This window comes from Actinoallomurus liliacearum, assembly GCF_039542035.1.
GTDB lineage: Bacteria > Actinomycetota > Actinomycetes > Streptosporangiales > Streptosporangiaceae > Actinoallomurus > Actinoallomurus liliacearum.
This window is the reverse complement of sequence record NZ_BAABHJ010000006.1, coordinates 1-112903: the sequence shown is the minus strand read 5'-3', so window position 1 is coordinate 112903 and position 112903 is coordinate 1. Positions and strand designations below refer to the sequence as shown.

The 112903-nt window shown below is 71.2% G+C and carries 110 protein-coding genes, 1 tRNA gene, 1 rRNA gene and 1 pseudogene (1 of these 113 cut by a window edge); 45 read left to right on the top strand and 68 right to left on the bottom strand.

Translation table 11 applies throughout. The features are described from left to right. Window positions 1-330, bottom strand: partial view of a pyridoxal phosphate-dependent aminotransferase gene (locus tag ABD978_RS14200; protein ID WP_345353803.1) — the 5' portion only. The gene continues 882 nt to the left of window position 1, outside the view; the window shows 330 of its 1212 coding nt (coding positions 1-330); the start codon lies at window positions 328-330; its stop codon lies off the left edge, out of view. A 99-nt stretch (window positions 331-429) separates the two neighbouring features. Beyond that, window positions 430-1353 carry an esterase/lipase family protein gene (locus ABD978_RS14195; RefSeq protein ID WP_345353802.1) on the bottom strand — a complete coding sequence of 308 codons (924 nt, stop codon included), beginning with the start codon at window positions 1351-1353 and terminating at the stop codon, window positions 430-432. Between the two features lie 336 nt (window positions 1354-1689). Here ABD978_RS14195 and ABD978_RS14190 point away from each other — a divergent pair, with 336 nt between their 5' ends. Genes ABD978_RS14190 through ABD978_RS14180 form a run of 3 tightly spaced genes read left to right on the top strand, consistent with a single transcriptional unit; the run spans window position 1690 to window position 4185 of the window. Further along, on the top strand, window positions 1690-2334 hold the full coding sequence (locus ABD978_RS14190; RefSeq protein ID WP_345353801.1) for a TetR/AcrR family transcriptional regulator: 645 nt from the start codon (window positions 1690-1692) through the stop codon (window positions 2332-2334). A gap of 11 nt (window positions 2335-2345) precedes the next feature. Next, window positions 2346-3341: an AurF N-oxygenase family protein gene (locus tag ABD978_RS14185; protein WP_345353800.1), complete on the top strand. Its 996-nt coding sequence runs from the start codon at window positions 2346-2348 to the stop codon at window positions 3339-3341. Window positions 3342-3363: 22 nt separating this feature from the next. Continuing rightward, window positions 3364-4185 carry an SDR family NAD(P)-dependent oxidoreductase gene (locus tag ABD978_RS14180; protein ID WP_345353799.1) on the top strand — a complete coding sequence of 274 codons (822 nt, stop codon included), beginning with the start codon at window positions 3364-3366 and terminating at the stop codon, window positions 4183-4185. 130 nt (window positions 4186-4315) lie between these two features. Here ABD978_RS14180 and ctaD read toward each other — a convergent pair whose 3' ends face one another. Then, window positions 4316-5992, bottom strand: coding sequence for an aa3-type cytochrome oxidase subunit I (gene ctaD / locus ABD978_RS14175; protein ID WP_345353798.1), 1677 nt, complete (start codon window positions 5990-5992; stop codon window positions 4316-4318). Between the two features lie 205 nt (window positions 5993-6197). Here ctaD and ABD978_RS14170 point away from each other — a divergent pair, with 205 nt between their 5' ends. Next, a complete protein-coding gene (locus tag ABD978_RS14170; RefSeq protein ID WP_345353797.1) occupies window positions 6198-8210 on the top strand; it encodes a S53 family peptidase in 2013 nt (670 codons plus the stop codon). A 294-nt stretch (window positions 8211-8504) separates the two neighbouring features. Here the strand turns inward: ABD978_RS14170 and ABD978_RS14165 are convergent, their stop codons facing one another. Together ABD978_RS14165 and ABD978_RS14160 are read right to left on the bottom strand one after the other, a co-directional pair. Further along, window positions 8505-9299: a low temperature requirement protein A gene (locus ABD978_RS14165; protein WP_345353796.1), complete on the bottom strand. Its 795-nt coding sequence runs from the start codon at window positions 9297-9299 to the stop codon at window positions 8505-8507. A 17-nt stretch (window positions 9300-9316) separates the two neighbouring features. Next, the gene (locus ABD978_RS14160) at window positions 9317-10273 is read right to left on the bottom strand and encodes an SDR family NAD(P)-dependent oxidoreductase (RefSeq protein WP_345353795.1); all 957 of its coding nucleotides are present in this window, start codon (window positions 10271-10273) and stop codon (window positions 9317-9319) included. 172 nt (window positions 10274-10445) lie between these two features. Between ABD978_RS14160 and ABD978_RS14155 the strand changes: the two genes are divergently transcribed. Continuing rightward, window positions 10446-11033 carry a TetR/AcrR family transcriptional regulator gene (locus tag ABD978_RS14155; RefSeq protein ID WP_345353794.1) on the top strand — a complete coding sequence of 196 codons (588 nt, stop codon included), beginning with the start codon at window positions 10446-10448 and terminating at the stop codon, window positions 11031-11033. A gap of 26 nt (window positions 11034-11059) precedes the next feature. Here the strand turns inward: ABD978_RS14155 and ABD978_RS14150 are convergent, their stop codons facing one another. Then, window positions 11060-11971 (bottom strand): hypothetical protein, encoded by a 912-nt coding sequence (locus tag ABD978_RS14150; RefSeq protein WP_345353793.1) that lies wholly within the window; start codon window positions 11969-11971, stop codon window positions 11060-11062. A gap of 380 nt (window positions 11972-12351) precedes the next feature. Between ABD978_RS14150 and ABD978_RS14145 the strand changes: the two genes are divergently transcribed. Then, on the top strand, window positions 12352-12711 hold the full coding sequence (locus ABD978_RS14145) for a hypothetical protein (protein WP_345353792.1): 360 nt from the start codon (window positions 12352-12354) through the stop codon (window positions 12709-12711). 3 nt (window positions 12712-12714) lie between these two features. Here the strand turns inward: ABD978_RS14145 and ABD978_RS14140 are convergent, their stop codons facing one another. Together ABD978_RS14140 and ABD978_RS14135 are read right to left on the bottom strand one after the other, a co-directional pair. Then, window positions 12715-13785: an enolase C-terminal domain-like protein gene (locus ABD978_RS14140; protein WP_345353791.1), complete on the bottom strand. Its 1071-nt coding sequence runs from the start codon at window positions 13783-13785 to the stop codon at window positions 12715-12717. Further along, window positions 13782-16550 carry an FAD-binding and (Fe-S)-binding domain-containing protein gene (locus tag ABD978_RS14135; RefSeq protein ID WP_345353790.1) on the bottom strand — a complete coding sequence of 923 codons (2769 nt, stop codon included), beginning with the start codon at window positions 16548-16550 and terminating at the stop codon, window positions 13782-13784. Before ABD978_RS14135 ends, ABD978_RS14140 begins: the two co-directional genes overlap by 4 nt. 195 nt (window positions 16551-16745) lie before the next feature. On the opposite strand from ABD978_RS14135, the gene ABD978_RS14130 reads away from it, so the two are divergent. Together ABD978_RS14130 and ABD978_RS14125 are read left to right on the top strand one after the other, a co-directional pair. Further along, a complete protein-coding gene (locus ABD978_RS14130) occupies window positions 16746-18530 on the top strand; it encodes a thiamine pyrophosphate-requiring protein (RefSeq protein ID WP_345353789.1) in 1785 nt (594 codons plus the stop codon). 54 nt (window positions 18531-18584) lie between these two features. After that, window positions 18585-18764 carry a hypothetical protein gene (locus ABD978_RS14125; RefSeq protein ID WP_345353788.1) on the top strand — a complete coding sequence of 60 codons (180 nt, stop codon included), beginning with the start codon at window positions 18585-18587 and terminating at the stop codon, window positions 18762-18764. Window positions 18765-18833: 69 nt separating this feature from the next. On the opposite strand, the gene ABD978_RS14120 is transcribed toward ABD978_RS14125, so the two are convergent. The 3 genes from ABD978_RS14120 to ABD978_RS14110 all read right to left on the bottom strand — a co-directional run bounded on the left by ABD978_RS14120 (window position 18834) and on the right by ABD978_RS14110 (window position 20718). Then, on the bottom strand, window positions 18834-18995 hold the full coding sequence (locus ABD978_RS14120) for a hypothetical protein (RefSeq protein WP_345353787.1): 162 nt from the start codon (window positions 18993-18995) through the stop codon (window positions 18834-18836). A gap of 166 nt (window positions 18996-19161) precedes the next feature. Further along, window positions 19162-19974: a GAF domain-containing protein gene (locus ABD978_RS14115; RefSeq protein ID WP_345353786.1), complete on the bottom strand. Its 813-nt coding sequence runs from the start codon at window positions 19972-19974 to the stop codon at window positions 19162-19164. A 90-nt stretch (window positions 19975-20064) separates the two neighbouring features. Continuing rightward, the gene (locus ABD978_RS14110; protein WP_345353785.1) at window positions 20065-20718 is read right to left on the bottom strand and encodes a universal stress protein; all 654 of its coding nucleotides are present in this window, start codon (window positions 20716-20718) and stop codon (window positions 20065-20067) included. A gap of 407 nt (window positions 20719-21125) precedes the next feature. Here ABD978_RS14110 and ABD978_RS14105 point away from each other — a divergent pair, with 407 nt between their 5' ends. Beyond that, window positions 21126-21341 carry a V-type ATP synthase subunit F gene (locus tag ABD978_RS14105; protein WP_345353784.1) on the top strand — a complete coding sequence of 72 codons (216 nt, stop codon included), beginning with the start codon at window positions 21126-21128 and terminating at the stop codon, window positions 21339-21341. Window positions 21342-21411: 70 nt separating this feature from the next. Next, complete coding sequence (locus ABD978_RS14100; protein WP_345353783.1) at window positions 21412-22149, top strand: HAD family hydrolase; 738 nt, start codon at window positions 21412-21414, stop codon at window positions 22147-22149. A 27-nt stretch (window positions 22150-22176) separates the two neighbouring features. Here ABD978_RS14100 and ABD978_RS14095 read toward each other — a convergent pair whose 3' ends face one another. Then, window positions 22177-23043: a universal stress protein gene (locus tag ABD978_RS14095; protein ID WP_345353782.1), complete on the bottom strand. Its 867-nt coding sequence runs from the start codon at window positions 23041-23043 to the stop codon at window positions 22177-22179. 183 nt (window positions 23044-23226) lie between these two features. Here ABD978_RS14095 and ABD978_RS14090 point away from each other — a divergent pair, with 183 nt between their 5' ends. Next, window positions 23227-23814: an Rv1733c family protein gene (locus ABD978_RS14090; protein ID WP_345353781.1), complete on the top strand. Its 588-nt coding sequence runs from the start codon at window positions 23227-23229 to the stop codon at window positions 23812-23814. 25 nt (window positions 23815-23839) lie between these two features. Here ABD978_RS14090 and ABD978_RS14085 read toward each other — a convergent pair whose 3' ends face one another. Together ABD978_RS14085 and ABD978_RS14080 are read right to left on the bottom strand one after the other, a co-directional pair. Beyond that, window positions 23840-24835: an Acg family FMN-binding oxidoreductase gene (locus ABD978_RS14085; RefSeq protein WP_345353780.1), complete on the bottom strand. Its 996-nt coding sequence runs from the start codon at window positions 24833-24835 to the stop codon at window positions 23840-23842. Window positions 24836-24934: 99 nt separating this feature from the next. Then, on the bottom strand, window positions 24935-25870 hold the full coding sequence (locus ABD978_RS14080; protein ID WP_345353779.1) for a universal stress protein: 936 nt from the start codon (window positions 25868-25870) through the stop codon (window positions 24935-24937). A 713-nt stretch (window positions 25871-26583) separates the two neighbouring features. Here ABD978_RS14080 and ABD978_RS14075 point away from each other — a divergent pair. Continuing rightward, a complete protein-coding gene (locus tag ABD978_RS14075) occupies window positions 26584-26790 on the top strand; it encodes a hypothetical protein (protein ID WP_345353778.1) in 207 nt (68 codons plus the stop codon). A 278-nt stretch (window positions 26791-27068) separates the two neighbouring features. Continuing rightward, window positions 27069-27593, top strand: a complete 525-nt coding sequence (locus ABD978_RS14070) for a RodZ family helix-turn-helix domain-containing protein (RefSeq protein ID WP_345353777.1) — start codon at window positions 27069-27071, stop codon at window positions 27591-27593. Window positions 27594-27652: 59 nt separating this feature from the next. Here the strand turns inward: ABD978_RS14070 and ABD978_RS14065 are convergent, their stop codons facing one another. The 6 genes from ABD978_RS14065 to ABD978_RS14040 form a co-directional block, all read right to left on the bottom strand. Next, window positions 27653-29482 (bottom strand): PP2C family protein-serine/threonine phosphatase, encoded by a 1830-nt coding sequence (locus tag ABD978_RS14065; RefSeq protein ID WP_345353776.1) that lies wholly within the window; start codon window positions 29480-29482, stop codon window positions 27653-27655. After that, window positions 29479-30507, bottom strand: a complete 1029-nt coding sequence (locus ABD978_RS14060) for an ATP-binding protein (RefSeq protein WP_345353775.1) — start codon at window positions 30505-30507, stop codon at window positions 29479-29481. Before ABD978_RS14060 ends, ABD978_RS14065 begins: the two co-directional genes overlap by 4 nt. 1 nt (window position 30508) lies before the next feature. Then, entirely contained in the window at window positions 30509-30931 is a 423-nt protein-coding gene (locus ABD978_RS14055) for an ATP-binding protein (protein WP_345353774.1), read from the bottom strand. Next, complete coding sequence (locus tag ABD978_RS14050; RefSeq protein WP_345353773.1) at window positions 30928-31305, bottom strand: STAS domain-containing protein; 378 nt, start codon at window positions 31303-31305, stop codon at window positions 30928-30930. The genes ABD978_RS14055 and ABD978_RS14050 overlap by 4 nt, the downstream gene beginning before the upstream one ends. Further along, window positions 31302-32150, bottom strand: coding sequence for an STAS domain-containing protein (locus ABD978_RS14045; RefSeq protein ID WP_345353772.1), 849 nt, complete (start codon window positions 32148-32150; stop codon window positions 31302-31304). Before ABD978_RS14045 ends, ABD978_RS14050 begins: the two co-directional genes overlap by 4 nt. A 243-nt stretch (window positions 32151-32393) precedes the next feature. Beyond that, window positions 32394-32885 carry a VanZ family protein gene (locus ABD978_RS14040; protein WP_345353771.1) on the bottom strand — a complete coding sequence of 164 codons (492 nt, stop codon included), beginning with the start codon at window positions 32883-32885 and terminating at the stop codon, window positions 32394-32396. A 164-nt stretch (window positions 32886-33049) separates the two neighbouring features. On the opposite strand from ABD978_RS14040, the gene ABD978_RS14035 reads away from it, so the two are divergent. Together ABD978_RS14035 and recQ are read left to right on the top strand one after the other, a co-directional pair. Further along, on the top strand, window positions 33050-34105 hold the full coding sequence (locus ABD978_RS14035; protein WP_345353770.1) for a nitronate monooxygenase: 1056 nt from the start codon (window positions 33050-33052) through the stop codon (window positions 34103-34105). A 145-nt stretch (window positions 34106-34250) separates the two neighbouring features. Further along, complete coding sequence (gene recQ, locus ABD978_RS14030; RefSeq protein WP_345353769.1) at window positions 34251-36092, top strand: DNA helicase RecQ; 1842 nt, start codon at window positions 34251-34253, stop codon at window positions 36090-36092. A 110-nt stretch (window positions 36093-36202) separates the two neighbouring features. On the opposite strand, the gene ABD978_RS14025 is transcribed toward recQ, so the two are convergent. Beyond that, entirely contained in the window at window positions 36203-37402 is a 1200-nt protein-coding gene (locus tag ABD978_RS14025; RefSeq protein WP_345353768.1) for an MFS transporter, read from the bottom strand. A gap of 84 nt (window positions 37403-37486) precedes the next feature. Here ABD978_RS14025 and ABD978_RS14020 point away from each other — a divergent pair, with 84 nt between their 5' ends. The 4 genes from ABD978_RS14020 (at window position 37487) to ABD978_RS14005 (ending at window position 41805) form a co-directional block, all read left to right on the top strand. Continuing rightward, on the top strand, window positions 37487-37945 hold the full coding sequence (locus tag ABD978_RS14020; protein WP_345353767.1) for a winged helix-turn-helix transcriptional regulator: 459 nt from the start codon (window positions 37487-37489) through the stop codon (window positions 37943-37945). 284 nt (window positions 37946-38229) lie between these two features. Further along, a complete protein-coding gene (locus ABD978_RS14015) occupies window positions 38230-39063 on the top strand; it encodes an ATP-binding cassette domain-containing protein (RefSeq protein ID WP_345353766.1) in 834 nt (277 codons plus the stop codon). Beyond that, window positions 39060-41207: a YhgE/Pip family protein gene (locus ABD978_RS14010; RefSeq protein ID WP_345353765.1), complete on the top strand. Its 2148-nt coding sequence runs from the start codon at window positions 39060-39062 to the stop codon at window positions 41205-41207. The genes ABD978_RS14015 and ABD978_RS14010 overlap by 4 nt, the downstream gene beginning before the upstream one ends. 7 nt (window positions 41208-41214) lie before the next feature. Then, a complete protein-coding gene (locus ABD978_RS14005; protein ID WP_345353764.1) occupies window positions 41215-41805 on the top strand; it encodes a TetR/AcrR family transcriptional regulator in 591 nt (196 codons plus the stop codon). A gap of 213 nt (window positions 41806-42018) precedes the next feature. Here ABD978_RS14005 and ABD978_RS14000 read toward each other — a convergent pair whose 3' ends face one another. Together ABD978_RS14000 and ABD978_RS13995 are read right to left on the bottom strand one after the other, a co-directional pair. After that, the gene (locus ABD978_RS14000) at window positions 42019-42291 is read right to left on the bottom strand and encodes a GlsB/YeaQ/YmgE family stress response membrane protein (protein ID WP_345353763.1); all 273 of its coding nucleotides are present in this window, start codon (window positions 42289-42291) and stop codon (window positions 42019-42021) included. 164 nt (window positions 42292-42455) lie between these two features. Continuing rightward, entirely contained in the window at window positions 42456-43355 is a 900-nt protein-coding gene (locus ABD978_RS13995) for a proteasome assembly chaperone family protein (protein ID WP_345353762.1), read from the bottom strand. A gap of 164 nt (window positions 43356-43519) precedes the next feature. Between ABD978_RS13995 and ABD978_RS13990 the strand changes: the two genes are divergently transcribed. The 3 genes from ABD978_RS13990 to ABD978_RS13980 all read left to right on the top strand — a co-directional run bounded on the left by ABD978_RS13990 (window position 43520) and on the right by ABD978_RS13980 (window position 45981). Next, window positions 43520-43852: a YciI family protein gene (locus ABD978_RS13990; RefSeq protein WP_345353761.1), complete on the top strand. Its 333-nt coding sequence runs from the start codon at window positions 43520-43522 to the stop codon at window positions 43850-43852. A 63-nt stretch (window positions 43853-43915) separates the two neighbouring features. Continuing rightward, the gene (locus ABD978_RS13985) at window positions 43916-45133 is read left to right on the top strand and encodes an RNA polymerase sigma factor (RefSeq protein WP_345353760.1); all 1218 of its coding nucleotides are present in this window, start codon (window positions 43916-43918) and stop codon (window positions 45131-45133) included. A gap of 68 nt (window positions 45134-45201) precedes the next feature. Continuing rightward, window positions 45202-45981: an alpha/beta fold hydrolase gene (locus ABD978_RS13980; protein ID WP_345353759.1), complete on the top strand. Its 780-nt coding sequence runs from the start codon at window positions 45202-45204 to the stop codon at window positions 45979-45981. A 154-nt stretch (window positions 45982-46135) separates the two neighbouring features. On the opposite strand, the gene ABD978_RS13975 is transcribed toward ABD978_RS13980, so the two are convergent. The 4 genes and pseudogenes from ABD978_RS13975 to ABD978_RS13960 form a co-directional block, all read right to left on the bottom strand. Beyond that, window positions 46136-46804, bottom strand: a complete 669-nt coding sequence (locus tag ABD978_RS13975; protein WP_345353758.1) for a hypothetical protein — start codon at window positions 46802-46804, stop codon at window positions 46136-46138. Between the two features lie 165 nt (window positions 46805-46969). After that, window positions 46970-48270 (bottom strand): annotated as a pseudogene (locus ABD978_RS13970) (FAD-dependent monooxygenase); the annotation flags it as partial. Between the two features lie 56 nt (window positions 48271-48326). After that, window positions 48327-48788: a redox-sensitive transcriptional activator SoxR gene (gene soxR / locus ABD978_RS13965; RefSeq protein ID WP_345353757.1), complete on the bottom strand. Its 462-nt coding sequence runs from the start codon at window positions 48786-48788 to the stop codon at window positions 48327-48329. Between the two features lie 35 nt (window positions 48789-48823). Next, window positions 48824-50236, bottom strand: a complete 1413-nt coding sequence (locus ABD978_RS13960; RefSeq protein ID WP_345353756.1) for an MFS transporter — start codon at window positions 50234-50236, stop codon at window positions 48824-48826. Between ABD978_RS13960 and ABD978_RS13955 the strand changes: the two genes are divergently transcribed. Beyond that, entirely contained in the window at window positions 50235-50360 is a 126-nt protein-coding gene (locus ABD978_RS13955) for a hypothetical protein (RefSeq protein WP_345353755.1), read from the top strand. The two genes, ABD978_RS13960 and ABD978_RS13955, sit on opposite strands and share 2 nt — an antisense overlap. A 381-nt stretch (window positions 50361-50741) precedes the next feature. On the opposite strand, the gene ABD978_RS13950 is transcribed toward ABD978_RS13955, so the two are convergent. The 4 genes from ABD978_RS13950 to ABD978_RS13935 form a co-directional block, all read right to left on the bottom strand. After that, window positions 50742-51185 carry a GlcG/HbpS family heme-binding protein gene (locus ABD978_RS13950; RefSeq protein WP_345353754.1) on the bottom strand — a complete coding sequence of 148 codons (444 nt, stop codon included), beginning with the start codon at window positions 51183-51185 and terminating at the stop codon, window positions 50742-50744. After that, complete coding sequence (locus ABD978_RS13945; protein WP_345353753.1) at window positions 51182-52630, bottom strand: APC family permease; 1449 nt, start codon at window positions 52628-52630, stop codon at window positions 51182-51184. Before ABD978_RS13945 ends, ABD978_RS13950 begins: the two co-directional genes overlap by 4 nt. Before the next feature lie 427 nt (window positions 52631-53057). Then, entirely contained in the window at window positions 53058-53714 is a 657-nt protein-coding gene (locus ABD978_RS13940) for a class I SAM-dependent methyltransferase (RefSeq protein ID WP_345353752.1), read from the bottom strand. A gap of 148 nt (window positions 53715-53862) precedes the next feature. Beyond that, entirely contained in the window at window positions 53863-55095 is a 1233-nt protein-coding gene (locus ABD978_RS13935) for a carbohydrate-binding protein (RefSeq protein ID WP_345353751.1), read from the bottom strand. Between the two features lie 193 nt (window positions 55096-55288). Here ABD978_RS13935 and ABD978_RS13930 point away from each other — a divergent pair, with 193 nt between their 5' ends. After that, complete coding sequence (locus ABD978_RS13930; protein ID WP_345353750.1) at window positions 55289-55726, top strand: NUDIX hydrolase; 438 nt, start codon at window positions 55289-55291, stop codon at window positions 55724-55726. A gap of 219 nt (window positions 55727-55945) precedes the next feature. Here ABD978_RS13930 and ABD978_RS13925 read toward each other — a convergent pair. The 6 genes from ABD978_RS13925 to ABD978_RS13900 form a co-directional block, all read right to left on the bottom strand. Further along, a tRNA-Ala gene (locus ABD978_RS13925) sits at window positions 55946-56018 on the bottom strand. Window positions 56019-56136: 118 nt separating this feature from the next. Next, on the bottom strand, window positions 56137-56775 hold the full coding sequence (locus ABD978_RS13920; protein ID WP_345353749.1) for a histidine phosphatase family protein: 639 nt from the start codon (window positions 56773-56775) through the stop codon (window positions 56137-56139). Then, entirely contained in the window at window positions 56772-57179 is a 408-nt protein-coding gene (rsfS, locus tag ABD978_RS13915) for a ribosome silencing factor (protein WP_345353748.1), read from the bottom strand. Before rsfS ends, ABD978_RS13920 begins: the two co-directional genes overlap by 4 nt. A 35-nt stretch (window positions 57180-57214) precedes the next feature. Then, window positions 57215-57844 (bottom strand): nicotinate-nucleotide adenylyltransferase, encoded by a 630-nt coding sequence (gene nadD, locus ABD978_RS13910; protein WP_345353747.1) that lies wholly within the window; start codon window positions 57842-57844, stop codon window positions 57215-57217. Window positions 57845-58043: 199 nt separating this feature from the next. Then, the gene (locus ABD978_RS13905; protein ID WP_345353746.1) at window positions 58044-58430 is read right to left on the bottom strand and encodes a hypothetical protein; all 387 of its coding nucleotides are present in this window, start codon (window positions 58428-58430) and stop codon (window positions 58044-58046) included. A 243-nt stretch (window positions 58431-58673) separates the two neighbouring features. After that, on the bottom strand, window positions 58674-59945 hold the full coding sequence (locus ABD978_RS13900; protein WP_345353745.1) for a phenylacetate--CoA ligase family protein: 1272 nt from the start codon (window positions 59943-59945) through the stop codon (window positions 58674-58676). 142 nt (window positions 59946-60087) lie between these two features. On the opposite strand from ABD978_RS13900, the gene ABD978_RS13895 reads away from it, so the two are divergent. The 8 genes from ABD978_RS13895 (at window position 60088) to ABD978_RS43875 (ending at window position 67168) form a co-directional block, all read left to right on the top strand. Then, complete coding sequence (locus tag ABD978_RS13895; RefSeq protein WP_345353744.1) at window positions 60088-61116, top strand: M48 family metallopeptidase; 1029 nt, start codon at window positions 60088-60090, stop codon at window positions 61114-61116. A gap of 110 nt (window positions 61117-61226) precedes the next feature. After that, window positions 61227-62399 carry an ROK family transcriptional regulator gene (locus tag ABD978_RS13890; protein WP_345353743.1) on the top strand — a complete coding sequence of 391 codons (1173 nt, stop codon included), beginning with the start codon at window positions 61227-61229 and terminating at the stop codon, window positions 62397-62399. A gap of 119 nt (window positions 62400-62518) precedes the next feature. Further along, the gene (locus ABD978_RS13885; protein ID WP_345353742.1) at window positions 62519-64762 is read left to right on the top strand and encodes a glycoside hydrolase family 3 N-terminal domain-containing protein; all 2244 of its coding nucleotides are present in this window, start codon (window positions 62519-62521) and stop codon (window positions 64760-64762) included. A 175-nt stretch (window positions 64763-64937) separates the two neighbouring features. After that, the gene (locus ABD978_RS13880) at window positions 64938-65075 is read left to right on the top strand and encodes a hypothetical protein (RefSeq protein WP_345353741.1); all 138 of its coding nucleotides are present in this window, start codon (window positions 64938-64940) and stop codon (window positions 65073-65075) included. A gap of 110 nt (window positions 65076-65185) precedes the next feature. Further along, window positions 65186-65749, top strand: a complete 564-nt coding sequence (locus ABD978_RS13875; protein WP_345353740.1) for a TetR/AcrR family transcriptional regulator — start codon at window positions 65186-65188, stop codon at window positions 65747-65749. Window positions 65750-65757: 8 nt separating this feature from the next. Next, window positions 65758-66051: a hypothetical protein gene (locus ABD978_RS13870; protein WP_345353739.1), complete on the top strand. Its 294-nt coding sequence runs from the start codon at window positions 65758-65760 to the stop codon at window positions 66049-66051. A 527-nt stretch (window positions 66052-66578) separates the two neighbouring features. Continuing rightward, window positions 66579-66767 carry a hypothetical protein gene (locus ABD978_RS13865; RefSeq protein ID WP_345353738.1) on the top strand — a complete coding sequence of 63 codons (189 nt, stop codon included), beginning with the start codon at window positions 66579-66581 and terminating at the stop codon, window positions 66765-66767. A 302-nt stretch (window positions 66768-67069) separates the two neighbouring features. Continuing rightward, window positions 67070-67168: a DUF397 domain-containing protein gene (locus ABD978_RS43875; protein ID WP_425550713.1), complete on the top strand. Its 99-nt coding sequence runs from the start codon at window positions 67070-67072 to the stop codon at window positions 67166-67168. 50 nt (window positions 67169-67218) lie between these two features. On the opposite strand, the gene ABD978_RS13860 is transcribed toward ABD978_RS43875, so the two are convergent. Next, window positions 67219-68487 carry an MFS transporter gene (locus ABD978_RS13860; RefSeq protein WP_345353737.1) on the bottom strand — a complete coding sequence of 423 codons (1269 nt, stop codon included), beginning with the start codon at window positions 68485-68487 and terminating at the stop codon, window positions 67219-67221. A 21-nt stretch (window positions 68488-68508) separates the two neighbouring features. Between ABD978_RS13860 and ABD978_RS13855 the strand changes: the two genes are divergently transcribed. Continuing rightward, window positions 68509-69480, top strand: a complete 972-nt coding sequence (locus ABD978_RS13855) for a LysR family transcriptional regulator (RefSeq protein WP_345353736.1) — start codon at window positions 68509-68511, stop codon at window positions 69478-69480. A gap of 48 nt (window positions 69481-69528) precedes the next feature. On the opposite strand, the gene ABD978_RS13850 is transcribed toward ABD978_RS13855, so the two are convergent. After that, window positions 69529-70389, bottom strand: coding sequence for an SDR family oxidoreductase (locus tag ABD978_RS13850; protein ID WP_345353735.1), 861 nt, complete (start codon window positions 70387-70389; stop codon window positions 69529-69531). 132 nt (window positions 70390-70521) lie between these two features. On the opposite strand from ABD978_RS13850, the gene ABD978_RS13845 reads away from it, so the two are divergent. After that, window positions 70522-71136, top strand: coding sequence for a TetR/AcrR family transcriptional regulator (locus tag ABD978_RS13845; RefSeq protein WP_345353734.1), 615 nt, complete (start codon window positions 70522-70524; stop codon window positions 71134-71136). Between the two features lie 79 nt (window positions 71137-71215). Here ABD978_RS13845 and ABD978_RS13840 read toward each other — a convergent pair whose 3' ends face one another. Continuing rightward, window positions 71216-71827, bottom strand: a complete 612-nt coding sequence (locus tag ABD978_RS13840) for a TetR/AcrR family transcriptional regulator (protein ID WP_345353733.1) — start codon at window positions 71825-71827, stop codon at window positions 71216-71218. Between the two features lie 95 nt (window positions 71828-71922). Here ABD978_RS13840 and ABD978_RS13835 point away from each other — a divergent pair, with 95 nt between their 5' ends. Continuing rightward, window positions 71923-72885 (top strand): zinc-dependent alcohol dehydrogenase family protein, encoded by a 963-nt coding sequence (locus ABD978_RS13835; RefSeq protein WP_345353732.1) that lies wholly within the window; start codon window positions 71923-71925, stop codon window positions 72883-72885. Between the two features lie 177 nt (window positions 72886-73062). Here ABD978_RS13835 and ABD978_RS13830 read toward each other — a convergent pair whose 3' ends face one another. The 12 genes from ABD978_RS13830 to ABD978_RS13775 form a co-directional block, all read right to left on the bottom strand. Further along, complete coding sequence (locus ABD978_RS13830) at window positions 73063-73767, bottom strand: DUF899 domain-containing protein (protein WP_345353731.1); 705 nt, start codon at window positions 73765-73767, stop codon at window positions 73063-73065. 110 nt (window positions 73768-73877) lie between these two features. Further along, on the bottom strand, window positions 73878-74897 hold the full coding sequence (locus ABD978_RS13825; RefSeq protein WP_345353730.1) for a sigma-70 family RNA polymerase sigma factor: 1020 nt from the start codon (window positions 74895-74897) through the stop codon (window positions 73878-73880). Between the two features lie 20 nt (window positions 74898-74917). After that, window positions 74918-75454: a DUF5134 domain-containing protein gene (locus tag ABD978_RS13820; protein WP_345353729.1), complete on the bottom strand. Its 537-nt coding sequence runs from the start codon at window positions 75452-75454 to the stop codon at window positions 74918-74920. Window positions 75455-75721: 267 nt separating this feature from the next. Then, window positions 75722-76996 carry a glutamate-5-semialdehyde dehydrogenase gene (locus ABD978_RS13815; RefSeq protein WP_345353728.1) on the bottom strand — a complete coding sequence of 425 codons (1275 nt, stop codon included), beginning with the start codon at window positions 76994-76996 and terminating at the stop codon, window positions 75722-75724. Between the two features lie 26 nt (window positions 76997-77022). Further along, the gene (proB, locus tag ABD978_RS13810) at window positions 77023-78171 is read right to left on the bottom strand and encodes a glutamate 5-kinase (RefSeq protein ID WP_345353727.1); all 1149 of its coding nucleotides are present in this window, start codon (window positions 78169-78171) and stop codon (window positions 77023-77025) included. Between the two features lie 24 nt (window positions 78172-78195). Then, window positions 78196-79611 carry a GTPase ObgE gene (gene obgE, locus ABD978_RS13805; protein ID WP_345353885.1) on the bottom strand — a complete coding sequence of 472 codons (1416 nt, stop codon included), beginning with the start codon at window positions 79609-79611 and terminating at the stop codon, window positions 78196-78198. A 97-nt stretch (window positions 79612-79708) separates the two neighbouring features. Then, on the bottom strand, window positions 79709-79966 hold the full coding sequence (gene rpmA / locus ABD978_RS13800) for a 50S ribosomal protein L27 (RefSeq protein ID WP_345353726.1): 258 nt from the start codon (window positions 79964-79966) through the stop codon (window positions 79709-79711). Window positions 79967-79975: 9 nt separating this feature from the next. Next, on the bottom strand, window positions 79976-80290 hold the full coding sequence (gene rplU / locus ABD978_RS13795; RefSeq protein WP_252778779.1) for a 50S ribosomal protein L21: 315 nt from the start codon (window positions 80288-80290) through the stop codon (window positions 79976-79978). Between the two features lie 209 nt (window positions 80291-80499). Beyond that, window positions 80500-83226 (bottom strand): Rne/Rng family ribonuclease, encoded by a 2727-nt coding sequence (locus ABD978_RS13790; RefSeq protein ID WP_345353725.1) that lies wholly within the window; start codon window positions 83224-83226, stop codon window positions 80500-80502. A 166-nt stretch (window positions 83227-83392) separates the two neighbouring features. After that, on the bottom strand, window positions 83393-84211 hold the full coding sequence (locus ABD978_RS13785) for a TIGR03936 family radical SAM-associated protein (protein ID WP_345353724.1): 819 nt from the start codon (window positions 84209-84211) through the stop codon (window positions 83393-83395). Between the two features lie 68 nt (window positions 84212-84279). Next, on the bottom strand, window positions 84280-84867 hold the full coding sequence (locus tag ABD978_RS13780; RefSeq protein WP_345353723.1) for a hypothetical protein: 588 nt from the start codon (window positions 84865-84867) through the stop codon (window positions 84280-84282). A gap of 114 nt (window positions 84868-84981) precedes the next feature. After that, the gene (locus tag ABD978_RS13775; RefSeq protein WP_345353722.1) at window positions 84982-86040 is read right to left on the bottom strand and encodes a LacI family DNA-binding transcriptional regulator; all 1059 of its coding nucleotides are present in this window, start codon (window positions 86038-86040) and stop codon (window positions 84982-84984) included. 96 nt (window positions 86041-86136) lie between these two features. Between ABD978_RS13775 and ABD978_RS13770 the strand changes: the two genes are divergently transcribed. Further along, window positions 86137-86337, top strand: a complete 201-nt coding sequence (locus ABD978_RS13770) for a hypothetical protein (RefSeq protein WP_345353721.1) — start codon at window positions 86137-86139, stop codon at window positions 86335-86337. A 204-nt stretch (window positions 86338-86541) separates the two neighbouring features. Next, window positions 86542-86940, top strand: coding sequence for a nuclear transport factor 2 family protein (locus ABD978_RS13765; protein ID WP_345353720.1), 399 nt, complete (start codon window positions 86542-86544; stop codon window positions 86938-86940). A gap of 25 nt (window positions 86941-86965) precedes the next feature. On the opposite strand, the gene ABD978_RS13760 is transcribed toward ABD978_RS13765, so the two are convergent. The 10 genes from ABD978_RS13760 to ABD978_RS13715 form a co-directional block, all read right to left on the bottom strand. Continuing rightward, window positions 86966-88888 (bottom strand): TIGR03960 family B12-binding radical SAM protein, encoded by a 1923-nt coding sequence (locus ABD978_RS13760; RefSeq protein WP_345353719.1) that lies wholly within the window; start codon window positions 88886-88888, stop codon window positions 86966-86968. An 82-nt stretch (window positions 88889-88970) separates the two neighbouring features. Continuing rightward, window positions 88971-90131: a rod shape-determining protein RodA gene (gene rodA / locus ABD978_RS13755; RefSeq protein ID WP_345353718.1), complete on the bottom strand. Its 1161-nt coding sequence runs from the start codon at window positions 90129-90131 to the stop codon at window positions 88971-88973. A 12-nt stretch (window positions 90132-90143) separates the two neighbouring features. Further along, window positions 90144-92288: a penicillin-binding protein 2 gene (gene mrdA / locus ABD978_RS13750; RefSeq protein ID WP_345353717.1), complete on the bottom strand. Its 2145-nt coding sequence runs from the start codon at window positions 92286-92288 to the stop codon at window positions 90144-90146. A gap of 15 nt (window positions 92289-92303) precedes the next feature. After that, the gene (gene mreD, locus ABD978_RS13745; RefSeq protein ID WP_345353716.1) at window positions 92304-92849 is read right to left on the bottom strand and encodes a rod shape-determining protein MreD; all 546 of its coding nucleotides are present in this window, start codon (window positions 92847-92849) and stop codon (window positions 92304-92306) included. A 3-nt stretch (window positions 92850-92852) separates the two neighbouring features. Then, window positions 92853-93971, bottom strand: coding sequence for a rod shape-determining protein MreC (gene mreC / locus ABD978_RS13740; protein ID WP_345353715.1), 1119 nt, complete (start codon window positions 93969-93971; stop codon window positions 92853-92855). 11 nt (window positions 93972-93982) lie between these two features. Then, entirely contained in the window at window positions 93983-95014 is a 1032-nt protein-coding gene (locus ABD978_RS13735) for a rod shape-determining protein (protein WP_364405421.1), read from the bottom strand. 189 nt (window positions 95015-95203) lie between these two features. Continuing rightward, window positions 95204-95614: a nucleoside-diphosphate kinase gene (gene ndk / locus ABD978_RS13730; protein ID WP_345353714.1), complete on the bottom strand. Its 411-nt coding sequence runs from the start codon at window positions 95612-95614 to the stop codon at window positions 95204-95206. 143 nt (window positions 95615-95757) lie between these two features. Beyond that, window positions 95758-97212 (bottom strand): hypothetical protein, encoded by a 1455-nt coding sequence (locus ABD978_RS13725; RefSeq protein ID WP_345353713.1) that lies wholly within the window; start codon window positions 97210-97212, stop codon window positions 95758-95760. Window positions 97213-97334: 122 nt separating this feature from the next. Next, window positions 97335-97652 (bottom strand): DUF4233 domain-containing protein, encoded by a 318-nt coding sequence (locus ABD978_RS13720; RefSeq protein WP_345353712.1) that lies wholly within the window; start codon window positions 97650-97652, stop codon window positions 97335-97337. A 37-nt stretch (window positions 97653-97689) separates the two neighbouring features. Then, the gene (locus tag ABD978_RS13715) at window positions 97690-99045 is read right to left on the bottom strand and encodes a bifunctional folylpolyglutamate synthase/dihydrofolate synthase (protein WP_425550712.1); all 1356 of its coding nucleotides are present in this window, start codon (window positions 99043-99045) and stop codon (window positions 97690-97692) included. Between the two features lie 333 nt (window positions 99046-99378). Between ABD978_RS13715 and ABD978_RS13710 the strand changes: the two genes are divergently transcribed. Beyond that, complete coding sequence (locus ABD978_RS13710) at window positions 99379-100614, top strand: hypothetical protein (protein ID WP_345353711.1); 1236 nt, start codon at window positions 99379-99381, stop codon at window positions 100612-100614. Window positions 100615-100774: 160 nt separating this feature from the next. Here the strand turns inward: ABD978_RS13710 and ABD978_RS13705 are convergent, their stop codons facing one another. Both ABD978_RS13705 and ABD978_RS13700 read right to left on the bottom strand, forming a co-directional pair. Continuing rightward, window positions 100775-101152: an ATP-binding protein gene (locus ABD978_RS13705; protein ID WP_345353882.1), complete on the bottom strand. Its 378-nt coding sequence runs from the start codon at window positions 101150-101152 to the stop codon at window positions 100775-100777. Continuing rightward, complete coding sequence (locus ABD978_RS13700; protein WP_345353710.1) at window positions 101152-101412, bottom strand: hypothetical protein; 261 nt, start codon at window positions 101410-101412, stop codon at window positions 101152-101154. The genes ABD978_RS13705 and ABD978_RS13700 overlap by 1 nt, the downstream gene beginning before the upstream one ends. A gap of 142 nt (window positions 101413-101554) precedes the next feature. Between ABD978_RS13700 and ABD978_RS13695 the strand changes: the two genes are divergently transcribed. From ABD978_RS13695 to ABD978_RS13685, 4 genes are all read left to right on the top strand, one after another. Next, on the top strand, window positions 101555-102415 hold the full coding sequence (locus tag ABD978_RS13695; RefSeq protein ID WP_345353709.1) for a helix-turn-helix domain-containing protein: 861 nt from the start codon (window positions 101555-101557) through the stop codon (window positions 102413-102415). Between the two features lie 19 nt (window positions 102416-102434). Next, window positions 102435-102545 (top strand): DUF397 domain-containing protein, encoded by a 111-nt coding sequence (locus tag ABD978_RS43870; RefSeq protein ID WP_364405406.1) that lies wholly within the window; start codon window positions 102435-102437, stop codon window positions 102543-102545. Between the two features lie 146 nt (window positions 102546-102691). Then, on the top strand, window positions 102692-103711 hold the full coding sequence (locus ABD978_RS13690) for a hypothetical protein (RefSeq protein WP_345353708.1): 1020 nt from the start codon (window positions 102692-102694) through the stop codon (window positions 103709-103711). Window positions 103712-104184: 473 nt separating this feature from the next. Next, the gene (locus ABD978_RS13685; RefSeq protein WP_345353707.1) at window positions 104185-104631 is read left to right on the top strand and encodes a phytanoyl-CoA dioxygenase family protein; all 447 of its coding nucleotides are present in this window, start codon (window positions 104185-104187) and stop codon (window positions 104629-104631) included. 593 nt (window positions 104632-105224) lie between these two features. Here ABD978_RS13685 and ABD978_RS13680 read toward each other — a convergent pair. Beyond that, entirely contained in the window at window positions 105225-107294 is a 2070-nt protein-coding gene (locus ABD978_RS13680; RefSeq protein WP_345353706.1) for a SpoIIE family protein phosphatase, read from the bottom strand. A gap of 108 nt (window positions 107295-107402) precedes the next feature. Here ABD978_RS13680 and ABD978_RS13675 point away from each other — a divergent pair, with 108 nt between their 5' ends. Together ABD978_RS13675 and ABD978_RS13670 are read left to right on the top strand one after the other, a co-directional pair. After that, window positions 107403-111245 carry a HAMP domain-containing protein gene (locus ABD978_RS13675; RefSeq protein WP_345353705.1) on the top strand — a complete coding sequence of 1281 codons (3843 nt, stop codon included), beginning with the start codon at window positions 107403-107405 and terminating at the stop codon, window positions 111243-111245. A gap of 13 nt (window positions 111246-111258) precedes the next feature. Further along, on the top strand, window positions 111259-111873 hold the full coding sequence (locus ABD978_RS13670; RefSeq protein ID WP_345353704.1) for a response regulator: 615 nt from the start codon (window positions 111259-111261) through the stop codon (window positions 111871-111873). Window positions 111874-111990: 117 nt separating this feature from the next. Here ABD978_RS13670 and ABD978_RS13665 read toward each other — a convergent pair whose 3' ends face one another. Next, window positions 111991-112146: a cupin domain-containing protein gene (locus ABD978_RS13665; RefSeq protein WP_345353881.1), complete on the bottom strand. Its 156-nt coding sequence runs from the start codon at window positions 112144-112146 to the stop codon at window positions 111991-111993. Between the two features lie 106 nt (window positions 112147-112252). Then, on the bottom strand, window positions 112253-112501 hold the full coding sequence (locus tag ABD978_RS13660; protein ID WP_345353703.1) for a hypothetical protein: 249 nt from the start codon (window positions 112499-112501) through the stop codon (window positions 112253-112255). On the opposite strand from ABD978_RS13660, the gene ABD978_RS13655 reads away from it, so the two are divergent. Further along, window positions 112500-112643: a hypothetical protein gene (locus ABD978_RS13655; protein WP_345353702.1), complete on the top strand. Its 144-nt coding sequence runs from the start codon at window positions 112500-112502 to the stop codon at window positions 112641-112643. The genes ABD978_RS13660 and ABD978_RS13655 overlap by 2 nt on opposite strands. 54 nt (window positions 112644-112697) lie before the next feature. Here ABD978_RS13655 and rrf read toward each other — a convergent pair. Beyond that, window positions 112698-112814, bottom strand: a 5S ribosomal RNA gene (rrf, locus tag ABD978_RS13650). Window positions 112815-112903 lie beyond the last annotated feature (89 nt).

The window sequence follows — 112903 nt, the reverse complement described above, 5'->3', positions numbered from 1 at the left end:
GGCCATGACGATCAGCTCGGACACGCCGTTGCCGAGGTAGACGTCCTCGACGCCGACTCCGGGGAAGCCCTGCTGCTCGTAGTGCTGCACGACCGCCCGGCGGGCGGACAGGATGCCCTTGGAGTCGCTGTAGCCGTGCGCCGCCGGCAGGTTGCGGATGACGTCCTGGAGGATCTCGTCGGGGGCCTCGAACCCGAACGGCGCGGGGTTGCCGATGTGCAGCTTGAGGATCTGGTTGCCCTGAGCCTCCAGCTGCATGGCCCGCTTCAGGACCGGTCCCCGGATGTCGTACAGGACGTTGGCGAGCTTGTCCGACTGGCTGACCTGCATGGGGACACCTTAACGGGACGTCCCCCGAGCCGTCGTGGGGATTACCGCGCCGCACCGCCGCCGGCCGGACGACTCACCGCTGCCGGGTCGCGGCCGCGATCACCATTTCGCCCAGTAGTACAGGGCCTGCTTGACCATGTGGAGGGGCGCCCAGCCGTCCTTGGTCTCGTACGTCCCGGGCCGAGAGTACTTCCAGTACCAGAGGTGGTACCCCTGCCGGGCCGGGTGGGCCGAGTCCGGCCGGAAGACCACGCCGGTGTGGCTGAGGTTCTCGTCCTTGCCGTAGCGGACCTTGTGTCCCGCGGTCATGCCCAGCGCCGAGGACGTGGGCACCCGGGTGTCGGCGTCCGAGCCGATCAGCGTCCAGTCGGTGCCCTGCGTGGACTGCGGGTTCTGCCGGAGCCAGTGCAGCAGCGCGCCGCCGTCCTTGCCCTGCATCTGCCGGCACTCCAGGGAGGTGCAGCCGCTGTGCAGCCGCCCACCGTGCGGGCTGTCGAGCGTGGCGACGTTCGCGATGTAGAGGCGGGACGGGAAGCCATTCTCGCGGTTCTGCACCCCGGTCAGCGCGGCCCGTACGACCAGGCCGCCCATGGAGTGGGCCGCGACGTCGACGGACCGGCCGTACCGCGTGTCCCGGTTGTAGACGAGCCACGCGAAGGCGCGGCCGAGTTCCTTGATCGAGGTATTCGGCGTGTACGCGCCCCTGCCGGGCACCGAGACGGCGCAGTGCCGGTCGCCCTTGTAGTAAGCCACGGTGTCGAGGGCGCCCTTCCAGCCGTCGCGCTTGAGCGACCACAGGGCCGCACGCCAGGCCGCCGCGCAGTCGTTGTCGCCCTTCGTGCTCACGCCGTGGACCAGGTACACGCGGGCGGTAAGGCCGTCCGCCCGTTTGGGCACCCCTGCCTGTGCGGTCACCTCGTGCGCCGCCGCCCGCGCCGGCTCGTTCGACGCACCGCACCCCGAGATCGTCAGCGCGGCGACGGCCGCCCCGACCACCGGCGAGATCCTGATTCCCCCCAGCATGGACTCCCCCGTTCATGATCGACAGCCGCGTGATCATATAGGCCGCAATCCGGGATGAATGTGAAATCCGAAGACCGCCGCCTGCGTGCAGCGGTCTTCAAGCTCTGGCAGACGAGGGCTGCTATCAAGCCGGAACGGTGTCCTGCCCGCTTCTGTCGGCCTGCCGCCGGCTCGTGCAAGCCGGCCACCTACTTGGCCCCATCACTGCGGAGTCGGCCAGATCGGCGGCGACCTGACTTGAAGGCGGAGTCACTTGGACGTCGCGTCCAATAGTGTGACGGGCGCAACAAACAATCAGGCTTGATTGCATGTTTCTCGCGACCTACCGTCGAAGACGTGTCAGTGAGCAGCCGCCGACGTCCCGGGCAGGCCGCGCGCCGCGCTCCCCGCACCCAGGAGGAGCGGCGAGCGGAGACGCAGACCCGCCTGCTGGACGCGACCGTGGAGTGCCTGGCCGAGCTCGGCTGGGCCGGCACCTCGACGACCGAGGTGGCCCGCCGGGCCGGCGTCTCGCGGGGCGCGCAGCAGCACCACTACCCCACCAAGATGCTGCTGGTCGGCGCCGCGCTCAAACACCTTCTGGAGCGGCAGCGGCTCGCGTTCGAGCGGGCGTTCGCCGCCCTGCCGGCCGAGCGCCGCAACGTGGAGGGCGCGCTCGACCTGCTGTGGGACACGTTCCGCCAGGCACCCGCACTGGCCCTCATGGAGCTCGCGATGGCCGCGCGCACCGATGCGACGCTGCGCGAGCTGAGCATCGACATCAACGAGCGGATCATCGCGGTGATCCTCGAGGTGTTCCAGCGACTCTTCCCCGAGTCGGTGGACGAGGAGACGGCGGGAACGCTCATCCGAGCCGTGTTCGCCATGTTCGTCGGGCTCACGTTGCAGAACTCCCTGGACGATGACGCCCACGGCCGCCAGGCGGCGGTGCTGGGTCAGGTCAAGGCGCTGGCCCGCCTGCTCATCCCGGATCCCGTCTGAGGGAGAGAGTCATGTCCAACCCCCCGAGCAAGACACTCGACGAGGAGATCCACGCGACGGTCGAGGACCGCGCGGCCTACACCGGCGTGATCCAGCGTCTGTCGAAGGCGTCGGTCGACAAGCACTGGGACGCCTACGCCGACATCCCCTGGTCCGACCCCGACTTCGCGGTCGACCCCGACGACCCCCGCTGGATCCTGCCGTCCGTCGACCCCCTCGGCCGTACGGAGTGGTACCGCTCGCAGCCGCCGGAGGTGCAGTCCCGGATCGGCCTGTGGCGAGTGGCCACGATGATGAAGATCGGCCTGCAGTTCGAGAACCTGCTCAAGCGCGGGCTGCTGAGCTACGCCTACCGGCTGCCGAACGGCTCCCCGGAGTTCCGCTACGTCCTGCACGAGGCGAGCGAGGAATGTCAGCACGCGATGATGTTCCAGGAGTTCGTCAACCGGACGAAGATGCCGATCCGCGGGATGCCCAAGGCCCTGGACGTCCTGTCCCAGGTCGCCCCGCACGTTCCGCGCATCTCCACGGAGCTGTTCTTCGTCTTCGTGCTGGGCGGCGAGGACCCCATCGACTACGTCCAGCGCAAGACGGTCAAGAACGGCGAGGCGAAGCATCCGCTGCAGGAGACGATCATGCGGATCCACATCGCCGAGGAGGCGCGGCACATCTCGTTCGCCCGTCACTACCTCCGGCACCGCGTGCCCACGATGCCCGCCCCCCGCCGCCGGGCGCTGGGCGTGGCCACCCCCCTCGTCCTCGGCCTGATGGCGCGGATCATGCTCGCTCCCCCGGGCCCGATGGTGCGGCACTTCGGCATCCCGAAGGACGTCGTCCGCGAGGCGTACGGCACGGACGACTGGACCGCGGAATTCAAGAACTGCGTCGCCAAGATCCGTGACCTCGCCGCCGAGCTCGACCTGATCACCCCTGTCAGCAAGCGGGTCTGGAAGGCCGTCGGCCTCTGGGACACGCCGAAGCCGCGCCGGGCGCGAGCCGCCCGCTGAGACACCAACGAGGAGCCCTCGCATGACCTCCCGGATCGCCATCGTCACCGGCGGAGCCTCCGGCATCGGCCGGGCCATCGCGGCCGCCCTCGCGGCCCGCGGCGACATCGTGACCGTCGCCGACATCGACGCCGACGGCGCCGAGAAGCTCGCGGCCCGGCTGTCCGAGCGCGCGCCGGCCACGGCCGCCGCCCTGGACGTGACCGACGCCGACGCGGTCGCCGCGCTGTACCGGTCGGTCCGGGAGGAGCACGGCCGCCTGGACCTGGTCTTCAACAACGCCGGCATCGCGGTCGGCGGGATGACCGAAGAGCTCACCCTCGACCACTGGAACCGCACGATCGACGTGAACCTGCGGGGCGTCGTCCACGGCGTGCACGCGGCGTACCCGATCATGCTGGAGCAGGGGCACGGGCACATCGTGAACACCGCGTCGCTGGCCGGCCTCGTGCCCGCGCCGCTGATGCTGCCCTACACCGCCACGAAGCACGCGGTCGTCGGGATGAGCCTGGCGCTGCGCGCGGAGGCCGCGAGCCGGGGCGTCCGGGTCAGCGTGATCTGTCCGGGTTTCGTCGACACGCCCCTGCTCGACAACGCCAATCCGGACCTGCCGCCGACCGAGACCGGCAGGAACGCCCGCCGGGCGGCACAGCGCGTGCAGCGCAGACTCTACCCCGCCTCCGCGCTGGCCCGTGACGTGCTGCGGGGGATCGACCGGAACGACGCGCTCATCGTCGCGCCGGCGTCCGGGCGGGCGGCGTGGCTCGGTGCGCGGCTGTCGCCCCGGGCGGCGGTCCGCATCGCCGGCCTGAGCGTACGGCGCATGCGCGGCCTCGCCGGCTGACGGCGGCCCGCGTCCCCGCCGCGTGCGGCGACGCGGGCTCGACGGCCGACGCGCCTGGCATCGCCTGCCCCGGCGTACGGCGGCGAGGGCGCTCATCGGCGACCTGCGCGGGCCGTACGGCGGGAGCCGCTCAGTCCTTCTGCCCGGCCGGGAGTTCCTCGGCCGGGGGCGACGGCAGGCGCGGATAGTGCAGGTCGAAGGCCGGCCGCTCGGAGCGGATCCGCGGGATCGAGAGGAAGTTGTGCCTCGGCGGCGGGCAGGAGGTCGCCCACTCCAGGGAGTTGCCGAAGCCCCAGGGGTCGTCGACGCCGACGCGCGGTGCCTTCCGCCAGGTGATGTAGACGTTGTAGATGAACACGAGCGTGGACGCCCCCAGAAGGAACGCGCCGATGCTGGAGATCAGGTTCTCTGTGGTGAAGACCCGGGCGTAGTCGGCGTAGCGGCGCGGCATCCCCTCCGCGCCCAGCCAGTGCTGGATCAGGAACGTCGTGTGGAACCCGATGAACAGCATCCAGAACTGGATCTTCCCCAGCCGGTCGTTCAGCATCTTCCCCGTCATCTTCGGCCACCAGAAGAAGAACCCCGCGAACATCGCGAACACCACCGTGCCGAACAGCACGTAGTGGAAGTGCGCCACGACGAAATAGGAGTCGTTGACGTGGAAGTCCAGGGGCGGTGACGCGAGGATCACGCCGGTCAGGCCGCCGAACAGGAAGGTGACGAGGAAGCCGATCGACCACAGCATGGGCGACTCGAAGGACAGATGTCCCCGCCACATCGAGCCCACCCAGTTGAAGAACTTGACCCCGGTCGGGATCGCGATCAGGAACGTCATGAAGGAGAAGAACGGCAGCAGGACCTGCCCGGTGGGGAACATGTGATGCGCCCAGACCGTCGCCGACAGGCCGGTGATGGCCATCGTCGCGCCGACCATGCCGACGTAGCCGAACAACGGTTTCCGGGCGAAGACCGGGATGACCTCGGTGACGATGCCGAAGAACGGCAGCGCGACGATGTACACCTCCGGGTGGCCGAAGAACCAGAACAGGTGCTGCCAGATCATGCCGCCGTTCACCTGCGCGTCGAACACGTGCGCGCCGAGCTTGCGGTCCGCCTCCAGGGCGAGCAGCGCGGCGGCCAGGACGGGGAAGGCCAGCAGGACGAGGACGCCGGTGAACAGGATGTTCCACGTGAAGATCGGCATCCGGAACATCGTCATGCCCGGCGCCCGCATGCAGATGATCGTCGTGATGAAGTTGACCGACGTCAGGATGGTCCCCATCCCGGACAGGACGAGCCCCATGATCCACAGGTCCGGGCCGAGGCCGGGCGAGTGGGCGGCGCCGTTCAACGGCGCGTAGGCGTACCAGCCGAAGGCGGCCGGGCCGTTCGGGACGAAGCCCGACGCGAGCACCATCAGCCCGCCGAACAGGAAGAACCAGTAGCTGAGCATGTTCATCCGTGGGAAGGCCACGTCCGGCGCGCCGATCTGCAGCGGCATGATCACGTTGGCGAACCCGGCGAACAGGGGTGTGGCGAACAGCAGCAGCATGATCGTGCCGTGCAGGGTGAACAGCACGTTGTACTGCTGGTTGCTCATGATCTGCAGGCCGGGCTGCATGAGCTCGGCGCGGATGAGCATCGCCATCAACCCGGCGGCCAGGAAGAAGAAGAACGAGGTCGCCAGGTACATATAACCGATCACCTTGTGATCGGTCGAAGACAGCCAGCTGACGAGGATCTGCCCCTTGGAACGGGGCTGGGACGGCTGCGCCGCCGTAGGCGGCGTACGCCCAAGTAGGACCATTGAGGTCTCCCCCTGCCCTCAGGCACCGCCGCCTTCCACTATTAGCCGTCGCGCCGCCGCGCGCAAGAGTGGCGCTAGATGTCCAGTTGTGGCCCCCAGTTCCCGATTTTCGCATCTATTCCATAACAACTCTTGATTAACAGGGTCCCCACCGAAATCCTCGCGTCGCGGCGTTCCCCTACGCCGCTCACGAAAGGACTGGTGGATGTCCCGAGACGGACGACGTCGCGTGCTGACCGCCGCGGCCCTGGCTCTGCCGCTCCTCGCGGCGGGCCTGTCGGCCACGACGACGGCACAGGCGAACGACCGGAGACCGGTCGCGGGCACCAAGCCCACCTGGGCCCGTGCCGCCGCCGACCGCGGCAAGACCAACGACTCCCAGCGGCTCGACGCGAGGATCTGGCTGGCCGGGAAGGACCCGAAGGGCCTCGACGCCTACGCCGAGGCGGTCGCCACGCCCGGCAGCCCGCAGTACCGCAAGTTCCTCAGCCCCGCCGACTTCGACAGGCTCTTCGGCCCCACGGCCGAGCAGAAGAACGCCGTGAAGTCGTGGCTGACCTCCGCGGGCCTGACGGTCGACGCGGTCAACAGCCACTACGTCCACGTCACCGGCCGCGTCTCCCAGGCCAAGAAGGCGTTCGGCACCGACTTCCGCAACTACGCCGCCCAGAACACGATCGTGCGGGCGCCCTCCGGCGATGCGACCGTCCCCGCCTCGGTCGCCTCGGCCGTGCGCACGATCACCGGCCTGGACAGCGCCAAGCACGTCCGGGTGGCGGGCGACACGCTGCCGCCGCCCGAGCAGAACTACTGGGTCGCCCAGCCGTGCGAGCAGTACTACGGCCAGAAGATCGCCACCAAGCAGCCCAAGGCGTACGGCAAGCACCAGCCGTACGCGATGTGCGGCCTGCTGCCGAAGCAGTTGCGCGGGGCGTACGGCGCCACGTCGAGTGGCCTGACCGGCAAGGGCTCGACGGTCGCGATCGTCGACGCCTACGCTGCGCCGAAGATGCTCGAGGTCTCGAACACCTTCTCCAAGAAGTACGGTGAGCAGCCGTTCGCCAAGGGCCAGTACCGCGAGGCCCTGCCCGCGACGTTCGACTACACCGAGGAGTGCGGCGCGTCCGGCTGGTACGGCGAGGAGGCCCTCGACGTCACCGCCGTGCACGCGGTGGCCCCCAAGGCCAAGGTCGTCTACGTCGGCGCGCAGAACTGCCTCGACACCGGCCTGGACGACGCCCTCCTGAACATCGTCGACAACCACCTGGCCGACATCGTCAGCAACTCCTGGGGCGACCTGTCGGAGCACTACACGCCGGCGATGATCGACGCGGAAGAGTCGATCTACAAGCAGGGCGCCATCGAGGGCATCGGCTTCTACTTCTCGACCGGTGACTGCGGCTACGAGGTGCCGGGCACTCCCTGCCAGGCGCGGTACGGCGACAGCGGGTCGACGAAGCGCCAGACGGACATGCCCGCCTCCGACCCGTGGGTGACCGCGGTCGGCGGCACGACCCTCGCGGTCGGCAAGCGCAACGACTACAAGTTCGAGACCGGCTGGAACTTCACCACCGACAGCCTGTCCGCGGACGGCAAGACGTGGAACCCGGCGCCTCCCGGCCACTACCCGGACAACTACGCGGGCGGCTCCGGCGGCGGCACCAGCGAGCTGTTCACCCAGCCCGGCTACCAGCGGGCGGTCGTGCCGTCGTCGCTGAGCCGTACGCTGCCGGACGGTTCCAAGGCGGCCAAGCCGATGCGCGTCATCCCGGACATCGCGGCCGTCGCCGACTCGACGACCGGCATCCGTTACCCGGAGTGGGCGCAGCTGCCGGACGGATCGTACGGCTACGCGGAGAGCCGCGTCGGCGGCACCAGCCTCGCCTGCCCGGTCATCGCGGGCCTGCAGGCGCTCGCCCAGCAGCGTCAGGGCGGCGCGCCGATCGGCTTCGCCAACCCGGCGATCTACCTGCGGGCGGGCAAGGGCCTGCTCCACGACGTGACCGACACCCCGCTCGGCAAGAACAACCCGGTGGCGTTCGTGCGGACGAACTACACCTACCCGTACACCAAGCAGGGCCCGCTGGTCTACGTGCTGCGCACCACCGGCAACTACGGCATCCCCAAGGGTGACGCGCTGCCCGCGGTCCGCGGCTACGACAGCATCACCGGCGTCGGCACCCCGACGGCGAAGTACCTGCTGTCCTACCGGTTCTGACCGGACCTAGCCGACCGTAGCCGATCGGCGAATGGGGCCGGGTGCGCCAGCGCACCCGGCCCCTTCTCATTGAGGTGGGCGGCGAGTTGCTCCCACTGACGTATGGGCGGAACGTCGCGCCCCGGGCGCGTTCGGCGGCCAGGTGAGCATGCCGGCGTCCAGGGCGGCCAGTACGCGGTGCGGTGAGGCGGGCGTGCCGGGTGGCCCGAACGGAGCGGTGTCGAGCGCGTCGAGGTAGGAGCGCATGGTGGCCAGGGGCGGGCCGAAGCGTTCGTCGTGCGCCCCGAGATCGTCTCACGACACCTCGTCGGCGGCGGATTCCTCTTCGTGGGCCAGGCGGTATGCCACGGCGAACCCCCAGGGGACACCGAGGACGAGGACGAGAACGAGACCCAGTACGAGTGGCGCCAGGCGCGCGGCACCGACGCCCACGCACACGACGGCCGCGACGACGCAGATACGGGCCAGCGGCCGGTAGAGACGGCGATCCAGGCGCCAGACGCGCAGGGATGTCGCAAGCACCATCGTCGCGCAGAGCACGACTGCCGCACCCCCGCAGAGCACCCATGCCGTCGCGGCGGGGGTCCGGCCGTCGTGGGCGTGCTCGACGAGGCCAACCATCGCGGCGCCCATGGCGGCCACCGCGGCCATGAGCGGCAAGTGAACCAGCATCCACTGCACAGTGCTCGCGCGTGTGGGCCTCGGCCGCCGGTGCCCGGAGAAGTCGAAGTACGTCCACCAGGCACCGAAGCCGACAACGACGGCGACGAGCCCGACGGCGAGGGTGACTGCGCTGGTCGGCTCGTGGGCCAGTCCGTCGACGACTCCGGTCACGGTCTCACCGAGCACACTGCCGTTGAACCAGGCGATCCACACCAGCGCGAACACCGCTGCGAACTCGCCCAGTCCGCGCCAGGTCAGGTGCCCGGCCAAGTGGTGAGCGGCTTGAGCGACCAGCACGACCACGACCAGGTCGTAGAACAGCTCGAGCGGGCCGACCACCCGTTCGCGCGGCTGCTCGCCGTGGGCGCGCGGGGGCTGCCACAGCTGACGGCGTAGCCGGGCCCACAGCTCGTGTCGGGAGGTCATGTCCGCAGCGCGGAATGTCAACGGACGAGAGCCTCGGACCTGGCCCACAGCCGGGTCGCGTTCTCCCGGTCCAGGGCGTACGGCGCGACACCGGCGACGGCACCGGCTCGTTCGGCGACCGGCTCGGACTGCGCGCAGTCCTCGAAATAGCGGCCGGTGATGCCCTCCACCGTCGGCGAGGCGGCCAACAGCACCGAGGTCGCGGCGCCCTGCTCCACATTCTTCTGCGGTGGTAGTGCGAGTTCGCCCGAGGTTATGAAGTCCGCCACCTGCTGCGGATCCATGTGCCTGGCCAGGGCCGTGTCGCCGACGTTGCCCGGCATCAGAGCGTTGGCGGTTATGCCGTCGTCGGCCCATCGTTCGGCGGCACCGACGGCGAACAGGACGTTGGCGGTCTTCGACTGCCCGTAGGAGGTCCATGGGTCGTAGGGGCGGAAGCGGTAGTCCAGGTCATCGAAGACGACCGGTGAGAAGAGGTGGCCGATGGAACTCACCGAGACGATCCGTGCGCCGTCCGCCGCCGCGAGTGCCGGGTGGAGGCCGACGGCGAGGGCGAAGTGGCCCAGGTGGTTGACGGCGAACTGCGCCTCCCGGCCGTCAGGTGTGCGGGTGAGTTCCGGCAGGGCCATCACTCCGGCGTTGCCGACCAGGATGTGCAACGGGCCGTGCCAGGCCGCCACGAACGCCGCGATCGTCGACCGGTCGGCCAGGTCGAGCCGCCCTACTGTCAATCGTCCTGAGTCGGGCGGCAGTTCTGCCTCCAGGCGCGCCACCACGCGGGCGCCCGCGTCGGTGTCCCGCACGGCCAGGGTGACGTCGGCGCCCGCCGCGGCGAGCGCCCGCGCCGTCTCCACGCCGATTCCGGAACTGGCTCCGGTCACCACGGCCCGGCGGCCGTGCAGGTCGACGCCGTCGATCACCTCGGCGGCGGTCGTGCTCGCCCCGAACAGGTGAGGCGTCTGGGATACGGACATGAGGTGAGTCTCCTGACGTGAGAGAACCGCGGCGTTCCGGGACCGTACGGCCGCCCAGGGCGCGGTGTTCCATGAAGGTTGCTCCAGATAGATAACTAACTGGATAGATACAACCGTAGGTCCCGCCTCGTTCGTTGTCAATAACTAGATAGTTACTTGCTAGGGTGACGACATGTCACGGGACTCCACCGCCACCAAGGCCCGGCTGCTCGACGCCGCCTTCACCGAGTTCGCCGCCTACGGCGTCGCCGGTGCCCGGGTGGACCGGATCGCCGAGACCGCAGGGGTGAACAAGCGGCTGATCTACGTCTACTTCGGCAACAAGGAACAGCTGTTCGACGCCGTGCTGCAACGGGCACTGGCGGAGGGAGCCGAGTCGGTCCCCTTCGACGTCGCGGACCTGCCCGGATACGCCGGCGCCATCTTCGACCACCTCGTCGCCCGGCCGGATCTGATGCGCCTTCGACTATGGAAACTGCTGGAGCGCCCCTCCGCCACCGGACTCGAACCGGACGCCTTTCGCCGCAAGACCGCGGAAGTGGCCGACGCGCAACAGCGTGATGACGTCGCCCAGGACATGGCGCCCGCCGATCTCCTGACCATGGTTCTCGCCGTGGCCCAAGCATGGTTCTGGGCCGCCGAAGGCGTCGACGCGGAGGAGGGCGGCCGATCCTGGTCGCAGGAGCGGTTGGCCCTGCACCGCGCGGCGGTCGTGCAGGCCGCCCGCCGGATCGTCGAGCCGACGGCGCCTGATGCGTAGCCGTCCGACCGGCCGGAGGCGCCCGCTCAGGCTCGCATGACGGAGTGGAGCTGCTCGCGGGCGTCGTGCATCTCCGGCAGGCCCGCCCAGCGGCCCGACAGCCGGTAGACGCCGGCGATGTGGTCGTTGACCCGGACCGAGGAGACGAGCGGCGCGATGCGGGCGAGCGCGGTCATGCGGTCGGCGGCCATGGGCGCGTCGCCGGCTCGCAGCGCCGCCTCGACCTCCCACGCCTGGTAGGCGACGAAGAGGAGGGTGGAGCACTGCGCGCCGAGGCGGACGGCCTCGGCGATGGCGGACCGGGCGCCGCCGTGCTCACGCATCCCCAGCATGGCGACCCCGACGTTGCCCAGCATGTCGGACATCCCGTACGTCGGCAGGCCGTCGACGACGAGCGCTTCCTCCAGCACCTCCCGTGCCGCGCGCTCCTGTCCGGGCAGCAGCGCCAGGGAGCGCCCGAGCCGCAGCCGCAGCCACGCCCGGCGGGCCGGTGGCAGGTCGCCGAGCCGGAGGCCGAGCCGCGCGTACATCGCGCCGCGGTCGCCTCGTCGCTGGTCGATGTTGATGCGGCTCAGGGTGCTGTACGCGTCGGCCTGGGCGCGGGTGCTGCCGGAGCGCCGGGCCAGGTCGAGCGCGAACACCCCGGTCTGCTCGGCCGCGGCGTAGCGCCGGGAGTCGTACAGCACGCGCGCGGCCTCGCACGCGAGGTCGGAGGACGCCTCCTGGAGCGCCCGGTCGGACCCGCTGACGGCCGGCCCGACCTTCCGTAGATGCCGGAGCGCCGTGGAGACGACCGGAATCCCGCCCTGCTGATAGCGGTCGTGCGCGAGGCGTTCGGCGAGTTGCCGGACGTAACCCGGATCCTGATAAGGGCCGACCTTCGGAGTTGGAACGAAAGTGATGGATGCGGCCGCCGCGACGAACTCTCTGCGCCTCACGGGATCGTCCTCCGAAATGGGCGATATGCGTACTTCCCAACCTATGCGGTTCAGCAGCCGTTCCGTACGGGCGATTCCAGGATCGCGCATCCCGCGCGACGCCTGGGACACCCAGCTCTGAGATACGCCCAGCTCACGGGCGAGATCGAGCTGCGACCAACCGCGCAGCCCCATGATCGAACGAAGCGCCTCCGGGAGACCGTTACCGTCCATATTCGCAGAGTAGTGCGCACCGCACTCACCCGGCTACCGTCGCCACCCGGAAGGCGTGCATCATTTCCAGCAAAACAGAGGACCGTTCGCAACAGCCTCATTGACCGGCTGAAACAGCAGGTGTCGATAACCTGTTCGAAGACCGGCCATTCGGGAAGGGAACTCCCATGGGCGCATGTCCCACCCCCCACCGCGAAGCCCTCGAACACGCGCTCCGCGCCCTCGCGGACGCGGTGTCCGGGCTCGGCCTGCACGTCACGATGGCCGGGCCGGTGACCCTGGTGGTCAGCGGTGAACGGCCCGCGCCCGAGGATCCGGGTGACCGGATCGCCGCGCTCCTCGAGCCCGCGGAGCCGCTCAGTCAGTCCGTCACGATCGAGTCCCACGACGGCCGGCTCTGGTGGTGCTGGGTGTGGGCCGACGCCGACCGCGGCGGCCACGACTCCGAGCCGATCCGGCCGATCGAGGAGGTCGGGGAGGTGGCCCGCCGCATCCACACCGTGGTCGCCCTGCCCTCCGCGACCTGAGAGTCAGCGGACGCGGTATCGCTCGGCGTCGGCGTGCTTGAAGCTCAGTCCGAGGCCCGGAGCGTCCTCACGCGGGCGGACGCAGCCGCCCTTCGGCGACAGGGCGCCGTCGAAGAGCATCGACTCGATCCGCACGTGGTCGTGGAACCACTCGATGTGCCGCGCGTTCGGGATCGCGGCCATCGCCGCCGCGTGCAGGTGCGGCGCGCAGTGCGCCGACAGGTCCTTGCCGTGCGCGCGGGCCAGGCCGGCCACGCGCAGGAACTCGGTGATGCCCCCGACCCTGGTGACGTCGGCCTGCGGGCAGTCGACGGCGTCGATGATCCGGGTGAAGTACGGCAGGTCGTAGCCGTACTCACCGGCGGCCACCTCGCACTCCACCGCCGACCGGACCTCCCGCAGGCCGGGCAGGTCGTCGGAGGAGACCGGTTCCTCGAACCATCGCAGGTCCACGTCGGCGGCCTGATGGGCGACGCGGATCGCCTGTTTCGCGGAGTAGGCGCCGTTGGCGTCGGCGTACAGCTCCACGCCGCCGCCGACGACCTCGCGGGCGAGTTCGAGACGCTGCAGGTCGCGGCTCTCCCTGCTCCCCCACGACTCGCCGATCTTGATCTTAACCCGGGGAATGCCCAGATCGCCGGCCCAGTGCCCGAGCTGCTCCCGGGTCCGGCCCGCGTCGTACGTGGTGAAGCCGCCGGAGCCGTACACCGGCACCTCGGTGCGGACGGCGCCGAGGAGCCGGTGCAGCGGGAGTCCGAGGGTCCGGGCCCGCAGGTCCCACAGCGCGCAGTCGACCGCGGAGATCGCCATCGAGCAGATCCCCGGCCGGCCGGCGTTGCGGACCGTCCGGCACATCGCCTCGTGCGAGGCGGCGACGTCCTCGCTCACCACCGAGGCCAGCTCGGCGGTCACGACGTCGGCGACGGCGGCCGGGCCGTACGTCCAGCCGAGGCCGGAGCGGCCGTCCGCGCGGACCTCGACGAGCACCATCGTCGTCGACGTCCACTCCAGCGTGCCGTCGGCCTCGGGTCCGTCGGTCGGGATCGTGTACGCGGCGGCGTGCAGCTCGATCACGTGAGCACCTCCGCCAGGAGCTCGGCGAGGTGGATGGGCCGGGCGTCGGTCCGCTGCTCGATCTGGGTGCGGCAGGAGAAGCCGTCGGCGAGGATCCGGGCGCCGTCCGTCGCGTCGCGCACGGCGGGCAGCACGCCCAGCTCACCGACGCCGATGGACACCTCGTAGTGCCCGCGCTCGAAGCCGAAGTTGCCGGCGAGGCCGCAGCAGCCCTCGTCGAGGACCTCGGCCTCGATCCCGGCGCGCTTCAGCAGCTCGCCGTCGGCGTCGAAGCCCCAGATGGCGTGCTGGTGGCAGTGCGGCTGCGCGATGGCGTGGATCCCGGTCCCGGGCGGTGGCGCGGTGACGAACGCGGGCGCCCGGTCGAGGAGGAACTCCGACAGTGAGTGCGTCTGCTTCGCCAGCAGCTTCACGTCCTCGGACACCGGCTCCCCGGACAGCAGCTCCGGCGCGTCGGAGCGGAAGACGGCCGAGCAGCTCGGTTCCAGGCCCACGACGGGCACGCCCCGGCGCAGCCGTGGGGCGAGGGCGCGGACCGTGCGGCGCAGCACGCGGGCGGCCACGCCGAGCTGGCCGGTGGAGATCCAGGTCAGCCCGCAGCAGAGCGGGACGGGCGGCACCTCGACGCGGAACCCGGCGGCCTCCAGCACGCGTACGGCGGCCTTTCCGGCCGCGGGGTGGAAGTTGTTCGTGAAGGTGTCCGGCCACAGCACGACCGGGTCGCCGTCCCCCTGGGATCCGCGCCGGGCGAACCAGTCGGTGAAGCGTTCCCCGGCGAACCGCGGCAGGTCACGACGCTGGTCGACGCCACCGGCCCACTTGACGACACGGTTCAGGCCGGGTGCGTGCGTCACCGCGTTGACCACGCCCGGCGCCGCGGCGGCCAGCCGCGCGGACAGGGGCAGCCAGCCCATCGAGTAGTGCGGGCGCGGCCGGAGCCGCCACCGGTAGTGGTGGGCCAGGAACTCCGCCTTGTAGGTCGCCATGTCCACGTGGACGGGGCAGTCGCCGCGGCAGCCCTTGCAGGCCAGGCACAGGTCCAGGGCGTCGTCGACGTCCTTGGACCGCCAGCCGTCGGTGATCACCTCGCCGCGCATCATCTCCATGAGGACACGGGCGCGGCCGCGCGTGGAGTGCTCCTCCTCGCGGGTCACCCGGTAGCTCGGGCACATCACGCCGCCGGAGGTCGACCGGCACTTGCCGATGCCCACGCAGCGGGCGGCGGCGTGGGTGAATCGGTGGTGGTCATCCGGGTAGGAGAAGTGCGTCCGGGGCTCGCGCGGGTTGTAGTCGAGGTGGTCGAGGTTCTCGTCGAGCCGGTACACGCGGCGGCCGGCCGGCGCGGCGACCTTGCCCGGATTCATCCGGTCGTCGGGGTCGAAGATCTGTTTGTACCGGCCGAACAGCGCCACGACCTCATCGCCGAACATGATCGGCAGGAGTTCCGCGCGGGACTGCCCGTCGCCGTGCTCGCCGGACAGCGACCCGCCGTACGACGCCACCAGCCGGGCGGCCCGCTCGGCGAACCGCCGGTACTTCCCCACCCCGTCCGGGTCCTCGAGGTCGAAGGCGATGCGGGTGTGCACGCAGCCCTGCCCGAAGTGCCCGTACAGCGACGCCTGCCCGTAGTCGAACTCGCTCAGCAGCGCCCGGAAGTCGCGCAGGTAGTCACCGAGCCGGTCCGGCGGCACGGCGGCGTCCTCCCAGCCCTCGTGCGTGTCGGGATGGCCCGGCGGGTACGCGGTCGCGCCGAGCCCCGCCTCGCGGATCTTCCAGAGGCGTTCCTCCTCGGCGGGATCGTCCATGAAGACCACGTGCGGATCGTGGTCGGTGCCCCGCAGCTCCTTGATCATGTGCTCGGCCCGCCCGTCGGCCTCCTCACGGGTGTCGCCGCCGAAGCGGACCATGAGCCAGCCCGACCCCTCGGGCAGTCCCTTCAGGGCGTCCTTGCCCGCGGCGTTCTCGGCCCGGGCGATGTCGATGAGCGTCTCGTCGAGTCCCTCCAGCGCGAGCGGCCGGTAGCCCGCGACCTTGGTGACCGCGTCCCCGGCGCGGAAGATGTCGGGATAGCCCAGGACGACGAGCGTCTGGTGGTTCGGCACCGGGAAGAGCTCGATCTCCGCGTGCAGCACGGTGATCAGGGTCGACTCGCTGCCGACCAGCGCCCGCGCCACGTTGAAGTGCTTCTCCGGGAGCAGGGAGTCGAGGTTGTAGCCGGAGATCCGGCGCGGGATGTCCGGGTACCGCGTGCGGATCAGCGCGAGGTTCTCCTCGACGAGCTCCCGCATCGCCCGGTAGATCTCGGCACGGCGGCCGCCCTCGGCGAGGATCTTCTCGTACTCCTCGTCGGAGGTCTTCCCGACCCACATCCGCACGCCGTCGTACGTCAGCACCTCCAGGCGGATCACCGAGTCGGCCATCTTGCCGTACGCCTGCGCGGTCGCGCCGCACGAGTTGTTGCCGATCATCCCGCCGATCGTGCACGTGTCGTGGGTCGACGGCTTCGGCCCCACCTGCAGCTTGTGGGGGGCCAGCAGGTCGTTCAGGTCGTCCAGGCAGATCCCCGGCTGTACGAGGGCCCGCCGCTCCTTCTCGTCCAGCCGGATGAGGTTGTGGCAGTACTTGGACCAGTCGATGACCACGCCCTCGTTGCAGCACTCGCCCGCGAGACTCGTCCCGCCGCCCCGCGAGAACACCGGCGCCCCGTGCTCCCGGCAGACCGCGATCGCCTCGACGGCGGCGTCGACGTTGTGCGGCACCACCACGCCGATCGGCGTCTGCCGGTAGTTGGAGGAGTCATGGGCGTACGCCGCGCGCGAGCCCGCATCGAACCGGACCTCCCCGTCGACCCGCGCTTCGAGATCTCGCTGAAAGGCTCATAAGACTCCGGTTACCCGCCCGGCAGGTTTCAATCGCGTGCGCCGGGAACGGCGTCTTTAGTGACCGCACGAGGAGGAGAGATGACGCGAACTGTCGCCGACCACCTGCTGGAACGCCTCCGCGAGTGGGGCGTGGAGTACCTTTTCGGGTATCCCGGGGACGGCATCAACGGCATCATCGCCGCGCTCGAGCGGGCGGACGACAACCCCAAGTTCATTCAGTCCCGCCATGAGGAGATGTCCGCCTTCGAGGCCGTCGGATACGCCAAACTCAGCGGAAAGCCCGCCGTCTGCATGGCGACCAGCGGGCCGGGCGCGATCCACCTGCTGAACGGCCTGTACGACGCCAAGCTCGACCACGTCCCGGTGGTCGCGATCGTCGGGCAGACCGCCCGGTCGGCGATGGGCGGCAACTACCAGCAGGAGGTCGACCTGCTGTCGCTCTTCAAGGACGTCGCGAGCGAGTACGTGCAGATGGCGACCGTGCCGGCGCAGTTCCCGAACCTGCTGGACCGCGCGATCCGGATCGCCATGGACGAGCGGGCTCCCACGGCCATCATCATCCCGTCCGACCTGCAGGAAGTGGAGTACGAGCCGCCCGCGCACGCGTTCAAGAACGTCCCCTCCAGCGCCCCCGGCTACACGCCGCCCGTCACCGTCGCGCCGCCCCAGGAGATCGAGCGGGCCGCGGAGGTCCTCAACGCCGGAGAGAAGGTCGCCATCCTCATCGGGCAGGGCGCCCGCAGCGCGGCCGCGGAGGTGCACGAGGTCGCCGAGCTGACCGGCGCCGGCGTGGCCAAGGCGCTGCTCGGCAAGGACGTGCTGCCGGACACCCTGCCGTACGTCACCGGCTCCATCGGCCTGCTCGGGACCCGGCCGTCGTGGGAGCTGATGCGGGACTGCGACACCCTGCTGATCGTCGGATCGAACTTCCCCTACACCCAGTTCCTCCCCGAGTTCGGCCAGGCGCGCGCCGTGCAGATCGACGTCGACGGCAAGCTGATCGGGATGCGCTACCCGACCGAGGTCAACCTGGTCGGCGACGCCGCCGAGACGCTGCGGCAGCTCATCCCCCTGCTCAAGAAGAACAAGAACCGTTCCTGGCGCAAGAAGGTCGAGAAGAACGTCGAGCGGTGGTGGGGCACCGTCGAGCGCGAGGCCATGGTCGAGGCCGACCCGATCAACCCCATGCGGCTCTTCTACGAGCTCAACGACCGGCTGCCGAAGAACGCCATCCTGACCGCCGACTCCGGATCGGCGGCGAACTGGTACGCCCGCGACCTGCGGCTGCCGTCGGGCGTCCGCGGCACGCTGTCCGGGACGCTGGCCACGATGGGGCCGGCTGTGCCGTACGCCATCGGCGCGAAGTTCGCCCACCCCGACCGGCCCGCGATCGCGTTCGTCGGCGACGGGGCCATGCAGATGAACGGCATGGCGGAGCTGATCACGATCCGCCGCTACGCCGACCGCTGGCAGGACCCGCGGCTGATCGTCGCCGTGCTGCACAACAACGACCTGAACCAGGTCACGTGGGAGCTGCGGGCGATGGGCGGCGCGCCGAAGTTCGAGGAGTCGCAGGTGCTGCCCGAGGTCTCCTACGCCGGGTTCGCGAGCATGATCGGCCTGGAGGGGATCCACGTCGACAAACCCGACGAGATCGGGCCCGCCTGGGACCGCGCGCTGAGCGCGGACGGCCCGGTCGTGCTCGACGTCCGGTGCGACCCCGACATCCCGCCGATCCCGCCGCACGCGGAGTTCTCACAGATCAAGGACATGACCGAGGCGGTCCTCAAGGGCGATCCCGACCGGGTGGGGATCGTGAAGAAGGGGATCAAGACCAAGATGCAGGAGCTGATCCACCGCTGAGCGCGCGGGCGCCCCTGCCATCCGCCGACCGCACCCCGACCCGTGGAGGTACTCATGGACTCAGATCCGCGCGAGACGCAAGACGAGGACCGGCAGTCGAACTCGGCCGCGCGCCTCTCGGAGCAGGCCGCCGAGCACGTCGGACGCGGCTACGACTCGACCCAGGAGGCCTTCGTGCACGAGCAGCGCGAACAGGGCCGGTCCGAGGACGATGAGGACGTCTCCCCGCGCTGACCCCGGGCACCCCTGATCGAAACGCCGACGCGGGCCCCGCATGGGGTCCGCGTCGGCACAGGGGCGTTCCTAGCCGTGTTCCGGGCGCTCGGATCGGCGCGGTCCGCCTTCGACCTCGCGTCTGACCTCCCGCTCGGCCCGGCGCCGGGCCTCGGCGAAGTAACGCTTGGGGTCACGGATCATGCGCTCCGAGCGATCGTCGGAGTCCTGCACGACGATGTCGTCCGCCATATCCACTCCCTCCCTTTCCGTAAGTGTCGGTGCCGTCCGGGCGAAGGTCAATCCGGATCACCCACCGCCTCGGCGCGAGGTCCGATCCCGCCGCCTCGGCGTGGGGTCCGATCAGACGGGCCGGCACGGGATCCGGTTCCGCCGTCCGGCGTGGGCTTCGGTCCGGTCACCGGCCGACCCGGAACACTCCCTCGTCCGGTGCCCCGTACGCGAGCGCGTCGGCGAGCAGGCCGGCCAGCAGCCGGACGAACGGCACCTCCGCCTCGGTCACCCCGGCGACGTCGATGGCGTCGACCGTGAGGATGCCGAACGCCCGATGCCCGGCGACCACGGGCACCGCGACGAACGACCGGTACCCGTGCTGGGCCGAGCCGCGCCACCCCGGCGGCGGGTCGGCCTCGACGTCCAGCGACACGACGTCCTGGTTGTGCCGGATCATCGCGAACACCGAGTCGCCCTCGACGGTGCCCTCCTCGAAGACCGTCACGGGCTCGTCCGCGCGCCCGGCGTACTGCGCGGGCTCCAGCTTGCGCGGTTTGCCCGGCGCGAACCGGAACCAGCAGGCCCGGACGCGTTCGGCGTCGATGAGGTGCGCCGCCGAGTCGAGGATCATCGGGACGGTGGCCTCCCGCAGGTTGCCGCGCTCCTGCCGGTTCGTGGCGGTGGCGATGCGCCCGAGCTGCCGGACGATCGGGTCCAGCGCGTCGTTCATCGTCACCCGCATCTCGACGGCGGCCTCGATGGCCGCCTGCTCGGCCTCCTTGCGCAACCGTTCCTTGCGGATCTGTTCGTATCCGGGCACCGCTGCGCCCACCACGCTCATGATGATGCTGAGCCCGATCCACCAGGGCTTGAGCGCGCCGGCGTCGCCGGCCTCGGCGCCCGCCAGGGCGACCAGGCCGACGGAGGCGACGCTCACGCCGGTGGTGAGGTAGATGCGCCCGACGGGACGCCGGTTGCCCTTGGGAGGTAGCCGCACCCACCGCAGATTAGGCGATCTTCGGTCGATTCGCTTGACCTACGGTCACGATGTCGGTCATCGGTCGACCGTGAGTGACGCGGCAGTCGTTCAGCCGGGCGGTGCGCGGACGACGGCGACCGGGCAGTGGGCCCGGTGGACGACGGCCTGACTCACGGAGCCGAGCAGCATGCCGCTCAGGCCGGCGCGGCCGCGGGATCCGACCACGAGGAGCTCCGCGCCGGCGGACTCGTCGATCAGTACCCGGCTCGCCACGCCGAGGCCGACCACCGTCCGTACGTCCGGGCGCCCGTCCGCGAGCCGCGTCAGCATGGCCTCCGCCGCCTCCCGGTCCTCCTCCCGGTCCACGGCGTGGACGACCGTGAGCCCGCACTCGCGGTCGTCCGCCTCGGCGAAGGCGAACCGGATCGCCGCCTCCGACAGGCCGGTCCCGTCCACACCGGCGACGACCCGGCCGGCGGAGGGACCGGGCGCGGCGTCGGGCAGCCCCGGGCGGATGACGACGACCGGCACGTCGGCGCGGACCGCGACCTCCATGGCGGTCGAACCGGTGACCAGCCGGGACATGGCCAGGAAGCCGGTCGATCCGACAACGATCATCGCGGCGTCGGCGGCCTCGGCGAGCAGCCGGTCCGGCTCCCGTCTCGGCAGCACCCGTACGAGCGAGCCGCGCCGGCCCGCCTCCTCGATCGCCCAGGTGACGGCCTCGTCCCCGGAGGGGGTGCCGTCGACATAGGCGATCACGGGCCCCGCTTCCTCGGGGATCCGAGAGCCGCTCATCGTTCTTCCCGAAGGTCGGTTCCGCCGGCGACCGTCCCGTCCCACCGGCCGGCCGGGCCGGCGGTCCGCGGATCAGCGGCTCGGCGCGGCCGGGCGAGGCGACGAAGCCTGCCGGCGGGACGGGATGCGCGCGTTCACTACCGGGTTTCCACCCCAGCGGGCGACTAAGCGGGACAAAGGTCCCCTTTCGGGCACCCGGCCGGCCCTGTCCGGCGCGGCCCCGCCTCCGGACGATGAGGGTGCGCCTCATCCTCGGCCGGCGCGAACCGGCCGGACGGCCCGCCCCTCGTGGCGGCCTCGGGGCGACGCCTTATCTCCCCCCACTGGTGATGACACGGCCAATTAAGGGAAGACCGAAAGAAAGGCATCAGATGGCCAAAATTGCGATCATCGGGGAAGGGGTCAAGGTCACGGGCTTCGGGCTCGCCGGAGCGATCGTCCTGCCCGCGGAAGAACCTGACGCCGTCCGCGCCGCCTGGCGCTCCCTGGGCACCGACGTCGCCATCGTCATCCTGACCTCGCGGGCGGCCCGTGTCCTGGACGGCGAGCCGTCCTCCTGGCCGCTCACCGTCGTGATGCCGCCATGAGGAGCCGGCCACGCGTCACGGTCGGGCGGTCGTGAAGCGTGCCGGAACAGCACGAGAAGGGGAAACGGCCATGCCGACCACAACCCGCCACTGCGGATGCGGGGACATCGCAGCGGTGATCTTCGGCGTGGACGGCGTCCTCGTCGACACCGCCCACGCGTCGGGCACGGCCTGGAAGGCCGTGCTCGATCCGTTCCTGCGCTCACACGCCGTCGTGTACGAGACGGAATGCCGGTACTTCGACGCGGGCACCGACTACCGCCGGTACATGCAGGGCCGCACCACGATGGACGGCCTGCGGCAGTACCTCACCGCGTGCGAGATCCCCCTGTGCTTCGACGCCCTGCGCGGCCTCGGCGCGCGTCATGAGGAGCTGTTCCTCCTGATCATCGGCCGCCTCGGCGTCCAGGCGTTCGCCTCCTCGGTCGGCGTGGTCCACGCCGTCCGCCTGCACGGGCTGCCCACGGCGGCCGTCTCCGCCACCCGGTACGCCGCCGAACTGCTGCGCCGAGCGGGCCTCGCGGGGCTGTTCGACGTCCGCCTCGACGCGCTCCACCCGACCGAGAAGGGTCCCGCCGTATCGGCGGACTGCCTCTTGCGGGAGGCGGCGCGCCGGATGCGGGTCGCTCCGGCGCGGACGGCCGTCATCGAGGAGAACCTCACCGCCGTCCAGGCCGCCCAGCGTGCCGGATTCGGTCTCGTCATCGGGGTCGACCGGGGTGGCCGGTCCCTGCTGCTGCCCGAGTACGGGGCGCACCGGGTGATCACCGATCTGTCCGAGCTCGGGGTCGGGGAGCGCGTCGCCTGACCGGCCGCCGTACGCGCCCCGGTGCGCTCACCTGCGGGGTCGTACGACGGCGACCGAGCACGGCGCGTGCACGAGCACGGCGTGGCTCACCGAGCCCAGCCGGAGCCCCGGGACACCGCCGAGCCCCCGATCCCCCACGACGAGCAGCCCGGCGTCGGCGGCGGCCTCCAGCAGCGCGTGCCGCGGCGTCCGCATGACCAGACTGGTCTCGGTCTCGACGTACGGGTACTTCTCCCGCCACGGGCACACCGTGCGCTCCAGCCGCGCGGCGCCGAGCATCCGGAGTTGCTCCGGGTCGCGCAGCATGCCCATCTCGGCCGAGGCGATGGCCTCCGCCTCCCAGCAGGCGAACACCGCCCGTACGGACCGTCCGCGCAGGGCCGCGTCCTCGTACGCGAACGCCAGCGCGGCCTCGGCGGCGGGCGACCCGTCCACGCCCACGACGATGGGGCCGCCGGGCTCGGGGTCGTCGCGCATCACCAGCACCGGGCAGTGACCGTAGGCGGCCAGGTGCAGCGCCGTCGATCCGGCGCCGAGGCCGGCGAACCCGCCCCGCCCGTGCGAGCCGACGACGGCCAGCGCGGCGCTCTCGGACTCGTCGATGAGGACGGCCGAGGCCGGGCCGGTCGCGAAGCGCGGCCGTACCATCAGGGCCGGGCGCAGCTGCCGGGCGACGAACACCCCGTGTTCGAGGGTGTGGCGCCCCATCCGCCGCGCCGTCTCCAGCGCCTCGGGCCCCGACGGCGGGACCGGGTACGGCCAGTGCCAGGCGTGGCACACGGTGAGCGGAAGCCGGCGGACCCGCGCCTCCTCCACCGCCCGGCGCAGCGCGCGCTCGGCTCCCGGGGAACCGTCGAAGCCCACCAGGACGTAACTGCCATCGAAGGTCGCCATGGGATCAGATCCCCCCTGCTTCGGCCTATTCGAAGCCAATCGCACCGCGGCTTCGGCCGGCAGAGGCGAAGGCCCGCGGAGGGGAAGGACTCTCGGGCCTTCAGGCCAGGACCAGAGACCCTCCCCATTTCCAGGAGAAGGGGCCTAACCTGCGGGTAGAGGTGGCCGTGATGGAGGTGTCCCATGCGTGCACTCACTATCCAGGTGCTCGGCTTCATCCGTTACCTGCGCCCGGACCGTAACCCCCTGCGGCGTCCGCTCGACCGGCTCCACTCCCGCCTCGTGGCGGTGCTGGGGGCGCTCTTCCTGATCACGGGCGTCATCGCCTCCGCGCTCATGATCCACTTCGTGGACGGCGCCGGGCTGCGGGCGGAGCACCGCCAGGCGCGGACCCGGTACCAGGTCGACGCGGTGGTGACCGCCACCGGCGCGGCGGCGTCGCGGAACGGTGTCGAGCAGGAGACGCGGTTGCGCTGGCTCGACCGGACGGGCCGCTGGCATAACGGCGGCGTCGTCCCCGCCGGGGACGACCACGTCGGCGTCCATCGCCGGGTCTGGATCAACCAGGCGGGCGATCTCACGGCCCGGCCCCGCACGCACGCCCAGACGCTGACCGACACCACGCTGGCCGTGTTCGCCGCCCTGACGTCGCTCATGATCCTGCACGCCGGCGCGTACGCCGCGGTCAACCGCCGTCTGGAGCGCCGGCGGATGGTGCTGTGGGAGAACGCGTGGGCCGCCACCGCTCCCCGCTGGACCGGACGCTCCTAGCCGGGCGACGGGCCGGTCGGGTGGGTCACAGTTCGCCGACCGTCACGTCGGCGGCCGGTCGCCGGACGCTGTCGAACTCGTCGTCCGCCACTCCGAACCGCACCATCATCTGGGGGTAGGTGCCGTCGCAGAACCGCGCGCGGATGAACTCCCGCAACTCCGGCACCTCCAGCGCCTGGGTGTGGAACGCGGCCGACACGTCGTCCTTGGTGGCGCGCAGCAGCACCCGCTGGAGGGCTTGGCCCGCCCGCAGCCAGTCGTCCCGGCCGTCCCCCGTGGTCGCCAGGACGGCGACGACTCCGGTGGCCTCCCCCGGTTCGCCGCCGACCAGGCCCCACCCCTGGCCGCGCGCGAAGTCCCGGCCCGCGAAGTGCGGATCGGTGCGGTCCGTATCGCGCGGGTAGGCCGTCTCGGGCACGCCGTCCAGCGGCTCGCCGCACGGCGCGGGCGCCCAGCGGGCCACCTCCTCGACGTACGCCGGATCCAGGCACTGCACCTGCTCGGCGACCTCCGACAACGCGGCGAGCGCGATGCGGACGCGAGGGTCGGCGACGATCCGCAGTGAGGCGTGTTCGGCGCACGCGTGGGCCCGCAGGGACTGCAGCAGCCCGACCGGCAGCGCGCCGGCCCGGAAGCCACCGCGATGGGTGCGCCGCCGTCTGATCTGGTCGTACATCCGCCGCTCCTCGTCGGTGGCGGACTGCGGCTCGCCCAGGATCACGTCGGCGATCAGGCCCGGCCGGTCCGGGTCGGACGCCATCCGCACCTCCGGCAGCCGCCCGAGGCGGCGTACGGCGAGCCGCAGCGTGAACAGGGCGGCGCCGCAGCTGATCAGCATCTCCCGGCCCGACGGATCCGCGACGCTCAGGCGGCGTTCGGTGTCGGAGTGCAATGTGACCGTCTCACCGTGGGGTTCGAACCACCAGGGCTGGGTGTTGTGCGGCGACGGCGCCCACACGGCGGCGTCGACGAGCAGTTGCGCGACCGTCTCCTGACGCTCCGGCCCGTTCGCGGCATCCATCGTGTCCCCTCCTGTACTCCACGACCTGGTCGTCACGGCCGGTCCGCCCGAGCCGGGGCACGACGCGCTCCCGCGCGGCCGGCGAGCAGCCCGGGACCGTCACCGCCCGGCCGGTACGACGGCCAGCGGGCACTTCGCCCGGTGCAGCAGCGCGTGCGAGACCGAGCCGAGCAGCAGCCCTTTGAAGCCGCCCCGGCCGCGGGTCCCCACGACCAGCAGCTCCGCTCCCTCGGAGGCGTCGGCGAGTACCCGTGCGGCGCGGCCGTGCACCGCCTCCGGGATCACCTCGACGCCGGGGAACTTGCCCCGCCAGGGCACGAGCGCCTCCTCGATCCGCCGCAGCTCGTCCTCGGCCATGACCTGCGGGTCGTACACCAGCGGCTGGATGTCGCCCGGAGCGGTCGAGGCCGGATGCCACCAGGCGTGCATCACGCGCAGCAGCGCGGTCCGCAGCGCCGCCTCCTCGAACGCCATGGCGATCGCCGCCTCTCCGGTCGCCGCCGTGTCCACGCCGATCACGACCTCCCGCCGGGCCGGCGGTTGCAGGCTCCGGACCACGACGACGGGCACCGGCGCGTGCGCGACCACCTGCAGCGTCGTCGAGCCCAGCAGGAGGCCCGCCGCCGCACCGACTCCGCGGCCGCCCAGCACGACCATCGCGGCCGCACCCGCCCGCTCCAGGAGGATCCGGGTCGCCGGCCCCGGCACGAGCTCGCCCTCGATCTCGACGCCGGGAGCGCGCTCGCGCGCGGCCGCGACCGCCTCGTCGACGACCGTACGACCCTGGGACAGCAGCCACGTCCGTATCGAGGCGAAGCGCGGGTCGACCGGTGTCTCGTACAGCCATGGGGCGACGGCGTGGAGGATCCGCAGGGGCAGGGCCCGGCGGCCCGCCTCCTCGGCGGCCCAACGCGTGGCGGCCGTGCCGCTGTCGGACCCGTCCGTTCCCGCGAGGATCTCGTTCACGAGGGTCGTCTCCTCTCCGGTGCCCGCGGCGCTGCGCTCGGTCGCCATCCGCCATCCGCCGTCCGCCATAAAGCCTCATGTTCAGGACATCCGGCGGGAGACGGGGACTCCAAGGGCGAAAGGTCCTTGACAGGCTCCCGTTGGTCCCGTGACCCCGTGGCCCCGCCGAACGGCGGACGGATCTCGCCCGCCCGGCGGTGGACAGGCGGCGCGCGCCGGCGCCTCGCTCGGGCCGGCCGGCCCACGGCCCCGCGACGCGGCGGAATCCCCGTTTGCCGTCCATTGCGGACCGGAGGCCCGCGCATAAGGATTCCATTGCGCCGACTTCCCTTGGCGATTCCTTAGGCTGTGTCCTGATTGATAAGGATGATGCCGGAGCATGCGTCCAACGAAGGCGAAGAAAAGCGCCATTCGCGGCGCCCGGTCGGGCGCCACCGGCACGGCCGGGCCTCGCCGGCGAGCCGGTGCACTCATCGCCTCGGAGCCGGGCGGTTCCTCGCCCACCATCGACCGGCGGCCTGCTCCGGACGTATGGCACGGCCTGCGAATCCGTCTCGTACGACCACCCGCTGCCCCGGATCCAAAGTAGCTACATTTGCCGCCTAAAGCGCAGATATGTTGCATGGAGGACGAGAGTCAATTATCGCCATATATGGACTTTTGCGGTTGATTCCGACCAGCCGGGGATATGGTGTTGTTTGTGGCGAACGGGCTGAAATGGCCCAATTGCCGGGCGTGATCAACACGACACGCCAACGCGCCGACCCAAGGAGGTTCTTCAGATGAGGATTCCGAAGCGGATGGCACTCGGCATCTCCGGCCTGGCCTTTGCGGGAGCGACCGCCCTCACGCTGGGCGCCGCCGCGCCGGCCGGCGCCCAGACGGTGAGCGGCGCTCCTCAGAGCCTCGTGACCTGCGGTGGCGGCTGGGGCGGCTGCTGGAGCGGCTGGGACTGCTGGGACGACTGCTGGGACGACTGCGGGTGCTGATCACGGGCAGCCGATAGCAGGCCGGCGTCCGGCCAGGACGCGCTCGGGCGCCGGACAGCGGATTCGCCAGGCCCACCCGGGTCGCGTACGCGACCGGGCGCCGCCGGCAAGGGGTCTCGCACCTTTCGGGTGCGGGACCCCTTCGCGCGCGCCCGGACTCCTAAAACATGAAGCTTACTCACTAGTAAGTTGACGGGCATTACCGGCTTGTTACAGATAAGTAAGAGGCCCGGGTCAACATCCCCCCGCTCGGTTCCCGGGCCGGAAGGAGCCCCGCCATGAACACCTCCCTGGGCCGGCGCGCGGCCACCGCCGCCACGGTCATCGCCCTCGGCGGCCTCGGCATCGTCGCGGCACAGGCACCGGCCGGCGCGTCGACCTTCTCGACCTCCTACACCTGCAACTCGATCCTCGGAACCCAGAGCATCAGCGTGAACGGAACCGCCACGGCGTCGCCGAACCCGGCCAAGGTCAACACCTCGGTCCACGCGACGGTGCACGTGGTGACCACCCTGTCCTCCCCCCTGGCGATCAACTCCTGGAGCGCCACCCTGACCGCCGACGTCAGCGGCGCGCAGACCGCGTCCTTCCCGCTCACCGGCTCCGGTGGCGCGCTTCCCGCCAACCAGCCCATCACGGCCGACGTCGCCGGCAACTGGACGCCGACCGTGGTCGGCACCGATCAGTTCCAGGGCGGCAACCTCAGCATCAAGGCGAACGTCGCGATCTTCGGGAACATCACGGCCACGTGCACCCCGAACAGCCCGCGCCCCGTCGCCGAGACGCTCACCGTCACCTCCTGACCCCGCCGATCGGGGACGGCCTCGCACTCAGCGGTGCGGGGCCGTTCCCATGCCGTCCGTCAGGCGTCCGGCCCGCCCTCCCGGCACGACAGGAGCGGCTCCGTCCCGAGGTCCGGACCGGCCACGGGATCAGGCAACGCACGGTAGATCAGCAGGCAGGTGTCGTCCTCCCGGACGCTGTCGCTCAACATGGCCTCGAGCACGCTGTCGGCGACGTGGTCAAGCTCGCCCTCGGCCGACCGGAACGCGGCGGCGAGGCGCTCGATGCCGTGATCCAGGCTCGCGTCGCGGCGCTCGATCAGGCCGTCGGTGTAGAAGATCACGGCGCATCCGGGCGTCAGCCAGGTGCGGTGCTCCTTGATCGCGGCCTTCTCGAACGGCATGCCGAGCAGGAAGTCATGGCCGTGCAGGACGGTGACCGAGCCGTCCGGCGCGCGCAGCAGCGGCGGCGGATGGCCGGCGTTCGACCAGCGCAACCGGCCGTCGGGCGACATCTGGGCGAGCACGGCGGTCGCCAGGTCCTCCGGCTGCAGGTGGGACAGCATCCGGTGCATGCAGGTGAGCACCTCGCCGGGGCCCTCGGCGTCCATCGCGTAGGCGCGCAGGGCGGTGCGCAGCTGACCCATCAGCGTGGCCGCCTGCAGCCCGTGCCCGGTGACGTCGCCGACAGCGATGATCACGTCGCCGTCCGGGCGCTCGAACGCGTCGTACCAGTCGCCGCCGACGTTCAGTCCCGCCTCGGCCGGAAGATAGCGCGCGGTGAACTCCAGCCGCGCGGCCGGCGGCAGATCGGTGAGCATGGCGCGCTGCAGGCGTTCGGCGACGTCGCGCTCGTGCTCGTAGCGCAGCGCGTTGTCGATCGCCGCCGCGGTGAGCCGCGCCAGTTCCCGGAACATCGCGATGTCCTCGGTGCCGAACGACGCCGCCGCGGCCCTGGCCTCCAGGACGCCCAGGGTGACTCCGTGGGAGATCAGCGGAAGCGCCAGGAGCGGCTCCCGTCCCGGTCTGGTGTCGAGGTCCCTGGACGGGTGCGGGTCGTCACGGGCCACGGTGACCCGCTGCACGCGGCCGCTGACATAGGCCTTCTCCACGTATGGCGACGGCGCCGCGGCGGACGACGCGGCCGGGACCGGTTCCAACGGCCCGGACCCGCGCACCAGCCACACGGTCACCGCCGAGGCGTAACGGGGGACGACGAGGGAGTGCAGCCGGGCCAGGACCGTCTCGTGGTCCAGGGACTCCGACAGCGTCGACCCGGCGTGCGCCAGGAACGCCAGCCGGGACCGCGCCGCGTCGGCCGCCGCGCGGGCCGTACGCTCGGCGCGGAGGGAACGCTGCTGCAGTTCGCTCGCCTTGCGCAGCCGCTCGGCGTTCTCGGCGAGCTCCGCGTGCAGCGCGACGACGCCCTTGTTGGTCTGCTCCAGCTCTTCCTGGGACCACTCGACCATGGTCTGCAGCTCGATGAGGTGATCGAGCAACGCGGTCCCGCCGAGCGACCCGGCCCCGTCGAGCGACGCGGTCCCGTCCAGCGACCCGGCTCCGTCCAGCGACGCGGTCCCGTCCAGCGACCCGGCCCCATCGGGCGACGCGGCTCCGTCGCGTGCGGCGGGCGTGCCGTCGATCGGTCGTGGGGCCGTCCCCACGGCCGTGGCCAGGGTGACCGTACCCTCCGGGGGCGTCCCGACCTTGATCACGGCCGTCAGCCGGTGGTCCTCGGCGCTCAGCTCGACGGTGCCCGCGGGGTGGTGGTCGCGCAGCGCCCGTGCGACGGCCGCGAGGAAGCGCGCGCGTTCGTCGGCCGCCACCCCGAGCCGGACCGCGGCGGCCGCGGCGGAGGCCAGCGCCGGGCCGGCGTCCGTGACGGGTCCGTCGTAGATCCGCTGCCTCATCGGACGTCCTTGTTCGTTGGGGTCCTGATCACCACCACGGTGGCGTCGTCGTTGCCGCGGTGCGCGTCCCGCCAGATCAGCGCGGCCAGGATGGCGGGGTGGTGACGGTCGACCTCCGGGTAGTCCTCCAGCCGCCAGCGGCCGTTGATCCCGTCGGTGTGCATGACGAGCAACGCGGGATCCGTCCAGTCGGCCGAGTCGAGCCGATGGGAGCGGGTGGGGACTCCGGCGCCGAGAATGCCGGGCATGCACAGGAGGGTACGCCCCTCGCGCGGCGGGTAGAGCCGGCCGGTGACGTTTCCCACACAGCCGTAGGTCAGCCTGCGCCCCCAGCCGTCGACCTGGGCCACCCCGGCCGCCACTCCCCTGGTGGTCCGCAGGCCGGTGTCGAGCTCGCGCAGCAGCCGGGAGACGTCGGTGACGGTGTGCCGCCCGGCGAGGTCGAGGGTCGCCTGCCGGGCCTCGGCCGCGCGGGGGCCGTGCCCCAGGCCGTCGACGACCGCGACGGTCAACCGGTCGCCCTCCCAGGCGACGCCGTACCCGTCTCCCACCACCGACTCCGCGGGGTGTGGGGTGAGCACGCCGCCGACCTCGATCCCGTCCGCGCTCTCCTCCGCGGCGGCGCCGACGCGGGCCAGCACCACGGTGCCCTGCCCCGGCCGGCTGTACAGGTCGAACCGGGTGGCCACACGGCGGCAGGTCCCCAATCCGCCGCCGAGGGACGACGTCGTCGTGTAGCCGTCCGCCATCGACGCGGGAACGTCGGCGATGCCCGGTCCGCGGTCGACGGCGGCCAACTGGACGACGCCGTGTCCTGACGCGGTCACCAGCAACCGGCCGCCGTACGCGTGCTTGACCAGGTTGGTGGCCAGCTCCGTCGCGAGCAGTTCGCAGCGTGCGGTCGACCGCGCGTCGAGCCCCGCCGTCCGGGCCGCGGCCGTGGTCGCGGCGACCGCGCCGTGGACCTGGCTCTCGTCGGACACGGATAGGTTCCAGCCCGCGCCCACCTGCACGCGGAGGCTCACCTCAGGCTCCCCGGACTCCGCGCGGCCACGCCGTGACCGTCACGGTCGTTCCGCGGCCGGCACCGGTCTCGATCGCGAACTCCTGTACGAGCCGGCGCGCGCCGCCGAGCCCCAGGCCGAGCCCGTGTCCCGTCGTGTACCCGTCGGACAGCGCCGTCTCCACGTCGGCGATGCCCGGCCCCTGGTCGCTGAACCGCAGCCGGACGCCCCGGCCCCCGGGCGCCTCCGGCATCGCGATCTCCATCTGGCCGCCTCCACCGTGCACCAGGGTGTTCCGGGCGAGCTCGCTGGCGGCGGTGACGAGCTTGGTCTGCTCGACCAGGCTGAAGCCGGCCGCCACGGCGGCCTCACGGACCGCCTGGCGGACACCGGCGATCTCCATGTCGCTGGTGATGGGCAGGGTCGTCACGGCCGCTGTGGTCACGGGCCCACCCCGTCCACCTCGAAGAGGGCGAGGGCGTCCTCCAACGACCTCGCCGTCTGGAGTCCCGGCAGGCCGAGACCCATCTCCACCATGGTGATCGCCACGGACGGCCGCATCCCGCACACGACCGTCCGGCCCGCCAGGACGCGCGTCGCCTCGGCGATCTCCGCCAGGACGCGGGCGAGGAACGAGTCGATCATGTCCACCTGAGAGATGTCGATGATCACACCGTCGGTGCCCGCCGCGGCCATCTCCGCCAGATCCTGCTGCAACGCGACCGCGAGGGAGTCGGTGAGCTCCTGCTGGATGCTCGCCAGCAGGAGCTCACCGATCCGGTGCACGGACACGCGCCGCATGCCGGTCGCCGCGTTCACGCCCGGCCGACGCTGGTGCCGACCTGGCCGAGCGACCATTCGAGCGCGTCGGCCAGAGTGGCTCGGGTGGTGATGTCGCCCAGGTCGATGCCGAGCTGGACGATCGTCTGGGCGATCTGGGGCCGGATCCCGCTGACCACGCACCGGGCGCCCATGAGGCGTACGGCCAGCGCGGTCTTCATCAGATGCTGGGCCACCACCGTGTCGACGAGCGGAACCCCCGTGATGTCGAGGATCGCCACGGTGGCGTGCTGGTCGACGATGGCCTCCAGCAGCGTCTCCATGACCACCTGGGTGCGGGCGCTGTCGAGGGTCCCGATCAGCGGGACCGCCACCACCCTGTCCCATAGCTTCAGGACCGGCGTGGCGACCTCGAGCAGCTGCTGGCGCTGCCGGGCCACGATGTCGCCCTCGTCGCTCAGGGAGATCTCCATGCCGACGAGGCGGAGCGTGCCCATCAGGTCGGTGGCGGCGATCAGCGCCGCGCCCCGGTCGACGTCCGCGAACTCGCGGTCGACCATGGCGATCACCGGCCGCTTGAGCTCGGCGACCTCCGCCGCCACCCGCAGCGGCGACCCGGACCTGGCCCGTGCGGCGACCATCTGGGCCAGAACGGTCCGCACCTGGTCGAGCGCCGGCACGGTGACGTCGTCGACCCGTCCGTCCCGGGCGACCTCGGTGAGGGCGTCCACGAGGCGGTGGGCGGCGCTCACGGCGGCGTCGCGGCCGGAGACGTACACGGCGCGGAAGAGCGTGAGGTCCGCCCACTGTTGCGCCACCTGCTCCCTCCGCGTCCGCAGGAACTCCGCGACCGCGGCGGCGCCGCGGTCCTCCGCTACCGTCACTTGGTCATCTCCTCCGGTTCATCGGTGGTCGACTCGAGATCGGCTACCCGCCGTTCCAGGGGACGCGGACCCTGCCGGGCACCGCGTCGGGAGAAGTCACGGGAGCGGGCCCGAAAGCCTCCGGAAGAGCCGACACGGATCGGCCGCCCCGGGGGACACGTCCTTGGTGGCGGCCATGGTTGTCACCCGACAATCTTAGAAGACGTCACGGGCAGGTAACGAAACCGCATCCCGCCTGCCAGGTCAACCGGGGTGCGCCCAACGGCCGAACCTGCGCCCCACCAAGAGATAGGCGATCATCGCGCCCGCCGTGTTGAGGATGACGTCGTCCACGTCGAAGCTGCGCCCCGTGATCAACAGGCCCTGGACCGCCTCGATCGCCAGCGAGATCACGGCCACCGTCAGGGTCAGCCGGATGACGCCGCGGAAGCGGTCGAACAGGACGGGCAGCAGAACGCCCAGGGGCATCAGAAGCGCCAGGTTGCCGCCGATCTCGAGGATGGCCTCCTTGATGCTCGGGCGGTCGAGGTAGAACCGCAGGGTGGCCCCCGGGTGCGGGTTGTCGTGCACCTGACCGCTGGCTCCGGGCATCGGGCGCAGCGTCAGCCGGGCGAGCGCGACGGCGAAGACCACCGCCGCCGCCAGCGCGAGCAGGACCCACAGCCAACGTATGACTCGCGTGATGAAAGGCCGGGAGACTTGCTCCGTACCGTGCCGCTTCGCGACCGACTGCATTTGCGCCTTCCCTGACTCGGGGCCACTGATGGGGACTGCGCACCGATACCCGCCAGTTCGCCGGATATGCGCCCGACCGGGCACGCGGATGCCACTCGCCGTACGATGGTTCGTTCACCGAACTCGTGGTCGGTCCGTCCGGCCCCCGGCGAACGGAGGACGGGATGATCCTCGACGAACTGCCCGTGCCGATCGTGCTGGCCCCGCTGGCCGGAGGCCCGTCCACCCCGCGGCTCACCGCGGCGGTCAGCGAGGCCGGTGGGCTGGGATTCCTCGCCGCGGGTTATCTCACGACCGAGGCCCTGCGCACCCGGCTCGACGAGACGCGAGCCCGGACCCGACGGCCCATCGGGGTGAACCTCTTCGTCCCCGGCCGCCCGGCGGCCCCCGAGACCGTCGCGCGGTACGCCGCCGGCCTCGCCGAGGAGGCGGCGCGCGCGGGCGCCGGTCTCGGCGAGTCCCGGTTCGAGGACGACGAGTGGGCGGCGAAGCTCGACCTGCTCGCCGCCGCGCCCGTCCCGGTCGTGTCGTTCACCTTCGGTCGCCCGCCCGCCGACGTCGTCGAGCGGCTGCGCCGCGCGGGCAGCGAGGTCTGGGTGACCGTGACCCGGGAGGAGGAGGCCGTCCAGGCGGTGGACGCGGGCGCCGACGCACTCGTCGTCCAGGGCGCGGAGGCGGGGGGGCACCGCGCCTCCTTCGTCGACGACCCCGCCGACCGCGGCGAGGGCATCGGGCTGCTGTCCCTGCTCCAGCTCCTGCGGCACGCCGTCGACGTGCCGCTGGTGGCGAGCGGCGGCATCGCCACCGGCGCCGGGATCGCGGCCGCGCTGGCCGCTGGGGCCTCGGCCGCCCAGCTCGGCACCGCGTTCCTGCGCTGCCCGGAGGCGGGCACTACCCCGGTGCACCGGCAGGCCCTGGCCTCGCCGACCCCGACCGCGATGACGCGGGCGTTCACCGGGCGCCTCGCGCGCGGCATCCGCAACGGGTTCCTCGAGCGGCACAGCGACGACGCGCCGGTCGCCTACCCCGAGATCCACCACGTCACCGCGCCGCTGCGGCAGGCCGCGCGCGCCGCCGGCGACCCGGACCTGGTGAACCTGTGGGCCGGGCAGGCGCACGCCCTCTCCCGGGAGGTGCCCGCGGGCGAGCTCGTCGGCCTGCTCGCCGCGGAGACCGACGCGGCGCTGCGGGCCGCCGCCGCCCGCCTGCGACGGCCGTAGCGCGGCTGCGGGCGGACCCCGGCCCTGGCCGACGGCCGCCCGGCCGGACCGGCCGGACCGGCCGGACCAGCGACTCTCACCTCGGTCGTCCACAGGCGGCGGATTCCGGGCGCGGGGAGGGAACGCTTCGCCGTAGGGTTGCGGAATGGCCTTTTCCGAACCGATGAGCGAGGCGTCCGAGGTCCTGCGGCGGGTCTTCGGCTACGAGGAGTTCCGGGAGGGCCAGCAGGAGATCATCGAGCACGTCGTCGCCGGCGGGGACGCGCTGGTGCTCATGCCGACCGGCGGCGGCAAATCGCTGTGTTACCAGATCCCCGCGCTCGTGCGGAAGGGCGTCGGCGTCGTCGTCTCGCCGCTCATCGCCCTGATGCAGGACCAGGTCGACGCGCTACGCGCCCTCGGCGTGCGCGCGTGGTTCCTCAACTCGACCCAGGACCCGGACGAGCGGCGCACGGTCGAGGCGGCGTTCGCGGCGGGCGAGCTGGACCTGCTCTACCTGGCGCCGGAGCGCCTGCGCCTGGAGTCGACGCTGCGGCTGTTCGACCGGGCCGACATCTCGCTGTTCGCGATCGACGAGGCGCACTGCGTCGCGCAGTGGGGGCACGACTTCCGGCCGGACTACCTGGCGCTTTCGGTGCTGCACGAACGCCGGCCCGACGTGCCCAGGATCGCGCTGACCGCCACCGCCACTCCGGCCACGCACCAGGAGATCACGGCGCGGCTGAGCCTGGCGGACGCCCGCCACTTCGTGGCCAGCTTCGACCGGCCGAACATCCAGTACCGCATCGTGCCGAAGCGGGAGCCGAAGCGGCAGGTGCTGGAGTTCCTGCGCACCGAGCACCCGGGCGACGCCGGCATCGTCTACTGCCTCTCCCGCGCGTCGGTGGAGAAGATCGCCGCCTTCCTCGTGGAGAACGGCGTGACCGCGCTGCCGTACCACGCGGGCCTCGACCCGGCCACCCGCGCGGCGAACCAGGCGCGCTTCCTGCGCGAGGACGGCGTCGTCATGGTCGCCACGATCGCGTTCGGCATGGGCATCGACAAGCCCGACGTGCGCTTCGTCGCCCACCTCGACCTGCCCAAGTCCGTCGAGGGCTACTACCAGGAGACCGGCCGCGCCGGGCGCGACGGCCTGCCGTCCACGGCCTGGATGGCGTACGGCCTGCAGGACGTGGTCCAGCAGCGCAAGCTCATCGACTCCTCAGATGGGGACGCCGCGCACCGGCGCCGGCTCGCCGCCCACCTCGACGCGATGCTCGCCCTGTGCGAGACCGTCGAGTGCCGCCGCGTCCGGCTGCTCGCCTACTTCGGGCAGGAGGGCGGCACCGCGTGCGGCAACTGTGACGCCTGCCTGTCGCCGCCGGAGTCGTGGGACGGCACGGTCGCCGCGCAGAAGGTCCTGTCGACCGTCGTGCGGCTGCTCCGCGAGCGGCGCCAGAAGTTCGGCGCGGGGCACATCGTCGACATCCTGCTCGGCAAGAAGACGCCGAAGATCATCCAGAACGACCACGACACCCTGACGGTGTTCGGCGTCGGCACGGACCTGAGCGACGCCGAGTGGCGCGGCGTCGTCCGGCAGCTCCTGGCCCAGGGGCTGCTGGCCGTGGAGGGCGACTACGGCACGCTCGTGCTCACCGACGCCAGCGCGACCGTGCTGCGCGGGGAGCGACAGGTCCCCATGCGCCGCGACCCGGCGCGTACCGCGCCCAAGGCGGCGAAGGCCGCCAAGGCCGGCCGCGCGGCAGCCCCCGAGCTGCCCGAGGAGGCCCTCCCGGTCTTCGAGCGGCTGCGCGCCTGGCGCGCGGCCACCGCCAAGGAGCAGGGGGTGCCCGCGTACGTCATCTTCCACGACGCGACGCTGCGCGAGATCGCCACCCGCGTTCCGGGCTCCCTCGCCGAGCTGTCCTCCGTCAACGGGGTCGGCGAGAGCAAGCTGGCCAAGTACGGCCAGCAGATCCTCGACGCCCTCGCCGCGCCCCAGGACTGAGCGGAGGCGGCCGGCCCCGCCGGCCGCCCACGCGGGGTGCCGCACGGCGGTTCTGGCCGCGCCGCCGCCGAAGCCGAGTCGGCCGACGATGGCGGCACGGAGCCGCGGGATCAATCGAATGCCTCTTCCGCCTGGCCGAGCGGGGGACGACGGGCGGCGCGAGTCGCCGTACGGGCGCTGAACGCCCAGGTGGCGAGCGCGCACAGCGCGAGCGCCACGCCGAGGACGGTGGGGCCGATCCAGCCGGCGGCGTCGAACAGGGCCGTGGTCGCGGCCGCTCCCAGGGCGGAGCCGAGGGAGTAGAAGACCATGTAGGCGCCGATGGTGGAGCTGGTGCGGTCGGGGTAGGCGGCGGTGAGCGTGTGCTGGTTGCTCACGTGCACGGCTTGAACGGCGAAGTCGAGCAGGATCACGCCGAGGATCAGCAGCGGCAGCGACCACGGGAGCTGTCCGATCGCGGCCCAGGAGGCGACCAGGAGTGCGAGTGCGATGCCGGTGACCCGGCGCGCGTGCCCGGCATCGCCCCAGCGTCCGGACCGGGCGGCGCCGAGGGCTCCGGCAAGCCCGGCGACGCCGAAGAGCCCGATCTGCGCTTCGCTGAGGTGCCACGGCGCACCGGCCAACGGCAGGGCCATGCCGCTCCACAGCGTGCCGAACGAGGCGAACAGGAAGAACGCGATCAGCCCGCGGCTGAGGAACACCGGCTGGGCGAACAGCCCGCCGAAGGACCGGAGGACCTGCCCGTACCGTGCCGTGCCCGGACGGACGTCCGCGGGCAGCAGGGCGAGGGTGAGCAGCGCGAGGACGGCGGCGAGGATCGCCAGGGTCAGGTAGATGCTCCGCCATCCCCACAGGTCGGCGAGGACTCCCGCGATGACGCGCGCGCCGAGGATGCCGATCACCACGCCCGAGGTCACGATGCCGAGGTTGCGCCCGCGCTCGGCGGACGGGGAGATCGATGCCGTGTACGCGACGGTGGTCTGCACCACCACCGCGAACACGCCCGCCGTCGCCAGTCCGGAGAATGCCGCCCAGGCGACCGGCGCTGCCGCGGTGATCGCCGTTCCCGCGGCCACCAGGGCGAGGTGCGCGGCGATCAAGCGCCTGCGGTCGAGCATGTCGCCCAACGGCACCAGCAGCACCAGTCCCGCCAGATAGCCGAGCTGGCCGATGGCCACGAACCAGCCGAGCGAGTCGACCGGAACACCCAGGTCACGCCCCATCGGGCCCAGCACCGGCTGCCCGGCGTAAACGCTCGCCACCGCGACGCCGCACACCACCGCCAGCAGCAGCCTCGTCCTCCCGTTCACGGGCACACCTCCGATTGGTTTCAAATTGCAACCGATCGGAGAGTAGGCGAGAATGGTTTCATTACGCAACTCATTGGAGGGGTGATGGCACGCGACGACACCGACGGACAGGGCCCCGCGTGGACGGACCCGAACTGCCCGGTCGCCCGCACGGTCGATCTGGTCGGCGACCGGTGGAGCCTGCTGATCATCCGCGACGCGATGGACGGCGCCCGCTCGTTCACCGACTTCCAGCAGCGCACCGGCATCGCCCGCAACATCCTCACCGACCGGCTCCGCAAGCTCACCGCCCACGGCCTGCTCGCCCAGGTCGACGCCCCTTCGGGCAGACGCAGGCTGTACGCGCTCACCGAGGCGGGCAAAGACCTCTTCCCCGTGATCGTCACGTTGCGGCAGTGGGGCGAACGCCACGCCTTCGAGGCGGGCGAGACGCACTCGGTCCTGGTCGACGGCGACGGCGCCCGCGTACCCGACCTCCTGCCCGCGGCAGCGAACGGATCGCCGCTGACGAGCGACACGACCTCGGTGCGACGGCACCCCTGATCCCCGCGCCGGCACGGCACTCCGCCGCCACCACGTCCACTGGAGCCCGGCGATCGCCGCCCGGTCGTCGCCGGCGCGGCCGACCCGGCCGACCGCGGCGACGGCCGTCGCCGGCGTGGAACCCGCCGGTGTCCCGGGTGCGCCGGTTTGTGGTGTCCGCGATCGGGCAGGTCAGCGGCACGAATGCCCCGGGTGAGTCATGTCACCACGGATCACGGTCAATGGTTCTCCTCATCACGGTACTTTTGAACTGACCAGTCAGTTCAAAAGCAGGCGAGACGACCGTGACAGCGAACCCTCGACCCGAAGGCACCGCGACGCCGCAGCCGGTGGACGACCCGCACGGCCTGACCGGGCCGCCGGCGTCAGAGCCCTCCGACGTATCGACGCCGAGGGCAGAGCCGTCCGACGTGCCCGGACCGCCGCCCGGTGAACCCGCGCCGCCCGGCGAACCCGCGCCGCCCGACGGACGCCGGTCGCCCGCTCCCCTCGTCGCAGCCCGTGGGCTGGCGCTGCGCGGCGCCCGCGGCTGGGCGTACCGCGACGTCGACCTCGCACTACCCGAGGGCGGCCTGGCCGTGGTGTCCGGCGAGGCCGGGAGCGGGCGGACGTCACTGCTGCTCACGCTGGCCGGCCGGATGCGGCCGACGTCCGGAGAGGTGACGGTCGCCGGGCGGTCGGGCCCGGCGGCGATCCAGCGCGTGGCCGCGATCGGGGAGACGGAAGGCGTCAACGAGCTCGACGACGCGCTGACCGTCGCGGAGCACGTCTTCGAGCGCCGGCACCTGCGCGCCGGGCTCCTCCCCCGCCGCCGGGCGAAGCGGTCCGACGAGGTCGCCGCCGCGCTCGCCCCGGTCGGCCTGGACGTGGATCCCGACACGCCGACCGGCGACCTCGGTCCCCGCGACCGGCACCTGCTCGGCGCCGCCCTCGCCCTGCTGGACCGGCCCCGGCTCCTCGTCCTCGACGACGTCGACCACGGCATGCGCGGTGACCACCAGCGGGAGATGTGGGCCTGCCTGCGCGCCCTCACGCGGCAGGCCAAGGTGACGATCATCGCGAGCTGCGTCGACGGCGCGTCCGCGGCCGACCTCGCCGACGTGGAGGTCGCGCTGTGAGGCTCCCCGCTCTGTCACTGTCCGGGCTGGAGCTCCGCCGGTTCGCCCGGGCCCGGCTCACCCGCCTCGCGATCGTCGCGCTGGTGATGCTGCCCCTCTTGTACGCGGGGCTGTACCTGTGGTCGTTCTGGGATCCGTACGGCAAGATCTCCCGGCTGCCGGTGGCCCTCGTGGTCGACGACCGGCCGGCCACCGCCGGCGGTGCGACGGTGCACGCCGGGCAGGACCTGGCCGACGAGCTGAAGCGGCGCGAGGTCTTCGACTGGCATCAGGTCGACGACCGTACGGCCGCCGACGGCGTGGCGAACGGCCGGTACTACATGTCACTGACGATCCCCGCCGACTTCAGCGCGAGCCTCGCGTCGCCGCAGGACCAGGAGAACGCGCCGCGGCCGGGCGCCCTCCAGGTCCACCTGAACGACGCCAACAGCTACATCGCGAGCGTCATCGCCAACGCGGCGTTCAACGAGATCAAGACCGCCGCCGCGGCCGGTGCCGTACACGACTACTTCGACCAGATCTTCGTCTCGTTCGGGCAACTGCACGACAAGCTCCAGCAGGCCGCGGACGGCGCGGACAGGCTGGCCCGGGGCATCGACCAGGCCGAGAGCGGCGCCGCCCAGCTCAGGAAGGGCATCGGCACGGCGAAGAACGGCACCGGTGAGCTCGTCAGTGGGCTCGCGACCGCCAAGAGCGGCGCCGACCGACTGGTCGCCGGCCTGGCCGAGCTGAACACCGGCGCCGCGAAACTGCAGTCGGGCAGCGCCCAGGTGGCCGCCGGGACCCAGCGGCTCACGACCATGTTCGACCAGGTCACGGACAAGCTCCTACCCGTCCTGAACGGGCATCCCCAGGACATCGGGAACGCCGCCCTGCTCGTCGCCCGTGGCGCCGACGCCGCCGCGACCGCCCTCGACGCCCTCCCGAACCAGACCGCCCAGGCCGTACGCCAGGCCGCGGCGGCCCGCAAGACGATCTGCGCGCTGGCCGCGACCCATCCGGAGGCGGCGTCCGCCTGCTCGGCGGCCACGACGGTGCTGACCACCGCTCGGCAGGTCAACACCCAGGTACGGGCGCACACCGGCGAGCTGCGGCGGGTCGCCGCCCAGGCCCGGCGGCTCGCCGCCGACGCCCGGCGGCTCGCCGCGGACGCGCCGCACCTGGCCGGGAAGGTGCAGCAGGCCCGGCGCGACGTCCACCGCCTCAACAGCGGCGCCCACCAGGTCGCCACCGGCCTGGTCACGCTGCACCGGGGCATCGGCACCGCCTACAGCGGCGAGGTCGAGCTCTCGCAGGGGCTCGCCCGGCTGCGGTCCGGTGCGGTACGGCTCGACGCGGGGCTCGGCCGGCTCTACACGGGCGCCCGGCAACTGGAGTCCGGGCTGAGCCAGGCGTCCACGGGCGCGCACCGGCTCGCCAAGGGCCTGCATGAGGGCACCGGGCAGGTCCCCGACTACACCAAGGACCAGCGGAACCAGCGTTCCGGGGTGATGAGCGACCCCGTACGGCTGGCGACGGCCAAGTCGAACCCGGCCCCGGACTACGGCACCGGTTTCGCCCCGTTCTTCATCCCCCTCGCCCTGTGGGTCGGCGCGATGTTCGTCTACATGGTGCTGCGTCCCCTGAATCCCCGGGCGCTCGCGGCGGCCGCGCCCGCCCGGCGGGTGGCGTTCGCGGGGTGGTTCCCGGCGGTGCTGGTCGGCGTCCTGCAGGTCGCCGTCCTGCTGCTCGTGCTGAAGTTCGCTCTGGGGCTGACGGCCGCGCGGTGGGCGGGGCTGATCGCTCTCCTCGTGCTCACCGCCGCCTCGTTCATGGCCGTTGTACAGCTGATCTACGGCAGGTTCGGGCCGGTCGGACGGGTGATCGCGCTGGTGCTCCTGATGCTGCAGCTGACCTCGTCGGCGGGGACGTACCCGATCCAGACCAGCCCGGCGTTCTTCCAGGTCCTGCACCCCGTCCTGCCGATGGGCCGGGTGGTCACCGCGCTGCGGCATCTGATCAGTGGCGGGCCGCTCACCTCGGTATGGGAATGTTGTGCGGTGCTGCTGGCCTACCTGGCCGGCGGCCTGGCACTGACCATGCTCACCGTGCGACGCGAACGCGTGTGGACGCTGAAGCGCCTGCACCCGGTGCTCAAGCTGTAGGGAGACCATGCCCACCCGACGGGAACGCACGCGGCAACGCCTGTACGAGGCCGCCGTCGAGTTGATCGCCGAGCACGGCTACTCCGCGACGACCGTGGACCAGATCGCCGAACGCGCCGGGGTCGCCAAGGGCACCGTCTACTACAACTTCGCGAGCAAGGCGGCGCTGTTCGGCGAGCTGCTGGAGTACGGCGTGGAGCGGCTCGCGGCCGCGCTGCGCACCGCGGCCGAGGGACGCGCGCCGCTCGACGCGCTCGACGCCGTGGTCGGCGCGGAGCTCGCCTTCATCGGGCAGTACGAGGCGTTCGCCCGGCTCCTGCTGGCCGAGACCTGGCGGGCCGGCGGCGACTGGCAGAACGCCGCCCGGCTCATCCGCGAACGCGCCATCGGGGTGATCGCCGACGTGCTGCGCGCCGCCGTCGCGAACGGGGACCTTCGCGCGGACCTGGACGTCGGCATGGCGGCCTCGGCGGTGTTCGGAATGGTGCTGACCGTGGCTTTGGACTGGCGCACCCTGCAGCCGGCGCGTCCGCTCACCGACGTGCACGCGACACTGGTCGACCTGCTCCGCGGCCGCATCGCGGGCCCGGCGACCTGAACCGGGCCCGGCCCGCGCCGAAACCGGACCTGAGCTACGCGGGCCGACCTGAGCCGGGGATGGCGCGCGGGCGCCGGCCTGAGCCCGGGATGAAGCCCTGTGGCCCGGCCCGGGCCGGGATGGAAGCCTGCGGCCCGGCGATCTGAGCCGGGCATGACGCACGCGGGCCGGCCGACGTGAGGCCGGCCGGCCCGCGTTGCTTCAGTTCCGCGGTCAGCGCACCCCTCGTCGGCCGTACATCCCGGCCGCCAGGGCCACGCCGACGGCCGCCAGGCCGACCTGGATGACCAGTTCGATCCAGTCGACGCCCTTGGTGTCCGCGACGCCGATGCCGCCCGCGATCGCGGTGCCGATCAGCGCCGCCACGACGCCGATGACGATGGTGAGCCACATCGGGATGTGCTGGCGGCCTGGGACGACCAGGCGGCCGAGCACACCGATGATCAGACCGATGATGATGGCGGTGATAATGCCGGTGACGTGCATATCCAGGGCTTCCTTTTACACTCGGGGCTCCGGGCGATCGGATGCTTCCCTGGATCCGGCGGGGTATGCACGCTCCCTCCGCGAATCGGCGTCTTCCCAGGTAGGAGCCCATTCCGGCCCCTTATCACCGGGTCGGACGGCCGCCGCGGAGCTCCCCACCGGGCCTACTGGTCGTTCTGTTCGGCGAGGAAGCGCTCGAACTCCGCGGCGATCTCCTCGCCGTCCGGCATCCGGGCGGGCGAACCGGCCAGCGGCAGGCTGTTCCGGCCCGCCTCCACTACCGCGTCGTACTGCGCCTCGAGGCCTCGCACCGCCTCCGCGACGTCCTCCGAGGCGGCGACCTCACTGTCGATCTGCTCGCGCGCCTCTGCCGCCGCCTCATCGAGGTCGGCGGTGGGGAACATCAGGCCCGTGGCGGACGTGACGCCGTTCAGGAGCGCGATCGCGGCCGTCGGGTACGCGGACTGGGCGAGGTAGTGCGGCACGTGCGCGGCGAACCCGATGGCGTCGTGGCCCGCCTCCGCCATGCGGTACTCGATCAGCGCGGCGGCGCTCCCCGGAACCTCGGCGCGGTTGATCCACGCCGGGTGCTCCCCCAGCAGGTCGGCACGGTTGCCGTGCGGCGTCAGGCCGGTCTCCCGGGTGTGCGGCACCGCCATGGGGATGCCGTGCAGGCCGACCGCCAGTTGGACGTCGAGCCGCTCACTGAGCGAGATGAACGCGGCGGCGAACCGCTCCCACGCCCGGTCCGGCTCCGGCCCCGTCATCACCAGGAACGGCACCCCGACGGCGTCCTCACACGCGTACACGGCGAGTTCGGGGGCCTCGTAGTCGATCCAACGATCCGTGTCGAAGGTCATCGGGGGCCGCCGTGAGCGGTAGTCGATCAGCGAGTCCACGTCGAACGTCGCGACGGGCCGGGCGTCCATCGTCCGCAGGTGCCGGGCGGCCAACTGTCCGGCACGGCCGGCGTCCATGAAACCGTCAAGGTGGTACACCAGCACCGGCCGGCCCAACTCCGGAATGTCCTCGGCCAGCGTGTAAAGCTCACTCGGATCGGCCACAGAGCCCTCCTCAACGCGTCAATGTTCGTACGAACGTGCCAGACCGCGGGTGAATTCCACCATCGGCCCAGCGACCTTCCGCAGCGATCCGCAAATCTACGGTGTGCCGCCGAGGCGACGGCGAAAGGCCCTCTTCGCGGGCGGTCAGGCCTAAGGTCAGTGAAGTGAAGTACTTGCTGCTGATATGCGGGGACGAGGCGGCTTACCAGGCGATGCTCGCCGATCCCGACTTCCTGCCCGCGTGCAAGGCCTGGGCCGCCGCCCGGGGTGACGGGCTCGTCACGTCCGGCGGCCTGGAACCGCCGGCCGACGCCACGACGGTCCGGGTACGCGACGGGGAGGTCCTGCTCACCGACGGCCCGTTCGTCGAGTCCAAGGAGGTCGTGGCCGGGTTCAGCCTGATCGAGTGCGCGTCGCGGGAGGAGGCGGTCGAGGCCGCGCGGAGTCATCCCGTGGCACGGCACGGCACCGTCGAGCTGCGGGCCCTGCAGGCATGAGCGAGCGGAGCGAGTGAATCGGCGGCACAGTGCCTCAGGTCACTCACCGACGAAGGAGGGCGCGTGAGCGTCGACGCGGCCATCGCGGCCCTGTTCCGCGAGGAATGGGGACAGATCGTCGCGACGCTGATCCGGACCACCGGCGACTGGGATCTGGCCGAGGACTGCGCGCAGGACGCCTTCACGCGGGCGCTCCAGCGCTGGCCGGCGGACGGGATCCCGCCCAGGCCCGGCGCCTGGCTCATGACGACCGCGCGGAACCAGGCGATCGACCGGCTCCGCCGGGCCGCCGTCGGCGCCGCCAAGCTGCGCGAACTCGCCGCCCGCCACGACGCCGCGGACGCGCCGTCGGCCGCCGGGGAGTTCGGGGACGACCGGCTGGCGCTCATCTTCACCTGCTGCCACCCGGTCCTGGCGTTCGAGGCCCGGGTCGCACTGACGCTACGGACCCTCACGGGGCTGACGACCGCCGAGCTCGCCCGGGCGTTCCTGGTCTCCGAGGACACCATGTCCAAGCGGCTCACGCGGGCGAAGAGCAGGATCCGTAAGGCCGGGGTCCCCTTCCGGGTCCCGCCCGCGGACGAGCGGCCGGACCGGCTGAACTCCGTGCTCGGCGTCCTCTACCTGCTGTTCAACGAGGGGTACGCCGCGACCGGCGGCGAGGAGCCGATCCGGCGGGGGCTGTCGGACGAGGCGATCCGGCTCGGCCGGCTGCTCGTACGGCTGCTGCCGGCCGAGCCGGAGGCGGCCGGCCTGCTGGCGCTGATGACGCTGCACGACGCCCGGCGCCCGGCCCGGCTCGACGGGCGGGACCTGATTCCGCTCGAGGAACAGGATCGTTCGCGGTGGCAGCACGACCGGATCGCCGAGGGGGTGGCCCTGCTCGACGGCGCGCTGCGTCAGGGCGGCGCGGGACCGTACCGGCTGCAGGCCGCGATCGCCGCCTGCCACGCGACCGCGCCCTCCTTCGAGGAGACGTCCTGGATCGAGATCGCGGCCCTCTACGGCCACCTCCAGCGGCTCGTGCCGTCCGCGATCGTACGGCTCAACCGCGCCGTCGCCGTGGGAATGCTCGACCCGGCACGGGGGCTGTCCCTCCTCGACGCGCTCTCCCCCGACCTGGGGAGCCATCACCTGCTGCCGGCCGCGCGGGCCGACCTGCTGCGCCGGCAGGGGCGTGCGGCCGAGGCGGCCACCGCCTACCGGGAGGCCCTCGCCCTGGCCCCGTCCGGGCCCGAGCGCCGCCACCTCGCCCGGCGCCTCGCCGAGATCTCTCCGTGAGACCGGTCCGTTCGCCGGGGGCCCGTTCGTAGGTGGGTGAGACGGACCCCTTGGAAAGGCAGGAGACCATGCACATCACCCGTTCCGCCGACGGCACGCCGATCGCCTTCGACCGGCTGGGCTCGGGCGTCCCGGTCGTCCTCGTGAGCGGCGCGTCCTGCGCCCGCGAGGTCCACGCGGAGCTCGCCGGCCTGCTCGCCGGCGACCTCACGGTCCTCAACTACGACCGGCGGGGACGCGGCGACAGCGGCGACAGCGGCGACACCGCGCCGTACGCGGTGGACCGCGAGATCGAGGACCTCGCCGCCGTGATCGAGGCGGCCGGCGGCGCCGCGGCCGTGTTCGGCAACTCCTCCGGCGCCGTGCTGGCGCTGCGCGCGGCGGCGGCGGGACTGCCGATCACCCGGCTGGTCCTGTGGGAGCCGCCGTTCCAGCTCGACCCCGGCGCGCCCGGGCGCGCCCGCGCGTACGTCACCGAGCTGACGGCCTGTCTGGCGGACGGCCGCCGCGGCGACGCCATGGCGCTGTTCATGCGCTCCGTCGGCATCCCGTCCGCGGTGATCGACGAGATGCGCCAGGCCCCCATGTGGGCCGCGATGGAGGCGCTCGCCCCCACGCTCGCGTACGACGCCGCCGTGATGGGCGAGGGCGGACTCCCGGCCGGCCTCGCGGACGTCAAGGCTCACACCCTGATCCTCACCGGGTCCCGGAGCGGCCCGTGGGCCGAGGCCGCCGCGCGGGCCCTGTCGAACGTCCTGCCCGCTCCCGTGCACACGGTCCTCGAAGGCCAGAACCACAACGTCTCCTGGGACGCCCTCGCCCCCCACCTGACGTTCTTCCTCGACTGAGCGCGCCGTGCCGTGCGGACTCGCGGACCGACGGCCGGAAACGGCCCCGGCGCGCACAGCGCGACCGGTGAAGCACGCCGCGCCGTGCGGGCTCGCGCCCCCGCGGCGAGAACGGCCCTGACGAGGCGCACGGCGACCGGGCCCCGGCGGAGACTCACTGCGGCCCGTCGCCCTGGACCGGCGGGGAGAGCCGACCGGTGATGCGGGTCAGCTCGTCGAGGGCCGCGTCGACCCGGCCGAGCGGAATCCCCGGCGGCCAGGTCAGAACGTGCTCCCAGGTCAGAATCGTCGTGCCGGAGACCCGCCACGGCCGGCCCTCGCCGTCGAGCAGGATCGGGGCGAGCGCGCGCGTGACCCTGGAGGCCCACGCGGGGTCGTCGGTGTGAACGTGGAAGCGCTCGTCGACGCGCGGGTCCGCCGTCGCGATCCCGGGTCGCGGCGGCCGCACGGCCGTACGGGGGGTGACCTGAAGACGAGGGACGCGAACCGGCAGGTCCAGCAGCGCGGCGACCCAGTAGGCGGAGAGCTCCCGGCCGCGCCGGCCAAAGCCGTCGTCGAGGACCTCCTGCTCGGCCGTGTACAGGAACACGACGGCGGATCCGCCGTGGTGGGCACCGCGCATCACCAGGGAGAGCCGGTGCCGTCGCCGGCCGAGCACGAGGTACGGGCTCGGCTCCGGGGGTTCGGGATGGAACGGCTCCCCGTGAAGCCGTTCGAGGATGGCCCGGTGTTCTTCCGGCGAGGTCGTCAAGGTCCAGCCGCGCGCCGCCGCGAACTCCCGGATCGCCCGGCGGCCGTCGCGTTGGTCCCGCATGAATCCCACGCGACGCACTGTAACGACGGCGGAGCGCCCGCCGTCGTCGGCTCCGAGCCGGGGTGCGACCAGCATCGGCCCGAGAAGTCGCGGTAGCGAGTCGCCCTGGCCGACGTCGGCGTGACTTCTCGGTCGGATGTTGGAGGCCGGGCCTTTTCGGTCGCTTAGGCGAAATCAGTTGGCGGGCCTGCCGAACCAGCGGGAGAGGTGGTCGTCCAGGTCCTGCTGATCGTCGCCGATCCAGGCGACGTGGCCGTCGGGGCGTAGCAGGACGCACGGAACATCCAGGACCGCAGTGGGATCCGCGAGGTGATCGACCCGGTCCGACCAGCCGCCGACGGTCAGGCGTTCGGTGCGGTCCAGCAGCAGGCCGCGGCCGCGATGCAGCAGACCGTAGAGGTGGCCCTGTTTCACGTCGATGTCGCGCAGGCGGCGGCCGAGCAGGTCGGGGCCCTCGCCGAAGTCGTAGCGGATGCCGATCCCGGTGATCTTCTCGATCAGATAGCCGTTCACCTCGTCGAAGTCCATCAGTTCGGTGAGCAGCCTGCGCACGGCCTGCGGGCCCGGTTCGGTGGACAGCAGTTCCATCTGGGCGCGGGTGTTGTCCAGCACGTCCTCGGCGACCGGATGACGTTCTGCCTGGTAGGTGTCCAGCAGTGTTTCCGGCGCCCAGCCGCGGATCTGTGCGGCCAGTTTCCAGCCGAGGTTGAATGCGTCCTGAACGCCCAGGTTGAGGCCCTGTCCGCCGGTGGGTGGATGGATGTGTGCCGCATCGCCGGCCAGCAGCACCCGCCCGACCCGATAATGTTCGGCCAGCCGGGTGGCATCCCCGAAGCGGGACAACCAGCGCGGGGAGTGCACGCCGAAATCGGTTCCGGCGATGGCGCGCAACTGTTGTTTGAATCCTCGAGGGTGGGCGGTTCCGCGCGATCGCTGACTCCCGCGACGGGGACTACGACCTGATAGACCCCTTCGCCGAAGGACCTGAGCCAGAATCGCTTATTGGTCTCACGGATTTCGGTCACCTTGGCGGCGATCTCCTCCTGCGGCACACCCACTTCCATCTCACCCATCAGCGTGTCGGTCCGCGAGGGCTCGCCGGGGAAGCCGACGCCGAGCAGTTTGCGGACCGTACTGCGCCCGCCGTCACAGCCGACGAGGTAGCGCGTACGCAGCTGTTCCCCGTCGGACAGCTCGACGGTCACACCCTCGTCGTCCTGGTCGAAACCGGCCACCGCACAACCGCGCCGGACCTGTGCGCCCAGTTCGATCGCATGTTCTTCGAGCAGGTGATCGATGACCGGCTGCGGGATGCCCAGCACATAGGCGTGCGCGGAATCCAGGCCCTTGGGCGCGGGTTTGGTGATGGCGGCGAAGATACCGCCGACCGGACGCTGTCTTCCGTGTTCGAGAACGCGCTCCAGCAGGCCGCGCATTGCCATCAGCTCGAGACTGCGAATATGCAGAACGGCCCGTGCGGTCGTCTCCGGAGGAGGGGTGGGTCGAGCTTGGCCGATAGCCGAAGCTCTGGTCAGGGAGCGGCGCTGGGTTGTTGGATCCGCACCGGTCCGGGGCCGCGGCCCCGGAGGGTGTCGTCGGGGTTGAGGAGCAGGCATGCCTTCATCGACAGGCAACCGCAGCCGATGCAGCCGGTGAGCTCGTGTTCGAGGCTTTCGATGACGCGGCGGCGCTCCTCCAGTTGTTTCTTCCAACGCCGGGAGACTCGCTGCCAGTCCTGGTGTGTGGGAGCGCGATCGGTGGGGAGGCCGGCGAAGACCTCGGCGACGTCCGACAGCGGGATGTGGAGGCGTTTGGCCACGATGATCAAGGAGATCCGGCGGAGCATGTGCCGGGAGAAGATCCGCTGATTGCCGCTGGTGCGTTCGCTGAAGATCAGACCCTTGCGTTCGTAGAAGTGCAGGGCGGAGGCGGGCACGCCAGTCCGGCGGATGACCTCACCGATCGTGAGATGGTCGTCTGGACTGGCACGCACGACGCTACTCCTTGCCTGGTTCGGGGCGCTGGTGGTCAGGTGGTGTGGCGGGACGCCGCGGTGCGGCTGTGAATCAGGACGGCCACGATGATCGATAGGACGAGGCAGAGCAGGCCGACACCGAGCTGGGTCACCTGCCAGGACCAGGTGAAGGCGTCCAGTTCCACGCTTTCGGCTCCGTCGGTGAGGCGTCCGGCGCCGACTGCGGCGGCGCGGGTGGTGTCACCGAGCCTGGCCGCGAGGAGACCGATGAGGGAGGCGCTGTAGGCGGCGATCACGAGAGCCTCGGCCGCTCCCCGTAGGGTGTTGAGGAAGCCGGCCGCCATGCCGACGGCGTCGGCATCGACCAGGGCCATGGCCTGGCCGTCGGTGATGCCGAAGGACACCCCCATGCCGACGCCGATCATTACCAGCGGCGCTGCGACGGCCACGACCGCGTCGTCGGCGTTCAACGTCACCAGCCACAGATTCCCGGCCGCGACCAGCACCAGGGCGATCAAGATCAGCAGATGGGCCGGAACGCCCTTGTTCACCAGGGCCACGGCGACCATGGGCATGATCAGTACAGGGGCGGTCAGCAGCAGCATCGTCACCCCCGCGGCTGCAGGGGGGAGCCCGGCCGCCGCCTGCAAGTAGGTGGGCAGGAAGACCAGGACGCCGAGGAACCCGATGGAGGTGGTCAGGGTCGCCAGACTCCAGCCCAGGAAACCGCGATTGGCGACCAGGGCAGGCGCCAGTACCGGAGCGGCACTACGCCGCTGAACGATGCCGAAGATGACCAGCACGACCAGGCCGGCGATCCCGGTGAACAGGATGACCGGGTGCGACCAGCCGAGCCCGGGCGCCTCCAGGAGCGCGAACATCAGCAGTGCCAGTGCCGCGACGAACAGGACACTGCCCGCCCAGTCGAGCCGGTCGGCACCAGTCGCGCGGGACTCGCGGGCACGGGTCCCGCCCGAAGCGACCAGCAGGCCGACGACGGTGAAGACCGCGAAGCTCCCGCGCCATCCGGCCGCGCTGATCAGCAGGCCCGACAGGGTGGGACCGATGGCGATCCCGACCCCGGCCATGGTGCCCATCAGGGCGAAGGCGCGATTCCGGGCCGCACCGTCGTAGCCGGAGGCGAGGATGGCGCCGCCGGCCGCCATGATCCCGGCGCCGCCGACGCCGGAGACGATGCGGGCGATGTCGGTGACGACGATCGCCGGGCTCAGCACCGTCCCGAGGAATCCGGCCGCGAAGACCAGCGCCGAGGCGATGAACACCCGTCGGCGGCCGATCCGGTCGGCGGTCGAACCCGCGATGAGCGTCATGGCGGCGAAGGCCAGGTTGTAGCCGGCGACGACCCAGTTCAACAGGGACCCAGAGGCATCGAGATCACGACCAATGCTCGGCAGTGCCACCGCGGTCCCCGAGATGGACATCGCGACCAGGACGACGCCGGCCATGACCACCGGAAGCGTCAACGGAGACGGCCGATCCGCCGGGGCCGGATACGGAGGGGGCTCCGTGGCCCTGCTGTTCGTGCTGTTCGTGCTGTTCGCCATGGCTGCTCGCTTCCTCTCGTTCTGACGCAGACGGCGAACAGCCCACCAACTCAACCACAGTTGAGGTCAAATGCGCTGGTAGGACGGCGTCGGCGGGAGGCTCCTGGACGACTGCGCCGTCGCCGGGCCCTGGACGGCCGACGACGACCCGCCCGACGGGACCTACCTGCCGTACGCCCTGGACCCCGCGAACGCCGACCGCCTCTGGGACCTGTCCGAACGCCTCATCATCACCGCCGGAGCCCCGGACCCGCGCGCTCGGTAGCCGAACCTTCACGCGGGGGGTCGCCTTCGAAGGAAACGACGAGGGCCGGTGGGAAGGAAACGCCGGCTTCCTCCCCACCGGCCCCGGCCCGAGTGGAGCCGCGGCGTCACCCGACGACCGTGCCGGAGCCAAGTTCGCTCTTCAGGAGCGTCGTTCCTCAGCGGTGATCGCCTGACGCCATGCCCGCTCGCCGGCGCGCGCACAGGCCACGTCTTCGGTCACCGTGCCGCCGCTGACCCCGACCGCACCGATGACGCCGTCGCCCAGCCGGAGAGGGACTCCGCCACCGAAGATCACGAACCGTCCGGACGCGTGGGCGTGCAGGCCGAACAGCGGTCCTCCGGGGGCGGCCTGCTCGGCGAGTTCGTGCGTCGCGATCCGGTTGGCGACCGCCGTGTAGGCCTTGTCGGGCGCGAGCACCGGGCCGGCGATCTCGGCGCCGTCCATCCTCATGAACGCCACCAGATGGCCGCCCGCGTCCACCACGGCCACCGAGACCAGCGCTCCGGCCCTCTCCGCCTCCACCACTGCCGCCTCGCAGATCCGCAGCGCCGTCGTCAGGGTGATGGATGCCGCCGTGCTCACGATGCGACGGCCTCCGGCGCGTCCGTGTCACCGGTCGCCAGAACGGCCCCGGCCCGGGTGAGACGCTCCGGACGAGCGCGGCCCAGCCACACCGCGACCAGCGCGGTGGCCACGATGAAGGCGACGATGACGTACGGGAAGAGGTTGTACGGCGCCTTGGGGATCGGCCATACCGAGCCGTAGATCGGAATGAGCATGAGCAGGATGCCGAGCACCGGCAGCACCACGTGCCGTACCACGCTGAAGGTCTCCCGCCGTTCCCGCAGGAAGAACCGCACGCACGCGATGTTGGTCAGCATGTACACCGGCACGATGGCCAACGTGAGCAGCGCGCCCAGGTAGGCGTAGGCGTTGAACGGGCCGGTCGCGAAACCAACGACGAACGTGACGAACGTCGCAAACACCGCCACCGTCCAGATCGCCCTGCTCGGCGAGCGGTGCTTGGGGTCGACGTGGGCGAGCCCCCGGGGCAACATGCCCTCCCGGCCCATCGCGAAGATGATCCGGACGATGCCGTTGTTCGAATTCATGATCACCGCGAAGATGCTCGAGATCCCGGCCAGCCCGACGAGGAGCTTCATCCACGGCGCGTACGTGGCGGCGAGGGTGTTGAACGGCGCCTGGTCGGCCGCGAGCCTGCCCGCGCTCCCGGTACCGAAGCCGATCATCTCGCTGTAGGTGCAGAAGAGGTAGATCACCCCGACGAACAGCGTCGACAGCGCGATGCCCCACGGAACGTTGCGCCTGGGTTCGCGGACCTCCTCACCCAGGGTGGTGGCCGCCTCGAAGCCCACGAACGACAGCACGCCGTAGACCATGCCGAGCGCCAGACCGGACGGGCCCCTCGGCGACGACGCCGGATTCAGCGGCGCGAGCGACAGCCCGTGCGCGCCCCCTTTCGCCAGCACGATGACGCTCAACACCGTGATCACCAGGACCTCGGCGCTGAAGAGGGTCAGCGCCGTTCGCAGCGAGCCACGGATGCCGCGCAGCGAGAGCACCAGCATCAGCACCGTGAAGGCCAGGGAGACCAGTGCCCAGTGCACGTGGATGCCGTAAGACGCCAGCAGGTCATGGGTGAAGACGCCGATCAGCGCCAACTCCGCCGGAACCAGCAGGGCGTACGCCACGAACATCAGCCCGCCGGTGACGAAACCGCTGCGCGCGCCGATCCCTCGGGAGACGTAGGTGTAGAAGGCGCCCGCGCTCGGCAGCTCGCGGGCCATCTGCATGATGCCGCTCGCCGTGATCAGCACGCCGATCATGGAGATCACCATGACCAGCGGGGTGGCCGCGCCGGCGAAGCCCGCGACGAGCTGGGGATTGAAGTAGACGGACACCGCGGGCCCCATCAGGGCGGCGGACATGATGACCGCGCCGAGAAGGCCGACCGCGTTGCGTTGAAGGGTCGTCCGGTCTTCCGGTTCCGGAGACGTTTCACTCACTGGCGACCACCTTAGGAAATGGCACTGAGCGGCGCCCCCGGCCACCGCCGACGATGTCGCCAATCCTCTGGCCACCACGAAAGCGAACGGAACCGTCATCTTGTCACCATGACGATGCCGTTTCTTACGTTGTGCCAGGCGGCCTCACGGCGGGTGATGACCGACGGCCGCGGCCTCCTCCCCGCACCGATCACCGGTCATCACGCGGATCAGAGGGGAGCCGTGGCCGTGGCTCGCTGTGCCACCGGAGCGGTCGCGCTGCCCAGGAGCCGCAGTGCCGCCTCCGACGGCGAGCCGGGCCCAGAGAGAGAGGCGAACTCGTCACAGTTCATGGTGAGTTGACCGACAAGCTCGGCCAGGGAGCGGACGAGCCGCCGGGCACCGCCCGCTGCCACGGACGGCCGATGAACCCATGGATCTTCCGGCTCTATGGGCGATTCCGACCCTTGGGTTCGGTGGAACCGGAGGGTCGGCGTGCCCAGAAGAGCGCGTGGCCGCTGTCACCTTCGGCGACGAGGTCCTGCGCGGTGATCTGTAGGCCGGTCTGCTGGATCCATGACCGGTAGGTGCCCGCGTCGGCCTGGCTCCACCACATGGTGGCGGGGCCGCCGAGCCAGTTGTCCTCGGTGCCGGTCCAGGCGTCTTGGCCGACGGTCGCCAGAAGCCATCCGCCGGGGCGTAGCCATTGAGCGATGCGCCGGAGAAGGCCGGGTTGTTGGTCGAGCGGCATGTGGATGAGGGCGTAGAGACAGACCACGGCGTCGAAGGAACCGTTCGGGAAACGTAGCCGTGTGGCGTCCGCTCGGATGAAAGTGGCGTCCGGAACGAGGCGACGGGCACGCTCAATTTGAACATCGCTGACGTCCACGCCGGTCACACGGTGCCCGGCTGTGCTGAGGAATCGGGCGACCGGGATACCGCATCCACATCCGATGTCGAGGACGTCTGCGGGGTCGGGGAGACGAGTTCGCAGGTCGGCCAGCCAGGCGTCGTACTGTTCCGTTGGATCGTCCTCGCCGCGGTAGTGGTGGGACAGGGCGTTGTAGCCGGCTCGGACCAGGTCACTTCCACTGCCCGTGTTCATGGCGGCAGGCTAGGCGCCGTCCGGGCTGTTAGCCGAGTGGTTTTCTGCCCCTGGGGGAAGGATGCCGCTCGGCGGTGGTGGCCCCCTCCCGTACTCGGGCTCTCCCCCGAAGAGGCTTCAGATTTCTGGAACTTGTCATTTGGCGGGGTCAGCCGCACGGACCCTGGTCGGCCCACACGTCGGCCTTTCCGGGAGTCTCCCCCTGGGTCCACCACCGGGCCTGCCACGTGTGCGACGCGTACGTGACCAGGTTCCCGCCCGTGTAGACCGCCGACGCGCTCCAGGCCGGCGCCGAGCAGGAGCCGGGCGCCGGCGGGGTCGGCGTCGGGATGGGCACCGTCGGCGAGGCGCCGAACTTCGCCGTGTAGCGAGTGAAGTCCCAGGCCGCCTGCGCCACGCTGGAGCAGGTTCCCGAGGTGCGCCCGTTGTTGTCCGGCGGGCTGCACTGCCGGTCCCTGTTGACCGACCAGAAGGTGTACCGCGACAGCTTGTGCGAGGTGACGTAGTCGAGCACGGACTGGAAGTCGGACTGGGTGAAGATCTCGCCGCTGTCGGACCGGCCGTTCATCATCGACACGCCCTCGTGCGCGTACGCGGTGGTGGCGTCCCAGCCGAAGGTGCTCATCAGCGTGGTGTGGAAGCCCTCCAGCGCGCTGATCTGCGCCGCGGACCCGCCGAAGCCTCCGTCGAACGGCATGATCGCGTAATTGGCGGGGGTGAACCCCTGGCTCTTCGCCTCGGCCAGGAGCTGCTTGCCGAACCAGCCCGTGCCCTCGCCGCCGGTCGTGCCGGCCGTCGTGATCGAGACGTAGAGGCCGGGATTGTTCTGCTGCAGGATCTTCGCCGCGCCGATCTCGTTGTGGATCGCCGCCGAGTTCTCGTACTCCGGTTCCTCAAGGTCGAGGTCGATCGCCTTGAGCGCGTACTTGCTGATCACCTGCTGGTACGCGGCGGCGGTCGACGACGGATCGCCGCAGGCCTGGCCGAGCTTGGTGCCGTTGTAGCCGCCGGCCGACACCGTCACGTCGCCGCCGGCCGCGCGGATACCGGCGATGACCGATGCGGCCTGGGTGTCGGAGGAGACGTCCTGGGTGCCGTCCCAGGTCGGCCGGCAGCCTCCGCCGCTCGGCGCGAGGATGAAGGCGAGCTGGAAGGTCTTCTGCCCTGTCGCGCTCATCACCGGGCCCAGGTCCGGCGGGTCGTTGTCGAACGGCATCACGTACGGCGCGGCGCCGTACCAGTTGCCGCCGAGCGCCGCCGGGGTCGTGGCCGCGGTGCCGACTCCGGCGACGGCCGTGGCCGTCCCGAGCGCCGCCGCCACCGCGGCGATCGCGGCGACGAGCCCGCGCCTGCGGCCGGGCATGGTCGTCTTCCATCGCATGTCGCTTCTCCTTCGGGGGTTGACGTACGGCTCTCGGCCGTCGTCCCGGCGGGGACCGGGTGGGAAGCTCATCGATCTTTTAGGAAAGTTTCCATTCGATTCATTCGCACGATACGCGACGCACGCGGATCTGTGGAGACCCCGACCTGTCAACGCCCCGAAATGATCGCGACCCAACTCCTCGGGAGGACGCGTGCCAGAGCGGTACCGGTCGATCATCGACGTCCACGTCATCCTCGAACGCGGCGAAGAGATCCTCCTCTTGGAACGCCAGGGCACCGGCTACTGCGACGGCATGCTCCACCTGCCCAGCGGCCACCTCGACGAAGGTGAGCCCGTCACCGAAGGCGCCGTCCGCGAAGCCCGCGAAGAGATCGGCGTCCGGATCGACCCGGCGGACCTCCGGCTGGCCACCGTCGTCCACCACCGCCAACGCCCCGACCTCGCCCGGGTCGGCATGTTCTTCACCACCGTCCGGTGGGAGGGCGAGCCGTACAACGCCGAACCCCACAAATGCGGCAGGCTCCTGTGGTGCGACCCGGCCGTACTGCCGCCCAACACCATCGCCTACCCGGCCGCCGGCATCAACGCCTACCTCACCGGCACGCCCCTCACCCTCCACGGCTGGTGATCACTGGCGTCCGCCGCGCCCTATACGCACCGATCACCAGTCATCACGCGAAACGCCATGCCCGACGGCCGACATCAGCGGTCGCCGAACGACCACCGACTGGGGGCGTGGGGGCAAAGCCCCCACCCGGGGGGCTCGGGGGGTCGCCCCCCGAAAGAAATGACGAGGGCCGGCGGGGAGGAAGCAATTACTTCCGACCACACCGGCCCTCGGCCCGAGTGGAGCTATGGGGATTCGAACCCCAGACCTCCTCCATGCCATGGAGGCGCGCTACCAACTGCGCCATAGCCCCGCGCTTTCCGATCGGGGTTTCCCCTTCTCGGTGCTGCGCCAGTCTATAGGAATCCGCGACCAGACCTGTAATCGAATGCCCGGCACGGTCCTGACCTGGTGGAACGCCTGCTGCGACCTCAGGAATCGCCCTCGGCGGCACGGTCGTCGCTGAGCACGGGTTCCGGCAAAGTGCCGGCGTTGTGCTCGGCGAGGCGCCAGCCGCTGCGGCCCTCTTCGAGCACGGACCAGCAGCAGTTGGACAGGCCGCCGAACCGACCCCAGAGCTCCTCGGGGAAGCCGAGCCAGCGGAGCATGCCGAGCCGCAGTGCGGCGCCGTGGGAGGCGACGACGAGCAGGCCGCCCGCCGGGACTCCGGACAGGCCCCGCTCGAAGGCGGCCGTGACCCGCTTGGACACCTGCTCGGTGGTCTCGCCGCCGGGCGGCTGCCAGAGAGCGTGCTCGGTGGGGTATTTCGCCCGGATCTCGGCGTTGGTCAGGCCCTCCCAGGCCCCTCCGCCGCGTTCGATGAGGTCGCGGTCGGAGGTGACGGGCAGGCCGGTGACCGCGCTGAGCGCCTGGGCCGTGTCGGCGGCGCGCTGCAGCGGGGAGGAGATGATGGCGGTCGGGCGGAGCGCGGCGAGGAGCCGCGCCGCCCGGTCGGCCTGTTCGCGTCCCGTGTCGTCGAGCGGGATGTCGGTGGACCCCTGGAAACGGCGTTCGACGTTCCAGGTCGTCTGACCGTGCCGCCACAGCACGATCTTGCGCACCTCGGTCACTTACCGTCACCGGCCCGTACGCGCTGCTCCGAATGGGCGTTGATGTCCTCGGGCAGCGGCACCGGGGGGCAGTCCTTCCACAGGCGCTCGAGCGCGTAGTAGACGCGGTCCTCCTCGTGCTGGACGTGCACGATGATGTCGGCGTAGTCAAGGAGCACCCAGCGCCCTTCGCGCTCCCCCTCGCGGCGGATGGGCTTGGCGCCGGCGTCCTCGCGCAGCCTCTTCTCGATCTCGTCGACGATGGAGCGCACCTGGCGGTCGTTGGCCGCCGAACACAGGACGAACGCGTCCGTGATGACGAGCTGGTCGCTCACGTCGTAGGCGATGATGTTGTCAGCCAGCTTCTCGGCCGCGGCCTCGGCGGCGATCTGGACCAGCTGGTTGGCCCTCTCGGATGCGGTCACGGTGTGGTCGTTTTCCTCCTCGTGGGGCGTTACCGTCAACCGTCACGATAAAGCCCCCGTTTGTTTATGTACTGCACGATTCCGTCTGGGACGAGGTACCAGACCGGTTCTCCGGCTCGTACCCGCTCGCGGCACTCGGTCGAGGAGATCGCCAGTGCGGGCACCTCGACCAGGCTGACACCGCCCCTGGGAAGGCCGGGATCGGCGAGGTGGTGGCCGGGACGGGTACACCCTATGAAATGCGCGAGCCTGAACAGCTCATCCGTGTCACGCCACGTCAACATCTGGGCCAGTGCGTCGGCGCCCGTGATGAAGTACAACTCAACGTCCGGCCCGTATATTTCGCGCATCTCCCGCAGCGTGTCGATGGTGTAGGTGAGCCCGGGTCGCTCGATGTCGACACGGCTGACCGAGAAGCGCGGGTTCGAGGCGGTCGCGATGACCGTCATCAGATAACGGTCCTCCGCGGCCGAGGTCTTGCGGCCCTCCTTCATCCACGGCTGGCCGGTCGGCACGAAAATGACCTCGTCCAGCCGGAACAGATGGGCGACCTCGCTCGCGGCCACCAGGTGACCGTGGTGGATGGGGTCGAACGTGCCGCCCATGATCCCGACGCGGCGGCGCTCCGGGGCAGTGCTCACGATTCGCTCGCTGCGCTCAGTCACGCGCCCTCCTTCGTCGGAGGAGAGACCGGACGCACTGTGCTTCCGATTCGCTCGCTGCGCTCAGTCACGCGCCCTCCTTCGTCGGAGGAGAGACCGGAGGCACTGTGCTTCCGATTCGCTCGCTGCGCTCGCTCATGCGCCGACCTTAGTGAGCACGGGTGTCGGGCGTTTCACCACGCCCCTCCTTCGCGGGCGGGGATCAGTGCTCCGCGGCGTTCCGGAGGGCGAGCGTCGTCGCCCCGAGCGAGACGACGTCCGAGCTCAGCGGCGTCAGCGCCATGCCGAGGACCGATCCGTCGGCCCACGCGCAGGCGGCGCCGCCTCCCGTCGGCGTCCTGCCGCAGCGCAGGATGCCGCCGAGGGACCCGGCCGGAAAGTCGCTCGTATCGGTGATTCCCATACCCATGAACGTGGCGTCGACCTCTTCCGAGGGCGACCGGGAGCGCAGCTCCGTCGCCAACTCCGGGACGTCGTCCGCGGCCATGCCGACGAGGACGAGCGACCTCCGGGAGTCGCCGTCCTTGAGATAGATGGCGACCTTGGCGTTGGCGTACGCGGTGCCGGTCATGCGCAGCGACGTGCGCATGTCCTTGGCGAGCCGGTCGGCGAGGCTGCCCGTGGCCCGCTTGCAGTCGCCCGCCCTGGTGCGGCGGTCCCCCGTACGGGTAGGGCCGGGTTTCCCAGCCCTGGCCCGGGAACTCGGACCCGCCGCCCTGCCCGCCGGTCATGCTCTCGCCTTACCGGTCGGTCGATGCGGGCCACCATTATCGACCATTTCTCCGGTTGATTTCCCGCCGCCTGACAGCAATTCGGTCACCGTCCGGAACCATCAATCGAGGCCGGGAAGCGGCGGTTCTCCCGATTCCCAGGTCACCACCCGGACCGCCTTACCGGCCTCGACGCGCGGAATCGTGCCGACCGGCAGATCCCGTACGTCGCACGACAGGCCCAGCTCCGCCGAGAGCGCCGACGTCAGTCCCGGTCCGGCGCCCTCGCAGGCCACGACGAGCCGCGGCATCGCCGTGCGGCGGTCGACGACCACCTGGTAGTGCGGGGAGGCGTGCCGTACGACGACGGACTCGATCTGACGCGGGAAGACGTTCACTCCCCGGATCACGAGCATGTCGTCGCGGCGGCCCAGCACCTTGCTCATCCGGACCAGCGTGCGGCCGCACGGGCAGGGCTCGTGGGACAGCGACGCCACGTCGCCGGTGCGGTACCGCAGCAGCGGCATGGCCTCCTTCGGCGTGCTGAACACCAGCTCGCCCGGCGTGCCGTCGGGGACCGGCCCGCCGGAGGCATCGACCGCCTCCACGAGGAAGTGGTCCTCGTTCACGTGCAGCCCGGAACGCTCGAGGCACTCGGTCGCCACGCCCGGCCCGATGATCTCCGACAGGCCGTAGATGTCCAGGGCGGCGAGGCCGAGCAGCTCCTCGATCGTCGACCGCAGCCCCTCCGACCAGGGTTCGGCCCCGAACAGGCCCGCCTTCAGGCGCAGCTCGATCCCGGCCGCACGCGCCGCCTCCCCCAGCCGCACCGCGTACGACGGCGTGCAGGTCAGGATGTCGGGGCGCAGGTCGGCGAGCAGCCGGAGCTGGCGTTCGGTCATGCCGCCCGACATCGGCACGACGGTGACTCCGAGGGCGAGCGCGCCCTGATGGATGCCGAGGCCGCCGGTGAACAGCCCGTATCCGTACGCGTTGTGCACCACGCTGCCGGGCCTCGCACCCGCGCAGGCCAGCGACCGCGCGCACATCTGCGACCAGAGCGCCAGGTCACGCCGGGTGTACGCGACGAGGGTGGGCCGGCCGCCGGTGCCGCTGGACCCGTGGACGGCGGCGACCTCCTCCATCGGCACGGCGAGCATGCCGTACGGATAGGCGTCCCACAGGTCCTGCTTGGTGGTGAAGGGCAGCCGGCGCAGATCGTCGAGCGTGACGTCGTGGCCGCCGGCGACCCCGGCGTCCCGCAGCCGCCGGCCCTGGAGGCCGTCGGCCGCGATCAGGCGGTCGACCAGGTCGCGCAACCGGCGTTGCCGGACCGCGGTCAGCTCGTCGCGCGACATCGTCTCCGCGGGCCCCGGCCCGTACGCCTCCGCCATGGAGGGAGTAGACCGCCGCCGCACCCCGCCGCGCAAGAGCCCGTCCGCGGGAGGTTTCTCCGGGGTCACGGGTACGGAGCTGGCCGGATCGCGCCGAGGGAACTCCGCGCTCTGACGGGCCGTCAGACATAACATGCCGAATATGACGAGCAATACTCCCGACCGTTCTCGCACCCGCTTTCCCGGGATCAGTTCCCGCGCCTATGAGCATCCCGCGGACCGGTCGGCGCTCGTCGCCCTCCGATCGCTCAGCGGCTTCGACACGGTGCTGCGGCGCCTCGCCGGGCTGTTCAGCGAGCGCGCGATCCGTCTGATGTTCCTCGGTGGCACCGTGCGCGCGGGCGAGAGGCAGTACCGCCACATCCACGACATCGTGCGGGACAACGCCTACATCCTCGACCTGCCGCAGGTCCCGGAGGTGTACGTCACGCAGGACCCGACGCCGAACGCCATGACGATCGGCGTCGACACCCCGTTCATCGTCCTCAACACCGGCCTGATCGACCTCCTCGACGACGAGGAGCTGCGGTTCGTCATCGGCCACGAGGTCGGGCACGTCCTGTCCGGGCACGCGGTGTACCGGACGATGGCCATGATCCTGACCAACCTCGGAGCCCGGATCGCGTGGCTGCCGCTCGGGAACATCGCGATCGCGACGATCCTGATGGGGCTCAACGAGTGGCAGCGCAAGTCGGAGCTGTCGGCGGACCGGGCCGGCCTGCTGGCGGGCCAGGACGTCGAGGCCGCCAAGCGGGCGCTGATGAAGCTGGCGGGCGGCGCGCGCCTGTCGGAGATGGACGGCGAGGCGTTCCTGGAGCAGGCGCGGGAGTACGACGCGGCCGGTGACGTGCGCGACGGGCTGCTGAAGTTCCTCAACCTGCTGAACCGCTCGCACCCGTACGCCGTGATCCGGTTCGCCGAGCTGGAGCACTGGGCCCGTGGCGGCGAGTACACCCGGATCCTCGGCGGGGACTACGAGCGCCGCGCGGACGACGGCGGCGCCTCGATCTCCGAAGAGATCAAGAATGCGGCGAAGGCCTACCGGGAGTCCTGGAACCGCAGCTCGGACCCGTTCATCGGCGCCGTCAAGGGAGCCGCCGAGGGCGCCGTCAACGCCGGGGAGCGGCTGTTCGGCCGGTTCGCCCGCGGCGGCGACGACCGGGAGAACTGAGCCCCGGCCCGAACGGGGTCTTCGGCCAGGCCACACCCGGCCTTCGGCGCGAGCGGCGGCGGGTTTCCGCGTAACCTTGGGTTCACTTCTTGAACACGCGAGGGGACCCCATGCCGACGCCAGGCTCATCCGCGACGCCGGGATCGCAGTCGTCGCTCCGGGAGGCGAACCAGCGTCGGGTGATCCAGGCCGTGCGCGAGGCCGGAGCGCCGACCCAGGCCGAGATCGCCCGGAGCACGGGCCTGTCACGGGCGACCGTCTCCAACATCGTGCGCGAGCTGGCGGCAGGGGGCGTACTGACCACGACGCCCACGTCGGCGGGCGGCCGCCGGGCCCGCGCGGTGTCGCTGGCGCCCACCGCCGGGCTGGCCGTCGGAGTCGACTTCGGCCACTCGCACCTGCGCGTGGCGATCGGCAACCTGGCCCGCGAGGTCGTCGCCGAGCAGGCGATGCCCCTGGACGTCGGGGCCTCGGCCGCCGACGGGCTCGGGGCGGCCGAGCGCCTGATGGACGGGCTGCTGGCCACCGTCGGCGCGACGAGGGCGGACGTCCTGGGCATCGGGCTCGGCGTGCCCGGGCCGATCGACGCGGCGAGCGGCACGCTCGGGTCGAGCACCATCCTGCCGGGCTGGGCGGGCATCGAGGCGGCCGAGGAGGCCCGGCGCCGTCTCGGCCGCCCGGTCCACGTGGACAACGACGCGAACCTCGGCGCGTTGGCCGAGGTCACCTGGGGAGCGGCGCGCGGCCACGCCGACGCCGCGTACATCAAGATCGCCTCCGGGGTGGGGGCGGGCATCGTGATCGGCGGCCGCGTCTACCACGGGCCGGGCGGTACGGCCGGCGAGATCGGCCACATCACGCTGAACGAGAACGGCCCGATGTGCCGGTGCGGCAACCGCGGTTGCCTGGAGACGTACGCCGGCGGCCGCTACCTCGCCGATCTGCTGCGGCCGACCCACGGCGACGGCCTGACCACGGCGCGGATCGTGGAGCTGGCGCTGGCCGGGGACGCCCCGTGCCGGCGCGCGGTCGGTGACGCCGGGCGGTACACCGGGGCGGGCGTGGCGAGCCTGTGCAACCTGCTCAATCCCCGCCTGGTCGTGGTCGGCGGCGACCTGGCGCGGGCGGGCGACCTCCTGATCGAGCCGATGGTGGAGGCCGTCCGGCGCTCGGCCGTCGCCAGCGCCGCGGCGCTCGTGTCGATCGTGCCCGGGGTGCTCGGCGACCGGTCGGAGGTCCTCGGCGCGTTGGCGCTGGTCATGAACGCGTGGGAGATCGTTTAAGTCCTGAACGCTGATGGCAGACTTCGGCCAAATTTGCGTTTAGGTCTTGATTTAAGTCCTGGGTTCGGTCTTTGATCACAGGGCTTCGTTCCTCCTGACCTCCGCCTGGAGCACGCTTCATGAGACTCCGGATCAAGGCCGCCCGCATCGGGACGGCCGTAGCGATCACCGCGTCAGGGCTGGCCCTGACCGCGACGGGCGCCAGCGCCCAGGTCCGCTACCTCGACCCGCACGCCTCCACCTCCTCCCGCGTCGCCGACCTCCTCAAGCGCATGACCACCGAGGAGAAGGTCGGCCAGCTCGCCCAGCCCGCCGTCGTCAACATGCAGGGTGACTGCCAATGGTCCGGCGGCGCCCTCGTCGAGTCCTGCATGCAGCACGTCCTCGGCGACCTGAAGGTCGGCTCGGTGCTGTCCGGGGGTGGCGAGACCCCGGTCAACAACACCCCCAAGGACTGGGCCGACATGGTGAACGCGGTCCAGAAGTACGCGATCGGCCATTCCCGGCTGCACATCCCGATCGTGTACGGCGTGGACGCCGTGCACGGGCACAACAACGTCCTCGGCGCGACCAAGTTCCCGCAGCAGATCGGGGTCGGCGCGACCTGGGACCCGCAGCTCTCCGAGGCGATGGGCGAGTCCACGGCCCGCGCCGTGAAGGCGACCGGGCCGCAGTGGGACTTCGCGCCGGTCCAGGACATCTCGCGCGACACCCGCTGGGGCCGCTACTACGAGACCTACTCCGAGGACCCCTACCTCGCCGGTGAACTCGGCGCCGCCAACGTCAAGGGCCTGGAGAAGTCCGGGCAGGTCAGCGCGACGGTGAAGCACTTCGCCGGTTACTCCGCGCCGTTCAACGGCCATGACCGGACCGAGTCCCACATCGACCCGCGCTACCTCCAGGACACGTTCCTGCCGTCGTACAAGGCGGCCGTGGACGCGGGCGCGGACACCGTCATGGTGAACTCCGGGTCGATCAACGGCATCCCGGCGCACGCCTCGCACTACCTGCTCACCGACCTGCTGCGCCGCCAGTGGGGGTTCAAGGGCGTGGTGGTCAGCGACTGGAACGACGTCGACGCGCTGCGCACGTCGTACCACCTGACCGACACGTACGCGGGCGCGGTGGCCATCGCGGTCAACGCCGGCGTCGACATGGGCATGCTGCCGCCCGGTGAGGTCGACGGGTTCGTCCAGGGCCTGCTGGAGGACGTGAAGACCGGCAAGGTCAGCAAGCGCCGCCTCGACGAGGCGGTCTCCCGGATCCTGACGCTGAAGTTCAAGCTCGGCCTGTTCGAGCACCCGTACGTCGACGCGTCCAAGGCCAACGCGGCCGTGCTCGGCGCGGACAAGGACCTCGCCGTCAAGGCCGCGACCGAGTCGCAGACCCTGCTGAAGAACGACGGCAACGTGCTGCCGCTCTCCACGGGCATCGGCAAGGTCGTCGTGACCGGCCCGAGCGCCGACTCGATCCCGAACCAGAACGGCGGCTGGACGATCCAGTGGCAGGGCATCCCCACCGGCGTCAACGACCCGGGTGTCACGATCTACCAGGGCATCAAGAACGTCGTCGGTGACCACGCCAAGCTCGTGCCGAACGCCGACGACGCGGTCGACCAGACCAAGAGCGCCGACGCGGCCATCGTGGTGGTGGGCGACAAGCCCGGCGCCGAGGGCGTCAACGACCAGGAGCTGCCCGAGCTGTCCGCCGACCAGCAGAACCTCGTCGACCGGCTGCAGGCCACCGGCAAGCCGGTGATCGTGGTGGTCGTCGCCGACCGGCCGCTGGTGCTCGGCAACGCGGCCGACGCCAAGCAGCTGCTCATGTCCTGGCTGCCCGGCAGCGAGGGCGGCACGGCCGTGGCGAACGTCCTGTTCGGCAAGGCCAACCCGAGCGGCCGGCTGCCCGTCTCCTGGCCGAAGACCACCGGCGACGAGCCGATGTTCTACCAGCAGCTGGGCGGCACCAACAGCGGCACGAGCTCCGGCTACGACCCGCTGTTCGCCTTCGGCGCGGGCCTGTCGTACACGACGTACGCGGTGCAGGGCGTGTCGGTCTCCGGCGGCAGCACGGTGAAGGTGTCGGTGAAGGTCGCCAACACCGGCTCCCGCGACGGCGACTTCGTCGTGCCGGTCTTCGCCCAGCTGCCGGTCGGCCAGATCCTGACCCCGCCGAACCGCCTCGCCGCCTTCACCCGGGTGCCGCTCAAGGCGGGCCAGTCGACCACCGTGTCGCTGTCCTTCCCGCGCTCCCGGCTCGCGGTGACGCAGGGCGACATCAACGGCTCCGGCACCCGCGCGGTGCTCCCGGGCCAGTACAAGATCGTCGCCGGCGACAAGTCCGCCGACCTGACCGTCAACTGACCGTACCGGCCACCGGCCGGACCCGACCACGCGAAGGCCGCGGGGCGATCACCGATCCCCCGCGGCCTCCCTCCTTTCCTGGCGTGATCCCTGGTCGTTGCTGCGGGTGACGAACACCTTCGTCAGCTGCCGATGCGGAACCGGCTACCGCCGGCGATCGGCGCGCGTGGGGCCGATGGCCGCGACGCCGCTCGTCATCACCGTCCGGCCGTGCGCGTCGCTCACCTCGGCCGACGCTCCCGGCGCCAAAGCGCCGATCCAGGCCACCAAGCGCCGGCGCATCCGTCCCGCCATGATCCGCGATGATCCGTGACCTCGGAACGAAACGATTGCGTACACTTCACAGGGGCGATAATGTACGAAACCGTTTCGTTTCGATGAGATGAGGGTGTGGCGATGGAGGCTCCGCGACGGCGCGGCGAAGTGCGCGAGGAAGCAATCCTGCTGGCCACGCTCGAGTTGCTGGCCGAAGTCGGCTATGACCGGATGACCATGGACGCGGTGGCCGCACGGGCCCACGCGAGCAAGGCCACGATCTACCGGAGATGGCCCGGCAAGCCCGAACTCGTCGTCTCGGCAGTCAAGCGGTACGCCGCGAGCCCGACCGCGGCGCCAGCCGAGAGCGGCGACCTGCGTCAAGATCTGCTGGCGGTGCTGCTGGCCATGCGTTCGAGCCTCACCGGCCAGGACGCCGACCTCATCCTCGGCCTGATGATCGCGATGCGCCGCGACGCCGAACTCGCCGCCGCGGTGCGGAGCCAGGTCGTCACCGATAAGGGAGAGGCGTTCGGTGCCGTCATCACGCGGGCCGTCGCCCGCGGCGAGTTGCCGGCGACCGTCGACACCGCGTTGTTCGTCGAGATCAGCTCCGCGATGTTGTTCTCCCGGCTGTTCGTCACCGGCGAGACCCTCGACGACGCCTTCATCCACCATCTCCTCGACGCCGTACTCCTCCCCCTGCTCAACCACCAGTCCAGCCTGCGATAGGAGTCCCCATGTGGCAGACGATCGGCCTCAGCCTGCTCGGCGGAGTGATGGGCGGCAACGCCTTCCCGCACTTCGTGCACGGCATCACCAAGAAGCGGTACCCGAACCTCACCGGCAACGGGCCCATCCCGAATGTCGTCGCCGGATGGGCCGGGCTCGTCCTGGCCACGCTGTTCATCTACTGGGCGCACGGCGACCGGCACCCCGCCGCGGCCTTCGGTTTCGCGGCCCTCGGAGTCCTTTTGATCGGCCTGTTCCACGCCGGTCCGGGCGCCTTCGGACAACCGGAGCCATCGGAATGACGTGAGAAGGCCACTCCGCCCTTCTTCACCGATTCGCATCGAGAAGGACCGCGGAGTGGCCGTCCACGTCACCCTCGTGGCTGGTCGGAATGACGTGAGAAGGCCACTCCGCCCTTCTTCACCGATTCGCATCGAGAAGGACCGCGGAGTGGCCGTCCACGTCACCCTCGTGGCTGGGGCGCCGCCCGCCGCGACATGATCACTGGTCGTCGCTGCTGCTACGGCCCAGTGAACGCCAGGGATCAAGGACAAGGTCTGGGCGCCTCATGATGGCGCCACGCCCCGCGTCTCAGCGGGGCTTCGGGGGAACCGCTCTCGCACAAGGCCGCGGTGACGGCGGTGTGCATGTCGGTGGCTTGAGCGTTGCTGCCGCCCGGTCGAGATCCGCCATCACGGTCACCGCCCGGCCGTCCGGTGTGACACCGCCCATCGTCTTTAACCCGAACATGTCACCGTCGTGCCCCCAGTACAGGCGCGGTCTGCTCTGCAGGCCCAGGCCGTCGGCGCGCCCGGACTTCGAGGCCGGCATGGCCGCGGCCAAGTGGGTCACCGGCCTGGGCCGTCGTCGATGGCGTGGCGGCGAGATGCTCGGGCTGCTCGCGGCCGGAGCCCTCGGCCCCGGCCGGCCCACCACCTATGAACTGGCCGAGGGACCGAAGGCACTCGCGGACCTGGAAGCACGGGCCACCGTGGGCAAGCTGGCGCTACTGCCCTGAACAGACATGACGCCAACGGCACAAAGCTCAAACCCATGAGACGCCGATCATGGCCTCTCCTTTCCCACCGCCGCGTGATCCCTGGCCGTTGCCGCAGCTAGGGCGCAGTGAATGCCAGGGATCAAGAGAATTCGGCTCCTTTCGGAGGGAGACGGGCCCACCGAAGCCTCAGGCAGAGGGCGTCTTGTAGAGTCTCCATCTGAGGTTCGGGAGTATTGGGGCAGATACGACCGAATCGGCCAATCAGCCTTTCCGGAATGCGCATCACTTGAGCTGATCGAGAAGCTGATGAAGGAGTTGTGATGCAGAAACTCATCACGGACGATGGCTGGCAAAAGTCCTCTCGGAGCGGGAACGACGGTACGAGCAACTGCGTTGAAGTCAGACTCCAAGACGTCTGATCCATCGAGTGAAAGAACCCACGACGCCCGGGTCGTGGGTTCTTCGCGTCTCAGGAGCGGCGGGCGCCGAGGGCCAGGGTGAGGGCCGCCACCAGGCAGAGGGCCGCCGCGACGACGAACGCGGTTCCGCTCGCCAAGCCGCCCATCACCGCGACGCCCAGGGTGGCGCCGACCTGGCGGACCGCGTTCAGCAGGCCGCTCGCGACGCCCGCCGCGCCCTCCGGCGCCGCCTGCACGACCCCGGTGACCAGGGCGGGCAGGGAGAAGGACACGCCGAAGCCGATCAGGAGCATGCCGAGCCACGGCACCGGGGTCGCGGCGAGGCAGCCGAGGGTGAGCAGGGTCAGTCCGGCCAGGACCGGCGGGCGCGGCCCGTACCGCGCGACCAGCCGGCCGGTGACCAGCGGGTTGAACGCGGTCGGCAGCGTCAGCGGCAGGAACGCCAGGCCGGTGGCCACCGGTCCCAGGTGACGCTGGAGCGACAGGGTCAGCACGAACAGGCCGCCCGACAGCGCGAAGTTCACCGCCGCGCCGGCGATCAGGCCCCGGCGCACGCCCGGCTCGGCGATCACCGCGCCGGGGACGGCCGGGGACGCGCTGCGCCGCTCCACGACGACCATGACCACGGCGAGGACCGCCGCCGCGATCGCCGAGACGACGCGCCGGTCGACGATGGCGTCGGTGAGCACGGCCAGGAAGGCGCAGGCCATGAGCTGGGCCCACCAGTCGATGTCCCGTCCGGTCGCGGGAACCCGGATGTCGCGGACGAGCAGGAGGCTGAGCAGCGCCACCGGGACGTTCACGAGGAACACCGCCCGCCAGCCGCCGACCGACACCAGCAGCCCGCCCGCGACCGGACCGGCCGCCAGCGCGCATCCCGTGATCGCCGCCCAGGCGCCGAGGGCACGGCCACGCTCGGCCGGAACGGGGTACAGCCGGGTGATGATCGCCAGTGAGCTCGGCAGGCACAGCGCGCCCGCCGCGCCGAGCACGGCGCGCAGGACGACGAGGACGGACAGGTTCGGCGCCGCCGCGCTGAGCAGGGACACCAGGCCGAACGCGGCGACGCCCGCGGCGAACACCCGGTGCGCGCCGAACCGGTCCGACACCGCGCCGGCGGTCGGCAACAGCGCGGCGAACGTCACCGTGTAACCGGTGACCGCCCACTGCAGCCCGGCGACCCCGCCGCCGAGCGAGGCACGCAGATCGGGCAGGGCGACGGTCAGGACGGTGGTGTCCAGCAGCACCAGGAAGTAGCCGAGCGAGAGACCGAACAGCCGGCTCGCCCGGGAGGAGATCGGAAGGGTTTGGGTGGACACGTGCGACTCCAGGAGAATGGGATGCGCCCACAGTCGCGGCACCCACCCGTTCCCCTCCACCGGCGGCGGCGAACGCCCCGTTCGGTAGAACCGAAAGGCCAGGTCAGCGTGGAGTTCCGGCAGTTGCGCACGTTCCTCGCCGTCGCCACCGAGGGCACGGTCACCGACGCGGCGATCGCCGTGGACCTGGCGCCGTCCTCCGTCTCGGAGCAGATACGAGCGCTGGAGCGGTCGCTCGGTGTCGCGCTGTTCGATCGGACGCCCGATGGCATGCGTCTCACGGAGGCCGGGCGGCGGATGGCACCCTGGGCACGGCGGCTGCTCGACCAGGCCGATCAGGCGCGCCGCGAGGTGACCGGCCGACCGCCGGTCGTACGGCTCGGGGCGCTGGAGACGCTCGCCGCCACGCTGGTCCCCGACATCGTCGAACGGCTCTCGGCGCGCCGCCCGGACCTCGGTATCGAGGTGGCGCCGCTGAACCGCCGGGACGTCCTCGCCCGCGTCGAGGCCGGCTCACTCGACGCCGGGCTGCTGCTGGACAGCGGCCCGGTGGTGGGCGACCTCGGGTTCGACGCGCCGCCCCGGCTGGCCTTCCTCGACGTGGAGGACGTGCCGCTCGCGTTCGTCACCGCGCCCGGGGCGACCCGGGACCGTCTCCTCGTCACGCCGCCGGGCTGCTCGTTCCGCATCATCGCCGACCGGGTGCTGGGCACCGACGGCGAGCGCACGGAACTGGCCTCGGTCACCGTCATCCACGGCTGGGTGCGCCGGGGCCTCGGCGCGGCCTTGCTGCCGGAGTTCGCCGTCGCCGAGGATCTCCGCTCGGGCGCCCTCGTCGGCCATCCGGTCGTGACGCCGGACATCGCGCTGCGCCTCGCCTGGCGGGCCGACCGCGAGGACGCCGTCCGCGAACTGCTGTACGCCGCCGCCGGCGGCCTCCGCGACGCGTCGGCCCCGGCAGGAGACATGCGGGCGGCAGCGGCGGCCAACTGATTTCCGTACCCGCCGCTCGCTCGAGCGCTCGGAACGCCGGTGCGCGGGTCAGCCGGTCGTTCCGGGGGCGGGGACGGCGTGTTCCGCGGCGCGGCTGACCTGTTCCCAGGCCGCCCAGGTGCGCATCCGCCGCCGGGAGATGTCGAAGGCGAGGTCGTAGACCATGCTGCCGAGCAGCAGCCGCAGCGGCGGATCTTCGCTGTCGACCAACTTCAGCAGCGCTTCGGCGGCCAGACGCGGCTCGCTGTCGATCGAGCCCTCGGCCCACTGCCTCTCCAGCTCGGCGCGCAGGGAGGCGTACTCCTCCATGGGCGAGGTCATGGCCATGGAGGAGTACAGGTCGGTCCAGTAGCCGCCGGGCTGCACCATGGTCAGCTTGACGCCGAACGGCGCGACCTCCATGGCCAGGGCCTCGCTCATTCCCTCCAGCGCGAACTTGCTCGCGCTGTACATCCCGGTGCTCGGGAAGCCGCCGAGGGCGGCGATGCTGGAGATCTGCACGATGTGACCGGATCTCTGCGCACGCAGGTGCGGCAGGACGGCCTGGCAGACCCACATGGCCCCGAAGAGATTGACCTCCAGCTGAGCGCGCGCCTCGGCCTCGGTGAACTCCTCGACCATGCCTGAGGACATCGTCCCGGCGTTGTTGACCACGATGTCGAGCCGGCCGAAACGCGCGACGGCGGCGTGCACGGCGGCGAACACCGCAGCGCGGTCGGTCACGTCGAGGGCGAGGGTGAGGAGCCGATTTCCGTATCGGCCGTCGAAATCCTGTGCCCTGATCGTGCGGGCCGCGGCGACCACCTGATCGCCGCGCTCCAGCGCGGCGAGGGCGAACGCACGACCCAGGCCGCGACTGGCTCCGGTGATGAACCAGGTGCGGGAAGAACTCGTCGCGGGGGTGCGCAAAGGTGCAACTCCTTCTGCTTTCGCTCACAGCAATCGAGACGATACGTCTCGTCTCAGGATGAGACCGTAGCGACCTCTGTTCGACACTGTCAAGACGGACCGTCTCGTCTCACCTCTGTTAGATTCGACGGCATGACGACGCAGCGGATGTCCTCCTCGAACGCGTCCCGCCGGAACGAGGCGTCCCGGCGGGCCATCCTCACCGCGGCGTTCGAGCTGGTACAGGAGGTGGGGTACGCCAAACTGAGCATCGAGAGCATCGCCGCCCGCGCCGGTGTCGGCAAGCAGACGATCTACCGCTGGTGGCCCTCCAAGGGCGCTGTCCTCTTCGACGCCTTTCTTCTCATGCTCGGCGAACAGGCGGACACCGGCGAGCCCGCTCTGCCCGACACCGGGGACCTGGAGGCGGACCTGAAGACGGTCCTGCGGGCCACGATCGAGGAACTGAACGATCCGCGCTATGACGAGCCGATGCGCGCCCTGAACACCGAGATCGTGCACGACCCGGCGCTGGCCGCGCTCTACTCAGAACGGCTGGACGGACCGATGAGAGAGATGAAGAAACGACGGCTTCGCAGCGCTCAGCGGGCCGGGCAGCTCGCTGAGGACCTCGATCTCGACGTGGCCGTGGAGATGGTGTGGGGACCACTCCTCAACCGATGGCTGCAGCGCAGCGGAGCACTCACTCCCGAATACGCCGACAGTCTCGTCGAGACCGCACTGAGCGGACTGCGCCCACGTCACTGAGCCTTCCCGCACGGACCGTGCCGTCACCGTGCACGGTCACGCCCTCGGCCTGAGTCGTACGCGAGACGAGGCGGGGTAGTCAGGCGTTCTCGCGTGATGCCGTCGGCGGCGCCTGGTCGCCGGGGGCTTGAAACGCCCGGATCATGAGCGCGGCGAAGCGCCGTGACGCCGTGATCTGGGCGGCCATCGACGTGGCGTGGATGCCCCTGTTGGCCATGAGCATGAGGATCAGGTCGTCCAGGACGAAGTCGGGGCGTAGGCGGCCGGTGTCCTTGGCGCGGCGGGCCAGTTCGGCGATCGAGTTCAGCGCGTGTTCACGGCCCGCGGCGAGATCCACCGCGTCGGGGAAGGTCGCCATGAATGCGTCGGTGAAACCTCGGTTGCGTGCGTGCAGCTCACACAGCTTCTCGATCACGAGGCAGAAGCCCCGCCACGGATCCGAATGGGCACGCCCCTGATCAACGATGGCGTGACACGCGCGCATCTCGTCCGTGAAGACCTCGGTGACCAGCAGCCGCTTGGTCGGGAAGCGGCGGTACAGGGTGGCAGGACCGACCCCGGCGCGCCGGGCGATCTCCCGCATCGGCACATCGAGACCGTCCGCGGCGAAGAGCGCGCGGGCCGCGTCGAGGACGCGTTCGCGGTTGTCGAGGGCGTCGGACCGCAGGGAGTGAGGCAAACGGCCGGTCACCGATCTCACTTTAGCCAACCGGACGGTGGCGTCCGTTAGCGTCCGGACCACGGTGCCCCAGAGGTTCCGATCGAGCCCAGAACACGGAGACGACATTGAAGGCAGTCGCGATCCAGACGTTCGGAAGTCCTGAAGGTCTGGCGGTCATCGACCTCCCGGCCCCGACTCCCGCCGAGGGACAGGTGCTGATCGCCACGGAGGCGATCGGTGTCGGCGGCGTGGATGCCGTGATCCGAAGCGGTGCCCTCGCCGCCTACGGTTTCGCGGAGGGGCATATCCCCGGTGGCGAGGTGGCGGGCACCGTGACCGCGGTCGGCGACCGCGTCGACACGTCCTGGATCGGCCGGCGCGTGTGGGCGTTCACCGGCACGGGCGGCGGCTACGTCGAACAGGCGGTCGCCCCGGTCGAGGAGATCCTCCCCCTTCCCGCGGACCTGTCCGCCGTCGACGCGGTGACCCTCGGCAGCTCCGGAGTGGTGGCCCACTTCGGGCTCTCCCATGCACACTTCGCCCCTGGCGAGTCGGTACTGGTACGCGGCGCGGCCGGCAGCATCGGGATCATGACGGTCCAGCTCGCGGCTCGTCGTGGTGCCGGCACGGTGGCGGTCACGACGTCGTCGGCCGAGCGCGGCGATCGCCTGCGTGAACTCGGCGCGACCCACGTGCTGGATCGCTTCGGGGAGGGAGACGAGGACGCTCCCGCGGGCTACGACGTCATCATCGACGTCGTAGCCGGTGTGGACATGCCCTCTTTCTTCGCCAAGCTCAACCCGAACGGCCGCATGGTGGCCGTCGGCGCGGTCGGCGGACAACCGCCGGCGGACTTCGGCGCCAAGATGATGGCGGACTTCCAGAAGTCCATGTCGTTCGCCACCTTCAGCGCCGCCACTGTGGCCGACGCCGATCGCCGTGCCGTGAGAACCGCGCAGTTCGCCGCCGCGAGCCGCGGCGAACTGCGCACGGTGGTGCATGAACTGCTGCCATTGGAACAGGCCGTGCCGGCGCACCGGAAGATGGACGCGGGCGAGGTCTTCGGCAGAATCGTGCTGACGCCGTAGCCCTCGGCCCGCTCGCCTGGTCGACGGTCGCCGCGCCCGACGCGGCGCCCGACCGCCTGCTCGTGACGCCGCCGGGCTGCTCGTTGGTCAGTCACCCCTCGGCCCCGCACTGCGCGGACCGGTTCATGCATGCGGGCGTCGGGCCGGGAGCGGCCGGCGCTCCCGGCCCGACGCTCGTCATGACGCGTAGGCGTCGTGGAGGCTGAACTGGGTGACGTGGGCCTGCCGGCCGAGGGGGGTCAGGTCCAGATAGCTGTAGGTGTTGACGAGCGCGTCGAGGCCACGTTCGTACGTCGAGTACGTGTGATAGACGTCGTCGCCGTCGCGCAGGAAAACGCTCAGACCCTGCCATTCTCCGTCGATGTACCAGGGCGTGCCCTTTTCGAGGAGCGTGGCCTTGTCCTTGTAGTTGTACTCCACGGGCATGACGGACTCGTCATTGGTGACGTGGTAGTCGTAGTTGAAGTCGCTGCCGAAGGACGAATACCAGGGAATGGTCCAGCCCATTCGCTCCTTGAACGGCGTGAGCCTGCTCAGCGGCGCGCGCGAGACGAGCGCGACCGTGGTATTGAGAGCGTGCAGATGCTCCTCGTGGCTGATGTTGTCCACCAGCAGCGAGCAGCTGTTGTGGCCCTCGGTGTCGTCGGGCGCGAACATGAAGTGGTAGACGATGAGCTGGCGGCGGCCCTCGAACAGGTCAAGGAGGCGGGTCTTACCGTCGGGACCCTCGAAGACGTAGTCCTTGTCCACCTTGACCATGGGCAGCTCGCGGCGTCGCTCGTTGAGCGCGTCCCGCCGGAGCGTCACCTCTTTCTCCTCCTCGAGGAGCTCCTTACGGGCCGTCAGCCACTCGTCTCGCGAAACGATCTCGGGCAGATTCATCTGATTCCTTGAATCGGTGACTCGGGCGGTCGCCCGGGTCACAACGGTCGTTCTCCGTATCGGATGGCCGCGTTCACGCGGAGCGCGGGGGCGTCTCGTTCGCCGCCCACTCATATAGAGGTCACGAACGCCTTGAATTCATCGGCCGCCCGGCGATCCGTTACCGACAGCGGCAGCCCGCACAGCGGAAAAAGGCGAGAGCCGTGGAAATTCGCGATGTGGGAGATGCCGGCGGTGGTGATCGTAAGGGTCTGCACGGCGTGTGCGCGGTAGGTGCCGGTGGCGGCGCGGCCGTACAGCGCCAGGGCGGGCTGGTGGTTGGTGGTGGTGGGAACGGCACGGTACAGGCCGGGACTCGGGAGCCGATCCGCCAGGAAGCGCGCGACGTCGTCGCGGCCCGCGAACCAGGTGGGGTAGGGCGGCATCTCGAAGACGACGTCCTTGGCGAGCAGCCGGGTGAGCGTGGTCATGTCGGCGTTCTCGAAGGCCGACAGGTACTGGTCGAGCAGGGCACGTGTGCCGGGATCGGTGGGTTCGCCCATGTCGTCTTCGGCGGGAGCGATCCGGGCGATGCTCGCGCGGGCGCGCTGCAGCGCGCTGTTCACCGAGGCGGTGGTGGTGTTGAACAGGTCGGCGACCTCGGCGGCCTGCCACGCCAGCACGTCACGCAGAATCAGCACGGCGCGTTGCCGGGGTTGCAGATGCTGGAGCGCGGCGACGAAGGCGAGCCGCAGACTCTGCCGGGCCTCGACGGTACCGGCCGGGTCGGCGGTGAGGAGGCCGCCGGGAATGGGCTCCAGCCAGTGCGCGTCCATGAGCGGCGGTGCCAGCGGGTCCTCCGGGTTCGCGCTCGGCTCGAGACTCGAGGGCATGGGGCGGCGGGCGGCGCGTTCCAGCGCTTTGAGACATGCTCTGGTCGCGATGCGGTAGAGCCAGGTGCGCGGCGACGAACGGCCTTGGAATCCGGCGAACGCCCGCCAGGCACTGAGATAGGTCTCCTGGACGGTGTCCTCCGCGTCATGGACCGAACCGAGCATTCGGTAGCAGTGGGCCAGGAGTTCGCGCCGGTACGGTTCGGTGAGGCGGACGAACTCCTCATCGGGGGCGGACCCCGGACGCTCGTGTGACATGGCTGCTCCGTTTCCCACTGTCATGCCATCGCCAGAGTGAGGACGCCTGCGCCGAGGCTCATGGCGGCGTGACCGGCCGCGGCGGGCAGGCGGCGCGCGGGCGATTCAGGGGAGGTCGCGGTACCGGCCTCGGCGAGCCAGACCACCGCGGCGACGAGACAGTAGGCGGCGAGCGTCACGGCGGCCGGCGCGGGACCGCTCATCCGCCCCATCGCGGCGTGACCGCCGTCCATCCGGGGCGCCGCCCCGTCAGTGGGGAGCGGCATCGGCATGACGACCATCCAGGCCATCACGGCCGACATCAGCGCGTGGTGCGCGTCCTTGACCGCGGGCGTCATCCGCCGCGCGCGTACGGCCGAGGCGACGAACCAGGCAGCGCTCGCCCCCAGTACCGCGGCCTGCGGGCCGTGCGGAACCCGGGCTCCCCACGGCCAGACCATCGGGATCATCACCAGGCACATCACCGCGTGCAGGACCAGCGAGATCCTTTCCGCGGCGCCTGCCGTGGAGCACGCGCTCTGATACAGGAACCAGCCGCTCGGGCCTGCGAAGACCACTGTCAGGCACCAGCAGGCGGAAGGAGGAAGGGACACCGATGACTCCGGTCGACGTGAGTGGGTCATCTGTACAGATCCGGCAGGCCGCGGAAACTCATCGGCTCCGTCCGTACGGATTCGGTGCCCTCGCTCACCGCCAGGTCATCGATGCCTGAAGCGCCGGATGCCGGGGCCGATGGGAATTCGGCCCCGGCATCCGCAGGTCCGGGACCACTACCGGGGTCCGCGCCCGGCGGACCTGGTACGTGGTCGTTCAGGGAGAGTGATTCACACGCCCTTGAGGTGGCCCTCGCCGGTGACGACGTACTTGGTGGAGGTCAGCTCGGGCAGGCCCATGGGGCCGCGGGCGTGGAGTTTCTGGGTGGAGATGCCGATCTCCGCGCCGAACCCGAACTCCTCGCCGTCGGTGAACCGCGTCGAGGCGTTGACCATGACGGCGGCGGAGTCGACGAGCGCCGTGAAGCGCCGGGCGGCGGACTGGGAGGTCGTCACGATCGCCTCGGTGTGCGCCGAGCCGTACCGCCGGATGTGCGCGACGGCGGCGTCGAGCGAGTCGACGACGGCGGCGGCGAGGTCGAGGGAGAGGTACTCGGTGCCCCAGTCCTCGTCGGTCGCCTCGACGACGGTCGCCCCCTCGCCCGCGTGCGCGCGGACCGCCGCGTCGCCGTGCACGGTGACGCCCTTCTCTCCCAGGGCCCGCAGCGCGCGCGGCAGGAACGCGTCCGCGATGTCGCGGTGCACGAGGACCGTCTCGGCGGCGTTGCACACCGACGGGCGCTGCGTCTTGGCGTTGACGAGGATGTCCACGGCCATGTCCAGGTCGGCGGCCGCGTCGACGTACACGTGGCAGTTGCCGGTCCCCGTCTCGATGACCGGGACCGTCGACTCCTCGACCACCGAGTTGATCAGCGAGGCGCCGCCGCGCGGGATCAGCACGTCGACCAGGCCACGGGCCCGCATCAGGTGCTTGACGGAGTCGCGGTCGCGGCCGGGCACGAGCTGGATCGCGTCGGCCGGCACCCCGCCCGCGACGTCGGCCAGCGCCCCGCGCATGACCTCGACCAGCGCGGTGTTGGAGTCGTACGCGGAGGAGGATCCGCGCAGCAGGACCGCGTTGCCGCTCTTGAGGGTCAGCGCGGCGGCGTCGACCGTGACGTTCGGGCGGCCCTCGTAGATGATCCCGACCACGCCGAGCGGAACCCGGACCTGCCGCAGCTCCAGCCCGTTGGGCAGCGTGTAGCCGCGGACGGACTCCCCCACCGGATCCGGCAGGGACGCGACGTGGCGGACCGCGGCGGCGATCGCGGCGACCCGGTCGTCGGTCAGGCTCAGCCGGTCGATCATGTACTCGGAGGTGCCGGCCTCGCGGGCGCGGGCGACGTCGCCGGCGTTCGCCTCGACGATCTCCCCGGAGCGGGCCACGAGGGCGTCCGCGATGGCGTGCAGCGCGGCGTCCTTGACGGCGCGCGGCAGCGGGGCCAGCTCGGCGGCGGCCTGCCTGGCGCGCCGCGCCACCTCGAGAACCTGCTCCTGACTGCCCATCTGTCCTCCTCCTGGCCCGCGCGGTCTCAGTGCCGGGGGCTCGCTGCCTGCTCGCCGACCAGGACGACCAGGCCGTCCCGGTGAATGATCTCGCGTTCGTACTCCGGGCCGAGCTCCCGCGCCAGCCAGCGCGTCGACCTGCCCATCAGCTCCGGGATCTCCGCCGCGTCGTAGTTGACCAGCCCGCGCGCGACGACCCGGCCCTCGTCGTCGCACAGGTCCACCGGGTCGCCCGCGCTGAAGTCGCCCTCCACCCCGGTCACGCCGGCGGGCAGCAGCGACTTGCGGTGCCGGACCACGGCCTCGACCGCTCCGGGGTCCAGGCGCACCCGGCCCTGCCCGGTCGTCGCGTGCGCCAGCCACAGGCGCCGGGTCGACGGCTGGGCCCCGGCCGGGTGGAAGTACGTTCCGACGTTCTCGCCCGCGAGCGCGGGTCCGGCCGAGTCGGCGTTCGTCAGGACGACCGGGACGCCGGCGATGCGGGCCGCCTCCACCTTGGTGACCATGCCGCCGGTGCCGACCCGGCCCGAGCCGCCGAGGCGCACGCCGTCCAGGTCGGCGGGCTCCCGGACGTCCTGGATCCGCCGCGCGCCCGGCTCTCGCGGGTCGCCGGTGTAGAGGGCGTCCACGTCGGACAGCAGGATCAGCGCGTCCGCGCGGATGAGGTGAGCGACGAGGGCGGCGAGCCGGTCGTTGTCGCCGAACCGGATCTCGTCGGTGGCGACCGTGTCGTTCTCGTTGACGATCGGCACGACGCCGAAGGTGAGGAGCTGTTCGAGGGTGCGCTGGGCGTTGCGGTGGTGCGAGCGGCGCATCATGTCGTCGGCGGTCAGCAGCACCTGCCCGACGCCCAGGCCGTAGCGCGCGAAGGACGCGGTGTAGCGGGCCACCAGCAGCCCCTGCCCCACGCTGGCCGCCGCCTGCTGCAGCGCCAGGTCGCGGGGCCGGGAGGGCAGGCCGAGCGGGCCGAGCCCGGCGGCGATCGCCCCCGAGGAGACGAACACGACCTCGCGGCCCTTCGCCGCGCCCGGCCGGCCGTCGGTGCCGCGCCAGCCGGCCAGCACGTCGACGAGCGCGTCGATCCGGGCGGCGTCGATCGACCCGTCCGGAGTGGTCAGCGAGGACGATCCCGCCTTCACGACGATCCGGCGCGCGCGCACGACCGCCTCACGCACGGCGAACCCCCCGACCCACCATCATCAGCGGCCCTCCAGGCGCAGGTCGGTGCCGCGACGGCCGAGGACGTTCTCGGAACCGGCCAGCACCTCGGGCTCCCAGTCGAAGACGATCGACTCGTCCTCGGAGCCGATGTACACCGTGGCGCCGGGCTCGGCGCCCGCCGCGGCCAGGCGCTCTTCGACCCCGAGCCGGGCGAGCCGGTCGGCGAGGTAGCCGACCGCCTCGTCGTTGGTGAAGTCGGTCTGCCGCAGCCAGCGCACCGGCTTCTCGCCGGTGACGAGGTAGGCGCCGTCGGGCATGGCGCGCACCTCGAAGTCGGCGCCGCCGACGGGCGCGGGCCGGATGACCAGCCGGGTGGGCTCCTCCACCGGCTGCGCGGCGCGGTGGGCGGCCACCATCTCGGCCATCGCGAAGCTCAGCTCGCGCAGGCCCTCGTGGGTGGCGGCGGACACCTCGAAGACCTTCAGCCCGCGCTTCTCGAACTCCGGGCGGACCAGGTCGGCCAGGTCGCGGGCGTCCGGCACGTCGACCTTGTTGAGCACGACCAGACGGAGGCGGTCCGACAGCGGCTCGTCGCCCAGGGCGTCGTACGCCGCGAGCTCCGCCTCGATCACCTCGAAGTCCGACAGCGGGTCGCGGCCCGGCTCGAGGGTCGCGCAGTCGACGACGTGGACGAGCGTGGAGGCCCGCTCGATGTGGCGCAGGAACTGCAGGCCCAGGCCCCGGCCCTGGCTGGCGCCCTCGATCAGGCCCGGCACGTCGGCGACCGTGTAGACGACCTCGCCGGCGCTGACCACGCCGAGGTTCGGGGTGAGGGTGGTGAACGGGTAGTCGGCGATCTTCGGTTTCGCCGCGGAGAGCGCCGCGATCAGCGAGGACTTGCCCGCGCTCGGGAACCCGACCAGCGCGACGTCCGCGACCGTCTTCAGCTCCAGCACGACGTCGAGCTCGTCGCCCGGCTCTCCGAGCAGGGCGAACCCGGGCGCCTTGCGCCGGGCGCTGGCCAGGGCGGCGTTGCCCAGCCCCCCGTGGCCGCCCTTGGCGATGACGAACCGGGTGCCGGACCCGACGAGGTCGGCCAGGACCTCGCCGTCACGGGTCTTGACGACCGTGCCGTTCGGGACGGGAAGAACGAGGTCCATGCCGTTCGCGCCGTTCTTGTGCGACCCCTGGCCCTGCTTGCCGCCGGTCGCCTTGCGGCTGGGCCGGTGGTGGTAGTCGAGGAGGCTGGCGGCGTTGGGATCGACCTCCAGGATGACGTCGCCGCCACGTCCGCCGTTGCCGCCGTCCGGCCCGCCGAGCGGCTTGAACTTCTCCCGGTGCACGGAGGCGCAGCCGTGTCCCCCGTTGCCGGCCTGGACGTGCAGGACGACCCGGTCGATGAACTGCGCCCCTGGCGGCCCGGCGTGACCGCGCCGCGCCGGCGCCTGTGGCATCTCGTCCGGCATGTCCTCACCCTTCATCCAGAAAAAAGACGAGGGCGGGCCGATCAACGGCCCGCCCTCGTCTGGAAAACCTGTCGCGTCGGCGGACCTACTCCGCCGGCGGAACGATGCTCACGGCGCGACGACCGCGGTAACGGCCGAACTCCACCGAACCCGCGACCAGCGCGAACAGCGTGTCGTCGCCGCCACGGCCCACACCCGGACCCGGGTGGAAGTGGGTGCCGCGCTGCCGGACGATGATCTCGCCGGCGTTCACGAGCTGGCCGCCGAAGCGCTTGACGCCGAGCCGCTGGGCGTTGGAGTCACGACCGTTACGGCTGGAGGACGCGCCCTTCTTGTGTGCCATGTCTGCGACCTACTTTCCGGCCTTGATACCGGTGACCTTGACCTGGGTGTACGGCTGACGGTGACCCATCCGCCGCTTGTACCCGGTCTTGTTCCGGTAGTGCATGATGTTGATCTTCGGGCCCTTGGTCGCACCAAGGATCTCGGCGGTGACCTCGTACTTGGCCACCTCGCCGGGCGCGCTGACGACGTTGTCGCCGTCAACGACGAGCACGGCCGGGAGCGTCACCGTCGAGCCGACCTCACCGGCCACCTTGTCGACGGTGAGCACATCGTCGACGGCCACCTTCTCCTGCCTGCCGCCGCAACGGACGATCGCGTACACCGCGGAACCTTTCCTTTGCGTGCCTCGGGCACGACTAATCGAACAAGCTCATTTCGGAAGCTGCTGCCCGCACCCACCGAAACCGGGGGCCTCAGGCGCGCTAACAACGGCGCGGGAAAGCGCCGGACACCTAGAATACCGGATTCCCCTACCGAAGGTCGAACCGGCGGGCACCCGGCCGTCCGGAGGGGACGGCCGGGAACCGCACGTCACTCCGCGGTGGCCTCGGACCGGGCCCGCGGAGAGCGCCGCGTGCGCCGGCGACGGCCGTTGCCCGAGGGCTCTGTGTCGGCGGTCTCCTGCCCGGCCTCCTCGGCCGTCTCGAGGGCCTCGGCGGGCCGTACGTCGTCGGCCGCCCCCTCGCCCGCCACCGGGCCGGACACGGCCTCCGCGGGCGCCTCGGCTCCCGCCGCCGTGACCTCGGGCTCGGCGCCGGCCTTCGTCTCGGCCTCGGCCGCGGCCTTGGCGGCGTCCGCACGGGCGGCGCGACGCTCGGCGCGCGCCAGCTTGTCCTCGACGGCCTTCTCGACCTCGCCCTTGCGCTTCTTGCGGCGACTGGGCGTCGCCGCCTTCTCCGCCTTCGGCTCGACCGGCGAGAGGGTGACGTGGATGCCCCGGCCGTTGCAGCAGTCGCACGGCTCGGAGAACGACTCCAGGAGCCCCCCGCCGACCCGCTTGCGGGTCATCTGGACGAGGCCGAGCGAGGTCACCTCGGCGACCTGGTGCTTGGTACGGTCCCGCGACAGGCACTCGAGCATCCGGCGCAGCACCAGCTCGCGGTTGCTCTCGAGCACCATGTCGATGAAGTCGACGACGATGATCCCGCCGATGTCGCGCAGCCGCAGCTGGTGCACGATCTCCTCGGCGGCCTCGAGGTTGTTGCGGGTGACCGTCTCCTCGAGGTTACCGCCCTGCCCGGTGAACTTGCCGGTGTTGACGTCGACGACGGTCATCGCCTCGGTCCGGTCGATCACCAGCGAGCCGCCGCTGGGCAGCCAGACCTTGCGGTCGAGCGCCTTGGCCATCTGCTCGTCGATCCGGTACGACGTGAAGACGTCCTCGTCGTCGGTCCACTTCTGCAGCCGGTCGGCCAGGTGCGGGGCGACGTAGCCGACATACTCCTGGACCATGTCCCACGCGTCGTCGCCCTGCACGACGAGCCTGGTGAAGTCCTCGTTGAAGATGTCGCGGACCACGCGGATGGTCAGGTCCGGCTCGCCGTACAGCATCGCCGGCGCGGACGCGGTCTTGGACTGGCGCTTGATGTTCTCCCACTGGGCGGACAGGCGGGAGACGTCGCGGGACAGCTCATCCTCGGTGGCGCCCTCCGCGGCGGTGCGCACGATCACACCGGCGTTCTCGGGCATGACCTTCTTGAGGATCTGCTTGAGCCGCGAGCGCTCCTTGTCGGGCAGCTTGCGGCTGATGCCGGTCATCGAGCCGTCCGGGACGTACACCAGGTACCGGCCGGGCAGCGAGATCTGGCTGGTCAGCCGGGCGCCCTTGTGCCCGACGGGGTCCTTCGTGACCTGCACCAGCACCGACTGGCCGGACTTCAGCGCCGACTCGATGCGGCGCGGCTGGCCCTCCAGGCCCGCGATGTCCCAGTTGACCTCGCCGGCGTACAGGACGGCGTTGCGCCCCTTGCCGATGTCGACGAACGCCGCCTCCATCGACGGCAGGACGTTCTGCACCTTCCCGAGGTAGACGTTGCCGATGTAGGACTGATGGCTGGACCGGTCGACATAGTGCTCGACCAGGACCTTGTCCTCCAGCACGCCGATCTGGGTGCGCTCGCCCTCCGAGCGGATCACCATGACGCGCTCGACCGACTCGCGCCGGGCCAGGAACTCCGACTCGGTCACGATCGGCGGGCGACGGCGGCCCTGCTCGCGGCCCTCGCGGCGGCGCTGCTTCTTGGCCTCCAGCCGGGTCGAGCCCTTGACGGCCTGCACCTCGTCCTCGACGACGCGCGGCTCACGGACGTGGACGACCGTGTTCGGCGGGTCGTCCGGCGAGATGTCCTCGCCGTCGGCCCCGGCGCTGCGCCGGCGCCGACGGCGCCGCCGGCGGGTGGAGCCGTCGGCGGCCTGCTCGTCGTCGGCCGCGTCCTGCTCCGACTCCTCCTCGGCCTGCCCCTGCTCGGCCTCGTCCTCGGTCCGGTCGGTCTCCTCGACCTCCTGGCCGTCACGCGCCTTGCCCCGGCCCCGGCCGCCACGACGGCGGCGCCGACGCCCGGAACGGTCCGAACCGTCCTCGTCCTCGCCCTGCTCGTCCTCCGGCTCCTCGGGGGCCGGCGGGGTCTCGACCTTCTCCTTGACGTCGGTCTTGGGCTTGGCCTTCGCCTCGGCCTTCGGCTGCGCCTCGGCCCGGGCCCGCGACCGCGGCGCCGCCTCCTCCTCGGGCAGCTGCGGCGGCTGGAAGACGACCATCGGCGGCTGGAACGCGGCCTCGGGAACGGCCGGCGGCGGCCCGGCGGACCTGGTCGCCGCCCCGGCCGGCTCCGACGCGGCGGCCGCGAACGGCTCCGGCGCGGACTGCGGCTCGGATGCGGGCTCCGGCTCGGGCGCGGTGGAGGTCTTGCGGGTCCGGCGGGTACGCGCGGGCTTGGCCGTGCTCGCGGCGCTCGGGGCCTCCTCGCCCTTCGCGCTCGCGGCGCCCTCGCCCTTGGCGCCGGCGCCGCCCTCGCTCCGCGCGCCGGTCGCCGCGTCGCTCTTCTCCGCCGGCGGCGAAGCGGCGGCCGTGGCCGGCTCCGCGGACACCGCCGAGGCGGGCCTGGTCACCGGCCGCGGGCTGGTCTCCTCGTCGAACTCCGGCGGAGGGCCCGCCGGGCGGCTCGCGCGCCGCGGGCGGGTGGTCTTCTTGGGCTGCTCGTCGGTTTCGATGTTGTTGTCCCCGGTGCCGCCGGTGGCGTCACCGTAATCCTTGTCAAGCATGCGGGCTGTCTCCCGTCAGGCTCCCGGGCGCGACCCGCGAAGGGTGCGCCGCACAGGAGCTCTCCGTTTGTCGTTGTCGCCGGCATGGCCCTGGCGGGTCGTGCCGACAAAGTCATCAGGGGTGCGCCCGGCCGTCCCCGAGAATCCATGCGTCGCACGGATCCGTTTACGACTGGGCGCCGACGGCGTCCGGCGCCGTGGCTCGTACGGCGTCCGCGCTCGCGGCGGCGTCATCGCCTGCCGGTGCGGTCTGCCGGTCGGAGGCCAGCGGGTCGGTGAGCTCACCGGTGGAATCGTCGAGTGGTCCCTGCGCCAGCCGCGTCACCATGGGCGGTGACGGCGGCGCGAGGTCGGCCACCTGACGAAGGCCGGTGAGGACGTCGTCCGGTCGAACAGCGGGCGTCGTGTGCCGAACAACCATTCGAAGTATGGCACAGTCGACATCCGTGTCCTGGGTGGCGCGCCGGTCGACCTCGCACGCGATTACCGCGGCGCGAGCGTCGAAACGCCGGCGTCCCTTCTTCGTGAGGCGCTCGACCTCGATCTCACCGGCCGCCATGAACGCATGGACGGCCGCGTCGGCGACGTCGGGGGCGACGCCGTCCAGGCGCACGAGCCACCGCGATGCCTCCAGGCGGTCCGCCAGAGCCCCGGCTCCCGCCTCGACGACCTCGACGACGTCGAGTCCGTCGGGCAGAACTGCGTCGAGGGCGGTACGCACCTGGTCTGGATCGCGATGGGTGGTGAGCCCGATCTCGAGATACTCCGCCTCACTGGCCACCCCGGTTGCCGCCGCACCCGTGTAGGAGATCTTCGGGTGCGGAGAGAATCCAGCGCTGAAGGCCACCGGGATCCCGGCGCGCCGTACGGCGCGTTCCACGGCCCGGGAGATGTCACGGTGGCTGGTGAACCGCATCCTGCCGCGCTTGGCGTACCGCACGCGCAGGCGTTGGGTCACGGGGGCCGGCGCCGGGCCCTCCGGCATGGGTGCCAGGGTTTCGGTCCTTCCTACTCGTGCCAATCCAAAAGTCTCTGTCCTCTAAGAGTACGGGGTCACGGGCGCCGCGTATCCAGCCCCAGCGCCCGGAAGACCGAACGAACGGCCGCTCCGGCGGGTTTCAGGACGTTGACGCGCACCCATCTGGCAGCTGTCAGCACGGTGACGCGCCATACCCAGGCGACGACGCGGAGGATCGGCAGCACGAACGTCCGCCAGATCCACCGTACGGGCCGTACGAGGAGGTGGAAGAGCACGATCCCGGCGAGGCGCCAGAAGTACGCGATGGCGCGCCCCAAGGCGGCCAACAGCGGCCAGACGGCGCGCCACAGCGCGGCGAGGCCGCGGCCGATCCAGTGCGCCGCGTACGCGAAGGGCACGAGGAGCATCGCCAGACACCAGACCAGGGCCCGTCCGACCGGCCGCAGGAGGTAGCGGTACACCAACCGGCCGAGCGGCACCAGGATCGTCTCGGCCACCCAGCGCAACGGGAGAATGACCAGCACGCGGAACAGCCACGCGACGGGCCGGATCACGACCTGGTACACGAGCCAGCCGATCGGCCGGAGGACGTACCTGCCGACGAGCCTCCCGATCAGGGCGACCAGCTCCCAGAGCAGCCGGATCGGCACCACGATGATCATGATGGGGACGGTGATGCAGCCTGGCGCTTCGTTCACGTCTGTACGACGCACGAGCGTTCGTTCTCGTTTCGTTCTGTCACACGCCGTTCGTTCCGTTACATGCTTTTCGTTCCGTCACACGCCGGCGTCGGTCGGTGGCGCGGTCGTACGGCGGACGACGAGCTCGGTCGGCATGAGCACGCAGGGGGCGGGCTCACGGGCGGGTTCGAGGAGCAGCCGCCCCGCCGTGGTGCCCTTCTCGGTGATCGGCTGGCGTACGGTGGTCAGCCCGGCCGGGGCGGCGGCGGGCACGTCGTCGAAGCCGACGACCGACAGCTCCCCGGGAACCTCGATCCCCAAATGCGCCGCGACGTCCAGGACCGCGAACGCCACCTCGTCCGTCGGCGCCAGGATCGCGGTCGGCCGGGGGCTCCGGTCGAGGATCCGGAAGGCGGCCTGCCGGGCGAGCTCCCGGTCGTTCGCCGTCCGGTCGAGGACGACGTCCTTCCACTCCAGCCCCGCCCCCACGCAGGCGTCGTGGTAGCCGGCGAGCCGGGCACGCCCCGCCCCGAACCGCAGGTCCCCCGGACGGTCCAGGTCCAGCCAGTCGCGGTCGGTCCTGCCCGGAGCGGGCTGCACGCCCAGCACGGCGACGCGCCGGTGCCCGAGCCCGAGGACGTGCTCGGCGGCGGCGCGCGCGGCGGCCCGGTCCTCGATCCCCACGAACGGCACGCCCTCGACGTACGGATAGTCGACGGTGACGACGGGCAGGCGGCGGCGCAGCACCGTCTCGACGAGCGGGTGCCCCTCGGGGGAGAACAGGCAGAAGCCGTCCACCACGGCGTCCGCGATCACCTCCTCGGCGACGTCCGGGGACGGCCAGCCGATGAGGTGAAGGCCGGTGCCGGACTGCTCGGCCACCGCGGCCAGGCCGCGCAGGAAGCCGACCGCGTAGGAGTCGGCGAAGGCGTACGACAGCTCCTCGGTGAAGATCACGCCGATCACGCCGGCCCGGCCCCGCCGGAGCGTACGGGCCGCCGGGTGCGGGCCGGGGTAGCCGAGCTCTCCCGCCACCTCGAGGATCCGCCGGCGCAGCTCCTCGTTGAGCTGGTCGGGCCGGGAGAAGGCGTTGGACACGGTCGTACGTGAGACGCCGACCCGATCGGCGATCGTCTGCAGTGTGACGCGTTGCACGAGACGTCACCTTAGTTCTGAATTGATTAAGAAGAGGACACGACGTACTCTTGAGGAGGTAACTGAATCGATAAAGATGTCTCGGAAGGAGACAGCATGACTCCGCTGCAGGTCGTCACGTTCATCGCGGCGCACGACACGATGCGCGCCGAGGCGCGCTCGGCGCTGCCCGACGCCCCCAAGATCCCCTACGTGCCCGACGAGCCCCGCACGCCGGTCGTCCGCACCGCCCTCGCCGGGCTGCTCCGCCGCACGGCCGACCGCGTCGACCCCCGCCTGGAGCCGTCGGTGGGATGACGGTGACCATCGAGCGCGTTCCGCCGGCCACGGCGGACGCCGACCCCGCGCGATCCGGCGGGCCCTCTCGGGCCCGCCGGATCTTTTTTGGTCGTGGCGCACTCGAGTCGCCGTCTGGACCCGACAGGCGCCCGCGCCTCCGCGACGACCAGGAGTAGGGTGACGTCCGTAAGCGTACGATGTACTCCTACGCGAGGGGATGTCATGGGCTTCACCACCGACGGCGACGTCATCGAGTTTTTGACCGACTACATCACCGACCTGGGCCTGTCCGACCGGGACCCCGGTGAGATCCTCGACCGTTACTTCGTGCCCGAGTTCGAGTACGTCACCGAGGATTCGGTGCTCGACCGGCAGCGGATGATCGACCACGCGCGCCCGGCGCGCAGGAACGTCGGCGGGGCCGAGACGCCGTCGCTCGAGGTCGACGTTCACGACGCCCTCGTCTCCGGCGACCGGATCGCCGCCCGGTACACCCTGCGGACGGCACTGCGCCGGGGAAAGACCTTCGAGGCGGAGATCTTCTTGTTCGGCAGGCTGGCGCCCGACGGGCGCATCCGCCGGATCGAGCAGACCACCAGACCCCGGGCCGCCGAATCCTGAACGACGCCCGGACGCGCTCGCGGTCTCAGACGACCGTCAGGGGAAGGAGCTTCTTGCCGGTCGGGCCGATCTGGATCTCGGTGTCCATGGTCGGGCAGACGCCGCAGTCGTAGCACGGCGTCCAGCGGCAGTCCTCGACCTCGGTCTCGTCGAGCGCGTCCTGCCAGTCCTGCCACAGCCACTCGCGGTCGAGACCGGCGTCGAGGTGGTCCCAGGGCAGCACCTCGACCTCGTCGCGCTCCCGGACGGTGTACCAGTCGAGGTCGACCGCGTCGTCGGCGAGCGCCTTGTCCGCGCAGGCCATCCAGCGCTCGTACGAGAAGTGCTCACTCCACCCGTCGAACCGGCCGCCGTCCTCCCAGACCGCCTGGATGATCTTTCCGACGCGGCGGTCACCGCGGGACAGCAGCCCCTCGATGATCGACGGCTGGCCGTCGTGGTAGCGCAGGCCGATGGCGCGGCCGTACTCCTTGTCGCGCCGCAGCGCGTCCTTCAGCGCCCGCAGGCGCCGGTCGACGGTCTCGTGGTCGCACTGGGCCGCCCACTGGAACGGCGTGTGCGGCTTGGGCACGAACCCGCCGATGGAGACGGTGCAGCGGATGTCGCGGCGGCCGGTGGCCTTCCGGCCCGCCTGGATGACGCGCTTGGCCATGTCGGCGATCGCGAGGACGTCCTCGTCCTCCTCGGTGGGCAGCCCGCACATGAAGTAGAGCTTGACCTGCCGCCAGCCGTTCTCGTACGCCGTCGTGACGGTGCGGATCAGGTCGTCCTCGCTGACCATCTTGTTGATGACCTTGCGCATCCGCTCCGACCCGCCCTCCGGGGCGAACGTCAGCCCGGACCGGCGCCCGTTGCGGGAGAACTCGTTGGCGAGGGTGATGTTGAAGGCGTCGACGCGGGTCGACGGCAGCGACAGCGACGTGTTGGTGCCCTCGTACCGGTCGCCGAGGCCCTTGGCGATGTCGGCGATCTCGGAGTGGTCGGCGCTGGACAGGCTCAGCAGGCCGACCTCCTGGAAGCCGGACTCCTTCAGCCCGGTGTCGACCATCGCGCCGATCGTCGTGATGGACCGCTCGCGCACCGGACGGGTGATCATGCCCGCCTGGCAGAACCGGCAGCCGCGCGTGCAGCCACGGAAGATCTCGACGCTGTACCGCTCGTGCACGGTCTCGGCCAGCGGAACGAGGGGCTTCTTCGGGTACGGCCACTGGTCGAGGTCCATGACCGTGTGCTTGGCGACCCGCCACGGCACGCCAGGACGGTTGGGCGCGACGCGCTGGATCCGGCCGTCCGGCAGGTAGCCGACGTCGTAGAACTTCGGGACGTAGACGCCGCCGGACTTCGCCAGCCGCATCAGCAGCTCGTCCCGGCCGCCGGGCCGCCCCTCGGCCTTCCACTCGCGGATCACCTCGGTGACCGCCAGGACGATCTCCTCGCCGTCGCCCAGCACGGCGGCGTCGAGGAAGTCGGCGATCGGCTCCGGGTTGAACGCCGCGTGCCCGCCGGCCATCACGATCGGGTGCTCGTCGGACCGCTCCGTCGCGCGCAGCGGGATGCCGGCCAGGTCCAGGGCGGTGAGCATGTTGGTGTACCCGAGCTCCGTGGAGAAGCTCACTCCGAGCACGTCGAACGCGCCGACCGGCCGGTGCGCGTCCACGGTGAACTGCGGGACGCCGTGCTCGCGCATCAGCGCCTCGAGATCCGGCCACACGCTGTAGGTGCGCTCGGCCAGCACCCCATCGCGCTCGTTCAGCACCTCGTAAAGAATCTGCACGCCCTGGTTGGGCTGGCCCACCTCGTACGCGTCCGGGTACATCAGCGCCCAGCGCACGTCGCAGGAGTCCCAGTCCTTGACGGAGGAGTTCAGCTCCCCGCCGACGTACTGAATCGGCTTTTGCACCTTGGGGAGCAGCGGCTCCAACCGGGTGAACAGCGACTCGACGGCCATGACGGAACGCCTCCGAAAACGAATATGGGATTCCCCCCACCCTACCGGCGCGAGCCCCTCCGACAGACCGCCCGCCCGCCGCTCAGTCGTACGGGTTGTGGCGGAGGTGGACGGTCTGGAGGAGGCCTAGGGCGACGAAGTTGGCGAAGGAGGCCGAGCCGCCGTACGACACGAAGGGCAGGGGCAGGCCGGTGATCGGCATGATGCCGACGGTCATGCCGATGTTCTCGAACGTCTGGAACGCCAGCCAGCACACGACGCCGGTCGCCACCAGCCCGCCGAACACGTCGGCGGCCTCGCGGGCGATGCGCAGTCCGCGCCACAGCACGACGCCCAGCAGCGCGATGATCAGCGCCGCGCCGACGAACCCGAGCTCCTCCCCCGCGACGGTGAAGATGAAGTCGGTGTGCTGCTCGGGGACGAAGTGGCCGTTGGTCTGCTCGCCGTGGAACAGGCCGTTGCCGAAGACGCCGCCGGAGCCGACGGCGATGCGGGCCTGCTGGGCGTTGTACCCGGCGCCCTGCGGGTCGGCCGACGGGTCGGCGAAGGCGGTGAACCGGTGGACCTGGTAGGGCTTGAGCAGATGCAGCGACCAGACCGTCAGCGCGAGTGACATCGCGGCCCCGACCAGCCCGCCGACCCAACGTTTCGGCGCGCCGGACATCGCCAGCACACCGATGATCACGGTGGCGAACACCAGGGTGGTGCCGAGGTCCGGCTGGAGCATCACCAGCCCGGCGGGCAGCGCGGCCAGCGCCAGGGCGAGCAGGATGTCGCGCCGGCCCGGCCCGATCTCTCCGTCGCGCGGCTCGCCCAGGATCATCGCCAGCAGCACGACCATGCCGACCTTGGCGAACTCCGACGGCTGGATCTGGAACCCGCCGCCGACCACGATCCACGAGTGCGAGCCGTTCACGGTGGCGCCGACCGGCGTGAGGACGACGGCCAGGCCGAGGCAGGCCGCGCCGTAGACGATCGGCGCGTACGCGCGCAGCAGCCGGTAGTCCAGGGCCGTCGTCACCCCGCCGAGGGCCAGCCCGATCGCCAGGTTGAGGAGGTGCTTCTTCAGGAAGGCCTCGGAGCCGTCGGCGCGGGTCGCGGAGTACACGAGGAGCGCGCCGATGACGGACAGCGCGAGCACGGCGAGGAGGAGGACCCAGTCGAGTCGCCGCGCGGGTGAGGCCAGCAGCCGGGCGGGCAGGGAGCGCCGCCGGCCGAGCGCTCCGCCGTACTCACTGATCATGTCGCCATCCGGTCATCGTGGTCTTCGCCGGCGTGTCTCGGTCGCGGGCTGCTTGTCCGCCGAGGTCACGGCGAATCCGGGCGGGGCGTTCACCGTGCCGTCGGGCGCGAGGGTCGGCAGCCGGTCCGGGACGTTGCCGTCGGGCAGCGCCGCGGGCTTGCCGGTGAGGCCGTACATGCCCTCCCAGATCTGGCGGACCGCCGGCGCCGCCGTGGTGGCGCCGGTGCCCGCCTGGGTGACCATGGCGACGACGACGTAGCGCGGCTTGTTCGCCGGGGCGAAGGACGCGAACCACGACGTGTCCTTCTTGCCGTACACCTCGGCGGTGCCGGTCTTGCCGGCGACGGCCAGCCTGTCGAAGGGGAAACCGCCGAAGGCGCCGGCGGCCGTGCCCTGCTTCGGCACGTCCGCGAGCGCGCTCCTGATGAAGGCGAGCACCTTGGACGGCACGGGCAGGTGGCCCGTCTTCACCGGGTCGATGCGGCGGGCCACCGACCCGTCCGGGGCGATGACCGCCTTGCCGACCCGCGGGCTCCACAGCGTGCCGCCGTTGGCGAGCGCGGCGTACGCGCGGGCCAGTTGCAGCGGAGTGACGAGCACGTCGCCCTGGCCGACCGAGAAGTTGGCGGCGTCACCGGCGCGGAAGACGTATCCGTCGACGCAGTTCTCCGAGGAGATCGCCTTGAGGTACGCCGCGCGGGCCGGGTCGGACTTGGCGATCTCCGGGTAGCCGGTCTTGGCCCGTTTGCAGTCCGTCTTCTTGGTGTCGTTCCAGTAGGAGAGCTTCCAGCCGCGGTCCGGGATCCGGCCGGGCGCCTCCCCGGGCAGGTCGATGCCGGTGCGCTTGCCGAAGCCGTACGCCCTGGCCATCTTCTCCATCGGGTCCTTGGGGCTCTTCACCGGATGCATGCCGCCGTCGCGCAGCCATTCCTCGTACGCGAACTTGTAGAAGATCGTGTCGCAGGACATGACCAGGGCCCGGTGCAGGTCGATGTCGCCGCCCGACTCGCCCTCGAAGTTGCTGAACGCCCGGGCCCCGACCATGTACGACGACGGGCAGGGGTAGATGCCGTGCAGGGAGTACCCGTCCTTGACGGCCGCCGGCAGCGAGGAGATCTTGAACGTCGATCCGGGGGCGAACTGACCGTCCGTCGCCCGGGAGATCAGCGGCTCGCCGTGCTGCTTGCTGAGCAGCGCGTCGTACTCGTCCTGGGAGATGCCGCCGGTCCACACGGACGGGTCGTAGGTCGGGAAGCTGGCGAGCGCGATGATCCGCCCGGTGCGGACGTCCATGACCACGCTCGCGGCCGAGTCGGCCGGGGTGCCGCGGTGGCGGGCGTCCTTCATGGCCTGGCCGAGCGCCTTCTCGACGATCCCCTGCACCCTGGCGTCGATGCTGGTGACGAGGGTGCCGCCGCCGACCGGCGGCTGTTCGGAGGCCGTCCCGGTCACGCGGCCGCGGTTGTCGACGAGGAGCCGCCGGTCGCCTGGGACGCCGCGCAGGTCGCTGTCGTAGATGGCCTCCAGCCCGTCGCGGCCGATCAGGTCGACCCCGCTGAACCCGGTGACCTTCAGGCCCTTGCGGCTGTTCAGCTCCTCCTGGGTGATCGGCTGGAGGTAGCCGAGCGCCTGCGCGGCGGTGGCCCCCTCGGTGCGCGGGTAGTCGCGCACCGGTTCGAGCTGGGCGGTCACGCCGGGGAAGTCCTCCTGGCGCTCCATGATCTGCAGGGCCTTGCGGGAGTCGACGCGGTCGTCGATGGGGATCGGCTGGTACGGCGAGCCCGGCCAGCAGGGCCGCTTGATCCCCGGGCCGCACAGCCGGACCTTCAGGGCGACCTGGTCGTACGGGGTGCCGAGCAGAGCCGCCAGGCGCTGCAGCACCGCCTTGCCGCCGTCGCGCTGGCGCATCAGCGCCGTCCGGTCGACCGAGACGACCAGGGCGGTCCGGTTCCGTACGAGCGGCCGCCCGACGTCGTCGAGGATCTGGCCCCGGACGGCGGGCACCACGATGTCGCGGATCCGGTTGTCGGCGGCGACCTTCTTGTAGTGCGCGCCGTTCATGACCTGCAGGTACCACAGCCGCCCGCCGAGCGACAGCAGCAGCGACATGACGAGCACGTGCAGGACGACGAGCCGCACGTGCGAGCGCGGACCCACGATCCCCTCCTCCGTCTAGCGCGCCCGATAGAACCCGGGAACCGCGTCGAGTCCCCCCGGGTCGTGCTGGCGTTCGGCCCGCCGGGTCAGCCGCAGCACGGCCCAGACCACGAACGGGCTGGCGATCACGTCGTAGAGCACCTGGATCGGCAGTTGGTGGGACACCACCGGCCAGCGCGTGCGGGGGTCGCCGAGCAGCATGCCGACCATCGCGTACAGCACCGACCCGGCGAGCGCGCCGGCGGCCACCGCGACGAACGGCAGCACGGGCGAGCGCTCGAGCTCGTCGGCGGCCAGCCCGCAGACGTAACCGATCAGGCAGTACACGAAGGCGTAGCGTCCGATGGTGTGGTCGGCGGGCGGCACGATGTCGCTGGCCAGCCCGGCGAAGAACCCGGTGACCAGGCCGGTCATCGAGCCGTTGACCAGTGCCAGCGCCACCACGGCCAGGAGCACGAGGTTGGGGCTGACCGAGCCGGGCAGCGGCAGCCGGTTGACGACCGTCACCTGCAGCAGGAGCGCGGCGGTGACGGCGATCGCGGCCAGGACGTTGCGTGACATGGTTCAGTCTCCCGACGCGTGCGGCGTGCGCGGCCTGCGCGGTCTGCGCTGCCTCGGTTCTTCGGTGGACGTCAGCGTGCTGCGCGATCTCGGTGCCTCGGTCGACGTGGCCGACCTGCGCGCTCTGGACGGTCCGGCGGATGCGGACTCCTCCGCGCTCGGCATCGCCTGCGGGGGCGAGGACTCGCGTCGCGGCGCGGTCGAGGCGGCCGGTCCCGGGTTGGACGGGGACGGGGACGGACTGGGCGGCGGCTTGGGCGGGGCCGGGGGCAGGACGGCGTCGCGCGGGTTCTTCTTCGGCGGCGCCACGACCACGCCCACGACGTCGAGGCCGGTGAAGTGCGTGAACGGGCGGACGACGGCGGTCCGGGTCAGCGATCCCGGCGTCCGCTCGATGCGGATGACGGTGCCGATCGGGACCCCCGGGACGTACGGCCGGTTGCCCTGCGAGCCGAACGAGACGATGCGCTGGCCCGGTTTGATCTCCACGGTGGAGTCCAGGAGCTCGAAGGTGAGCGGGGAGCCGCTGCGCCGGCCGGTCCCGCGCACGACGCCGATCTCCCCCGAGCCCTCGAGCCGCCCGCCGACCGAGGAGGCCGCGTCGGTGGCCAGCAGCACCGTCGAGGTGGTCGGCCCGACGCGGGTGATCCGTCCGACGAGGCCGTCACCGGTGATCACCGTCATGTCGGCACGGACGCCGTCCCCGCTGCCGGCGTCGATGGTGACGGTCTCCTCGACGCCCTCTCCGGCCGAGATGACCTGCGCGGCGACGATCCGGTAGCCGCCGAGACCGGCGGTGCCGAGCAACTGGTGGAGCTGCTCGGCACGGCTCTTGTCGATCTGCGTGGCGCGCAGTTGCTGGCGCAGCCGCTGGTTCTCGCGTTCGAGCCGGTTGATGCGCCGGTGGGCGTCCGGGCTGCCGATGATCGTGTCCAGCGCGTGCCCGACCGGCGTGATGACGGCCGCCGACGCGTCCTCGATCGGCCCGAAGATCGCCTCACCGAAGGAACGCAGCCCGCGCAGCGGTGAGTCTTCGCCCCCGCGGTAGTCGACGGTGATCATGGCCAGAGAGATCAGCAGCAGGATCCCGAGGACGGCGCGCGTTCGCCGGGTGTCGTTCACCGGCCGGTTCCCTAACGTCGTGGTTCGGGCACAAGGACCTGGCGCAGCGCCTCGAAGTCCTCGACACACTTACCGGAGCCGAGGACGACCGAGTCGAGCGGGTTGTCGACCATGTGGATCGGCATGCCGGTCTCTTCCCGGAGCCGTTCGTCGATGTTCTTCAGCAGGGCGCCCCCGCCGGTGAGCGCGATGCCGCGGTCCATGATGTCGCCGGACAGCTCGGGCGGGCACTTGTCGAGCGTGGTCTTGACCGCGTCGACGACCGAGTTGACCGGCTCCTCGATGGCGCGGCGGATCTCCTCGGCGGAGATGACGATCGTCTTCGGCAGGCCGCTGACGAGGTCGCGGCCGCGGATCTCGGCGTGCGGCTCGTCGTCGAACGGGTACGCCGACCCGATCGCCATCTTGATCTCCTCCGCGGTGCGCTCCCCGAGCATCAGGGAGTACTCCTTCTTCGCGTAGGAGATGATCGCCTGGTCGAGCTCGTCGCCGCCCACCCGGATCGACTGGCTCGTCACGATGCCGCCGAGCGAGATGATCGCGACCTCGGTGGTGCCGCCCCCGATGTCGACGACCATGTTGCCCGTCGGCTCGTGCACGGGCAGGCCGGCGCCGATCGCGGCGGCCATGGGCTCCTCGATGATGTACACCCGCCGGGCGCCGGCCTGGTAGCCGGCCTCCTTCACGGCGCGCTGCTCGACGCCCGTGATCCCGCTGGGCACGGCCACGACGATCCGCGGCTTGGCGAAATGTCGGCGTTTATGGACCTTCTGGATGAAGTACCGCAGCATGCGTTCAGTGACGTCGAAGTCAGCGATCACGCCGTCCTTGAGCGGACGGACCGCGACGATGTTGCCCGGGGTACGGCCGATCATCCGCTTGGCCTCGATGCCCACCGCCACGATCTTGCCCGTGTTGGTGTTGATCGCGACGACCGACGGCTCGTTCAGAACGATGCCCCGACCGCGCACATAGACCAAGGTGTTCGCCGTGCCCAGATCGACTGCCATGTCACGGCCCAGGAACGACAGCTTGTTACCCATGAAGAAAGGGAGCCCTTCCGGATTGGCGGGCGTGCGGAACGCATTCTCATGGTAACGCGAGAGATCCAGGTTGACGCAGACCCGATCCCGCGCGTCGTGCTCCGGGTCAGGTCCGTACCGGGCGTCGGGCCTGGGAAAACAAACGCGCGGGCCGTAGGTACCCGGCCCGCGCGGTTATGCGACCAATGTTCAGAAAAGGTCGGGGAAGAACAGCTTGATCTCGCGCTCGGCGGACGCGGGCGAGTCGGAGCCGTGCACGACGTTCTCCTGGATCTCCAACGCGTGGTCCCCGCGGATCGTTCCGGGCGCGGCGACGACCGGGTCGGTGGCGCCGGCCAGGGCGCGGAACGCCTCGATCGCGCGCGGCCCCTCGACCACGATCGCGACGAGCGGACCGCCCGTGATGAACTCCACCAGCGAGCCGAAGAACGGCTTCTCCCGGTGCTCCTCGTAGTGCGTCTCGGCGACCTCGCGCTCCAGCGTACGGAGCTCCAGGGCGGCGAGCTTGAGGCCCTTGCGCTCGATGCGCGCGATGACGTCCCCGACGAGGCCGCGGCGCACGCCGTCGGGCTTGACGAGGACAAGAGTGCGTTCGGACACGGGTGATTCTCCTTGGTCTACCGGGTGCGATCTTCAGCGTGGGCCACGGCCCGCCCGTCGCGGCGGGAGGCCACCGGCCGGCCGAGGCCCTGGCCGTATCCGCGCAGGTCGCCACGGCCGGGCTGCCGCATATCGGTGCGATCTTACCCGGCCGGCAGCGCCGCTCCGTCCGAGTCCGCGGGGCCGGCCGGGGAGCGTCCCGCGCGGGTCCGGCTCACCCACGCGGTCACGGCCGCCAGGACCACCACGATGACGCCCGCCGCCACGAGCCACAGCCGGTACGCCGCGGTCAGGGCGTACAGCGCCGCCATCGGACCGCCGCCCGCCCGGGTGACGGCGCCGACCTTCGCGATCTGCAGGGGCCCGACGACGAGGTGGCCGCCGAGCACCGCCGGGAAGCACAGCGACAGGCCGAACAGGGCCGGGCCCGCCTCGGTGTGGCGCAGCGCGGCCCCGACCGCCAGGCCCGTTCCCGCGCCGAGCGCGCACAGCGCGGTCAGCAGCGTCCACAGGCTCGCCGCCGCCCCCATGGTCAGCAGGAGAAAGATCGCGACGATGCCCAGGCCGTACCCGCACAACACCGCGCCGCGGCCCGCGCCCCGGCCGAGCGAACCCGCCAGGAGGGCGGCGGCCAGCGCCCCCGCCGCGCCCGCCAGGAAAGCCGTCAGCGGCACGGCCCGGCCGCCGACCAGCCCGGCGAGCGGCCCGGTCACCGGCATGGTCAGCAGGCCTGCGGCCAGCATGACGACGGCGTACCCGAGCGGGCTGCCGGTGGTCGCGTCGCGGGAGCCGACCACGGCGAGCCCGAGCAGCCCGGCGATCCCGCAGGCCGCCAGCAGCAACTGCGCCCCCGGCGACCAGTCGTACGTCGTGACCACCGCCAGGAACGCGAACCCGGCCGCGGGCACGACCGGCAGCAGCAGTTGCACACGCTCCGCGCGCGAGGCGGGCGGCGGGACGGCGCGGGCGTCCGAACCCTTCCTCAGCAGCCCGAGCAGGGCGGTGCCGACCAGGGCGATCGCGCTCAGCCACCAGTACGGGCGCAGGATCGCCCGCCACTCCACCCCGTCGGGGTCCGAGCCGGCCGTCGCGGCCAGCGCGAGCGGCGTGGCCAGCAGGAGCGCCGCGACGAGGACGCCGGCCCAGACGGAGGACGCCGTGCGGCGGCGCCGCTGCTCCCGGGCCAGCGCCAGGGTGGCCGGTAAGACGACTCCGCCACCGGCGCCCTCGGCCAGCCGTACGGCGGCGACCTCCGGGACGGACGTCGCGTGCACCGAGAACGCCTGGGCGCCGAGCAGGACGGCGAGCCCCGCGAACAGCACGAGCCAGGCGGGCACGCGGCGGACCAGCGCGGCCGCGGGCGGGGTCGCGAGAAGGAGGGCGGGCAGCGCCAGGCCGCAGGCACGGACCAGCCCGGCCGCCTGGCCGTCGGACAGGCCGAGGTCGCGGAGCGCCTGCGGCATCACGTACGACGCCGTGTCGGGCAGCACGACGACCGCCGCGGGGACCGCCGTGACGACGACGGTCAGCAGCACGGCGAATCCGGCGGCGTCCCGTCTTCCGGGGGGCGCGGACATCTTTCCGGGGGGCGTGGACATCCGGAATCTCCTCAGGAGATCATCGGTCCCGCCCGCCAAAGGAGCGCTTTACGCCAATTGTCGACTTTTTGGCATTTGTAAAGATTAGCGATACGGGACGATTGGAAAGGCCACCCGCGAGATTAGCGCGGTTGTGCGCCTTCCACCCGGCGACCGACCCAAATCGACGCCGCCCAGAGCGCGCCGAATATGACACCGAGGAAAAACATCACCGGAACCACGAATCCCGTCGCAATGACCAGAATCTGGAGCACACTGCCCGCGACGTAGGCCCAGCGGTACCGCAGCAGCCCGGCGATCAGCAGTCCCGCGAGGGCCAGGGCGCCTCCCACGATCCCGGCCCTCGTCGCGTCCGTGTGCGCGACCGAGATCGCCACGGGGATCGCCAGCAAGGTCACCACCGCCTGCAGCGTGAGCATGACGGCGCACAGTCTCCTCACCGGCCGGCCCCCTTCTTCCCCGCACCCGTACGGCGGGTCACTCGCCCACCCGCAGCAGCACGCGGGCGTCGCCCGCCGTCGTGACCGACCCGGTGATCAGCACACCGGCGCCCGCGAACTCCCCGGACTCGTCGGCCAGCGTGATGGCCTGGTCGATCGCGTCGTCCAGCCGGGACACCAGGCGCACCCGATCCTCGCCGAAGACGTCCTGCGCCAGGTCCGCCAGCTCCTGGGCCGGCATCGACCGGGCGGAGGAGTTGCGGGTGACGATGACCTCCTCCAGCACCGGCTCGAGCTCCTCGAGCAGGCCGGCCACGTCCTTGTCGGCCATCACCGCCAGCACGCCGACCAACCGGGTGAACCCGAACTCCTCCGTCAGAGCCTCGACGGTGGCCGCCATACCGGCCGGGTTGTGCGCGGCGTCGACCAGCACGGTCGGTCCCGTCCGTACGACCTCCAGCCGTCCTGGCGACGTCGCGTTGACGAACGCCTGGCGCACGAGCTCGGGGTCGAGCTGGTCGCTGTCGGTCTCCGACTCACCGGTCGCGCGACCCCGCGCGAACGCCTCCACCGCGGCCAGCGCGCACGCCGCGTTGCCCGCCTGGTGCGCGCCGAAGAACGGCAGGAACACCTCGTCGTACACGCCGTGCAGTCCCTGCAGCCGCACGAGCTGCCCGCCCACCGCCATCTCGCGGCCCAGGACGCCGAACTCCAGCCCCTCTCGGGCGACGGTCGCCCCGACCTCGGTGGCGCGCCGCACCAGCACCTGCGCCGCCTCGACCGGCTGCTGGGCGAGCACGGCGATCGAGTCGGGCTTGATGATCCCGGCCTTCTCCGTCGCGATCTCCTCCACCGTGGACCCGAGCCAGCGGGTGTGATCGAGACCGATCGGCGTGATCACCGCCACCGTCCCATCGGCGATGTTGGTCGCGTCCCAGGTGCCGCCCATGCCCACCTCGACGACGGCGACGTCGACCGGCGCGTCGGCGAACGCGGCGAACGCCATCGCGGTCAGCGTCTCGAAGAACGACACCTTCACGTCGTGCTTGGCGTCGGTCAGCTCGATGAACGGCAGGACGTCCGCGTACAGGTCGGCGAACCGCTCCTCGCTCACCGGCGCCCCGTCGATCGCGATCCGCTCGCGCATCGAGTGCAGCTCGGGACTGGTGTAGAGGCCGACCCGCAGCCCCCGCTCCCGCAACAGCGTCTCGATCATCCGGGCCGTGCTGGACTTGCCGTTCGTCCCGGTGACGTGGATGACGGGGTACGCCCGCTGCGGCGACCCGAGAACGTCCGCCAGATCACGCATCCGGTCCAACGTGGGATCGATGTCCCATTCGACCCCCCGGGCTTTGATGCCCTTGACGGCCTCCTCATACCTGGTCGCACTCACCCCAGCAGCCTACTAACGCGCCGCCCTTGAGTCAGACCGGCATGATCCCCGACCCCGTCCACGTGAGCCCGCCGACAGCCGGCCGCCTTCATCACCGGTATGCGGGGTCACGAGCCGGCGTCCTGTCACCGGTGGTGTGGCCGGCGTTGAAACGGCCGCAGGCCTCGGCGAAGCCGCTGGAATCAGGCCCGCTGTCGGGACGATTCACCCGGCAGAGCGGGCTTTCACCGAGCGTTGCCGCCCGCCGGGCGACGCGGTGGCGCCATCGGCCTTCCGAGCCGACCCATGATCAGGCCTCGGCCGACCACCTCCGCTCGTCGCTATGGTCGGAGGGTGACCGATGGGAGCGACGCGTTCTTCGCGGAGTGGGACCGGCGCGGCCCCAGTGCCAGGCGGAGCGTCGAGCGCGCGGGCCTTCTCGTCCGCGCGCTGGACGCCGGCACCGCCGGGACGCCGGTGCTGACCGTGGTCGGTTCGAAGGGCAAGGGCACGGCCGCCACTTACGCCTCCGCCGCCCTCGCCGCGGCCGGGTACCGCGTCGTCACGGTCACCAGCCCGGCCCTGCGCCGGGAGCGCGAACGCATCCGCGTCGACGGCGCCGCGATCTCCGACACCGACCTGGCCCGGCTCGGCGAGCGCATCCGCGACGCGACCCGGCGCCTGCCCGAACGGCGGAGCGGCGCGGGCTACCTGTCGCCGAGCGGCCTGTTCACGATCGCGGGTGTGCTGCACGCGCGAGCCGTCGGCGCCGACGTCATCGTCCTCGAGGCCGGCATGGGCGGCGTCTCCGACGAGGTCAGCCTGTTCGCCCCGGACGTCGTCGCCATGACCGAGGTCTTCGCCGAGCACGTCGGCGTCCTCGGCGACTCCCCTGCCGAGATCGCGGCGAACAAGGCGGGTGTCACGGCCGCGACCACCTCCGCCGTCGTCTCCCTCCCCCAGAGCCCGCCCGTCACCGAGGCGATCGCGACGACCGTCGCCGCCCGCACCCACGACCGGGTGAAACCGGAGGTGATCGGCCCGAGCGGCCTGCCCGAGGCCGTCCTGCCGGCCGCGTACGGGCGGCGGAACGCGGAGCTCGGCTGCGCCGCCGCCGAGCGCCTGCTCGACGCGGTGGGACGCCCGCAGCCGTCGCCCGACCGGCTGCACCGCGTGCTGTCCTCCGTACGGCTCCCCGGCCGCCTGTCCTGGCACCGGCTGCCCGGCACGACGATCCTGATCGATTCGGCGATCGACCGGTCGGGCGCCGCCACGGCGCTGGCCGAGGCGTACGCACGCTGGGGCGGCGTCGACCACGTCCTCGTCTGCCTGCCCGACCACAAGGACGTCGCCGGCGTCATCGCCGAGCTGGCCGACCTCCCCGTGACCTACGTACGGCTGCCGGAATACCGGCACCTGCGATTCACCCACCCGCTGCCGCCCCATTGGACGGTCATGGACGACACGCAGCTGACCCGAGAGCGCCTCGCCTCCCTGGGCGAGCGGATCGTGGGCCTGGGAACGGTCTACTTCACCGCCCGCCTGCTCGACCTCCTGAACGCCGAGACGGAGCACCTCTTCGAGGCCTGACCACAGACTCCTGGCCAACGGTGCGCCCAGAGCACAGCGATCGCCAGGGGGGATCAGACGACAGGAGAGGCGTAACTCCCGACCAGCGGGCGACGAGCCTGATCCCTGGCGATCGCAGCCGATAGAACGCAGCGATCGCCAGGGATCAGGCTGGAATCACTCAGAGCTCGAACCAGTACATGCCGCCACGACCGGTCGGCGTGTAGCCGCTTCGGACGGCGAGTTCCGCGATCAGGAACAGGCCCCGGCTGCCCTCGGAGAACTGGTCGGCCAAGCGTGGGGTTGGAATCGTCGGCCCGCCGTCGTCGGCGATTTCGACACGCAGGCCGCCTGAGCCCTCGGTCAGCCTGACCGAGACGGTTCCGCCATCGCCGGAGGCGGTGTGGACGACGGCGTTGGTCACCGCCTCGCTGGTCAGCAGGACCGCCGTGTCAGCGTGCGGATGCTCCCGCAGGACGCGGGCGACGAACCAGCGCGCCGTGGCGACCTCTTCGGGACGGCCCTGAATGGTGATCGCTCCCAGCATGCCGGGGGCCATCACGCGGCCGCCTTGGCGATCAGGTGGGCGGCCGCGATGACGGGCTCGGCTCCTGCCCTGCCCGTGCGGCCCCAGAGGAAGTCCCACGCGCCATCGTCCCGCGGCCCCGCCGCGATACCGAGCTTGGTTCCATCCCGTCTCGGCAGGTACAGGACCGGCTCTCCATGGCTCGGTACGACGATCAGCGACGTGCGTCTCAGCGCGGCGAGGTGCCAGGCGAGTGCGGTCAGCAGCCGATAACGCGTCGCGTCAGCCGTCATCGCGCATCCTCCGGCCCTTTCGTTCCCTCACGTAGAGAGATCGAATAATGACACACTGTTACAGAGCACTCCAATGGATAGCACCACCGTGCAGCCCTGCACAACGGAGACCGTCAAAGGATCATGACCGGAGGAACAATTCATGCCCGCAGGTCACAGCCCGAGCATTCGGGGCCGCCAACTCATCGCCGAATTGAAGCGCCTCCGCGAAGCCGCACAGCTCACTCAGGAGCAGGTGGCCGAACGCCTGGACTGGCATCAGACGAAGGTCTTCCGCATCGAGACCGGGCGCACGACCCCGCACCCGAACGACGTCCGCCTGATGGTCGAGCTGTACGGCGTCACCGAACCCGGCCGACGGGACGGCCTCGTGCAACTCGCCAAGGACGCCCGCAAGCGGGGATGGTGGTACGCCTACCGAGACGTCGTCCCTCACCAGTACGAGATCTACATTGGCCTCGAATCAGAGGCCACGTCCGTACGCAACTTCGACCTCGCGTCCGTGCCAGGGCTGCTGCAAACGGCCGACTATGCCCACGCCCTGATCCAGGGCGGACCTCAAGATCTCGACGATGAGGAGATCTCTCGTCGCGTCGAAGTACGAATGATCCGACAGAAGATCCTGGACAAGGCGGATCGACCCCAACTCTGGGTGGTGATCGACGAGTCCGTCATCCAACGGTCCGTAGGCGGATCCGAGGTCATGCGTGCCCAACTGCACCACCTACTGGACGTCTCCGAACACCCGAAGACCTCGGTCCAAGTGATCCCCTACCGCCGGGGCGCCCATCCCGGGATGGTCGGGTCGTTCAGCATCCTGGGCTTCCACCAGCACACGGACTTGGATGTGGTGAACGTGGAGACGATCGGCGGGAATTTCTACGTCGCCGATCCCATGGAGGTCCTCCCGTACGCCAACTCCTTCGATCACCTCATGGCCGAGGCCGAGAACACCGATCGCAGCCGGATTATGATCGAATCAGCACTTAAGAACCTGACCTGACGGTGGAGGGAGGCGCGAGATGACCCCCGACCTGTCTCGCGCGGAGTGGCGCACGAGCTCTCACACCTACCAGAACGGCAACTGCGTAGAAGTAGCGGATCTTCACTGCGATCCCACGATCGACGCGTAGCAGCGGGCGACGAAGTCTGATCCCTGGCGATCGCAGCCGATAGAACGCAGCGATCGCCAGAGGGTCGTGCCTGCGGGCAGGCCGTCCGTCCACAGAACCACCTTCGGGGCTCGTGGACGGCTCGCGAGGCCGCCAACGTAGTGGGCATGCCGAAACGTCGTCCGCCTATGGATCCCGACCTCGTCCTGCTCATCCGGGCGCAGGCCGGGGTGGTGGCGCGGTGGCAGCTCCGCGAGCACGGGACGCCGGATAGCGCGGTGCGCACCCTCATCCAGGCCCGCCGGTGGGCGGTCCGGTATCCAGGGGTGTGCGCGACGGTCAACGGCGACCTCGCGCGGGCGGCCGAGCTGTGGGCGGCGGTCCTGGCGTGCAGCCGCAGGCCGCGTCTCGAACCCGGGGTGCGGCACTCCCCCGATGCCGTCCTCAGCCATGAGACCGCCGCCGAGCTGTACGGTCTGGCCGATCGGCCCTCCGCGGTCATCCATGTGACGGTTCCGGACGGGCGGCGTCGTCCGGTGGCGGCGCCGGGGATTCGCGTGCACTTCTCGGCGCATCTCGCCGACCGGCGGCATCCCGCCCAATCGCCGCCGCGCACGCGCGTCGAGGACACCGTTCTGGACCTCACTCAGACCGCTCCGGACCTCGATACGGCCATCGACTGGCTGAGCCGGGCCTGCGGCAGCCGGCTCACCACGCCAGAGCGGCTGGCGGCGGCGTTACGGGCGCGGAGGAAGGTCCGGCACCGGCGCGAGCTCCAGTACGCCCTGGAGGACGCCGACGACGGCGCGCACAACCTGTTCGAGCTTCGGTACTACCGAGAGGTCGAGCGCGCGCATGGACTGCCCGCGGGCAGCCGACAGATCAGGCGGAGCCTCGGGGAAGGAACGATCTACGACGACGTCGACTACGGCGGGCACGCGACGGTCGTCCACCTGGACGGTCGGATTCACCGGCACGAGACGAGGTTCCGGGACATGAGCCGGGACAACGCGGCCGTCGTCGAGGGTCGTGATCCGCTGCGCTACGGATGGCGCGACGTCACCGAGCGCCCGTGCCACGTCGCCGCCCAGGTCGCCCTCGTCCTGCGCAGGAACGGCTGGGCCGGCTGGCCCCGCCCCTGCCCTCGCCCCGGCTGTCTCCTCCGCCACATCGCAGAGATCGCATGACCCGAGATCGGGATGCCGGCGTGCCCGGCACGTCGCTGATCCCTGGCGTCCGGTGACGCTAGAGCGCTGCGATCGCCAGGGATCTACGTGTGTCCGGGCGCCACCAGGAAAACCGGGTGCTTTCCGGATCTGCGTTGCGGAAAATGGCGGGTCGTGAGTGATGCGATGGTCGAAGCGTTCCTGCGGGACGGGCTCGTGAAGGTCGAGCAGGCGGTTCCGGAGGGTACGGCGCGGGCGTGTGCGGAGCTGCTCTGGGCGGAGACGGGCTATGCCCCGGATGACCCCGCGACCTGGGCCGAGCCGGTGTACCGGGTCGGGGGCATGGCCGCCGAGCCGTTCGCCGAGGCGGCGAACACGCCTGCCCTGCACGACGCGTTCGACCGACTCGTCGGCCCGGGGCGCTGGGTGCCGCGCCGGTCGCTGGGGACGTTCCCGCTGCGGTTCCCGCACGAGGACGAGCCGGACGACGCCGGGTGGCACATCGAGTCGAGCTACTCGCTGGACGGGGTCACCTGGAATCACGTGAACGTGCGGTCGAAGGACCGCGCGCTGCTCATGCGTTCCTGTTCAGCGAGGTCGGGGAACAGGATGCGCCCACCCGCGTCCGCGTCGGCTCGCACCTGGACGTCCCGCCGATCCTTGAGCCGTACGGCGAGGAGGGCGTGTCCATGTTCGCGGTCGCGGCCGAGGTCGAGGCGGCGTCCGCGCACCGGCCCCTCGCGTACGCGACGGGGCGGCCCGGCGACGTCTACCTGTGCCACCCGTTCCTCGTCCACGCCGCCCAGCCGCATCACGGGAAACGGCCCCGCTTCATGGCGCAGCCGCCGCTGCACCCGGCCGTACCCAATGAGCTGGAGCGCGCCGACGGCGCGTACTCCCCCGTCGAGACCGCCATCCGCGAAGGTCTGCGCCGGCACTGACCCGCGAACGGCCCCGGCCGCTGGGAGGTCGTGCGCCTGAACGCCCCGGATCGGCGCTGCCACCGCGGGTCGTGTTGAGGCGATGCGCGACCGCCTCGACCTCGACGCGCACCTCGGCGGGTACGAGGCCGCCGCCCCCCACCGACGCCGGCCGTCCGCCCGCCCGGCGAGCGCTGCCGGTGCTCACGGGACAGACGAGACCGCCGGTGCTGACGAGGCCGGTGCGGTGGAGGCCGATGCCGACGGGACCGCTGGGGCCTGAAGCGGAGCCGGGACCGGGCGTGATGATCCGTTGCCGAGTCGGATCTGCTGTCCATCGACCACACCTTCGGCCGTCCGCTGCTCGGGCTGACCCCGGACGACACGGTCGCCTGCTCAGGGCGGGCAGCGCGCCGGCGATCGCAGACGGGACGGTGGTGCCGACGGGACGTTGGCGGCCGACGGGACGGTGGGTGCCGACGGGAAGCGCCGCTGAACCGGCTGGTGCCTGCGGACAGCCGTTGAACCGGCTGGTGCCTGCGGGACGGCCGGTGGCTTCGCTCCGCGGCCGTACGGGCCGCCCCTGGCCGGCGTGTTCTGCCGGCCGGCGCAGGTCACTCCTCGACGCGGAGGACGATCAGGGCGGTGTCGTCGTGGGAGGGTTCCGGGGAGAAGCCGCGGACGGCGCGCATGACCTTGGCCGCGACCGCGCCGGCGTTCAGGTCGACGCAGCTCGCGAGGATGCGTTCGAGGCCGCCGTCGTCGCCCAGCAACCGGTCGCCGTTGCGTCGCTCGGTCACGCCGTCGGTGAAGCCGAGCAGGACGTGCCCGGGTTTGAGGATCGTGGTCTTCACCTCGAACGTCGCCTCGGGGAAGACGCCGAGCATCAGGTCGGAGTGGTCCTCGCCCTTGACGATGCCGCTCGGGTTCAGGAACAGCGGCGGCGGGTGGCCGGCCGTGGCGTACGTCACACGGAACCGGCCGTCGCCGAGCGGCTCCAGCTCGCCGTGCAGGAGGGTGAGGAACGGGGCGCGGGTCGCCTCCTCCAGGATCAGCGCGTTGAGGCGTTCGAGCACCTCGGGGATCGAGTGCCCCTCACGGCCGAGGATCCGCAGGCCCTGCCGGGCGAGCCCGGTGACCGCGGCGGCCTCGGGGCCGGTGCCGCACACGTCGCCGATGGCGAACCGCCAGCGCGTGCCGACGTTGAAGACGTCGTAGAAGTCGCCGCCGACCTCGCTGTGCTCGCCTGCCGGGTCGTACACGACCGCGACGTCCAGGTTGGGGATCGTGGGGATGCCGGGTGGCAGGAGGCTGCGCTGGAGGGTGCGGCTCATGGCCGCCTGCTCCTCGTACAGGCGGGCGTTGTCGATGGCGAGGGCGGCCCGGCCGGCGAGATCCTCGGTGAGTTCGAGCGCGTCTCGGGTGAAGCGCGCGCCCTTCGGGCCGCCGACGACGAGCGTTCCGATGCTGCGGCCCCGCGCCAGCAGCGGGAAGACGTGGGCGACGTCACCGGTCACCCGGTGCGCGGTCGGGGGCAGGTCGCCGGACGGCGCCGGCGTGAACCCCTCCCAGGGGCCGGGCTCGGCGGGCGGCGGCGCGGGCGGCAGCAGGTCGAGCAGCGTGCGCAGGTCGGCGACCATCGTCTCGTCGGCGTGCCAGGCGTACGCGGGCAGCGCCAGGCCGGTTTCGCGGACGGTGAACACCGCGGCCCAGGTGGCCAGGCGGGGAACGATGAGCTGGGTGACCAGTGCCATCGTCATCTGCTGGTCGAGCGTGCCGGCGAGCATGCTGCTCGCCTCGGCGAGGAAGCCCAGCCAGCCCCGGCGGGCGCGTTCGAGCTCCATGAGGCGGGCGCGCTCGAGCGAGGGGGCCTGGCGGTCGGCGATCCGCTGGAGGCGTTCGACGTCGTCCTCGGTGAAGTGCCCGGCGTCGCGGGAGGCGGCGATCAGCAGCCCGATCGCCCGCCCGTCGACGGTGAACGGCGCGGTGACGAGCGAGCGGATCCCGGCGGCCTGGAGCGCCGGCAGGTTGTACGGACTGCCGCCCAGGTCCGCGTACACGCCCCGGCCGCCGACCGGCGCGCCCTCCAGGCCGATCTCCAGCGCCGCGCCCTCGGGGCGTACGCCGGCCGTCGCCCGCAGGCTCAGCTCGGCGTCGTCGTCGGCGAGCAGGACGTACACGCAGTCGGCGCCCATGGCGTCCTGCGCGGCCTGTGCCGCGCGCTGGGCGAGCTGGTCGACGGTGGGGCGGGCGGCCTGCGGCGCGGTGACGAGCTCCTCGGCGGGCATGGGGGGCGGCGTCTGCTCCGCGGCGCCGGTGCCGGGGACGGTGAACCAGACGTGCTTGCCGCCGGAGCCGTACGTCACGCCCCAGGAGGTCGCGAGCGTCTCGGGGAACAGCAGGCCACGGCCGCTCACCTGATCGCCGGGCACGGGCACGCGCCGGGCCTGATGCCGGTCGTGGACCTCCACCCTGACCTGGCCGCCGATGAGCTCGCAGACCACCACGACCTCGGTACCGGCGTGGACGATTGCGTTCGTAACGAGTTCGCTGGTGAGTAGCATGGCGTCGTCCACGTCATCGACGCCCCAGCCTCTAAGAGTCTCCCCCACGAAGCGCCGTGCGGCCGCGACAGAAGCGACCTCCGGCGGAAAGGTCGTGTACGTCTTTTGGTTGCTCTCCACGGCCACTTGGATTCGTCTCGGGGATGCAGGACGCTGCCATCGTGGCAGATGCACTGGGTGGACTGTACAGACCCCCGGCCACGACGCGTGGAAGGCTAGGAGGAATCAATGCCTCGGAGCACGTCCCATTCGCCGACCCGCGCCAGGTACGCGGAGACCGATCTACGGTCGATGCTCGACGCGTTGTGCGCGCTGCGCGACGGCGACTTCGACGTGCGGCTCGATCCTTCGCGTGACGGCATACTCGGCGAGATCGCCGGAGCCTTCAACGAGGCTCAGGAGCGCGCTTCTCATCTCACCGGCGAGCTCGTACGGGTTCAACGTGAGGTTCGCCACGAAGGACGGATCGACGAGCGGCTGAGAGCGGGCGGCGAGGGCACCTGGGCGACGGGCAACGCCGCGGCCAACGCGCTGATCGACACGCTCGTGCAGTCCACGACCGCGATGGCGCGCGTCGTCGACGCGGTGGCCGACGGCGATCTGAGCCAGCGCATCGAGCTCGACACCGGAACGCGGCCCTGGCGCGGCGAGCTGCTGCGGATGGGGTCGGGCGTCAACCGCATGGTCGAGCACCTCGACGAGTTCGCCGCGGAGGTGACGCAGCTCGCCCGGGAGGTCGGCGCGGAGGGCCGGCTCGGCGGGCAGGCGACGCCGCGCGAGATGTCCGGCCGCTGGCGGGACGTCACCGGCGCGGTCAACGCGATGGCGAGCCGGCTGACCGGTCAGGTCCGCGACATCGCCCTCGTGACGACGGCGGTGGCGCGGGGCGACCTGACCCGGAAGGTGACGGTCGAGGCGACCGGTGAGTTGCTGGAGCTGAAGGAGACCGTCAACACGATGGTCGACCAGCTCTCGTCGTTCGCCGACGAGGTCACGCGCGTGGCCCGCGAGGTGGGCACGGAGGGCCGGCTGGGCGGCCAGGCCCGCGTCAGCGGCGTCAGCGGCGTCTGGAAGGACCTCACCGACAACGTCAACTCCATGGCGGGGAACCTCACCGCCCAGGTCCGCAACATCGCCCAGGTCGCCACCTCCGTCGCCAACGGCGACCTGTCCAAGAAGATCACGGTCGACGCGCAGGGCGAGATCCTCCAGCTCAAGGACACCCTCAACACGATGGTCGACCAGCTGTCGGCCTTCGCCAACGAGGTGACCCGCGTGGCCCGCGAGGTGGGCACGGAGGGCCGGCTGGGCGGCCAGGCCCGCGTCAGCGGCGTCAGCGGCGTCTGGAAGGACCTCACCGACAACGTCAACTCCATGGCCGGCAACCTGACCAGCCAGGTCCGCAACATCGCCCAGGTCGCCACCTCCGTCGCCGGCGGGGACCTGACCAAGAAGATCACGGTCGACGCGCAGGGCGAGATCCTCCAGCTCAAGGACACCCTCAACACGATGGTCGGCCAGCTGTCCTCGTTCGCCGACGAGGTCACGCGGGTGGCGCGCGAGGTCGGTACGGAGGGCCGCCTCGGCGGGCGCGCCAAGGTCGGCGGCGTCAGCGGCGTCTGGAAGGACCTCACCGACAACGTCAACTCCATGGCGGACAACCTGACCAGCCAGGTCCGCAACATCGCCCAGGTCACCACGGCGGTCGCCAACGGCGACCTGTCCAAGAAGATCGACGTCGACGCCCAGGGCGAGATCCTGGAGCTGAAGACGACGATCAACACGATGGTCGACCAGCTCTCGTCGTTCGCCGGCGAGGTGACCCGGGTGGCGCGCGAGGTCGGCAGCGAGGGGCGGCTCGGCGGGCAGGCCGAGGTCGAGGGCGTCTCGGGCACGTGGAAGCGCCTGACCGAGAGCGTGAACGAGCTGGCGAGCAACCTGACCCGTCAGGTACGCGCGATCGCGTCCGTGGCGAGCGCGGTCGCCCGCGGCGACCTCACCGGGTCCGTCTCGGTCGAGGCCCGCGGCGAGGTCGCCGAGCTCAAGGACAACGTCAACCTCATGGTGGCGAACCTCCGCGAGACCACCCGCGCCAACCAGCAGCAGGACTGGCTGAAGACCAACCTCGCCCGGATCGCCGGACTGATGCAGGGCCACCGCGACCTGATGGAGGTCGCCCGGCTGATCATGAGCGAGGTCACGCCGCTGTCCTCCGCCCAGTACGGCGCGTTCTACCTCGCCGAGGAGGCCGATGACGGCGCGCCGGAGCTCGTGCTGAAGACGGGGTACGGCCTCAGCCAGGACAAGATCGAGAAGGTGCGGTTCCGCCTGGGCGACGGCCTCGTCGGCCAGGCCGCCATGGAGCACAAGGCGATCTTCGTGCACGACCTGCCGGCCGGTTATGTCACCGTCGGCACGGGCCTGGGGCAGGCGTCGCCGGTCAACCTGATCGTGCTGCCGATCCTGTTCGAGAGCCGCGTCCTCGGGGCGATCGAGCTGGCCTCGTTCAGCCCGTTCAGCGAGGTGCACCTGGCGTTCTTCGACCAGTTCGTGGAGACGATCGGCGTCACGATCAACACGATCACGGCGAACTCCCGTACGGAGGCGCTGCTGGGCGAGTCCCAGCGGCTCACGGCGGAGCTACAGGACCGTTCCAGCGAGCTGCAGCGCCAGCAGGAGGAGCTGCAGCGCTCCAACGCCGAGCTGGAAGAGAAGGCGGCGCTGCTGGCGAAGCAGAACCGCGCGATCGAGATGCAGAACTTCCAGATCGAGCAGGCCCGCCGCACGCTCGAGGAGCGCGCCGAACAGCTCGCCCAGTCCTCGCGGTACAAGTCCGAGTTCCTGACGAACATGTCGCACGAGCTGCGCACTCCGCTCAACAGCCTGCTCGTGCTCGCCAAGCTCCTGGCCGGCAACCCGGACAAGAACCTGACACCCAAGCAGGTCGAGCTGATCAAGACGATTCACGAGTCGGGCAGCGACCTGCTGCGCCTCATCAACGACATCCTCGACCTGTCGAAGGTCGAGGCGGGCAAGATGGAGCTGGTCCCGCAGCGGGTGTCGCTCGGCGAGCTCGTCGACTTCGTCGACGCGAACTTCCGGCCGCTGGCCGCCGACAAGGGCCTCAGCTTCGACGTGTACGCCGAGCCCGGACTGCCCGAGCACCTCTACACCGACGAGCAGCGGATCCAGCAGGTGCTGCGGAACCTGTTGTCGAACGCGGTGAAGTTCACCGCCACCGGCGAGGTGCGGCTGACCATCCGGCGGGCGAACGGGGTGGAGTTCATCGACCCGGTCCTCGCCCGCGCCCCCGAGGTCATCGGGTTCGCCGTCAGCGACACGGGCATCGGCATCGACGAGCACAACCTGCGGGCCATCTTCGAGGCGTTCCAGCAGGCCGACGGCACGACGAGCCGCCGGTACGGCGGGACCGGCCTGGGCCTGTCCATCAGCCGCGACATCGCCCAGCTGCTCGGCGGGGAGATCCACGTCGCCAGCCGCCCGGGTGAGGGCAGCACGTTCACCTTCTACCTGCCGGCCCGCTACCTCGAGAACGCCGCCGACACGGCCGCGCCCGTACGCGAGGAACGGCGCCGGCCGCTGCCGCCCCCGCCCGTCGAGGCGCCGTCGTTCGAGGTCCTCGAGCAGGACGAGGAGTACGAGTCCTCGCCCATTGACGACGAGGTGCTGTCCGGCCGCAAGATCCTCATCGTCGACGACGACGTCCGCAACATCTTCGCGTTGACCTGCGTGCTGGAGCAGTACGGCATCGAGGTCCTGTACGCCGAGAACGGCCGGGAGGGCATCGACACGCTCGACCGCAACGAGGACGTCGATCTCGTCCTCATGGACGTGATGATGCCGGAGCTGGACGGCTACGCCACGACGGAGGCCATCCGGCGGATGCCGCAGTTCGCCGACCTGCCGATCATCGCCCTGACGGCCAAGGCCATGAAGGGCGACCGGGAGAAGAGCATCGAGTCCGGTGCGTCGGACTACGTACCCAAGCCTGTCGACGCCGACCACCTTCTTGACATCATGAGGGCGTGGCTCAACCGGCCACGCACGTGATGGAGGGCTGACTGTGGCCGAGAAGGCGAACATTCTTCTGGTCGATGACCGTGAGGAGAACCTCGTAGCACTGGAGGCGATCCTCAGTTCACTGGACCAGAACATGATCCGCGCGCGTTCGGGGGAAGAGGCTCTGCGAGCCTTGCTGACGAACGACTTCGCGGTGATCCTTCTCGATATCGTCATGCCCGGGATGGACGGCTTCGAGATCGCCCGCGCGATCAAACGGCGCCGGAAGACCCGCGAAGTGCCGATCATCTTCCTGACCGCCGCGGACGCCGATCCGGACTACGCCTTCCGGGGGTACGCCGCCGGCGCCGTGGACTACATCTCCAAGCCGTTCGACCCCTGGGTGCTGCGCACGAAGGTCTCGGTCTTCGTCGAGCTGTACCGGAAGAACCAGCAGCTCCGTGAGCAGTCGGAGCTGCTGCGCACGCAGTTCGCGGCGGCGCCCTCGGAGGAGTTCACGGCCGAGCTCGGCCGGCGCGTCGCCGCGGTCGAGGAGCAGGTCGGCGCGCTCACCCAGTGGGCGGCGCAGGACGAGGAGGCCGCCAAGGCGGTCGCCACGCTCGAACAGCGCGTCGAGGAGCTGCGCACGGCGATCGACACCCTCCGTCCCCGCCCCTGAGCCGGTCGGAGCCGTCCGGGGCGGGATCTCCCCGTCCGAGACGGCACATCTTCACCGTGCAGGCGTCCCAGGGGGTCAGGCGGGCCGGTAGCGGGCTCTGATGTGGACCCGTTCCCCCTAGGGACCGAGGATGCTCAGGAACTCCACCGGCCGCGCGTCGGCGTTGCCGAACCGATGCGGGAGGTGGGTGTCGAACTCGGCGACCTCGCCGGCCGTGAGGACCAGGTCGTGGTCACCGAAGACGAGGCGTAGTCGTCCGTTGAGGACGTACAGCCAGTGGTTCCCCTCGTGCGAGCGGGGGCGGGTTCTCCCTCGGCCAGGCCCGCGGGAAGGATCTGCTCGAACGCCTGCGGCCCCGCCGGGTCAGCGGGTCAGCGGGTCAGCGGGTCAGCGGGACGACGGTCATGCCGTTGTGAGTGAACGGCTGAGGGTACACCCGGGTGGCGCCGGCGACCGGCGCCCCGACGAGTTCGTCGAGCGGCACCCGGTACGCCTTGGTCAGTGGCAACAGCAGCTCCAGGCCCGGCGCCGCGGTCGACCTCTCCCGGACCGCCCTGGAACGCGCCGCCACCGCAGCCACGGACGTCACCGGCCGTGTGGCATCGGCTTGCGCCGACGTGACCGCCATGCCCCCTCCAGCCGGCGCATTCGACCGGGTGTCCGCCCAGTACTTCCCGCTTCGCCACCAGCCGGACCACCCGGCGCCGCACGGCCTGCTGGAGGCCGTGGCACCCGGCGGGAGGCTGCTCTTCGCCGGCCATGACCTCTGAACGCAGGAAAGCCCGCCAGAGCAATTCTGGCGGGCTTTCCTGATCTATGTAAGTGTCCGGCGGCGTCCTACTCTCCCACACCGTCTCCAGTGCAGTACCATCGGCGCTGAAGGGCTTAACTACCGGGTTCGGAATGGGACCGGGTGTTTCCCCTTCGCCATAACCACCGAAACGATCAAATGAGACCGGTCTCGGGGTCGTGTTCCCGGCCGTGTCCCGGGAACCGCATAGTGAACGCGAACAACAAGAGTGTGTGTCAA

What these genes read in the sequence shown, in the direction of transcription:
- ABD978_RS14195 (WP_345353802.1), bottom strand. Translation starts at nt 1,353, where the DNA reads ATGCTGGGGGGAATCAGGATCTCGCCGGTGGTCGGGGCGGCCGTCGCC.
- ABD978_RS14185 (WP_345353800.1), top strand. Translation starts at nt 2,346, where the DNA reads ATGTCCAACCCCCCGAGCAAGACACTCGACGAGGAGATCCACGCGACG.
- ABD978_RS14180 (WP_345353799.1), top strand. Translation starts at nt 3,364, where the DNA reads ATGACCTCCCGGATCGCCATCGTCACCGGCGGAGCCTCCGGCATCGGC.
- ctaD (WP_345353798.1), bottom strand. Translation starts at nt 5,992, where the DNA reads ATGGTCCTACTTGGGCGTACGCCGCCTACGGCGGCGCAGCCGTCCCAG.
- ABD978_RS14170 (WP_345353797.1), top strand. Translation starts at nt 6,198, where the DNA reads ATGTCCCGAGACGGACGACGTCGCGTGCTGACCGCCGCGGCCCTGGCT.
- ABD978_RS14165 (WP_345353796.1), bottom strand. Translation starts at nt 9,299, where the DNA reads ATGACCTCCCGACACGAGCTGTGGGCCCGGCTACGCCGTCAGCTGTGG.
- ABD978_RS14160 (WP_345353795.1), bottom strand. Translation starts at nt 10,273, where the DNA reads ATGTCCGTATCCCAGACGCCTCACCTGTTCGGGGCGAGCACGACCGCC.
- ABD978_RS14155 (WP_345353794.1), top strand. Translation starts at nt 10,446, where the DNA reads ATGTCACGGGACTCCACCGCCACCAAGGCCCGGCTGCTCGACGCCGCC.
- ABD978_RS14145 (WP_345353792.1), top strand. Translation starts at nt 12,352, where the DNA reads ATGGGCGCATGTCCCACCCCCCACCGCGAAGCCCTCGAACACGCGCTC.
- ABD978_RS14130 (WP_345353789.1), top strand. Translation starts at nt 16,746, where the DNA reads ATGACGCGAACTGTCGCCGACCACCTGCTGGAACGCCTCCGCGAGTGG.
- ABD978_RS14125 (WP_345353788.1), top strand. Translation starts at nt 18,585, where the DNA reads ATGGACTCAGATCCGCGCGAGACGCAAGACGAGGACCGGCAGTCGAAC.
- ABD978_RS14120 (WP_345353787.1), bottom strand. Translation starts at nt 18,995, where the DNA reads ATGGCGGACGACATCGTCGTGCAGGACTCCGACGATCGCTCGGAGCGC.
- ABD978_RS14105 (WP_345353784.1), top strand. Translation starts at nt 21,126, where the DNA reads ATGGCCAAAATTGCGATCATCGGGGAAGGGGTCAAGGTCACGGGCTTC.
- ABD978_RS14100 (WP_345353783.1), top strand. Translation starts at nt 21,412, where the DNA reads ATGCCGACCACAACCCGCCACTGCGGATGCGGGGACATCGCAGCGGTG.
- ABD978_RS14095 (WP_345353782.1), bottom strand. Translation starts at nt 23,043, where the DNA reads ATGGCGACCTTCGATGGCAGTTACGTCCTGGTGGGCTTCGACGGTTCC.
- ABD978_RS14090 (WP_345353781.1), top strand. Translation starts at nt 23,227, where the DNA reads ATGCGTGCACTCACTATCCAGGTGCTCGGCTTCATCCGTTACCTGCGC.
- ABD978_RS14085 (WP_345353780.1), bottom strand. Translation starts at nt 24,835, where the DNA reads ATGGATGCCGCGAACGGGCCGGAGCGTCAGGAGACGGTCGCGCAACTG.
- ABD978_RS14080 (WP_345353779.1), bottom strand. Translation starts at nt 25,870, where the DNA reads ATGGCGGACGGCGGATGGCGGATGGCGACCGAGCGCAGCGCCGCGGGC.
- ABD978_RS14075 (WP_345353778.1), top strand. Translation starts at nt 26,584, where the DNA reads ATGAGGATTCCGAAGCGGATGGCACTCGGCATCTCCGGCCTGGCCTTT.
- ABD978_RS14070 (WP_345353777.1), top strand. Translation starts at nt 27,069, where the DNA reads ATGAACACCTCCCTGGGCCGGCGCGCGGCCACCGCCGCCACGGTCATC.
- ABD978_RS14065 (WP_345353776.1), bottom strand. Translation starts at nt 29,482, where the DNA reads ATGAGGCAGCGGATCTACGACGGACCCGTCACGGACGCCGGCCCGGCG.
- ABD978_RS14040 (WP_345353771.1), bottom strand. Translation starts at nt 32,885, where the DNA reads ATGCAGTCGGTCGCGAAGCGGCACGGTACGGAGCAAGTCTCCCGGCCT.
- ABD978_RS14035 (WP_345353770.1), top strand. Translation starts at nt 33,050, where the DNA reads ATGATCCTCGACGAACTGCCCGTGCCGATCGTGCTGGCCCCGCTGGCC.
- recQ (WP_345353769.1), top strand. Translation starts at nt 34,251, where the DNA reads ATGGCCTTTTCCGAACCGATGAGCGAGGCGTCCGAGGTCCTGCGGCGG.
- ABD978_RS14020 (WP_345353767.1), top strand. Translation starts at nt 37,487, where the DNA reads ATGGCACGCGACGACACCGACGGACAGGGCCCCGCGTGGACGGACCCG.
- ABD978_RS14005 (WP_345353764.1), top strand. Translation starts at nt 41,215, where the DNA reads ATGCCCACCCGACGGGAACGCACGCGGCAACGCCTGTACGAGGCCGCC.
- ABD978_RS14000 (WP_345353763.1), bottom strand. Translation starts at nt 42,291, where the DNA reads ATGCACGTCACCGGCATTATCACCGCCATCATCATCGGTCTGATCATC.
- ABD978_RS13980 (WP_345353759.1), top strand. Translation starts at nt 45,202, where the DNA reads ATGCACATCACCCGTTCCGCCGACGGCACGCCGATCGCCTTCGACCGG.
- ABD978_RS13955 (WP_345353755.1), top strand. Translation starts at nt 50,235, where the DNA reads ATGACCACCGGAAGCGTCAACGGAGACGGCCGATCCGCCGGGGCCGGA.
- ABD978_RS13960 (WP_345353756.1), bottom strand. Translation starts at nt 50,236, where the DNA reads ATGGCCGGCGTCGTCCTGGTCGCGATGTCCATCTCGGGGACCGCGGTG.
- ABD978_RS13940 (WP_345353752.1), bottom strand. Translation starts at nt 53,714, where the DNA reads ATGAACACGGGCAGTGGAAGTGACCTGGTCCGAGCCGGCTACAACGCC.
- ABD978_RS13935 (WP_345353751.1), bottom strand. Translation starts at nt 55,095, where the DNA reads ATGCGATGGAAGACGACCATGCCCGGCCGCAGGCGCGGGCTCGTCGCC.
- ABD978_RS13905 (WP_345353746.1), bottom strand. Translation starts at nt 58,430, where the DNA reads ATGCGCACGTCGCTGCGCATGACCGGCACCGCGTACGCCAACGCCAAG.
- ABD978_RS13900 (WP_345353745.1), bottom strand. Translation starts at nt 59,945, where the DNA reads ATGGCGGAGGCGTACGGGCCGGGGCCCGCGGAGACGATGTCGCGCGAC.
- ABD978_RS13895 (WP_345353744.1), top strand. Translation starts at nt 60,088, where the DNA reads ATGACGAGCAATACTCCCGACCGTTCTCGCACCCGCTTTCCCGGGATC.
- ABD978_RS13890 (WP_345353743.1), top strand. Translation starts at nt 61,227, where the DNA reads ATGCCGACGCCAGGCTCATCCGCGACGCCGGGATCGCAGTCGTCGCTC.
- ABD978_RS13885 (WP_345353742.1), top strand. Translation starts at nt 62,519, where the DNA reads ATGAGACTCCGGATCAAGGCCGCCCGCATCGGGACGGCCGTAGCGATC.
- ABD978_RS13880 (WP_345353741.1), top strand. Translation starts at nt 64,938, where the DNA reads ATGGCCGCGACGCCGCTCGTCATCACCGTCCGGCCGTGCGCGTCGCTC.
- ABD978_RS13870 (WP_345353739.1), top strand. Translation starts at nt 65,758, where the DNA reads ATGTGGCAGACGATCGGCCTCAGCCTGCTCGGCGGAGTGATGGGCGGC.
- ABD978_RS13865 (WP_345353738.1), top strand. Translation starts at nt 66,579, where the DNA reads ATGGCCGCGGCCAAGTGGGTCACCGGCCTGGGCCGTCGTCGATGGCGT.
- ABD978_RS43875 (WP_425550713.1), top strand. Translation starts at nt 67,070, where the DNA reads ATGCAGAAACTCATCACGGACGATGGCTGGCAAAAGTCCTCTCGGAGC.
- ABD978_RS13855 (WP_345353736.1), top strand. Translation starts at nt 68,509, where the DNA reads ATGCGCCCACAGTCGCGGCACCCACCCGTTCCCCTCCACCGGCGGCGG.
- ABD978_RS13845 (WP_345353734.1), top strand. Translation starts at nt 70,522, where the DNA reads ATGACGACGCAGCGGATGTCCTCCTCGAACGCGTCCCGCCGGAACGAG.
- ABD978_RS13830 (WP_345353731.1), bottom strand. Translation starts at nt 73,767, where the DNA reads ATGAATCTGCCCGAGATCGTTTCGCGAGACGAGTGGCTGACGGCCCGT.
- ABD978_RS13825 (WP_345353730.1), bottom strand. Translation starts at nt 74,897, where the DNA reads ATGTCACACGAGCGTCCGGGGTCCGCCCCCGATGAGGAGTTCGTCCGC.
- ABD978_RS13815 (WP_345353728.1), bottom strand. Translation starts at nt 76,996, where the DNA reads ATGGGCAGTCAGGAGCAGGTTCTCGAGGTGGCGCGGCGCGCCAGGCAG.
- obgE (WP_345353885.1), bottom strand. Translation starts at nt 79,611, where the DNA reads ATGCCACAGGCGCCGGCGCGGCGCGGTCACGCCGGGCCGCCAGGGGCG.
- rpmA (WP_345353726.1), bottom strand. Translation starts at nt 79,966, where the DNA reads ATGGCACACAAGAAGGGCGCGTCCTCCAGCCGTAACGGTCGTGACTCC.
- ABD978_RS13790 (WP_345353725.1), bottom strand. Translation starts at nt 83,226, where the DNA reads ATGCTTGACAAGGATTACGGTGACGCCACCGGCGGCACCGGGGACAAC.
- ABD978_RS13785 (WP_345353724.1), bottom strand. Translation starts at nt 84,211, where the DNA reads ATGCCGGAGGGCCCGGCGCCGGCCCCCGTGACCCAACGCCTGCGCGTG.
- ABD978_RS13780 (WP_345353723.1), bottom strand. Translation starts at nt 84,867, where the DNA reads ATGATCATCGTGGTGCCGATCCGGCTGCTCTGGGAGCTGGTCGCCCTG.
- ABD978_RS13770 (WP_345353721.1), top strand. Translation starts at nt 86,137, where the DNA reads ATGACTCCGCTGCAGGTCGTCACGTTCATCGCGGCGCACGACACGATG.
- ABD978_RS13765 (WP_345353720.1), top strand. Translation starts at nt 86,542, where the DNA reads ATGGGCTTCACCACCGACGGCGACGTCATCGAGTTTTTGACCGACTAC.
- ABD978_RS13760 (WP_345353719.1), bottom strand. Translation starts at nt 88,888, where the DNA reads ATGGCCGTCGAGTCGCTGTTCACCCGGTTGGAGCCGCTGCTCCCCAAG.
- rodA (WP_345353718.1), bottom strand. Translation starts at nt 90,131, where the DNA reads ATGATCAGTGAGTACGGCGGAGCGCTCGGCCGGCGGCGCTCCCTGCCC.
- mreD (WP_345353716.1), bottom strand. Translation starts at nt 92,849, where the DNA reads ATGTCACGCAACGTCCTGGCCGCGATCGCCGTCACCGCCGCGCTCCTG.
- ABD978_RS13735 (WP_364405421.1), bottom strand. Translation starts at nt 95,014, where the DNA reads ATGGGTAACAAGCTGTCGTTCCTGGGCCGTGACATGGCAGTCGATCTG.
- ABD978_RS13725 (WP_345353713.1), bottom strand. Translation starts at nt 97,212, where the DNA reads ATGTCCACGCCCCCCGGAAAGATGTCCGCGCCCCCCGGAAGACGGGAC.
- ABD978_RS13705 (WP_345353882.1), bottom strand. Translation starts at nt 101,152, where the DNA reads ATGGCCCCCGGCATGCTGGGAGCGATCACCATTCAGGGCCGTCCCGAA.
- ABD978_RS13700 (WP_345353710.1), bottom strand. Translation starts at nt 101,412, where the DNA reads ATGACGGCTGACGCGACGCGTTATCGGCTGCTGACCGCACTCGCCTGG.
- ABD978_RS13695 (WP_345353709.1), top strand. Translation starts at nt 101,555, where the DNA reads ATGCCCGCAGGTCACAGCCCGAGCATTCGGGGCCGCCAACTCATCGCC.
- ABD978_RS43870 (WP_364405406.1), top strand. Translation starts at nt 102,435, where the DNA reads ATGACCCCCGACCTGTCTCGCGCGGAGTGGCGCACGAGCTCTCACACC.
- ABD978_RS13690 (WP_345353708.1), top strand. Translation starts at nt 102,692, where the DNA reads ATGCCGAAACGTCGTCCGCCTATGGATCCCGACCTCGTCCTGCTCATC.
- ABD978_RS13675 (WP_345353705.1), top strand. Translation starts at nt 107,403, where the DNA reads ATGCCTCGGAGCACGTCCCATTCGCCGACCCGCGCCAGGTACGCGGAG.
- ABD978_RS13655 (WP_345353702.1), top strand. Translation starts at nt 112,500, where the DNA reads ATGCCCCCTCCAGCCGGCGCATTCGACCGGGTGTCCGCCCAGTACTTC.
- ABD978_RS13660 (WP_345353703.1), bottom strand. Translation starts at nt 112,501, where the DNA reads ATGGCGGTCACGTCGGCGCAAGCCGATGCCACACGGCCGGTGACGTCC.